Origin of the sequence: Streptomyces sp. NPDC088194, assembly GCF_040702025.1 — a bacterium.
Lineage (GTDB): Bacteria > Actinomycetota > Actinomycetes > Streptomycetales > Streptomycetaceae > Actinacidiphila.
Genome location: NZ_JBFBIV010000004.1, coordinates 114,414 through 199,854, shown reverse-complemented (window position 1 = coordinate 199,854; position 85,441 = coordinate 114,414). Strand labels below are relative to the sequence as shown.

General features: G+C 74.0%; 70 protein-coding genes, 1 pseudogene and 1 riboswitch (1 of these 72 running past the window's edge). Of the genes and pseudogenes, 22 read left to right on the top strand and 49 right to left on the bottom strand.

What is annotated here, in order from left to right; translation table 11 throughout:
- Positions 1-157: 157 nt before the first annotated feature.
- On the bottom strand, positions 158-1,669 hold the full coding sequence (locus AB0399_RS03465) for a PLP-dependent aminotransferase family protein (RefSeq protein ID WP_329371746.1): 1,512 nt from the start codon (positions 1,667-1,669) through the stop codon (positions 158-160).
- Between the two features lie 64 nt (positions 1,670-1,733).
- Here AB0399_RS03465 and AB0399_RS03460 point away from each other — a divergent pair, with 64 nt between their 5' ends.
- Together AB0399_RS03460 and AB0399_RS03455 are read left to right on the top strand one after the other, a co-directional pair.
- Entirely contained in the window at positions 1,734-2,489 is a 756-nt protein-coding gene (locus tag AB0399_RS03460) for a hypothetical protein (protein ID WP_366410082.1), read from the top strand.
- A 257-nt stretch (positions 2,490-2,746) separates the two neighbouring features.
- Positions 2,747-3,121: an RNA polymerase-binding protein RbpA gene (locus AB0399_RS03455; protein WP_031517570.1), complete on the top strand. Its 375-nt coding sequence runs from the start codon at positions 2,747-2,749 to the stop codon at positions 3,119-3,121.
- 242 nt (positions 3,122-3,363) lie between these two features.
- Here AB0399_RS03455 and fxsA read toward each other — a convergent pair whose 3' ends face one another.
- Entirely contained in the window at positions 3,364-3,963 is a 600-nt protein-coding gene (fxsA, locus tag AB0399_RS03450) for an FxsA family membrane protein (protein WP_366410081.1), read from the bottom strand.
- Positions 3,964-4,053: 90 nt separating this feature from the next.
- On the opposite strand from fxsA, the gene AB0399_RS03445 reads away from it, so the two are divergent.
- Positions 4,054-4,896, top strand: a complete 843-nt coding sequence (locus AB0399_RS03445) for a DUF1345 domain-containing protein (RefSeq protein WP_366410080.1) — start codon at positions 4,054-4,056, stop codon at positions 4,894-4,896.
- A gap of 23 nt (positions 4,897-4,919) precedes the next feature.
- On the opposite strand, the gene AB0399_RS03440 is transcribed toward AB0399_RS03445, so the two are convergent.
- From AB0399_RS03440 to AB0399_RS03420, 5 genes are all read right to left on the bottom strand, one after another.
- On the bottom strand, positions 4,920-5,690 hold the full coding sequence (locus AB0399_RS03440; RefSeq protein WP_329371737.1) for a polyprenol monophosphomannose synthase: 771 nt from the start codon (positions 5,688-5,690) through the stop codon (positions 4,920-4,922).
- A complete protein-coding gene (lnt, locus tag AB0399_RS03435; protein ID WP_366410087.1) occupies positions 5,687-7,312 on the bottom strand; it encodes an apolipoprotein N-acyltransferase in 1,626 nt (541 codons plus the stop codon). The genes AB0399_RS03440 and lnt overlap by 4 nt, the downstream gene beginning before the upstream one ends.
- Positions 7,313-8,014: 702 nt before the next feature.
- Positions 8,015-9,709: an amidohydrolase family protein gene (locus AB0399_RS03430; protein ID WP_366410079.1), complete on the bottom strand. Its 1,695-nt coding sequence runs from the start codon at positions 9,707-9,709 to the stop codon at positions 8,015-8,017.
- A gap of 30 nt (positions 9,710-9,739) precedes the next feature.
- Entirely contained in the window at positions 9,740-10,180 is a 441-nt protein-coding gene (locus AB0399_RS03425) for an Lrp/AsnC family transcriptional regulator (RefSeq protein WP_328473841.1), read from the bottom strand.
- A gap of 65 nt (positions 10,181-10,245) precedes the next feature.
- Positions 10,246-11,487: a D-arabinono-1,4-lactone oxidase gene (locus AB0399_RS03420; RefSeq protein ID WP_329371733.1), complete on the bottom strand. Its 1,242-nt coding sequence runs from the start codon at positions 11,485-11,487 to the stop codon at positions 10,246-10,248.
- Between the two features lie 329 nt (positions 11,488-11,816).
- On the opposite strand from AB0399_RS03420, the gene AB0399_RS03415 reads away from it, so the two are divergent.
- A complete protein-coding gene (locus tag AB0399_RS03415; RefSeq protein WP_329371731.1) occupies positions 11,817-12,293 on the top strand; it encodes a hypothetical protein in 477 nt (158 codons plus the stop codon).
- A gap of 66 nt (positions 12,294-12,359) precedes the next feature.
- On the opposite strand, the gene AB0399_RS03410 is transcribed toward AB0399_RS03415, so the two are convergent.
- Positions 12,360-13,535, bottom strand: a complete 1,176-nt coding sequence (locus tag AB0399_RS03410; protein ID WP_329371729.1) for an acyl-CoA dehydrogenase family protein — start codon at positions 13,533-13,535, stop codon at positions 12,360-12,362.
- A gap of 321 nt (positions 13,536-13,856) precedes the next feature.
- On the opposite strand from AB0399_RS03410, the gene AB0399_RS03405 reads away from it, so the two are divergent.
- Positions 13,857-15,659, top strand: coding sequence for a serine/threonine-protein kinase (locus AB0399_RS03405; RefSeq protein WP_366410078.1), 1,803 nt, complete (start codon positions 13,857-13,859; stop codon positions 15,657-15,659).
- Between the two features lie 63 nt (positions 15,660-15,722).
- On the opposite strand, the gene AB0399_RS03400 is transcribed toward AB0399_RS03405, so the two are convergent.
- The 5 genes from AB0399_RS03400 to AB0399_RS03380 form a co-directional block, all read right to left on the bottom strand.
- Positions 15,723-17,933, bottom strand: a complete 2,211-nt coding sequence (locus AB0399_RS03400) for an EAL domain-containing protein (protein WP_366410077.1) — start codon at positions 17,931-17,933, stop codon at positions 15,723-15,725.
- 407 nt (positions 17,934-18,340) lie between these two features.
- The gene (locus tag AB0399_RS03395; protein WP_329371723.1) at positions 18,341-19,156 is read right to left on the bottom strand and encodes an SAM-dependent methyltransferase; all 816 of its coding nucleotides are present in this window, start codon (positions 19,154-19,156) and stop codon (positions 18,341-18,343) included.
- 302 nt (positions 19,157-19,458) lie between these two features.
- Positions 19,459-20,709: a carbohydrate-binding protein gene (locus tag AB0399_RS03390; RefSeq protein WP_329371721.1), complete on the bottom strand. Its 1,251-nt coding sequence runs from the start codon at positions 20,707-20,709 to the stop codon at positions 19,459-19,461.
- A 298-nt stretch (positions 20,710-21,007) separates the two neighbouring features.
- Complete coding sequence (locus AB0399_RS03385) at positions 21,008-22,432, bottom strand: C39 family peptidase (protein WP_366410076.1); 1,425 nt, start codon at positions 22,430-22,432, stop codon at positions 21,008-21,010.
- Between the two features lie 160 nt (positions 22,433-22,592).
- Complete coding sequence (locus AB0399_RS03380; RefSeq protein ID WP_366410075.1) at positions 22,593-23,732, bottom strand: Xaa-Pro peptidase family protein; 1,140 nt, start codon at positions 23,730-23,732, stop codon at positions 22,593-22,595.
- 316 nt (positions 23,733-24,048) lie between these two features.
- Between AB0399_RS03380 and AB0399_RS03375 the strand changes: the two genes are divergently transcribed.
- Positions 24,049-24,666: a hypothetical protein gene (locus AB0399_RS03375; protein WP_366410086.1), complete on the top strand. Its 618-nt coding sequence runs from the start codon at positions 24,049-24,051 to the stop codon at positions 24,664-24,666.
- A 504-nt stretch (positions 24,667-25,170) separates the two neighbouring features.
- Entirely contained in the window at positions 25,171-27,093 is a 1,923-nt protein-coding gene (locus AB0399_RS03370; protein WP_366410074.1) for an AAA family ATPase, read from the top strand.
- A gap of 98 nt (positions 27,094-27,191) precedes the next feature.
- Here AB0399_RS03370 and AB0399_RS03365 read toward each other — a convergent pair whose 3' ends face one another.
- The 11 genes and pseudogenes from AB0399_RS03365 to AB0399_RS03315 form a co-directional block, all read right to left on the bottom strand.
- Positions 27,192-28,307, bottom strand: a complete 1,116-nt coding sequence (locus AB0399_RS03365; protein WP_329371715.1) for a hemolysin family protein — start codon at positions 28,305-28,307, stop codon at positions 27,192-27,194.
- A complete protein-coding gene (locus tag AB0399_RS03360; RefSeq protein ID WP_329371713.1) occupies positions 28,304-29,716 on the bottom strand; it encodes a hemolysin family protein in 1,413 nt (470 codons plus the stop codon). Before AB0399_RS03360 ends, AB0399_RS03365 begins: the two co-directional genes overlap by 4 nt.
- Before the next feature lie 308 nt (positions 29,717-30,024).
- On the bottom strand, positions 30,025-30,519 hold the full coding sequence (locus tag AB0399_RS03355) for a PH domain-containing protein (RefSeq protein WP_328461399.1): 495 nt from the start codon (positions 30,517-30,519) through the stop codon (positions 30,025-30,027).
- 2 nt (positions 30,520-30,521) lie between these two features.
- Positions 30,522-31,370, bottom strand: a complete 849-nt coding sequence (gene hisG / locus AB0399_RS03350; protein WP_328461400.1) for an ATP phosphoribosyltransferase — start codon at positions 31,368-31,370, stop codon at positions 30,522-30,524.
- A 162-nt stretch (positions 31,371-31,532) separates the two neighbouring features.
- On the bottom strand, positions 31,533-31,805 hold the full coding sequence (locus tag AB0399_RS03345) for a phosphoribosyl-ATP diphosphatase (protein ID WP_103887687.1): 273 nt from the start codon (positions 31,803-31,805) through the stop codon (positions 31,533-31,535).
- Between the two features lie 58 nt (positions 31,806-31,863).
- Positions 31,864-32,349 carry a 6,7-dimethyl-8-ribityllumazine synthase gene (gene ribH / locus AB0399_RS03340; RefSeq protein WP_328461401.1) on the bottom strand — a complete coding sequence of 162 codons (486 nt, stop codon included), beginning with the start codon at positions 32,347-32,349 and terminating at the stop codon, positions 31,864-31,866.
- A gap of 137 nt (positions 32,350-32,486) precedes the next feature.
- A pseudogene (locus AB0399_RS03335) lies at positions 32,487-33,809 on the bottom strand (bifunctional 3,4-dihydroxy-2-butanone-4-phosphate synthase/GTP cyclohydrolase II); the annotation flags it as partial.
- Positions 33,806-34,489: a nicotinamide mononucleotide transporter family protein gene (locus AB0399_RS03330; RefSeq protein ID WP_329371709.1), complete on the bottom strand. Its 684-nt coding sequence runs from the start codon at positions 34,487-34,489 to the stop codon at positions 33,806-33,808. The pseudogene AB0399_RS03335 and the gene AB0399_RS03330, both read right to left, overlap by 4 nt.
- Entirely contained in the window at positions 34,486-35,148 is a 663-nt protein-coding gene (locus AB0399_RS03325) for a riboflavin synthase (protein ID WP_366410073.1), read from the bottom strand. The genes AB0399_RS03330 and AB0399_RS03325 overlap by 4 nt, the downstream gene beginning before the upstream one ends.
- Position 35,149: 1 nt before the next feature.
- Positions 35,150-36,292, bottom strand: a complete 1,143-nt coding sequence (gene ribD / locus AB0399_RS03320; RefSeq protein ID WP_366410072.1) for a bifunctional diaminohydroxyphosphoribosylaminopyrimidine deaminase/5-amino-6-(5-phosphoribosylamino)uracil reductase RibD — start codon at positions 36,290-36,292, stop codon at positions 35,150-35,152.
- Between the two features lie 144 nt (positions 36,293-36,436).
- Positions 36,437-36,567: riboswitch (FMN riboswitch) on the bottom strand.
- 254 nt (positions 36,568-36,821) lie between these two features.
- Positions 36,822-38,024, bottom strand: a complete 1,203-nt coding sequence (locus AB0399_RS03315; RefSeq protein WP_366410071.1) for an ROK family transcriptional regulator — start codon at positions 38,022-38,024, stop codon at positions 36,822-36,824.
- 82 nt (positions 38,025-38,106) lie between these two features.
- Here AB0399_RS03315 and AB0399_RS03310 point away from each other — a divergent pair, with 82 nt between their 5' ends.
- Positions 38,107-39,369 (top strand): MFS transporter, encoded by a 1,263-nt coding sequence (locus AB0399_RS03310; RefSeq protein ID WP_366410070.1) that lies wholly within the window; start codon positions 38,107-38,109, stop codon positions 39,367-39,369.
- A gap of 192 nt (positions 39,370-39,561) precedes the next feature.
- Here the strand turns inward: AB0399_RS03310 and AB0399_RS03305 are convergent, their stop codons facing one another.
- Both AB0399_RS03305 and AB0399_RS03300 read right to left on the bottom strand, forming a co-directional pair.
- Positions 39,562-40,770, bottom strand: coding sequence for an alginate lyase family protein (locus AB0399_RS03305; RefSeq protein WP_366410085.1), 1,209 nt, complete (start codon positions 40,768-40,770; stop codon positions 39,562-39,564).
- 485 nt (positions 40,771-41,255) lie between these two features.
- Positions 41,256-42,098 carry a helix-turn-helix transcriptional regulator gene (locus tag AB0399_RS03300; protein WP_366410069.1) on the bottom strand — a complete coding sequence of 281 codons (843 nt, stop codon included), beginning with the start codon at positions 42,096-42,098 and terminating at the stop codon, positions 41,256-41,258.
- A 187-nt stretch (positions 42,099-42,285) separates the two neighbouring features.
- Between AB0399_RS03300 and AB0399_RS03295 the strand changes: the two genes are divergently transcribed.
- Positions 42,286-43,146: an NAD-dependent epimerase/dehydratase family protein gene (locus AB0399_RS03295; protein WP_329371698.1), complete on the top strand. Its 861-nt coding sequence runs from the start codon at positions 42,286-42,288 to the stop codon at positions 43,144-43,146.
- 3 nt (positions 43,147-43,149) lie between these two features.
- Here the strand turns inward: AB0399_RS03295 and AB0399_RS03290 are convergent, their stop codons facing one another.
- Positions 43,150-43,611, bottom strand: a complete 462-nt coding sequence (locus tag AB0399_RS03290; RefSeq protein WP_329374448.1) for a cupin domain-containing protein — start codon at positions 43,609-43,611, stop codon at positions 43,150-43,152.
- Between the two features lie 235 nt (positions 43,612-43,846).
- Here AB0399_RS03290 and AB0399_RS03285 point away from each other — a divergent pair, with 235 nt between their 5' ends.
- Positions 43,847-44,674: a DUF5995 family protein gene (locus tag AB0399_RS03285; protein ID WP_366410068.1), complete on the top strand. Its 828-nt coding sequence runs from the start codon at positions 43,847-43,849 to the stop codon at positions 44,672-44,674.
- Here AB0399_RS03285 and AB0399_RS03280 read toward each other — a convergent pair.
- The 7 genes from AB0399_RS03280 to AB0399_RS03250 all read right to left on the bottom strand — a co-directional run bounded on the left by AB0399_RS03280 (position 44,660) and on the right by AB0399_RS03250 (position 53,239).
- Complete coding sequence (locus tag AB0399_RS03280; RefSeq protein WP_329371695.1) at positions 44,660-46,378, bottom strand: NAD(P)/FAD-dependent oxidoreductase; 1,719 nt, start codon at positions 46,376-46,378, stop codon at positions 44,660-44,662. The genes AB0399_RS03285 and AB0399_RS03280 overlap by 15 nt on opposite strands.
- Positions 46,375-47,193, bottom strand: coding sequence for a carbon-nitrogen hydrolase family protein (locus AB0399_RS03275; RefSeq protein WP_366410067.1), 819 nt, complete (start codon positions 47,191-47,193; stop codon positions 46,375-46,377). The genes AB0399_RS03280 and AB0399_RS03275 overlap by 4 nt, the downstream gene beginning before the upstream one ends.
- Before the next feature lie 231 nt (positions 47,194-47,424).
- Positions 47,425-48,396, bottom strand: coding sequence for a PRC and DUF2382 domain-containing protein (locus AB0399_RS03270; RefSeq protein WP_366410066.1), 972 nt, complete (start codon positions 48,394-48,396; stop codon positions 47,425-47,427).
- Between the two features lie 283 nt (positions 48,397-48,679).
- A complete protein-coding gene (locus tag AB0399_RS03265; protein ID WP_328461431.1) occupies positions 48,680-49,135 on the bottom strand; it encodes an Lrp/AsnC family transcriptional regulator in 456 nt (151 codons plus the stop codon).
- Between the two features lie 85 nt (positions 49,136-49,220).
- Positions 49,221-50,660 (bottom strand): GuaB1 family IMP dehydrogenase-related protein, encoded by a 1,440-nt coding sequence (locus AB0399_RS03260; protein WP_329371689.1) that lies wholly within the window; start codon positions 50,658-50,660, stop codon positions 49,221-49,223.
- A 213-nt stretch (positions 50,661-50,873) separates the two neighbouring features.
- The gene (locus AB0399_RS03255) at positions 50,874-52,109 is read right to left on the bottom strand and encodes an amidase family protein (RefSeq protein WP_366410065.1); all 1,236 of its coding nucleotides are present in this window, start codon (positions 52,107-52,109) and stop codon (positions 50,874-50,876) included.
- Positions 52,106-53,239, bottom strand: a complete 1,134-nt coding sequence (locus AB0399_RS03250) for an acetamidase/formamidase family protein (protein ID WP_366410064.1) — start codon at positions 53,237-53,239, stop codon at positions 52,106-52,108. Before AB0399_RS03250 ends, AB0399_RS03255 begins: the two co-directional genes overlap by 4 nt.
- 70 nt (positions 53,240-53,309) lie before the next feature.
- On the opposite strand from AB0399_RS03250, the gene AB0399_RS03245 reads away from it, so the two are divergent.
- From AB0399_RS03245 to AB0399_RS03215, 7 genes are all read left to right on the top strand, one after another.
- Positions 53,310-53,972, top strand: a complete 663-nt coding sequence (locus AB0399_RS03245; RefSeq protein WP_329371684.1) for a GntR family transcriptional regulator — start codon at positions 53,310-53,312, stop codon at positions 53,970-53,972.
- A 197-nt stretch (positions 53,973-54,169) separates the two neighbouring features.
- Positions 54,170-55,441 carry an amidohydrolase family protein gene (locus AB0399_RS03240; RefSeq protein WP_366410063.1) on the top strand — a complete coding sequence of 424 codons (1,272 nt, stop codon included), beginning with the start codon at positions 54,170-54,172 and terminating at the stop codon, positions 55,439-55,441.
- A 201-nt stretch (positions 55,442-55,642) separates the two neighbouring features.
- Positions 55,643-56,212, top strand: coding sequence for a DUF1097 domain-containing protein (locus AB0399_RS03235; RefSeq protein WP_366410062.1), 570 nt, complete (start codon positions 55,643-55,645; stop codon positions 56,210-56,212).
- Between the two features lies 1 nt (position 56,213).
- Positions 56,214-56,759, top strand: coding sequence for an oxalurate catabolism protein HpxZ (gene hpxZ, locus AB0399_RS03230; protein WP_366410061.1), 546 nt, complete (start codon positions 56,214-56,216; stop codon positions 56,757-56,759).
- The gene (locus AB0399_RS03225) at positions 56,756-58,225 is read left to right on the top strand and encodes a cytosine permease (RefSeq protein ID WP_366410060.1); all 1,470 of its coding nucleotides are present in this window, start codon (positions 56,756-56,758) and stop codon (positions 58,223-58,225) included. The genes hpxZ and AB0399_RS03225 overlap by 4 nt, the downstream gene beginning before the upstream one ends.
- Positions 58,222-59,739: an amidase family protein gene (locus AB0399_RS03220; RefSeq protein ID WP_366410059.1), complete on the top strand. Its 1,518-nt coding sequence runs from the start codon at positions 58,222-58,224 to the stop codon at positions 59,737-59,739. Before AB0399_RS03225 ends, AB0399_RS03220 begins: the two co-directional genes overlap by 4 nt.
- Positions 59,740-59,830: 91 nt before the next feature.
- Positions 59,831-60,445, top strand: a complete 615-nt coding sequence (locus AB0399_RS03215) for a DoxX family protein (protein ID WP_329371672.1) — start codon at positions 59,831-59,833, stop codon at positions 60,443-60,445.
- Between the two features lie 74 nt (positions 60,446-60,519).
- On the opposite strand, the gene AB0399_RS03210 is transcribed toward AB0399_RS03215, so the two are convergent.
- The gene (locus AB0399_RS03210; RefSeq protein WP_328461453.1) at positions 60,520-60,705 is read right to left on the bottom strand and encodes a hypothetical protein; all 186 of its coding nucleotides are present in this window, start codon (positions 60,703-60,705) and stop codon (positions 60,520-60,522) included.
- 179 nt (positions 60,706-60,884) lie between these two features.
- On the opposite strand from AB0399_RS03210, the gene AB0399_RS03205 reads away from it, so the two are divergent.
- Both AB0399_RS03205 and AB0399_RS03200 read left to right on the top strand, forming a co-directional pair.
- Positions 60,885-61,214, top strand: coding sequence for a barstar family protein (locus AB0399_RS03205; RefSeq protein WP_329371668.1), 330 nt, complete (start codon positions 60,885-60,887; stop codon positions 61,212-61,214).
- A 539-nt stretch (positions 61,215-61,753) separates the two neighbouring features.
- Positions 61,754-63,859: a radical SAM protein gene (locus AB0399_RS03200; RefSeq protein WP_329371666.1), complete on the top strand. Its 2,106-nt coding sequence runs from the start codon at positions 61,754-61,756 to the stop codon at positions 63,857-63,859.
- Between the two features lie 288 nt (positions 63,860-64,147).
- Here AB0399_RS03200 and AB0399_RS03195 read toward each other — a convergent pair whose 3' ends face one another.
- Together AB0399_RS03195 and rpe are read right to left on the bottom strand one after the other, a co-directional pair.
- Positions 64,148-65,149 carry a sugar-binding domain-containing protein gene (locus tag AB0399_RS03195; protein WP_328473847.1) on the bottom strand — a complete coding sequence of 334 codons (1,002 nt, stop codon included), beginning with the start codon at positions 65,147-65,149 and terminating at the stop codon, positions 64,148-64,150.
- 238 nt (positions 65,150-65,387) lie between these two features.
- A complete protein-coding gene (rpe, locus tag AB0399_RS03190) occupies positions 65,388-66,053 on the bottom strand; it encodes a ribulose-phosphate 3-epimerase (protein ID WP_329371664.1) in 666 nt (221 codons plus the stop codon).
- 511 nt (positions 66,054-66,564) lie between these two features.
- Here rpe and AB0399_RS03185 point away from each other — a divergent pair.
- A complete protein-coding gene (locus AB0399_RS03185) occupies positions 66,565-68,112 on the top strand; it encodes a ricin-type beta-trefoil lectin domain protein (RefSeq protein ID WP_366410084.1) in 1,548 nt (515 codons plus the stop codon).
- A 140-nt stretch (positions 68,113-68,252) separates the two neighbouring features.
- Positions 68,253-69,629, top strand: coding sequence for a Fic family protein (locus AB0399_RS03180; RefSeq protein WP_366410058.1), 1,377 nt, complete (start codon positions 68,253-68,255; stop codon positions 69,627-69,629).
- 31 nt (positions 69,630-69,660) lie between these two features.
- Here AB0399_RS03180 and AB0399_RS03175 read toward each other — a convergent pair whose 3' ends face one another.
- The 3 genes from AB0399_RS03175 to def all read right to left on the bottom strand — a co-directional run bounded on the left by AB0399_RS03175 (position 69,661) and on the right by def (position 72,749).
- Positions 69,661-71,103 carry a transcription antitermination factor NusB gene (locus AB0399_RS03175; protein WP_366410057.1) on the bottom strand — a complete coding sequence of 481 codons (1,443 nt, stop codon included), beginning with the start codon at positions 71,101-71,103 and terminating at the stop codon, positions 69,661-69,663.
- A gap of 70 nt (positions 71,104-71,173) precedes the next feature.
- Positions 71,174-72,106: a methionyl-tRNA formyltransferase gene (gene fmt / locus AB0399_RS03170; protein WP_328461463.1), complete on the bottom strand. Its 933-nt coding sequence runs from the start codon at positions 72,104-72,106 to the stop codon at positions 71,174-71,176.
- A 97-nt stretch (positions 72,107-72,203) separates the two neighbouring features.
- On the bottom strand, positions 72,204-72,749 hold the full coding sequence (gene def, locus AB0399_RS03165; protein WP_329371658.1) for a peptide deformylase: 546 nt from the start codon (positions 72,747-72,749) through the stop codon (positions 72,204-72,206).
- Between the two features lie 254 nt (positions 72,750-73,003).
- Between def and AB0399_RS03160 the strand changes: the two genes are divergently transcribed.
- A complete protein-coding gene (locus AB0399_RS03160) occupies positions 73,004-73,480 on the top strand; it encodes a hypothetical protein (protein ID WP_366410056.1) in 477 nt (158 codons plus the stop codon).
- Positions 73,481-73,873: 393 nt separating this feature from the next.
- On the opposite strand, the gene AB0399_RS03155 is transcribed toward AB0399_RS03160, so the two are convergent.
- The 9 genes from AB0399_RS03155 to carB form a co-directional block, all read right to left on the bottom strand.
- Complete coding sequence (locus tag AB0399_RS03155) at positions 73,874-76,027, bottom strand: primosomal protein N' (RefSeq protein WP_366410055.1); 2,154 nt, start codon at positions 76,025-76,027, stop codon at positions 73,874-73,876.
- A 160-nt stretch (positions 76,028-76,187) separates the two neighbouring features.
- Entirely contained in the window at positions 76,188-77,405 is a 1,218-nt protein-coding gene (gene metK, locus AB0399_RS03150) for a methionine adenosyltransferase (protein ID WP_329371654.1), read from the bottom strand.
- Positions 77,406-77,776: 371 nt separating this feature from the next.
- Positions 77,777-79,000: a bifunctional phosphopantothenoylcysteine decarboxylase/phosphopantothenate--cysteine ligase CoaBC gene (coaBC, locus tag AB0399_RS03145; protein ID WP_366410054.1), complete on the bottom strand. Its 1,224-nt coding sequence runs from the start codon at positions 78,998-79,000 to the stop codon at positions 77,777-77,779.
- Positions 79,001-79,122: 122 nt separating this feature from the next.
- Positions 79,123-79,398 carry a DNA-directed RNA polymerase subunit omega gene (gene rpoZ, locus AB0399_RS03140; protein ID WP_103887663.1) on the bottom strand — a complete coding sequence of 92 codons (276 nt, stop codon included), beginning with the start codon at positions 79,396-79,398 and terminating at the stop codon, positions 79,123-79,125.
- Positions 79,399-79,488: 90 nt separating this feature from the next.
- Positions 79,489-80,112 (bottom strand): guanylate kinase, encoded by a 624-nt coding sequence (gene gmk / locus AB0399_RS03135; RefSeq protein ID WP_329371650.1) that lies wholly within the window; start codon positions 80,110-80,112, stop codon positions 79,489-79,491.
- A 108-nt stretch (positions 80,113-80,220) separates the two neighbouring features.
- Positions 80,221-80,544 carry an integration host factor, actinobacterial type gene (locus tag AB0399_RS03130; RefSeq protein WP_202232479.1) on the bottom strand — a complete coding sequence of 108 codons (324 nt, stop codon included), beginning with the start codon at positions 80,542-80,544 and terminating at the stop codon, positions 80,221-80,223.
- Between the two features lie 257 nt (positions 80,545-80,801).
- Positions 80,802-81,716, bottom strand: coding sequence for an orotidine-5'-phosphate decarboxylase (pyrF, locus tag AB0399_RS03125; protein ID WP_366410053.1), 915 nt, complete (start codon positions 81,714-81,716; stop codon positions 80,802-80,804).
- Complete coding sequence (locus tag AB0399_RS03120; protein ID WP_329374443.1) at positions 81,713-82,816, bottom strand: quinone-dependent dihydroorotate dehydrogenase; 1,104 nt, start codon at positions 82,814-82,816, stop codon at positions 81,713-81,715. The genes pyrF and AB0399_RS03120 overlap by 4 nt, the downstream gene beginning before the upstream one ends.
- Before the next feature lie 195 nt (positions 82,817-83,011).
- Positions 83,012-85,441, bottom strand: partial view of a carbamoyl-phosphate synthase large subunit gene (gene carB, locus AB0399_RS03115; RefSeq protein ID WP_329371645.1) — the 3' portion only. Its footprint extends 888 nt past the window's final position; only the last 2,430 of its 3,318 coding nucleotides appear in the window; the start codon falls outside the window, past its right edge; the stop codon is at positions 83,012-83,014.

The window sequence follows — 85,441 nt, the reverse complement described above, 5'->3', positions numbered from 1 at the left end:
CGGGGAACTGCGCGACCAGCCGGCCACCGGGCCGGAGACGGACACGAACCGCCACCACGACGGCGGGCAACCGCAGGGGCGCGGGGAACTGCGCGCGCAACCGGCCACCGGCCGTCAGACGAAGGCGAGGCAGCCACCCCGCAGGGGCCCGCAGGGGCTACGCCACGAAGAGGCCGGTCGGGTCGCCGTCCGGGGCCGCGCCGGAGCGGACGAGTTCGGCGGCTTGGGCGAGGCGGGCCGCCGCCTCGTCGGCGGCGGGACCGCTGACGGTGAAAGGTATGCGGACGTAGGACTCGTAGGCGCCGTCGACCCCGAATCGGGGCCCCGCGGGCACGCGGACGCCGAGCCGTTCACCGGTGACGGCGAGGCGGGACCCGGAGACGTCACCGGTGCGCACCCACATCGTCATGCCGCCGTGCGGCACGCTGAAGTCCCACCCGGGCGTGTGCGCGCGCAACGCGGCCACCAGGTCGTCCCGGCACTCGCGGGCGCGGGCCCGGCGGGAGGCGAGCGCCTGCTCCCAGCCGCCGCCCCGCATCAGCCAGGCCACCGCGAGCTGGTCGACGACGGGAGACGCGAGGTCGAGGTAGGCGCGGGCGGAGACCAGCCGGCGCACCACGTCGGGCGTGGAGCGCACCCAGCCGATCCGCAGCCCGGCCCACACGCTCTTGCTCGCCGAGCCGACCGTCATCACGGTGCCGCCCCGGTCGAACGCGGCCAGCGGCCGCACCCCGGACTCCTCGCCGTCGAGGACCAGTTCGGCCATGGTCTCGTCGGCGACCACCGTGGCCCCCGCCACCCGGGCCGCCTCGACCAGCTCGCGCCGCTCGTCGTCGCCGACCAGCGTGCCGGTCGGATTGTGGAAGTCGGGCATCACGTAGACCATCCGGGGCGCGGCGTCCCGCATCACGCGGCGCCAGACGTCCATGTCCCAGCCGCCCAGCCGCTCCCGCAGCGCGACGGGCACCAGCCGGGAGCCGGTCTCGCGGAACAGCTCCAGCACGTTGGCGTAGCTGGGCGACTCCACGGCGACCCGCTCGCCGTATCCCACCGAGTGCCGGGCGGTCGCGCCGACCGCCCCCATCGCCCCGGTGGTCACCATGATCTGCTCGGGCATGGTCGGCACCCCGCGTGCGGTGTAGCGGTCCGCGATGGCCTCGCGCAGCACCGGCAGCCCGGCGGGGAAGTCGCCGTGGGTCGCGGCGTACGCGGGCAGCTCGGCGAGGGCGCCCTGCATGGCCCGGCTCAGCCACGGCTCGGGCGCGGGCAGCGCGGCGGTGCCGAGGTCGATCACGGACCCGGCGGCGTCCGGCGGCAGGGGTTCCAGGCTGCGGGAGGGCAGGATGTGGCCCTCGGGGATCGCGGTCCAGCTCCCGGCGCCGCGCCGGGAACGCGCGAAGCCCTCGGCCCGCAGCGCCTCGTACGCGGCCGCGACGGTGGTCCGGCTCACCCCGAGCGCGAGCGCGAGTTCCCGCTCGGCGGGCAGCCGCGCGGCGACCTGGAGCCGCCCTTCCAGCACCAGCAGCCGCACCCCGTCGGCCAGCCCGCGGTAGGCGGGCAGCTTCCGTCCGCCGTTCCCGGTACCGGCCCCGCTCCCGCCGGCCGCCGGCCGGGGGGTCAGAAGCCGGGCAAGGTGCGCGGCGCTCACCGTAGCGGTCCACTGAGGCATCGAACTCAGTCCACCTTTCCCGGATTGGCTGTGGAAGAAAGCCGTGTACAGGCCACAGAGTGGCATGCGCGTCCGTTCACACGCCAGGGGGGTACCCGTGCGCCGTCCACCCGTCCACCGCCTCGTCCGTCTCTACGCCGGGCTCGCGCTGTACGGCGCGAGCGACGCGCTGCTGGTCCGCGCCTCGCTCGGCCTGGACCCGTGGGACGTCTTCCACCAGGGGCTGTCGCGGCTGACCGGGATCAGCATCGGTCTGGTCTCCATTGTCGTCGGTGCCGCCGTTCTGCTCCTGTGGTGGCCGATGCGGCAGCGCCCGGGGCTCGGCACCGTGTCCAACGTGGTGCTCGTCGGCCTCACGCTCGACGCCACCTTGGCCCTGGTGCCGTATCACCCGGCGCTCGCGGTGCGGGTGCCACTGGTGGTGGGCGGGGTGCTGCTGAACGGCGCGGCCACCGGCCTGTACATCTCGGCCCGGTTCGGCCCCGGCCCCCGCGACGGCCTGATGACCGGCCTGCACCGCAGGACCGGCCGCTCGCTGCGGCTGATCCGTACCGGCATCGAGCTGACCGTGCTGGCGGCGGGCTTCGTACTCGGCGGCGGCGTGGGCGTCGGCACCGTGCTGTACGCCGTGTCGATCGGCCCGCTCGCCCAGTTCTTCCTGCGCCTGTTCGACACTCCCCCGGCCCGGTCCCAGGCCGGGCCCCCGGCCTCGTCCGCGGCCTCGTCCGCGGCCGGTTCCGAGCCGATCATGGCCGGTACGGACGGCTCTGCGGGCATTCGCCGGGAAGCGCCGGAACACCGGGTGGTGGACACGATTTAGCCCTGAGGGGTGCGGGCGGGTAGTGTACGCGGTTGGCCCAGCGAGCTGACCGCTACTGCACGCAAAAGATACGACGACAGCGGGTGACATATCCCGCCGAGTGTGACAAATGGGATGTCGCTGGGTAGAAACAGGGGCGACACGACGGGCGACGCATATCCCGAAACGGGAATCTTCACCGCCGACCGGACGTTGACCGGATGACGACGACAGCGACACCTGTCCTGTGGGCGACCAAAGCCCGGGAGGCACGATTCATGAGTGAGCGAGCTCTCCGCGGCACGCGACTCGGGGCCACCAGCTACGAGACCGACCGCGGCATCGATCTGGCCCCGCGCCAGACCGTTGAGTACGCATGCCGGAACGGCCATCGATTTGAGATGCCGTTTTCGGTTGAGGCCGAGATTCCTCCGGAGTGGGAGTGCCGCGCCTGCGGCCAGACCGCGCTTCTGGTGGACGGAGAAGGTCCCGAGGAGAAGACCACGAAGCCGGCGCGCACGCACTGGGACATGCTCATGGAGCGGCGCACGCTCGAAGAGTTGGAGGAAGTGCTGGCCGAACGGCTCGCCGTCCTCCGGTCCGGAGCGATGAACATCGCGGTGCATCCGCGCGACAACCGCAAGACCGCCTGACGGACCGGGTCCGCGGCGCCGCGGGCCCCACTCCGGGCCCGCATCCGCGGCCCCCGAACCCTTCCGCCCGGCCGGAGCATCCGCTCCGCGCCGGGCGTACCTATGCCGTCCTACGGTGTCCTGTGCGTGCCCGATCCTGTGCCGCCGGTCGCCGCGACCGACGGCAGGCCCCGCCGCCCGCCGTGGCAGGCCGAGAGGTCCGTGGCGGGCCGTGGCGGGCAGTCCGTGCCGGTTGCGGGCGGTCAGTCCCGGTTGATGACCTCGCCCTGGACCACCTTGTCCCCGGAGGAACCAGACCCGCCGCCCGAGCCGCTGCCGGAGCCGGGCCCACCACCGGGGCCGGCCCCGCCGCCGAAGCCAGGTCCGCCGGGCCCTCCGAAGCCGCCCGCGGGCCCTCCCGGCGGCATCGGCACGGCGCGGCCGAGTACCGCCCGGTCCACCCGGCGCCCGATGAACGCCCGGGCCTGCGGGATCAGCAGGACCAGCGCGACCGCGTCGGAGACGAACCCGGGGATGATCAGCAGCAGCCCGCCCAGCATGGCCAGGCCGGTCCGGCCACCGCCCTGGGGCGGGCCGGGCTGCACCCCCTGCTGCTGGGCGTTCACGGATGCCGCGAGGTTCTGCCAGGCGCTGCGCCCGGCGCGCTTCACGGCGGCGGCGCCCAGCACGAACCCGGCGAGAATGCACAGAAAGACCACGAGCCAGTTGGTCGCCCCGGCCACCACCGTCAGCAGCCAGATCTCCAGCGCCACCCACACCGCGATCGCGATCGGCACGATGGTGCGAGCCCGCGAGCGACGCTGTCGCTGCGGCCTGACCGGGGGCGGTGTGTTCGTCGTCATATCTCAAGTGTGCCAAAGGCCGGGTAAAGCCCGTCGCCGGGCGCCCGTGGCGCTGGACTGGCGCCGTACCGGCCAGCGACGATGTGCGGCGTGACACACCCGGAGCCCTCCGACGACCCCGCGCCGCAGGCACACCAGCCCCGAGCCGCCGACCCGCACGCCGGATCACCCGGCGGTCCCGCCCCCGACGGCGACACCCTCGCCGACCGCCTGGCCCGGATCGAGGCCCTGCTCGTCCCCGCCCGGGCCGAACCCGGCACGGCCCGGAACGAGGCCGTACCGGCTTGGCGCCGGGCCACCCGGGGGGAGCCGCGTTGGGCCGCGACCGCCTCCGTGCTCGCGGTGGTGGCGATCCAGCTCGTGCTGCCCGACCGGCTGGTGGGCCACCCCCGGATTCTGGTCCCCGTGGTGGAGGCGGCCCTGCTCGCCTGCCTGATCGCGCTCAACCCGCACCGCATCGAGCGCGGCTCCCGTACGTACCGGGTGCTCAGCCTGGTGCTGACCCTGGCGATCGGAGCCGCGAACCTGTACTCCGTGGTCCTGCTGGTGCGCGGGCTGGCCGAGGGCACCGACCACACGCCGGCCGGGAGGCTGCTGCTGACCGGTGGCGCGATCTGGCTGATCAACGTCGTGATCTTCGCGCTCGCCTACTGGGAGCTGGACCGCGGCGGCCCGGCCGCCCGCGCGCACGGCGAGCAGGACGTGCCGGACCTCCTCTTCCCGCAGTTGCAGTCCCCGCAGCTGTCGCCTCCGCACTGGGAGCCCGCCTACCTGGACTACTTCTACCTCTCCTTCACCAACTCCACGGCGTTCAGCCCGACCGACGTGCTGCCGGTGACACGGAAGGCGAAGCTGCTGATGATGGCGCAGTCCGCGGTGTCGCTGGTCACCGTGGTGCTGGTGGTGGCCCGGGCGGTCAACATCCTCAACTGACCGGCAGCGGCGGCCCGATGACGCTACGGCAGCTGGCGGCGCCCGGTGATCTTGCTCGCCCGCGCCCCGACGCCCCACGCGGTGACCCGCCACAGCGCCTCGGCCACGATGTTGCGGCTCATCTTGCTGTCACCGCGCTCGCGCTCCACGAAGGTGATCGGCACCTCGACCACGTGGAAACCCGCCTTCACCGCGCGCCAGGCCAGGTCCACCTGGAAGCAGTAGCCGGCGGAGGCGATGTCGCCCATGCCCAGGCTCTCCAGGGTCTGCCGCCGGAAGGCCCGGTAGCCGCCGGTGACGTCGCGGAGCGGCACGTCGAGCATCATCCGGGAGTAGGTGCTGCCGCCCCGGGAGAGGTACTCGCGGTGCTTGGGCCAGTTCACCACCCGGCCGCCGGGAATCCACCGGGAGCCGAGCACCAGGTCGGCGCTCTTCAACGCGGTGAGCAGCCGCGGCAGTTCCTCCGGCTGGTGCGACCCGTCGGCGTCCATCTCGACCAGCACGCCGTAGTCGTGGTCGATCCCCCACTGGAACCCGGCCAGGTAGGCGGCGCCGAGGCCCTCCTTGCCCTTGCGGTGCATCACGTGCACCTGCGGGTCGTCGGCGGCGAGTTCGTCCGCCAACTTGCCGGTGCCGTCAGGGCTGTTGTCATCGGCGATCAGGATGTCCGCTTCGGGCACCGACGCCCGGACCCGCTTGACGATCGGCCGGACGTTCTCCGCCTCGTTGTAGGTGGGGATGATGACCAGGACCCTGCCGAGGGAGTCGAAGCTCCGCTGCTCGTCCTCGTTCACTGCTGCGTCTGCCCTTTCGCCATGCGCGTGCGCTCCAGCCTGCCGATCGCGGTGGCGGCCGCGCAGGACAGAAGACCAACCATAGCGAGTGCCCACTCAGGTGCCGCACCGACTCGGTCCGCGATCGTCTTCTCGTCGCGCAGCGGAATGTCGGCGCTGATGACCTGCTGGGTGAACTCCTTGCTGCGCTTCTCGATCGTCCCGTCCGGCTCGACCACCGCGCTGATCCCACTGGTCGCCGCGGTGACCACGGCCCGGCCGTGCTCGACCGCGCGCAGCTTGGACATCGCGAGCTGCTGGTCGGGCTGGCCGGTGCGGCCGTAAGTTGCGTTGTTGGTCTGTACGACGATGGCGCGGGCTCCGGCGTTCACTGTGTCGCGCACAATTCCGTCGTAGGCCACCTCGAAGCAGATCACGTCGCCCAGCTTCGCCGGTCCGATCTGCATCACACCGCTGCCCTTACCTGGGTAGAAGTCCTTCGGGATCTCGTTCAGCATCGGGATGACCTTGGTCAACTCTTTACGGAACGGGACGTACTCGCCGAACGGCACCGGGTGCTGCTTCGTATAGTGCGCGCCCGGGCCGGTGACCGGGTCCCAGACGATCCCCTCGTTCTGCACGTGCGCCTTGTCCGGGCCGTCGACCAGCGCGCCGACCAGCACCGGCACGCCCACCGCCTGGACCGCCTCGGTGATCTTGTCGTACGCCTGCGGGTAGGTGAACGGGTCCAGGTCCGAGGAGTTCTCCGGCCACAGCACGATGTCGGGCTTGGGCACCTTGCCGGCCTTGATGTCCGCGGCGAGCTTGAGGGTGGCCTGCACGTGGTTGTCGAGGATCTTCATCGGGCGGCCGAGGAAGTGCATGCCGGGCTGCTGCACGTTGCCCTGCACGATGGCGACCTTCACGTGCCCGACGGCGTTGGTGTGGATCGGCACGAGCAGGCCGGACAGCAGCACGGCCGCGGCCAGGACGAGCGCCCCGGCCGCGGGCAGGGCGCCCCGCACGGTCAGTGCCCGGGTCCGTGGCGCCTCGGGGCGGGCGCGGTACGCCCGGTGGGCGGCGAGCGCCGCCGCGGCCAGCAGGGCGCCGCTGAGCGCCACCGCGAAGCTCACCAGCGGGGCGCCGCCGAGCGCGGCGAGCGGGGTGAACGGCGACCCGGTGTTCGCGAACGCCAGCCGGCCCCAAGGGAATCCGCCGAACGGCAGCCGGTCGCGGACCAGTTCCTGGGTCACCCACAGGCACGCCGCCCACAGCGGCCACCACGGCAGCCGGCGGGCCACCACCATCAAGGCGGCCATCACCACCAGGTAGAGCGCCTCGATCGCGGACAGGCCCACCACGGCGAGCCAGATCACCGACCGCAGCCACAGCAGCAGCCACAGGAAGAACGGGAACGCGAAGGCGAAGCCCAGCCAGGCGCCCTGGCGGACCGTGCGGCCCTCCAGCACCAGCGCGAGGCCGGCCACCGCGACCAGCGACAACGGCCACACGCCGTACGGCGGGAAGGCGGCGGCCATCATCAGGCCGAAGGCCGCGGCCACCCCGCTCCTGGGGGCCGCGGCCCTGGCGGTGGCCTTCCACCGGGCGCGCCGCGTCGCCGGTACGACCGGTACGACGATCACGTCGGCGGCAGGCACGGCCACGGGGGGCGCCGCGGGGGCGTTCGGCGGACGCAGGCGCACGGGGGTGGCCTTCCTGCAGGTCGAGAGAGTTGTCGAAGGTGACCGTACCTCGTCTTCCTGGCGGTTCGGCCGGGGCGGGGTCCGCCCGTCCCGCCCATCCCCGTGGGTTCCCGGACCTCGCGGCACGCGGGTGGCTCGCCGCGCCGTTCTCCCGGCGCGATCAGCCACTGACCAGGAGTGGTCCCTCAACCGGCGGAACGGGGCAGCCGGGCGGGTCAGAGCCCCCAACGGGAGCGGGCCCGGACACCCTTCGGGCCGACCTGGGAACCGCTGGCTGCGGCTCGGCACCGAGGCCGTTGTCTACTGGGCGTCCGGGCCCTTCCCGGGTCACACCTGTCGATCGGGCGGCACTCCCCCCGCGTTCCGCGCCGCGGACGCTGGACCTGGCTGCCAGTGGCGGCGCGCGTGCGGCGCGGCGCCCCATGGCCCAGCGGTGTTCGACGCAACCGCGGAGAGCCCCCGGTCCGACGTCCTGTGGTGGACCTGGCCGAACCTACTCGCCCCCGACCAGCCACTGTCAACACCCCTGTGACCTGCGGACTCCCGGTAAATCAGCAGGTCAGTGGCGAGGCATCGGCGCGACCGCGACACGCCGCCACCGGTCCACCGCACACCGTTCGGCCGCATGCCGGAAAGCGCAGGTCACCCGTTCGGCGGGCGGTGGATCGTGCGGCCGGCGACGACCGTGCGCAGCGCGGTGGGCAGCGGCGCGCCGGGGGTGAGGTCGGGCAGGCCGGGGGTGCCGGAGCGGGGGTCGGTGGACCAGTTGGCGACGCGTTCGTCGGGGGTCTGCACGATCAGGTCGCCGACCTGCCAGACCGCGTAGTCGGCCGGGGCGCCGGGCACGAGCACGCCGGCGTCGTCGCGGCCGAGGGCGCGCCAGCCGCCGCGGGTGTGGGCGTTGAAGGCGGCGCGGGCGGAGATGCGGTGCTCGGGCGTGCGGTGGAAGGCGGCCGCGCGGACGGTGCCCCAGGGGTCGAGGGGGGTGACGGGGCTGTCGGAGCCGAGGACGAGCGGCACCCCGGCGCGGGTCATCGCGGCGTACGGGTTGAGGGTGCGGGCCCGCTCGCGGCCGAGGCGGGCCGCGTACATGCCGTCGTCGCCGCCCCAGGCCGCGTCGAAGGCGGGCTGCACGGACGCGATCAGGCCGTACTCCGCGAACGCGGCGATCGTCGCGTCGGTCATCGACTCGGCGTGCTCGACGCGGTGCCGCAGGGCCCGTACGCGGTCCAGGCCGGCCGTGGAGGCCGCCGCGCGCACTCCGTCGACCACGGCGGCCACCGCGGCGTCCCCGATGGCGTGGAAGCCCGCCTGGACCCCTGCCTGGGTGCACAGGGTGAGGTGGCGGGCGATGGTGTCGGCGTCGAGGTAGGTGACGCCGCGGTGGCCGGCCTCCGCGTCGGGGCCGTGGTCGGCGTACGGATCGTGCAGCGCGGCGGTGCGGGAGCCGAGCGAGCCGTCCACGAAGAGGTCACCGCCGGCGCCGACCGCGCCGAGGTCGCGCAGCCTCTCCAGGTCGGCCGGGCCGCTCACGGGCTCGGCCCAGTAGCCGTGCACGCGGGGGCCGGGTTCTGCGGCGGCGAGGGCGAGCAGGCCGGTGAGGTCGTCCTGCGAGGAGATGTCGGGGCCGGCGCACTCGTGCAGGCTGCCGATGCCGCGGGCGGCGGCGTGCCGGAGCGCGGCGCGCTGGGCGGCGGCGCGCTGGGCGGGGGTCACGGCGGCGTACGCGGCCGCGCGGGCGGCGTGGTGCGCGTCGCGGGTGAGCGGGCCGGCCGGGTGGTGGCCGGGCAGCTCGGCGGCGCCGGGCACCAGGTCGAGCAGGGCGGTGGTGACGACGGCGGAGTGCACGTCGGTGCGGGCGAGGTAGAGCGGGCGGCCGTGCACCGCCCGGTCCAACTCCTCGCGGGTCGGCGGGCGGCCCTCGGGCCAGCGGGTGTCGTCCCAGCCGTGGCCGAGCAGCACCCGGTCGCCGGGGTGCTGCTCGGCGTACGCGGCGGTGCGGGCCAGCGCGTCCGCGAGGGTGGGAGCCGCGCCGAGGTCGAGGCCGGTCAGGGCGAGGCCGGTGGCCGTGGTGTGCACGTGGGCGTCGACGAAGGCGGGGGTGACCAGCGCGCCGTCGAGCTGGACGACCTGGTCCACGCCGTCGGCGAAGGAGTCGGCGGCGCCTTCCGAGCCGACCCAGGCCACCGTGTCGCCGTCGACCACCATCGCGGTGGCGAAGGGGTCGGCGGGGCTGTAGACGAAGCCGCCGCGCAGCAGCACGGTGCCGCCGGCGGGGCCGTCCAGGTCGTTCGGGTCGGGGGTCGTGGTCGCCGCTGCGGCGGGGCGCTGGTGCATACCGCCAGTCTCCCCCGGCCCGGGCCGGGATCAGATCCGGGGGGGCCTGGACTCGTAGGCGGTGGACAGGACCACGGTGGTGCGGGTGGAGACGCCGGCCAGCGACCGTATCCGGGAGAGCAGGTGCTCCAGCTCGATGGGCGCGGAGACCCGCACCTTGAGGATGTAGTTCTCGTCGCCGGCCACGCTGTGGCACGCCTCGATCTCGGGCACCTCGGCGAGCCGGTCGGCGATGTCGTCGGGCGCGCTGGGGTCGAACGGCTTGACGGAGATGAACGCGGTCAGCGACAGGCCGACCGCTTCCGGGTCGATGACGGCCGCGTACCCGCGGATGACGCCGCGCTGCTCCAGCCGGCGCACCCGCTGGTGCACGGCCGAGGTGGACAGGCCGGTGGCCTTGCCCAGGTCGGTGTAGCTCATCCGCCCGTCGGCGACGAGCAGTTCCACGATGTGCCGGTCCAGCTCCTCCACAGCCGACGACCTTACCGGCACGGAGGGGTTCGCGGTCACGGGACGGCCGGGCTCGGGCTGGTCGGTCATGGCACCAGCATCCGGCGCAGGAAGGCGTTGCCGAAGGTGCCGTCGGGGTCGGTGGCCGCGACCAGCGCCTGGAAGTCGGCCATCCGGGGGTAGAGGCCGCGGACGGTGGCGGGGTCGGTGGTGGCGAGTTTGCCCCAGTGCGGGCGGGCCGCGTAGGGGGCGAGGGCGGCCTCGATCCGGCCGAGCACGGGGGTGACGGCGGCCGGGTCCTGGCGCCAGGTGAAGTGCAGGGCGACGGTGTCCTGCCCGTAGGCGGGGCTGAGCCAGAGCCGGTCGGCGGCGACGGTGCGGACCTCGCAGATCTGCAGGACCGGCGCGACCGTCTCGCGCAGGGCGGCGACGGCGGCGATCGCGGCGGTGGCGTGGGTGCGCGGCACGAGGTACTCGGACTGGAGTTCCTCGCCGCTGCTGGGGGTGAACTCGGGGCGGAAGTGCGGCAGCCGCTCGTGCCAGGGGCCGGGGGTGCCGTCCTGCGGGGTGCAGTGCACCGGGTCGACGCCGGGCACGGGGTGCAGCGGGCCGGGGGCGGGCGCGGTCCAGGGCAGTTCGGGTTCGGGGGTGCCGTCGAGCCGCTTGAGCCATATCTGGGTGAAGCGGTCGGCGCGCCAGTCGGTGAAGAGGCTGACGCTGTAGGCGGCGCCGGTGAGCGCGTCGAAGTGGGTGAGGGCGTCGTCGAGCGCGAGGCCGGTGCGGGTGGTCTGCCGGACCTGGAAGGTGGGCACCACGTCGAGCGTGAGGTGGGTGGCGATGCCGAGCGCGCCGAGTGCGACGACGGCGCCGTCGAAGCGGTCGCCGTCCTTGTCGCGGCTGAGGCTGAGGGTGTCGCCGCCGGAGGTGACCAGGTCCAGGGCGGTCACGGAAGTGCCGAGCGAGCCGTTGGCGTCGCCGGAGCCGTGGGTGCCGGTGGCGACCGAGCCGGCCACCGAGATGTGCGGCAGGGAGGCGAGGTTGGGCAGCGCGAGGCCGTGGGCGTGCAGGTGCGCGGCGAGTTCGGCGTAGCGCACTCCGGCGGCGACGCGGACGGTGCCGGCGGCGCTGTCGATGTCGATCTCGGCCGGGAGCGCGGTGAGTTCGACGAGATCGCCGTCGGTGTCGGCGATCTCGTTGAAGGAGTGGCCGCTGCCGAGCGCCTTGACCCGGCGGCCGCCGGCCACGATCGCGCGCAGCTCGTCGAGGGTGGCGGGGCGGTGCACGCGTTCCGCGGTGAAGGTGAGGTTGCCCGCCCAGTTGGTCCGCATGCCGTGCCACTCCCGCCCGCCGGCTCTCCGCCGGCACAACCGCGCTGGTCCCCGCCCTTTCGCCACCCTATAAGGCGGGTCGGCGGGGCACGGCCCGGGGCATTCCGGGGGCGTACGGGCGCATGGCGGGGGCGCATCCACCGCCCACCCGGCGAGTGTGACGAAGGCCACACGGCGACCGTGCGGAGCACTCCGTATGGCGCGATTACCCGCGTAGCGCGGCGGGAAGTGCTCGCTATGGCCGCGTGCCTGATGCCGGGCCGGCCCAACGGAGGGCAACACCCAAGGGGGAACGCAGTATGCGTAACCATGTGCGCCACAGCCGCAGCGTGCGGACGACATCGGCCGTCGCGGAGGGGCACGAACGCGACCTCGTGCTCGCCCCGGCGCCCGCCCCCGCGGCCGAGGACGCGGACCTGGCCGACGGGTACGACGACGCGGAGGAGCCGTACACCGACGAGGAGGGTGCCGAGGAGGAGGGCGCCGACCTCGCCGATGTCGTACGGCTGGCCTGCCCGGTCTGCGCGCGGCCGATCGCGGTGGCCGGCGACGACAGCGTGCTGCCGTCGCACGCGGTGTGCCCGAACCCCTGGCAGCCGTTCGGGCTGACCGTCTGCACCGGTTCCGGCCGCGCGGTCGCCGACGCGGGGTCCCTGGAGCCGCTGGTGCTCGCCCCCGCGACCGAGCAGTTCACGGCCGCGCTCCCGCTCGACTGGCGTACGCAGCCCTTCTCCCACGTCGGTGGGCCGGGCTCCCGCCCGATCCTCGTCCCCCTCCAGCGCGACGCCCACCCGCTCGCGGCCTAGGCGTCATCACCGCGAGCGCTGTCGACACGGCCCACGGCGGGAAGCCGTACCCCCCGCCGCGGGACGCTAGTCGCGGGACTCGGGTCCCACCAGGTGCCGGGCAATCACCATCCGCTGGATCTGGTTGGTGCCCTCGACGATCTGCAGCACCTTCGCCTCGCGCATGTACCGCTCGACCGGGAAGTCCGCGGTGTAGCCGTATCCCCCGAGCAGTTGCACCGCGTCCGTGGCGACCTGCATCGCGGTGTCCGTGCAGAACAGCTTCGCCATCGCCGCCCGGGCGCTGAAGTCCTGCCCGGCGTCGCGCAGTCGAGCCGCCGTCAGGTAGAGCGCGCGGCCCGCCTCGACCCGGGTGGCCATGTCGGCGAGCATGAACCGCAGCCCCTGGAAGTCCGCGATCGGGCGGCCGAACTGGCGGCGCTGCCCCATGTAGCCCACCGCGGCGTCGAGCGCGGCCTGCGCCACGCCGATCGCGCACGCGGCGATGCCCAGCCGCCCGGCGTCGAGCGCGGCCAGTGCGATCGCGAAGCCCTGGCCCTCCTCGCCGATCCGCCGCTCGTCGGCCACCTCGACCCCGTCGAAGTGCATCTGGGCGGTCGGCGAGCCCTTCATGCCCATCTTCCGCTCGGGCGCGCCCGCGCTCAGCCCGGACGCGTCGCCGGGCACGAGGAAGGCGGAGATGCCGTGCGCGCCCTCGCCGCCGGTGCGGGCCAGCACCGTGTAGAAGTCGGCGACGCCGCCGTGCGTGATCCACGCCTTGGTGCCGTCGATGGTCCAGGAGTCGCCATGGCGCACGGCCCGGGTGCGCAGGCTCGCCGCGTCGGAACCGGAGGTCGGCTCGGACAGGCAGTAGGCGCCGAGCAGTTCGCCGCCGAGCATCGCGGGCAGGTGGTCGGCGCGCTGCTGCTTGCCGCCGAACGCGGCCACCGCGTGGCAGGCCAGCGTGTGCACGCTGACACCGAGCCCCACGGTCAGGCGCGCGGCCGCCAACTCCTCCAGCACCTGCAGGTAGACTTCGTACGGCTGGCCGCCGCCGCCGTGCTCCTCGGCGTAGGGCAGGCCGAGCAGTCCGGAGCTCCCGATCAGGGCCATGGTCTCCCGCGGGAAGCGCCCGGCCTCCTCCTCGGAGTCCGCGGCGGGCGCGATCTCGCGCCGGGCCAGGTCACGGGTCAGGTCGAGCAGGAAGCGGGCCTCATCGGTGGGCAGCTGCCTTTCGACCGGCTGCGGGCCTTGCTGGGGCATGACGGCACTTCCTCCCTGTGGGGTGGCGGCGGCCCCTCGCCTGGGTGTGGTGGAGCCGTCCGGTGAGAACTACCCCGATCCCGTCGCGGTCTCCCACGCCGGGTCGCGGCAATGGTGATCAACGGGTCCGGCGGATGGAGTATGCCGTACGGCGGCGTCCCCGTCACAGGCGATTCCCCGCCACAAGCCCCCCGGCGGGTCCGCAACCGCGCGGGCGGCCGACCGCGTCCCCTGGTTCGGTGCCCGGGTGGTCCGGGCGGTCGCGGGTGATCCTGGCGGATGCCGGCGAACGAAGCGGAAGGGCCACGTACGCTGCTGCGCATGGAGAGCTTGGGGGCGGCCGATCCCCGTTCGGTGGGTGGGTATCCGCTCTTCGCACGGCTGGGAGCGGGCGGGATGGGACAGGTCTACCTGGCCCGCACGGTCGCGGGGCGGCCGCTGGCGCTGAAGACGGTCCGCGCGGAGTTCGGCCTGGACCCGGCGTTCGGCGAGCGGTTCGCCCGCGAGATCAGGAACGCGGACCGGGTGCGCTCGCCGTGGACCGCCGCCGTGGTCGACTACTCCCCCGTCGGCGCGAGCCCGCAGTGGCTGGCGACCGAGTACGTGGCCGCGCCGTCGCTGGCGGACTGGGTGCGCGAGCACGGGCCGCTGCCCGGCGACAGCGTGGCGGCGCTCGGCGTGGAGCTGTGCGAGGCCCTGCACGCGGTGCACCACGCCGGGCTCGCGCACCGTGACGTGAAACCGTCGAACGTCCTGCTGCCGCGGGCCCGTCCGCTGCTGATCGACTTCGGCATCGCCCGTGCCGCCGAGGACACCCGGCACACCAGCACCGGTGCGATGATCGGCTCGCCCGGCTACATGGCACCCGAGCAGGCGGCCTCCGGGACCTCCGCCGAGCCCGGCGACCTGTTCTCGCTCGGCGCGGTGCTGGTCTACGCGGCGACCGGCCGCGGCCCGTTCAACCACCCCGGGGAGACCGCCTCGACGCCGGCGCTGCTGTACCGCGTGGTGCACGAGGAGCCGGACCTGAGCGGAGTGCCCGCCGCGCTGCTGCCGGCGCTGACCGCGCTGCTGGCCAAGAGCCCCGCGGACCGTCCGACCGCGCTGGGGGCGGCCGAGTTGCTGCGCGGACCGGGCGGGGCGGCTGCCGCGCCGTCGCCCTGGTCCGGGCACCTGCCGCCGGGGCTGCCCGACGAACTGGCCGCCCGCGAGGAGGAGATGCGGGCGACGCTGGGCGATCCGCCGGCGCCCGACGCCGGCCCGGGTCCCGCCGGTCCCGCCGAGCCGCCGGCCAAGCCCGCGACGGCGCCCCCGGCCGCTCCGCCCGCGCCCGGCGCCCCGCTGGTGGCGGCCACCACGCCCTACGGTCCGGCGTCCACGACGTTCCGGCACCCCGCCTACCAGGGGCCGCCGGCGGCCAGCGGGCAGCCGGCTCAGGGCCCGCCCGGGCAACCGCTCGCACCGCCCGCCCACGGCTCGCCCGGCGGCCCGAACCGCGGTGGGGGCCGGCGGACCACGGTCGTCGCGGCGGCGGCGGTCGCCGTCGTCCTGGTGGTCGTGGGCACCCTCGCGGTGCACCGCTGGCGGCAGCACACGGGCTCCGGCGACGGCTCGAACGCGGACGCGCCCACCACCTCGGCCACCGCGACCACGAACGGAACGGGCGCGGCCGGCGGCTCCACCGGCAGCGGCGACTCCGGCTCCGGTTCGGGCTCCGATTCGGGTTCCGGTTCGGGCGACAAGCTGCCCTCCTCCTGGATCGGCACCTGGTCCGGTGTCGGTCCCGGCCTGGCCTCGGTCACCGGGAAGACGAAGGTCACCCTCACCCTCACCGGCGGCACGCGCGGGAGCGTGGTCGGCAAGGAGGTCACCCACGTCACCGCGCTGCTCTCCGGCCAGGACATCGGCTGCACCGACACGCTCAGCTTCAGCGAGCAGGAGGGCTCCACCGTGATCTTCCAGGCGGTGGCCAGCGCCCCGTCCGACCCGTCCAGCGGCACCGTGTGCGTCCAGGGCCGGATCTACACCCTCAGCATCGACAGCGGCGGCGACACGCTGCGGCTCGCCGACTTCAGCGGCGGCCAGTCGGTGGGTGCCCCCGACACGTTCACCAAGCAGAACTGACCGGTCGTCACGGGCCGGCCACCGGCCCGCCGACCAACCGACCGGGCGCCGGCGCGGGCGGCCTCAGCTGGCGTCGGCGAGCAGGAGGGTGCCCAACTGCTCGGGCGGGGCGGGACGTCCGTAGAACCAGCCCTGGCCGGTGTCGCAGCCCAGGTCCCGCAGGTAGTCGGCCTGGGCGCTGGTCTCGACGCCCTCGACGGTGACGGACAGGCCGAGGCCGTGCGCGAGGGAGACGATGCCCTCGACGATCTTCAGGTCGACCGGGTCGGCGGGGTGGTGGCTCATCCCCCGGGAGAAGGCGCGGTCGAGCTTGAGCACGCTGACGGGCAGCCAGCGCAGCGAGGAGAGGTTGGAGTAGCCGGTGCCGAAGTCGTCCAGGGCGATCTCGACACCGAGGTCGGCGATCCGGCGCAGCGGCTTCAACGCGTCCTGGTCGGCGCCGATCAGCGCGCTCTCGGTGACCTCCAGGCAGAGCGACTCCGGGGCGAGCCCGCTGTCGTCCAGCACCCGGGTCACCTCGGCGACCAGGTCGGGGTGGTGCAGCTGGATCGGCGAGAGGTTGACGTTCACCCGGGGGGCGCGTGCGCCGTGGTGGCTGCGCTGCCACACCTCGGCCTGCCGGACGGCCTGCTCCAGCACCCAGCGGCCGAGCGGCACGATCTGCCCGGTGTGCTCGGCGAGCGGGATGAACCGGTCCGGCCCGAGCACGCCGTGCACCGGGTGGCCCCAGCGGACCAGGGCCTCCGCGCCGTGCACGACGCCGTCGCTGAGCCCGATCAGCGGCTGGTACTCCACGAAGAACTCGCCGCGCTCCAGGGCGCCCGGCAGCCGGTTGGTGAGGCTGTGCCGGGTGATCGCGCGGGCGTCGGCGTCGGGGTCGGCGACCTCGTAGCGGTTGCCGCCCAGTTCCTTGGCGCGGTACATGGTGATGTCGGCGCTGCGCAGCACGTCGGCGGCGGCGTGCGAGGCGGTCGGGGTGAGCACGATGCCGATGCTGCCGTGCACCGGCAGTTCGCGGCCGTCGAGGAGCACGGGCGCGGACAGTGCGGACAGGATGCGGCCGGCCAGATCGGTGACGGCCTCCAGGCTCGGCGGGTCGGTGTAGAGGGCGACGAACTCGTCGCCGCCGATCCTGGCCACGAGCTGGTCGGGCGTGGTCAGGCAGTCCCGCAGCCGCTCGGCGACGGCGACCAGGAGCTGGTCGCCCACCGCGTGGCCGAGGCTGTCGTTGACCGCCTTGAAGCCGTCGAGGTCGAGGTAGCACAGGCCGATCCGGCGGCCCGGGCCCGTACCGCCGCCGTCGGTGGAGGCGGTGGGGGCGGTGGGGGCGCCGGTCGCCGGGGCGGCTGCGCGGTGTGAGCGGTCGCCCGGTGTGCCGCCGTCGGCGCCTTGCTCTGGCGAGGCGGGGGCCGCCGTCGCGGCGGATACCCCGGGCGCGTCGGTCTCGGCTGTCGCGGCGAGTGCCTGGTCGAGCCGTTCGAAGAACAGGGCGCGGTTGGGCAGGCCGGTGAGGGCGTCGTGGGTGGCCTCGTGGCGCAGCCGGTGCAGCAGCTGGCGGCGCTCGGTGATGTCCTCCAGCAGGGCGAGTTGGTACTGGGGGCTGCCGGTGGCGTCGCGGAGCAGGGAGACCTGGAGGTTGGCCCACAGCACGGAGCCGTCGGCCCGGGGGTACGCCTTCTCGATGTGGTAGCCGTCGCGTTCGCCGCGGACCAGTTCGCCGTTGAGGGCGACGGTGGTCACCGCGTTGTCGGGGTGGGCCCACTCCGAGACGGTGCGCTGCATGACGTGCTTCTCGCCGCCGAACATCCGGCTGAGCGCGTCGTTGACCTCCACGACACGGCCGTCCAGGTCGGCGATGCCGATGCCGACGGCGGCCCCCTCGAAGACCGCGCGGAAGCGGGCCTCGCTGGCGGCCAGCGCGCGTTCGGCGTCGGCCTGGGCGGCCAGCGCGGCCCGGGAGATGGACTCCTGCTCGTTCAGGGTGCGTTCGCGCAGCGCCTGGGAGAACCCGACGGCGACGGCGTGCTGGAGGCGGGAGCAGCGGGCGCGCGCCTCGTCGGCGGGCAGGCCGCCGCCGGGCGGGCAGTACAGCACGAGATAGGCGTCGATGATGCCGAGGATGCTGGGCAGCGCCTCGGGGTCGGTGCAGTGCGCGCCGACCAGGGCGGCACCGACCGGCACGGCGGCGCGCGGGTCGAACCGGTCGGCGCTCAGCGCGTCGCTGAGCACGCGGGCCAACGGCCTCAGGTACGACTCCAGTTCGGCCCGCGTCATGGAGGTGGCGGTCAGCGGGTAGACCGCGCGGCCCCATATGGCGGCGAACCTGCGCAGGTTGTCCTCCGCCTCCGCTTGAGCTTGCGCTTGCGCTTGCGCTTGCGCTTGCGCGGAACCCTCCGTCCCGGCGTGGGCTTCCACTTCGGCGGCGGATTCCGCCTCGGCGGGGCCCGCCGTCCGGGCGGTGTCTGCCGTCCGGGCGGGCACCGCGGTTGCGGCTCGGGCTCTGTTTGCGGCGGTGACCCCGCTCCCGTCGACGGCTCCGGTGGCGCCGGACGCTCCGATTTCGGCCGCGGCCGCGCTCCCTGACGCGCTCGTGGTCACGCTCCCGGATACGCTTCCGGACGCGGCGGCCGGCTCCCCGCCGGCCCGCCGCGCCGCGCCCCCGGCCGCGGCCGGCTCGGCGGTCACGCCTTCAGCCCCACACCGGCGAGACCGTGCAGCACCGACGGGTCGTCGTCGTCGGCCGGCGGGGTGTCGGGCCGCCAGAAGGGCAACGGCACGATGCCCGGCTCCACGATGTCGAAGCCGTCGAAGAAGGGCTCCAACTCGGCGGCGGTGCGCATGATCAGCGGGGTGCTGGTGCGCTGGTAGACCTTCTGGACACCGCGCTGGCCGGCCGGGGTCGGGCCGTACTCGACAGTCGCGTGGGTGATGACCATGACGCTGCCGGGGGCCAGCGCGTCGCGCAGGGTGGCGATGAGTTCGGCGGGGCGGTCGTCGTCGGCGAGGAAGTGGACGACGGCCACCAGCATCAGCGCGACCGGCCGGGACAGGTCGAGCAGCCTGCCGGTCTCGGGGGCGTCGAGGATCGACCGGGGGTCGCGCAGGTCGGCGGCGACGATCGTCGCGTCGTCGTTGCCGTCCAGGACGGCGCGGCTGTGGGCGACCGCGACCGGGTCGTTGTCGACGTAGACGACGCGGGCGCCGGGGTGGCCGGCCTGGGCGACCTCGTGGACGTTGCCGAAGGTGGGGATGCCCGAGCCGATGTCCAGGAACTGGGTGATCCCGCGGTCCAGGGCGAAGTCCACCGCCCTGCGCATGACGGCCCGGTTGGCCTGGCCGATCTTGGGTATCCCCGGCAGCGCGCTGAGCGCGACCCGAGCCGCTTCCCGGTCGACCTCGAAGTTGTGCGAGCCGCCCAGGAAGTAGTCGTAGATCCGGGACACGCTCGGCACGGTGATGTCGATGCCTTGCGGGGCCCAGGACGGTCGCTCGGTCACGGTCGGTGTCTCCAGGTCGGGGGGAGTGCGGACACGGCAGGCGGGCACGGCCGGATCGGGCAGACTCCCGGATGCTCAACCGAGGTTACTGATCACATGTTCGGAGTGAAGCACATAACCGGAAAAGCGAGGTCCGTTTTGGTCGGCTACCACCGGCATGTGCATATGCGAAAACGCGCACGTGCGGAGATGCGCACCCAGCCGAAAGGGCCCGTGGCGCAAGCGCGCCACGGGCCCGACCTCGGCTTTCGAGATCCGTGCGGATCAGTGCTGCGACCGGCGCGTGCGCCGGCCCTGACGGCTCAGCAGGCGCCCTCGTCCTTCCACACGCCCCACTCACCGGTGGTGCCGGGCTGCTCGTTCGTGGTCCACCACTGCGCGAGCCACTTGTGGCCGCCGTACGAGACCTCGTCGCCGCCGTTGTAGACCGCGGACGCGCTCCAGGCGGACACGCTCGCGCAGTCGCCGCCGCCCGGCGGGCTGGTGGGCGGGGTGGTGGGCGGCGTGGTCGGCGGGTCGGTGGGCGGGGTCGCGCCGGCGAACTTCACGGAGTACTTGGCGAAGTCCCAGGCGCCCTGCGGAACCGAGCTGCACGTACCGGACGTGGTGCCGTTGTTGTCCGGCGGGGTGCACTGGCGGTCGCGGTTGAGCGACCAGAAGGTGAAGCGGCCCATGCCGTGGCTGGTGGCGTAGTCCAGCACGGTCTGGAAGTCCGCCTGGTAGAAGTACTCCCCCGAGTCGCTGCGGCCGTTCATGCCGGAGAAGCCCTCGTGGGCGTAGGCGGTGGCGGCGTCCCAGCCGAAGGTGCTCTGGAGCAGCCCGTTGAACGCGGTCAGGGCCGCGGTCTGGGAGGCGGCGCCGCTGAAGCCGCCGTCGAACGGCATGATGGAGAAGTTGTTCGGGGTGAAGCCGAGCGACTTGGCCTCGTTGAGCATCTGCTGGCCGAACCAGCCGGTGCCGGCCGCGGTGCCCGCGGTGGTGACCGAGATGTAGATGCCGGGGTTGTTCCGCTGCAGGATCTGGGCGGCGCCCAGCTCGTTGGCGACCGCCGCGGTGTTCTCGTACTCCGGCTCCTCCAGGTCGAAGTCGATCGCCTTGAGCTGGTACTTGGTGACGACCTGCTGGTACGCGGCCGCGGTCGAGGCCGCGTCGGAACACGCCTGGCCGAGCTTGGTGCCGCCGTAGCCGCCGATCGAGACGGAGACGTCGCCGCCCTTGGCACGGATCGCGGCGATGGTGCTCGCGACCGAGGTGTCCGAGGAGACCGCGTTGGTGCCGCCCCAGGTGGGGCTGCAGCCGCCGCCGTTGGGGGCGAGGATGAAGGCGAGCTGGAACGCCTTGAGCCCGGTGGCGTCCATGATCGCGGTGGCGTCCGGCGGGTCGTTGTCCAGCGGCATCAGATAGGGCGCGGCGGCGTACCAGTTGTTGCCGAGCGCGCTCGCGGTGGGTGCCGCGCTGGCCTGGCCGGTGCCGAGGGCGGCGGCGGTGCCCAGCCCGGCGACGGCGAGCACCGCGGCGGCCACTCCCGTGCCGAGGGCTTTGAGACGGTTCACGTCGGACCTCCTGTGGGGGAACGTGGCAGCAGGTTCCTGCGATGATCCGAACACGTCAATAGGTTGGTCCAGACCTTTGGGTCAATCCACAAATTGGTCTCTACCAGTTGGACCACGTGAAAAGGGCCCCGACCCCGCGGAAGACGCGGGACCGGGGCCCTGGAGCTGTCGTGCCGTCGAACCGTCAGCTGTCATGCCGTCAGCCGTCAGCCGTCATCCGTCAGCCGTCATCCGTCATGCCGTCATGCCGTCGAACCGTCAGCTGTGGAGCCGTCAGCCGTCCAGCCGTCGACCGGACTCAGACGACGCCGACGGAGGCGAGCGCGCGCTTCTGCCCGGGGCTCGGCTTCGCCGGGAAGTACAGGTACACCACGCCGCCGGAGCCGGAGCCGACCGAGCCGGTCGCGGTGATCCGCTTCGTCCGCAGCCACACCGTCTCGAACTGGGCGCGCTTGTAGACGTTGCGCACCGCGTCGTCGCTCTCGCTGGCCGGGTCGTTCATGATCACGTCGCCCTCGGCGGTGAAGCCGACCATGCACATCAGGTGGCCCGAGGTGCTGTAGTTGGACCCGTCCAGCTCGCTGGCCAGGAACGACTGTGACGTTATCACCGGGATGCCGGCCTTGATCAGCCGCTCCGCGTCGTTGAGCGAGTGCAACTGGGTGACGACGCCCTGCATGTCCTTGTACGTGGCCGCGTAGGCCGCGTTGAACGGCCAGTTGCCACAGCCCTCGTACTGGTAGTCGTACGTGTAGCGGGCGCCCTGGTCGACCTGCGGGTCGGTGTAGGAGGGGTCCACCCAGGCCAGGTCGGCCGCGGTCGGGCCGCGGCCCCAGTACTCGATGCACATGGTGGACGAGGTGGGGCTGCACCACGCCTCGCCGCCGTTGTCGTACTGCGGGTACTGGCCCTTGTGGATGTCCTGCGAGTAGCGCGGCACCGGCAGTTCGACGGCGCCCTTCAGGCTCGGCACGGACGCGGGCACCGTGTAGCGGTCGGGGATGTTCGAGGCGAACGCGCCGACGCGCCACACGGTCGGGGTGTCGTGGCTGCCGGGCTTGCGGTAGAGGGTGACCCGCAGCCGGTAGGAGGCGAGCAGCTTGCCCGCAGTGGCGTCGTCGATGGAGAACGTGTCGGTGTAGATGCTGCTGGTGTCGTCGCCCTGGTCGTCGACGGAGGTGCGGCGGATGTCCTCGTCGCTGTCGCCGGAGGTCCAGCGGCCCATCACGTAGGCCGGAGTGGCGGTGCCGTCGGTGTACGTGCCCAGCAGCTCCACCTGAATCCAGGTGCCCGCGGGCGTCTGCGCGTTCCACGAGGAGACCAGCTCGGTGGCGGGGTGCGGGAGCTTGCGCGCCGGCGACGTCCAGGAGGCGTACTCGTACGTGGCGGTCTTGCCGGTGTGCGGGTCGGTGTAGTCCGACGTGCCGGCCGGGCGGACGATCCGCACCCCGGGGCGGGAGCCGGGCACCGGGAGGGTGCCCTGGTGCTCGCCGAACAGCCAGTCGGGGTAGGTGCTCCAGCCGTGGTAGTCGACCGGCGCGGGGTCGGCCGCGGCGGCGCCGCCCTTGCCGCCGCTGTGCGCGGCCCGCCCCGCGGCGGTCCCGGTGCCGGCCGGCGCGGCGGCCGGGGCGGCGGAAGCGGTCTGCGCGTTCGAGGCGGCGACGCCGGCCGCGGCGGCGAGCGCGGCGGTCAGCACGGCACGCCGGGGCGCGTTACTGGTCATGATGGGTGGTACCTCGGTTCCCCTCGACGTGAACGGGAGATGGCCCGTCCGGGCCCTGCTGGGGCACGGTGGGTGCCGACCACTATCGTCGCTGACCGGGTCGTTCCACCAGGGGTGCCGTGTTCCCAGACCGATCAATATTGGACTGGACCACTGGCGGTCACCCGGGAAGAACCACCAGGTCACGCCCGGTCAGATTGAGCCGCTCGCCGCCTTCTTCGGTGCACACCGCGATGTCCTCGATGCGCGCGCCGAACCGGCCGGGCAGGTAGATCCCCGGCTCGACCGAGAACGCCATCCCCGGCTCCAGCGGCCGGGCGCTGCCCGTCACGATGTACGGCTCCTCGTGGGTCTCCAGGCCGATGCCGTGGCCGGTGCGGTGGATGAAGTGCTCGCCGTACCCGGCCGCGGCGATCCGGTCCCGGCCCACCGCGTCGAGCTGCTCCGCGGTGATCCCGGGGCGCACCGCGTCCGTCTGCGCGGTCTGGGCGGCGAGCAGCACCTCGTACAACTCCCGGAACGCGGCGGGCGGTTCGCCGACCGCGTAGGTGCGGGTGGAGTCCGAGCAGTATCCGTCGGGGGTGGTGCCGCCGATGTCCACCACCACCGGGTCGCCGGACTTCACCACCCGGTCGGAGACCTCGTGGTGCGGGCTGGCGCCGTTCGGTCCCGAGCCGACGATCACGAAGTCGACGGTGGCGTGGCCGGCCGCGATGATCGCGTCGGCGATGTCCTTGCCGATCTCGCGTTCGGTGCGGCCGGGCCGCAGCCACTCGCCGATCCGGCGGTGCACCCGGTCGATCGCCGCGCCCGCCCGGCGCAGCGCCTCGACCTCGGCGGGGCTCTTGCGCATCCGCAGCACCGACAGCACGTCACCGGCCAGGCCCGCCTGGGCGGCGGGCAGCGCGGCCTGGAAGGCGAGCAGCTTCTCGGCCCACATGTGGTTGTCGACCGCGAAACGGGTGACGTGCGGCGGCAGTCGCCGGGCGATCATCGCGTACGCGTCGTCGGTCTCGGCGAAGCCGGTGATCTCCACGCCGAGGGCGCCGGCCGGGGACGCCTCGGCGGCCGCCTTCTCCAGTTCGGGCACCACCAGGAACGGGTCGCCGGCCGCCGGCAGCACCAGGCACGTCAGCCGTTCCAGCGGCAGGGCCTGATACCCGGTCAGATAGCGGAGGTCGGCGCCCGGGGAGACGAGGAGGGCGTCCAGCCCGGCGTCCTCGGCGGCCTGGCGGGCCCGGGCCAGTCGCTCCGGCGGAAACAGTTCGGCTGCGCCGGCCTTGCCGGTGGATTCGCTCACCCCCCTACGGTAGACGGCCGCGCCGCGCCGCGCCGGAAGGACGTCCGACCGTTTCGGCCGGCTCGACGCGGGACGGTGCCCGACGCGAGCCGGTGCCCGGCCCGGGACGGTGCCCGACGCGAGCCGGTGCCCGGCCCGGGAAGGTGCCCGACGCGAGACCGGGGGCCCGGCCCGGGAAGGCGCCCGGCCCGGGAAGGTGCCCGACGCGAGACCGGGGGCCCAGGGCGCGGGCCCACCGTTGCGGCAGCCGCTCCCCCGCGGGGGCGCCGGGCGGGCGGCTCGGCGAGGCGGGCCGTATGGTCGCGGGGTGGCGGATATGACGTTGACGGAGATGGCCGCGGGCATGGGCGGCCTGGCGCCGTCGTGCGGCCGGACCCGGCTGATCGCGGTGGACGGTCACGCGGGTGCCGGAAAGACCACCCTCGCCAGGCACCTCGCGGCGGCGCTCGGCGGCAGCCCGGTCGTCCACACGGACGACCTGGCCACGCACGAGCAGCCGTTCGACTGGACGGGCCGGCTGGCGACGCAGGTGCTCGGCCCGCTCGGCGCCGGCCGAGGCGCGGTGCACGAGGTCTACGACTGGCACGCGCGCCGGTTCGCGGGCGAGCAGACGGTGGACGCGGCGCCGTGCGTCGTGCTGGAAGGCGTCGGCACCGGCCGGGCCGCGCTGCGGCCCCACCTCGCGCTGGTGCTGTGGCTGGAGGTCGGCCCGGCCGAGGCGCGGCGGCGCGGACTGCGCCGGGACGGGCCGGAGTTGACCCCGTTCTGGACCGGCTGGACCGCCGCCGAGGACGCGCACTTCGCCGCCGACCCGACCCGCCCGTACGCCGACCTCCTGGTCCACCAGGACCAGGAAGGCGGCTACCGGTTCACCCCGGGCCCCGCGGCCCGCGCGGCGCAGCACCCGAACCCCGCCGACCGCTACGGTCGGTGAGCATCCGATGCCTGCCCGCTGCGGACCCCGACGGCCGGACCCGCGCCGGTCGGACCCGGTCGGCGAGTGATCGCAAGCGATCGGCGACCGCGCGCGATCTCGTCACGAACGGGCTTCCGCGATCGCTTGACCGGCCGGGTATCGAGAGATTACGTTTTCAACCAGCGGCGTTGCGCAGCCGCTCAGCAGACACGGAGCCCCCGATTGTTCCCCCGTGATCGGGGGCTTCGTCCTGCTCTCCGCGCCGTTCGCCACGCTGCCGGCGCGCCTTTCTCCTCACCCACCGTGACGACACGGCACCTCAAGGTCCCCTCCCCCGGCACGCCGTGCTCCCCCGTCCCGCTTGCCTCGGCACCCTACGGTGATCGGACCATCGCGGGTACGATGCGCGAAGGGGTCGGTGCGGTGCCTGGGGGGTATCGCAGTCTGCTCAACTCCCGCCCGTTGGCCACGGGTTGGGGCGTGCGTGTCCGCGAGGCGGGGGGACGGAGTGGTGGGGACTTGATGGACTTCGGCACCGACCGCCCGGGCGCGCCGGCCGATCTGGCCTGGTTGCGCGGGGTGGACGCGTACACGATGGGCGCTTACGTGCAGGCCGAGGAGGAGTTCAGGACCGCGGTCCGGCTGGACCCGGGCATGGCCGACGCGTGGCTGGGCCTGCACGCGCTGCGCGCCGACACCTCCACCGCGCTGCTCCAGATGTACCGGCACCGCGACCGCTTCGGCGAGCAGCGCGCCGCCCACCGCCGCACCCTCAACTCGTGGTACTGGCTGGGCTGGTGGGTGCAGCCGGTGCTGGAGAGCAGCCGCGACCTGCTGCTCGCGCACGCCTCGCACTGGCTGGACGGCCGCCATGTCGCCGAACTGGACCGGGCGTTGGCCGACTGCCCGCCGGTGGACACCGACCCGCAGGTGCGTTTCCTGCACGCCTGCCGCGCCTACCTGGTCAAGGACTGGGAGCGGCTGGTCCGGCACACCGAACCGCTGCTCGGCGACACCGTACTCGGCATCGAGGCGGGGCTGTTCGGCGGAATGGCCCGGGTCCGGCTGGAGATGTGCGGCCAGGCCGAACCGCTGCTGTCCGCCGCGCTGATGCGCTGCCGCAGCGAGCAGCCGCAGCGCAAGGAGCTGCGCTACTGGCTCGCCCGGGCCTACGAGGGCACCGGCCGCAGCGCCGCCGCCGTACCGCTCTACCGCGCCGTTCACCGGGTCGACGCGTCCTTCATGGACACCTCCGCCCGGCTCGCCGCGATCCACGAGTCCGACGACGGCCTCGACGAGGGCGCGGGACTGGCCGCGGTCTCGCTGGCCGGGGGTGGCGGCCAGGCCGTGCCCGAAGGCGGCGACCCGGACGGCGGCTACCCCGTCGACTTCCCGCCCGACCCGTCGGCGGCCACCGGCCCGGGCCCCGACGCCGAGTTGGACGAGTCACTGCTGATGTCCGGGCCGCTGGACGACGCGGTACGCGACCGGTCCGCGCCGCCGGCCGGCGGCGCGGCGGCCACCGGCGCGGCCGGACTGCCGCTCGGCGGCTCCGACTCCGTGCTGCTCGCCGAGGCGCTCGCCGAACTGGACCGGATGGTCGGTCTTGAGCCGGTCAAGCGCCAGGTGCGGGCGCTGTCGGCCCAGTTGCGGATGGCCCGGCTGCGGGCCGGGCAGGGCCTGCCGGTCCAGCCGCCGAAACGGCACTTCGTCTTCTCCGGCCCCTCCGGCACCGGCAAGACCACCGTCGCCCGTATCCTCGGCCGGGTCTTCTACGCCCTCGGCCTGCTCGGCGGCGATCACCTGGTCGAGGCCCAACGCTCCGACCTGGTCGGCGAGTTCCTCGGGCAGACCGCGGTGAAGGCGAACGAGCTGATCGACTCCGCGCTCGGCGGGGTGCTCTTCGTGGACGAGGCGTACGCCCTGTCCAACTCCGGCTACAGCAAGGGCGACGCCTACGGCGACGAGGCGCTCCAGGTGCTCCTCAAGCGCGCCGAGGACAACCGGGACCGGCTCGTGGTGATCCTGGCGGGCTACCCCGAGGGCATGGACCGGCTGCTCGCGGCGAACCCCGGACTCAGCTCGCGCTTCACCACCCGGGTGGACTTCCCCAGTTACCGTCCGCAGGAGCTGACCCGGATCGGTGAGGTGCTCGCCGGCGAGAACGGCGACCGGTGGGACGACGAGGCGCTCGACGAACTCGGCGCGATCAGCGGGCATGTCGTCGACCAGGGATGGGTCGACGAACTCGGCAACGGGCGCTTACTGCGGACCCTTTACGAGAAGAGCTGCGCCTATCGGGATCTGCGGCTGTCGGAGTACCCGGCCGCACCGAGCCGCGACGAGCTGGCCACGCTGCGCCTGCCGGACCTCATGCAGGCGTACGGCGAGGTGCTCTCGGGGCGGGGCCCCGGGGCCCCGCCCCCGGCCGACCCGACGGAGTGACGCCCGCGGGCGGCACCGCTCGCCGGACCGGGCCCGGGGACAGGGCCTGGGGACGCGGTTCGGGACATGACCCGGGGACATGACCCGGCGGCCAGGGCTCAGCGCACCAGTTCACCCGGCGAGGTGCCTTCGGCGGCCGGGCCCGGGAGCGGCACCCCGTTCTTCCGCGGGGACGCCCGGTGCGCGGGGTCACGGACCTCGCCGACCAGCTTTTCGAGCACGTCCTCCAGGGCGACCAGGCCGAGCACCCGCCCGTTCGCGTCGGTGACGGACGCGAGATGGGTGGCGGCGCGGCGCATGGACGTGAGGGCGTCGTCGAGCGGAAGGTCGGCGCGGAGGGTGGCCATCGGGCGCCAGAGCCGCTGCGGCACCGGCTGGTCGGGGTCCTCGACGTCGAGGATGTCCTTGACGTGGAGGTAGCCGAGATAGCCGGAACCGCCGGAGGCGTCCGCGCCGGCGGCCACCGGGAAGCGGGAGTAGCCGGTCCGCACGGTCAGCGCCTCGATCTCGCGGGCGGTGGCCCCCGGGCCGAGCGTGACCAGCTCGTCCGGGGTGAGCAGGACCTCCGTGACCGGGCGGGTGCCCAGCTCCAGGGCGTCCTCCAGCCGCTCCTGCTCGTCGGAGTCGAGCAGCCCCGCGGCGCGCGCGTCCTCGACCAGGACGGTCAGCTCGGCGCTGGTGAACACCGCGTCGACCTCGTCCTTCGGCTCGACCCGGAACGCCCGCAGGATGAGCCGGGCGCACGACCCGAGCACCGCGATCACCGGGCGGAAGACCCGGGCGAACCCGACCAGCCCGGGGGCGAGCCGCAGCGCGGCCTTCTCCGGGTCGGACATCGCCAGGTTCTTCGGCACCATCTCGCCGATCACCAGGTGCAGGAAGACCACGATGGCCAGCGCCAGCACGTAGCCGATCGGGTGCACCAGGTCGTGCGGGACATGGACGGCGGAGAAGGCGGGCTCCACCAGGTGGGCGACGGTCGGTTCGGCGACCGCGCCGAGGGTCAGCGAGCAGACGGTGACGCCGAACTGCGCGGCGGCCATCATCTGCGGCAGGTGCTCCAGCCCGTACAGGACGGTACGGGCGGCGCGCTGCTCCGCGGCGTGCGGCTCGATCTGGCTGCGGCGCACGGAGACGAGCGCGAACTCGGCGCCGACGAAGAAGCCGTTGCCGAGCACGAGCAGCACGGCGAACAGGAGTTGGAGTGCGCTCATCGCTGGTCGTCCCCCTCGACGCCCTCGACGCCGGCGGCACGGACAGCACCCGCGGCACCCGCGGCGCAGCCGGCGCCGTCGTCCGGTCCGTCGTCGGGTCCTGACGGAGCGGTCCGCACGATCCTGACGCGTTCGGCCCGGTGGTGGCCGACCTCCTCGACGCGCAGCAGCCAGCCGGGCAGGTCGGCGGTGTCGCCGACCTCGGGGATGCGGCCGAGCAGGTCGGCGACGAGACCGGCGACGGTCTCGTAGGGGCCCTCGGGCGCGGCCATGCCTATCCGGGCGAGGGTGTCGATCCGGCAGCCGCCGTCCGCCGCCCACGCCGGGTGGCCGTCCTCGGCCGGCGCCTGGGCGAGTTCGGGCAGGTCGGCGGTGTCGTGCTCGTCGCGCACCTCGCCGACCAGCTCCTCGACGATGTCCTCGAGGGTGACCACGCCGGCGGTGCCGCCGTACTCGTCGACGACCACCGCGATCGGCTGCTGGCTGCGCAGCAGTTCCAGCAGGTGCTGGACCGGCAGCGTCTCGGGCACCAGCAGCGGGGCGACGGCGATCCGCGACACAGGGGTGCGGTCGCGCGCGTCGGCGGCCACCGCGAGCGCGTCCTTGAGGTGCACCATGCCGGTGGTGTCGTCCAGCCGCTCGCGGTAGACGGGGAACCGGGACAGGCCGGTGGCGCGGGTGAGGTTGAGGACGTCGGCGGCGGTCGCGGTGTCCTCCAGGGCGCTGACCCGCACCCGGGGAGTCATCACGTTCTCCGCGGTGAGGTCGCCGAGCGACAGGGTGCGCACGAACAGGTCGGCGGTGTCCGGCTCCAGGGCGCCGGCGAGCGCGGAGTGCCGGGCCAGCGAGACCAGTTCGCCGGGGGTGCGGGCGGAGGCCAGCTCGTCGGTGGGCTCCACGCCGAGCATCCGCACCAGGCGGTTCGCGGCGCGGTTGAGCAGCTCGATCACCGGGCGGAAGGCGCTGGAGAAGGCCCGCTGCGGGCCGGCCACCATCCGTGCGACGGCCAGCGGGCGGGAGACCGCCCAGTTCTTCGGTACGAGTTCGCCGATCACCATCTGCACGCCGGAGGCGACCATCATGCCGATCACCACGGCGAAGCCGGGGGCGGCGCCTTCCGGCAGGCCGGCGGCGTGCAGCGGGTCCTCCAGCAGGTCGCCGAGCGCGGGCTCCGCGAGCATGCCGACGACCAGCGAGGTGATGGTGATGCCGAGCTGGGTGCCGGAGAGCTGGAAGGAGAGTTTCCGCAGGGCGGCGACCACGCTGCGGGCTCTGCGGTCGCCCTCGGCCGCGGCCCGCTCGGCGGCGGGGCGCTCCACCGTCACCAGGCCGAACTCGGCGGCGACGAAGAAGCCGTTGGCGAGGATCAGAACGAATGCTGCCGCGAGCAGCAGCAACGGGGTGCTCATGAGGCCGCCGCCCCGCGTTTCCGGTGGGAGTTCCGGGCGGGAGGGGCGGCGCAAGTACTACCGGACGGTTCGTCCATCGGGGTGTGAGTGTCACTCCTCGGGTGGGCGCCGCGCGGGGCAGCGCCGGGGTGGGTGGGCGCGGTCGAGTGCGCTTGGTGAACCAGGGTAGTCACTGCGGGCGCGCCCGCGAAGTGACGGTGCCCACCCGGCGGAAGACGGCTGCCCCCGCGGGGACGGGGTGCTCTCGGGACAGACGGTCGCCCCGGCGCCGGGGGCGGGGGCACCGCGGCCCCCTGGGAATGGCCCCCTTACGAGGACGGGGCCTCGCCCAGCGCTTCCACCAGCTCACGCAGCCTCCGGGCGTCGCGCACCGCGCGCCCCCGGGCGATCCCGGGCTGAATCCCCATCACCGCCAGGGTCGTGCCGTCGGCGAGGTCGAGGCGGACCCAGGCGTCGCCGTGCCCGAGGTTGACCCCGAGCACCTCGGCCCAGGCCAGCCGCCGCCGCACCGTGAGGTTCACCACGGTGAGCCCGCTGGTGTCGGCGACGGCCTTCGGCCGGCTCAGCAGCGTCAGTCCCGCACCGATCAGCACGGCCGTGCCGACCACGGTGCCGCGCTCGGCGGTGCTCCAGGGCGAGGCGCCGTCATGCGGCATGAGCACCGCGACGCTGGTCAGCACCACGACGATCGCCACGGCGAGTGTGAGCAGCACCACACGGGTGACGACCGGCCGGAAGGTGATCGGCAGGTCGTCCGGCGCGGCAGCGGCGGCCGTGGGGTGTTCGGCCGGGGCGCCGGGCATCGTCACAGCCGGGCGGCGTGGATGCCGGTGGTCAGGATGGCGCGGGCGCCCAGGTCGTAGAGCTGGTCCATGATGAGCTGGGCCTCGGCGGTGGGCACCATCGCGCGGACCGCGACCCAGCCCTCGTGGTGCAGCGGGGAGACGGTGGGCGATTCGAGCCCGGGGGTCAGCGCGACGGCCTTCTCGACCTGCTCGACGCGGATGTCGTAGTCCATCATCACGTACCGCCGCGCGACCAGGACGCCTTGCAGGCGGCGCAGGAACTTCCGCACGTCGACGTCGTCGGGCTCGGCGCCGGTGCGGCGGATGACGACGGCCTCGGACTCCATGATCGGCTCGCCGAACGCCTCCAGGCCGGCGATGCGCAGCGAGGTGCCGGTCTCCACCACGTCGGCGATGACCTGGGCGACGCCGAGCTGGATCGCGGTCTCCACGGCGCCGTCGAGGTGGACGACGGAGGCGGCCACGCCGCTGTCGGCGAGGTGCTTGGCGACCACGCCCTCGTAGGAGGTGGCGACGGTCAGCCCGGCCAGGTCGGTCACGTCGCTCGCGGTGCCGGGCTTGGCGGCGTACCGGAACGTCGAGCGGGCGAAGCCGAGTTGCAGGATCTCCTCGGCGCTCGCCCCGGAGTCCAGCAGCAGGTCGCGGCCGGTGATGCCGATGTCGAGCCGGCCGGAGCTGACGTAGATCGCGATGTCGCGCGGGCGCAGGTAGAAGAACTCGACGTCGTTCACGTTGTCGAACAGGACGAGTTCCTTGGACTCCTTGCGCTGGCGGTAGCCGGCCTCATGGAGCATGGCCGCCGCGGGTCCGGAGAGTGCACCCTTGTTCGGTACGGCGATGCGCAGCATGGGGTCGGGTTCCTTTTCTTCGTCGGGTTCTTCGAGTACGGCGGATGTGCCGGACGTGCCGGCTTCATCGGTGGTGCGGGGGGACTCGCGGCGGTACGGGTCCGCGGGAGACGCGGACCCGCCGCGCGTGCGCGGTGCGCCGGGCGTACGGTGCCGCCCGGCTCACAGATGGGCGTAGACGTCCTCCAGGGAGATCCCGCGCGCCACCATCATCACCTGAACGTGGTACAGCAGCTGCGAGATCTCCTCGGCGGTCGCGTCCGGACCTTCGTACTCGGCCGCCATCCACACCTCGGCGGCCTCTTCGACCACCTTCTTGCCGATCGCGTGCACGCCCTTCCCGACCAGTTCGGCGGTGCGGGAAGTGCTGGGGTCGCCGGTGGCGGCCTTCTGCCGGAGCTCGCTGAACAGCTCCTCGAATGTCTTGTCAGCCATGGTGGTCCCTAGCGTACGGGGAAGTGCCCGGGGACCATCGCCATGGTTCGGATGCTGGTCACCGCCACGGTTCGGAGACCGAGCGCAGGATGGCCGCGGTGGCCACCGCGGCGGTCACCGCTTCGTGGCCCTTGTCCTCGGTGGAGCCGGGCAACCCGGCCCGGTCCAGCGCCTGCTCCTCGTTGTCGCAGGTGAGGATGCCGAAGCCGACCGGGACTCCGGTCTCCACGGAGACCTGGGTGAGCCCGGCGGTGACGCCCTGCGAGACGTACTCGAAGTGCGGGGTGCCGCCGCGGATGATCACGCCGAGGGCGACGATCGCGTCGTAGCCGCGGCCGGCCAGCACCTTGGCGACGACGGGCAGTTCGAAGCTGCCCGGCACCCGCAGCAGGGTCGGCTCCTCGATGCCGAGGTCGCGCAGGGCGCGGACCGCCCCGTCCACGAGGCCGTCCATCACCTGGGTGTGCCACTGCGCCGCGATGACGGCGACCCGCAGGTCACCGCAGTTCTTCACGGTCAGTTCCGGGGCGCCCTTGCCGCTCACTTCTCTCCTCGGGTAGTGCTTCGGGTGGTGGTGCCGGGGGTGCTGCTTCGGGTGGTGCTGCTTCGGGTGGTGCTGTTTCGGGTGGTGCTGTTGCCCGCGACGGTCTCGGGCAGGGCGCCGGGGACGGCCGCTTCGCCGTCGAGCCACGGCAGTTCGTGGCCCATCCGGTCCCGCTTGGTGCGCAGGTACCGCACGTTGTGCTCACCCGCGACGACCGGCATCGGCACGCGGGAGAGCACCTCCAGGCCGTGGCCGACCAGTGCCGCGGACTTCGCCGGGTTGTTCGTCATCAGCCGCAGCGAGCGCACTCCGAGGTCGGTGAGGATGTGCGCGGCGGCGGCGTAGTCGCGGGCGTCGGCGGGCAGGCCGAGTTCGAGGTTGGCGTCGAGCGTGTCGCGGCCGCGCTCCTGGAGTTCGTACGCGCGCAGCTTCGACATCAGGCCGATGCCGCGGCCTTCGTGGCCGCGCAGGTAGAGCACCACGCCGCGGCCGGCGGCGGCGACCTCGCGCAGCGCGGTCTGGAGTTGCGGGCCGCAGTCGCAGCGCAGCGAGCCGAAGACGTCGCCGGTCAGGCACTCGGAGTGCACCCGGACCAGGACGTCGGTGCCGTCGCCGAGGTCGCCGGCGACCAGCGCGACATGCTCGGCGCCGTCGGCGGGGACGCGGTAGCCGTACGCGCGGAACTCGCCATAGGCGGTGGGCAGTCGGGTGCTGGCCTCGCGGCGCACCTCGGCCTGCTCGGCGCGGCGGTAGGCGATCAGGGCCTCGATGGAGATGATCGCCAGGCCGTGCTTGCGGGCGAAGGGCACCAGCTCGGGGAGCCGGGCCATGGTGCCGTCCTCGAGGGCGATCTCCACGATGGCCGCGGCCGGCCGCAGTCCGGCCAGCCGGGCGAGGTCGACGCCCGCCTCGGTGTGGCCGGCCCGCTCCAGCACCCCGCCGGGGCGGGCGGCGAGCGGGAAGACATGGCCGGGCCGGACGAAGTCGTCGGCGCGCGCGGCCGGGTCGGCGAGCAGCCGGATGGTGGCGGCGCGGTCGGCGGCGGAGATGCCGGTGGTCACGCCGTGCGCACCGCTCGCGTCCACGGACACGGTGAACGCGGTGCGCATGGACTCGGTGTTGGACTCCACCATCTGCGGCAGTTCCAGCCGGTCCAGCTCCGGGCTCTCCATCGGCACGCAGACCAGGCCGCGGCACTCGTTCATCATGAAGGCGACGATCTGCGGGGTGATCCGCTCGGCGGCCACGACGAGGTCGCCCTCGTTCTCCCGGTCCTCGTCGTCGACGACCACCACGGGGCGGCCCGCGGCGATGTCGGCGATGGCCCGCTCGACCGGGTCGAGCACGAGGTCATCAAGGTCGTCGAGACCGTCGGAGGCGTCGACCGCGGTGGGCCCGTCGGGGACGCCGCTGTCGATGCGGTGCTGCCAGGGGTCGTGCGGTGCGGTCACGGTGGTCATGCCGTCGCTCCTTCCGCGGTGGTGACGGGCTGCCGCGGCTGCGGGCCGCCCTGCTCGCCGGCGGTGCGCCGCGTCTGCTGCCACCAGGCGTACATCCCGGCGATCACCAGGACGAAGTAGATGATGTAGACCAGGCCGGAGAACGGCAGCCCGCTGTGGAAGTTCAGCGGCACGCCGACCAGGTCGACGGCCAGCCAGGCGAACCAGAACTCGACCCAGCCGCGAGCCTGCGCGTACATCGCGGCGAGGGTGCCGACGAAGATGTAGGCGTCCGGCCACGGGTTCCACGAGAGCTTCGGGTAGGCGAGGAAGAGCGAGGCGACCGCCACGGTGCCCAGGCCGGTGGCGAGCACCAGGACGGCCCGCTCGCGCCAGGTGGCGAAGCGGATGGCGAGCCGGCCGGCGCTCCCGCCGCTGCCGCGCCGCCACTGGAACCAGCCCCACACCGCGACGGTGATCACCACGAGCTGCTTGCCGACGCCGCCGCCGAGGTGCGCGCCCCAGAACGCGGCCACCAGCACCACGCCGGAGAGCAGTTGGACCGGCCAGGTCAGCATGGCCCGCCGCCAGCCGAGCGCGAGGGCGGCCAGGCCGAGCAGGTTGCCGATCATGTCGGACCACACCACGTGCTGGTCGAACGCGGTGAACGCCTGGCTGTTCAGCCAGTGCACGATGCTCACCGGCCGGCCCCCGTCCGCCGGTCGTCGTCACGGTCGGTGGCGCGGTCGGCGTCACGGTCGGCGTCACGGTCGGCGCTGCCGAGCATCCGCTCGACGTACTTGGCGATGACGTCCACTTCGAGGTTGACCGGGTCGCCCGGCTGCTTGATGCCGAGCGTGGTCAGCGCGAGGGTGGTCGGGATGAGGCTGACGGTGAAGAAGTCCGCTGCCGCGTCGACCACGGTCAGGCTGATCCCGTCGACGGTGATGGAGCCCTTCTCGACCACGTAGCGGGCGAGTTCGGCGGGCAGCGCGATCTTGACGATCTCCCAGTGCTCGCCGGGGACGCGCTCCAGCATGGTGCCGGTGCCGTCCACGTGGCCCTGCACGAGGTGGCCGCCGAGCCGGCCGCCGAGCGCCATCGGCCGCTCCAGGTTGACCCGGGAGCCGGGGGCGAGCGCGCCGAGGCTGGAGCGTTTGAGCGTCTCGGCCATCACGTCGGCGGTGAAGGCGCCGTCGGGCAGGTCCACGACGGTCAGGCAGACCCCGTTGACGGCGATGGAGTCACCGTGTTTCGCGCCTTCGGTGACGACGGGTCCGCTTACGGTGAAGCGGGACGCGTCGCCCAGGTCCTCGACGGCGGTGATCTCGCCCAGCTCTTCCACGATTCCGGTGAACACGTCAGCTCTCCTGGGGTGCGGTGGGGACGTCGGCGGGAGTGGCGGCGCTGGCGACGGTGGCAGCGGGTACGGCGGTGACGCGCAGGTCGGGTCCGAGGCGGTCGACGCCGGTCACGTCGAGCCGCAACGCCCGCGCGATGGTGGTGATTCCCCCGCCCGTGAGCACGGCGGGGCCGGCGCCGAGCAGCGCCGGGGCGAGGTAGGCGGTGACGGTGTCGATGTATCCGGCGGCCACGAACGCCCCCGCGAGCGTCGGCCCTCCTTCGAGCAGCACCGAGCGGACCCCGCGGGCGAGCAGTTCGGCGAGCAGCGCGGCCACGTCGACGCCGCGGCCCTGCGGCGCGTACGGCAGCCGGACGACGTCCACGCCGGTCGCGGTCAGGTGGGAGGTGTCGGCATCCTTGCCGACGGCGATCAGGGTGGGCGCGGCGTCGTCGAGCACCCGGACACCCGCGGTCGTACGGGCCCGCGTGTCGACGACCACCCGCAGCGGCTGGGTGGCGCCGTCGATGCCGCGTACCGCCAGGTGCGGGTCGTCCGCGGTGAGGGTGCCGGAGCCGACCACGACGGCGTCGGCCTCGGCGCGCAGCCGGTGCACGTCGGCGCGGGCCTCGGCGGAGGTGATCCAGCGGCTGGTGCCGTCGGCGGCCGCGATCCGGCCGTCGAGGGTGGCGGCGTACTTCCACCGGACGTAGGGGCGACCTTTGCGCACCGAGGTGAGCCAGGCCGCGTTGACCGCGGCGGCCTCCTCGCCGAGCAGGCCGCCGGCCACGTCGACGCCCGCCGCGCGCAGGGTGTGCGCGCCGCCGGACGCCACCCGGTTGGGGTCGGCCACCGCGTACACCACGCGGGCGACGCCGGCTTCGATCAGCGCCTTCGCGCACGGGCCGGTGCGGCCGGTGTGGTTGCACGGTTCCAGGGTGACCAGGGCGGTGCCGCCGCGGGCCCGCTCGCCGGCGGCGAGCAGCGCGTGCACTTCGGCGTGCGGTCCGCCGGCCCGCTGGTGCCAGCCCTCTCCCGCGACGCGGCCGGTCGCGTCGAGGATCACGCAGCCCACCACGGGGTTCGGCGCGGTCGCGCCGAGGGCGCGCGCGGACAGCGCGACGGCTCGACGCATCGCGTCGGCTTCTGCACTGGTGGCCACCGGGTCCTCCTGCCTCATCAGGCACGGACTCCGGGGCGAGGGAACTGACGGGCTCCCACTCGCCGGAACGACCGACCACGCACGCACCGATCCGCGCCTGCGCACGGACCCGCTCCTACGGCGGCCTTCCCGAGTGAACGCCCGCCGCGCACTGCCTCCCATCCGGACTTTCACCGTCGGTCCAGGAATTTCACCTGGTCAACCGGCCGCTGGCTGCGGCCGGGTCGCGGACTGTAACCGCCGGTTCGGAATTACACCGACCCCGGAGTGCGCGAACGTCACTACTGCGGTCAAGTCTGCCACGCGACGGTGCTCTCGCTCCACCCCCACCTCTTTGTGCGCTCCCTCACACAACCGGACGCGCCCGTGCGCCCCTGTCCGCCGGTGGTGGGACCTCGCGGTCCGCGGTGGCCTGTCGCGCAGTTCCTCCCCCAGAGCCCCGCCCCCGGCGGAGCCGGGGGGAGCACCCCCAGCGCCCCTGTGCAAGTGCGGCTCCCACCGTGCTTGCCCCCGTGGGAACCCGGGGGGATCAGGGCGCCGTGGCGAACACGTCCTGCTGGGCCGCGTCCATGGCCGTGATGACCGCACCGCGCAGGATCGGGCCGCCCTTGACCGCGGTGACGTGGAAGGACGTGCGCAGCGGGGAGAGCCGGGCGAAGGCCGCGCCGACCCGCTCGGCAAGCACGTCTCCCCCGGCCTCGCCCACTTCGCCGGCGAGCACCACCCGGCCCGGGTCGAGCACCGCGCAGATGGCGGCGGCGCCCACCGCGATCCGCTCGGCAAGTTCCGTGAGGAAGGCGTCGGCCCCGCCCGCGACCGCGGCCCGTACCGCCGACGCCGCCGACTCCGCGTCCGCCCCGGACCCGGGGGAAAGCCCGTGCGCCCGCGCCAGCGCGCACACCCCCCTGCTCCCCACCAGCCCGTGGTACCCCTTGTCGCAGTCCTCCGCGCTGGGCAGCGCCCCGTCCGGCGAGATCGGCAGGAACCCGACCTCCCCGGCGCCGCCGGACACCCCGCGCCGCAGCCGCCCGTCGAGCATGACGCCCGCCCCGACCCCGCTGCCGATCCACAGCAGTACGAACGTGTCGCCGTCGGGCCCCGCGGCCGCGACGCGCTGCTCCGCGACGGCCGCGAGGTTCGCCTCGTTCTCCAGCAGGACGGGCACGCCGAGCCGCCGCCGCACCTCGTCCACGAAGTCCGCGTGCCAGGCGGGCAGCGCGCCGGAGGGGCTCAGCCGCCCGGTGCCGGGGTCGATCAGGCCGGGCGCGCCGAAGACGACGGTGTGCAGTGCGGCGGCGCCGGCCGTCCGCGCGGTCCCGGTCAGCAGCGCGATGCCGTCCTCGACGATCCGCTCGGGGTCGGTCCCGGCGGCGACCGGCCGCTCGGCGCGGGCGACGGTCCGCCCGAGCAGGTCGGCGATCTCCACGCCGATGCTCTCGATCCGGACATCGAGCCCGGCGACGTACGCCCGGTCGGCGACGATCCCGTAGACCCGCGCGTTCGGGCCGCGCCGGGCCGCGCCCGCCTCGCCGACCACCTCGATCAGCCCGGAGTCCTGAAGGCGTTCGACCAGGTCGGCGACGCTGGGCCGGGACATCCCGGTCAGCTCCTTCAACTGCCCCGCGGTGAGCGGCCCTTCCTCCTGGAGCAGTCGCAGGGCGAGCCGGTCGTTGATCGCCCGGGCGGTGCGGGGGGAGGCACCGCGCCCGGGGTGCGCGCTGGTGGCGGTCATGGCGGCGATCCTTCCAGAACCCGCCGATGCGGCCGGAAAAGCGGCTTAACTTTCAGGCAGGCTTCCTGATAGTTTACCGCGCATGACGAGCAGTTCCCCGCCCGCGCAGTGGTCGCCGGCGCAGTGGTCACCCGCCCGGGTCCGCCGGGCCCACCTGACCATGCGCGCGGCCTTCGCCGTGCACGGCGCGGTCCAGGGCTCGTTCGCCACCCGCATCCCGTGGATCAAGGACCATCTCGGCCTGAGCGCGGGCACGTTGGGGCTCGCGCTGGTCTGCCCGGCGATCGGCTCGTCGCTGATGATGCCGCTGGCCGGACGGCTGATGCACCGCTACGGTTCGCGCGCGGCGCTGCGGGTGCTGCTGGGCCTGTGGTGCGCGACGCTCGCGCTGCCCGCGCTCGCGCCGGGGCTGCCCTGGCTGTGCGCGGCGCTGCTCGCGTTCGGGGCGACCTCCGGCATGGCCGACGTGGTGATGAACGCGCTCGGCATCGCCGTCGAGGAGCACAAGGGCAAGTCGATCATGTCCGGGCTGCACGGCATGTGGAGCGCGGGCACGCTGGTCGGGGCCGCGGTGGGCGTCTCGGCGGTGCGCGTCGGCCTGGACGGCCGGGTGCACCTGGCCCTGATGGCGGCCGCGCTGGTGGTGGCCGCGCTGCTGATCACCTCGGGCGCGCCGGATGTGCGCCCGCACGAGGACGAGGCCGCGCCGCCGCGCTTCTCGCTGCCCCCGAAGGCGGCGCTGGTGATCGGGGCGATCGGGTTCTGCGGGGTGTTCGCGGAGGGCGGCAGTTCCGACTGGTGCGCGGTCTACCTGAAGGAGATCGCGCACGCCTCGCCGGCCGTCGCCGCGCTGGCGTACACCGCGTTCTCGTGCACGATGGCCGTCTCCCGGCTGGTCGGCGACCTGGTGGTCCGGCGGCTCGGAGCGGTGCGCACGCTGCGGATCGGCGGGGCCGTCTCCACGCTCGGCGGCCTCCTCGTGGTCCTCGCGCACACCCCGGCGCCGGCGATCATCGGGTTCGCCCTGATCGGGGTGGGCATCTCCACGACGGTGCCGCTGTGCTTCGCCGCGGCCGGGCGGCGCGGGCCGGTGCCGAGCCAGGCGATCGCCGGGGTCGCCACGGTGACGTACACCTCCGGGCTGGTCGCGCCCGCCGCGATCGGGGGTATCGCGGGGGCGAGTTCGCTGACCACGTCCTTCGTGCTGGTCACCGTGCTGACCCTCGGGCTGGTGCTCGGCGCGGGCGTGGTCCGGCCCACCCCGCGCAAGGAGGTGGCCGCCTCGGGCGTGGCCGCCCCAGCCGCCCCAGCCGCTCCCGCCTCGTCGCCGACCACCGGCCGGTGACCGGGGCGGCTGCCCGCCGCCGGCCGCCGGCCGGTGGATCGCGCGGGTACGGCCACCGGGTGGTCCGCCCCGCTCGCCGGGCCGCGCGCCCGGCCCCGTAGACCCTCCGGGTCGCGGACCGTCGGCTCAGGGACGGCGCGTCCGCGGCCCGGAGGTCCCGTCCGATCGCGCGGGCCGCCGCCCGCGGTGGCGCTACCGCGAGATCGGGTCGAGCTGTTCCGGGGAGGGGCGCAGCGGCCACAGGTCGCCGCCGGGCGGTGCCTGGAGTTCGGGTACGGCCTCGGCCGCCGCCGGGTCGCCCGCCTCGGCGGCGGCCCGCACCACGTCGCTCGCCGCGAAGCGCTGGAAGTGCAGCTCCGGGTGCGGCCAGGGCGCGCGGCCGGTGGCGGCGGGAAGCAGGTAGCGGACCGCGTCGAGGATGCCCGCGCCCGCGGGGTTGCGGTACGACCACAGGTCGACGCCGACCTGCCGGCCGATGTGGGCGAGCCGGGTGAGGGCCACCAGGCAGAAGGTCGAGTAGTGCCAACTACGGCTCCTGGCCAGCTCTTCGGGCAGGCTGCCGTCCGCCGCGATCTGCGGGTCGATCCGGGCGGCGCGGGCGTCGAGCACCGTCCGGCGGGCGGAATCCGGCTGTCCGACGGCGAGTTGGAGCGCGGCGAGCTGCATGTCGAAGAAGGTGCCGTGGTTGTTGGCGGCGGCCGCCTCCTCGGCCGCGAAGTCGCCGCCGAGCCATCGGGTGAAGTCGGCACACCAGGCGTGCATTCCGGCCCGGTCGGCCTCGGTCCAGCCTGGGGCGCCGGCGCTGAGCAGTGCGACCGCGTCCAGGATCGAGGTGAACTGCTGGGAGAAGTCGATGATGCCGATCGGCCGGCCGTCGGCGCTGCCGGGGATCGCCTGGGCGTGCGCGAGATGCGGGTTCATCCGGGTGGCGGGGGCGAGGAACCAGGTGCGCAGCAGGTGGGCGGCGCGCTCGGCGTAGTCGGCGCGGCCGGTGTGGTACCAGGCGAGGGCGAGGGTCTGCACCGCGTCGAACATCGCGCCGCGCCCGCGGTGGTCGGTGATGAGGTCGACCTCGGGGTTGCGCAGCCCGTCCCGCCGCTCGTACGGCAGGCCGTCGGGGTCGGCGGCGGTACGCGGGCGGCTGGGCCACCAGTACGGGGCCTGGCTGAGGTAGTCGTGCCGGTCACCGCTGGGCGGGAGCTGCGGCTTGTCCGTCACCGACCATGGGCCCAGGGCGAGTTGGCGCTCCGCGCGGGCGGTGAGGTGGGCCAGGGCCGCGGTGGCCTCGGGGTCGCCGGAGCGCAGCCGGTCCCTGGCCTGCCGCAGGCGGCTGCCGTCGAGCACCACGGTCGGCGGCACCACGGTCGGCGGCGCCGCTTCGCCTGCGACGGCCGTCCGCATGGCGCCCGCCGCGCTCGGTACGACCGCATCCGCGCCCGCCTCCGTCTCCGGACGTTCCCGCACCACAGCCTCCCGTTCGCGTACATGAACCCAGTTCATCAATGAGATCGCTGGATCGTATGAGGGCAGTCCGCTCCGAGGCAATGGGGAGCCGGCGATACGGGCTTGCGGTACAGGGATGCGGCACAGGTACGCGTCAACGGCGTTGCGGCATCGGGTCGCGGTGCGCTCCCGGGCACCACCCGGTGGGCGCTTGTGCGCAGGGCGCCCCGCGCCACTGCGGCATCCCGCCGCGGCCGCGAAAAGAGCGCGGCGAGAAAGCGGTCCGGCGGGTGCGCACGGGGGAATCGAACCCGCCGGACCGTGTCTCCACGTTAGCGCGCCCTTACGGAACGTCGAAGGCGCGAGTCGGACAAATGCAGTCGCGCGAACACGCCATGGCACAGGCTCGCGCCATCTCCCGCGCCACACAAGGGAGTTGGCGGTCAGCTCACGGAGAGGTCCTGTAGGCCGACCACCCGCAGCAGTTGGAGCCGTTGGTACGACTCGGAGCCGGGCCGGGCGGTGAACACCACCAGCCGCTGGTCCCCTTCGGCACTCAGCAGCACCTCGCAGTCGAGCGTCAACTCCCCCACCACCGGGTGCCGGAAGCGCTTCACGTCCGAACGCCGCACCGCCACCCCGTGGTCGGTCCACAGGCGGGCGAACAGCGGGCTGGCGGCGCGGAGTTCGGCGACCAGCGCGGCCGGGCGCGGGTCCTTCGGGCGGGCCGCGACGACCGCGCGCAACTGCGCCACATGGCTCCTGGCCACCCGCTCGAAGTCCTCCGCCGGCAGCGCCGCGCGGCCCTCGGGGTCGGTGAACATCCGCCGCACGATGTTGCGCATCGCCGGCGGCCGGGCGGACACGTCGCCGTGCAGCGCGGCGGCCATCGCGTTCTGCGCGAGCACGTCGCCGATGTCGCTGAGCACCTGTGCGGGCGTGTCGTGCAGCCGGTCCAGGATCAGCAGCAGCCCCGGGCGCACATGCCGGCCGCCGCCCGGCTCACGCGGCGGCACCTCGCCGGCCAGGTGGAAGAGGTGGTCGTGCTCGTCGGCCGTCAGCCGCAGCGCACGGGCGAGCGCGGCGAGCATCTGCCGGGACGGCCGCGGGCCGCGGGCCTGCTCCAGCCGGGCGTAGTAGTCCGCGGACATGCCCGCGAGCTGTGCGACCTCCTCCCGGCGCAGTCCGGGCGTCCGGCGGCGGGGGCTCCCGGCCAGGCCCACGTCCGCGGGTCCCAGGCGGCCACGGCAGCGGCGCAGGAAGTCGGCGAGTTCTGGTCGGTCCACGCCTCCAGCATGCGGCGGCCGCGCGGGGCTATCCAGGGAGTGCTGCTCCCTGGATCGGCAGGTCTCTCCCGCCCGGCGCCGGTCGGCCGCACGGTGGGAACCGCACCCCGACGGACAGGAGCGGCGGACACGGTCCGCCGGCCGCCGTCCGGCGGACCGTACAACGGACACTTCCGAGGAGCACGTCATGAGAATTCTGGTCACCGGAGCCACCGGCCAGGTCGGCCGCAGGTTCGTCCCCCGGCTGATGCAGCAGGCCGGGCGCGGCGGCGACACCGTACGGCTGCTGGTGCGGGACGAGGCGCGGGCCGAGCCGCTCACCCGGCTCGGCGCTCAGGCCGTGGCCGGCGAGCTGCGCGACGGCGCCGACGTGCGCAAGGCCGTCGACGGTGTCGACGCGGTGGTGAACATCGCGGCCTCCTTCCGCGGTGTGCCCGACGAGGAGGCGTGGGCGGTCAACCGCGACGCCGCACTCGACCTCGGCCGGGCCGCGGTGGAGGCGGGCGTGCACCGCTTCGTGCAGGTCAGCACCAACCTGGTGTACGGCGCCGGGCGCGGCCGCCCCGCCGTCGAGGACGACCAGCCGCTGTCCGGCGGCCGGCATCCGGGCGCCGCCTACCCCGACTCCAAGTGGGCGGCCGAGACCGGGCTGCTCGCCCTGGACGGTCTCGACGTCCGGATCGGCCGGCTCGCGTTCGTCTACGGCGAGGGCGACCCGCACCTCGCGCAGGTCGTGCGGTGGGCCGAGGGGTGGGCCGGGCACAAGCGGCTGCAGATGGTCCACCACGCCGATGTCGGCCAGGGCCTGCTGCGCCTGCTGTACGCCCCCGGCCTGGCCGGCCGGACCTACAACATCGCCGACGACGCGCCGGTCAGCAGCGTCGAACTGCTCTGGCTCAACGGCGTCGAGCCGCCCGCCGAGGCCGCCGACCGCCAGGTCGAGGACCCCTGGGACGGCATCGTCTCCACCGCCCGCATCCGCGACGAGCTGGGCTTCCGCCCGATCCACCCCTCGGTCTGGACCGCGCGCGACGCGGGCGCGCTGTAGCGGTCAGCGCGGCGGCCCGAGGATGATCTGGCCGTACCGGTCGGCCGCCTCGGCCATGACGTCCTGGGAGATCTCGAAACCCTCGGGGCGGGGAGCCGACTTGTCGCGTCCGGCGTGGCGGAACATGCCTTCGATGCCGCCGGGCGTGCAGATCATCAGCAGGTCGGCGGTGTCGGAGGTGATCCGGTAGCCGTGCGGGACGTTGCGCGGCAGGAAGACGATGCCACCCTCGGCCAGCTCCCTCTCCTCGTCGTCGCACCACACCAGCGCGGTGCCCTTGACCAGCATGAAGACCTCGTCCTCACGCGTGTGCAGGTGGTACGGCGGCGCTTCGCCCTTGCGGACGGAGAAGCGTCCCACGGTCAGTTGCCCGGCGGTGGCCGCGCTGTCGAGGAGCACGGCGAACTCCCCGCCGTCGAGCCATTCGAGCTTCTGCTGCTGTTCGGGCTGTGCCAGGTAGGCCATGGTCACGGCGGTGTCCGTTCTGCGCCGTCGAGGGCGCGGTCGGCGGGCGCGGCCGGCGCGGCCGGGCCGTTTCCTTCCCGTCGTCGAGCATGCCCTCGGCACCGCCGCGACCGCCATACGTGGCAGGCGGAACCGGTCGGCACGCCTCCCGCACGCCGCCGGTCCGGTCCGCCGTCACGGCGACATCGCCGCGCGGCGCGGGAGGCGGCGGCGGGGTGGTGCGGAAGCTGGGGGGATGACGACGACGGCACAGTGGACGGCGCCGGGGGACGTGGCGGATGTGGTGGCGCGGATGCGGGCGCTCGCGGCGGGGCTCCCGCCGGCGGACGGGGTGGCGGTGTTCAACCGGGTCTACCTGGCGGTCACCGAGGAGGTCACCCGGGGGCTCGCCGGCGGGCGGTTCTCGGACGGGCCCGAGGCGGCGGAGCTGGCCGTGCTCTTCGCCGGGCGGTACCTGGCGGCGGTCGAGGCCGGGGAAGCGGCGGGTGGCGCGGCCGGCGGCGGCAGGCACCGCGCCGCCGAGGACAGGTGCGCGCCCGCCTGCTGGCGGCCCCTGCTGCGGGCCCGGGCCGACGAGACCGTCCATCCGCTCCAGTTCGCCCTCGCCGGGATCACCGCCCACGTGGGCCACGACCTCCCGCTCGCGGTGGTCGACACCTGCCGGGCCACCGGCCGGGTGCCCGCCGAGGTCGCCGCCGACTACGCCGAGGTCGGCGGCGTGCTGACCGCCATCGAGGTCCGGGTCAGGGAGGAGCTGATGCCCGGCCCCGACCTGCTGGAGCGCCTCGACCCGCTCACGCACGCCGTCGCGTCGTGGTCCCTGGCCCGCGCGCGGGACGGCGCGTGGGCCACGGCCCGCCTGCTGTGGGCGATCCGCGACCGGCAGGAGGCGTACGAGGACTGCGTCCGGAGCCTGGAGTCGTCCGTCGGCCTGATGGCCCACGCGCTGCTCGCCCCGTTCCCGGCCCACCGCGCACGCCGCCCGCAGGCACCGCCCGCGCCGCCCGCGCCAGCGGCTCGTCCGGTCCCGTCGGCTCAGCCGCCCGCGTCAGTCCTCCGGTAGCAGCACCGGCGCGATCTCGTCGTAGCGGTCGCCGGGGCCCGGGTTGAGCGGGTCGGTGGCGCCGCCGAGGTGGTGCATGACGCCCCACACCGCGTTGAGCGCGGTCTGCACCGCGCCCTCGGCCCATCCGGCGGTCCACGACACGTCGTCCCCGGCGAGGAAGATGCCGCGCTGGTCGGCGGGGAGCAGATCCTGCACGAAGTGCGTGAACAGCCGCCGCTGGTAGCGGTAGTGACCGGGCAGGTTGGCCTTGAACGCGCCCATGAAGTAGGGCTCGTCCTCCCACGAGACGGTGACGGGGTTGCCGATGACGTGCTTCCTGATGTCGACCCCGGGATAGATCTCGCCGAGCGACTTGAGCATGACCTCCATCCGCTCGTGCGCGCTCAGCGGCAGCCACTTCGAGCTGTCGTCGCACCAGGTGTACGACAGGCAGATCACCGCCGGCCGGTCCGGCCCGTCGTCCAGCAGGTAGGTGCCGCGGGTCATCCGGTCGGTGAGCGTCATCGACATCGTGTCGCGGCCGGTGCGCGGGTCCCGGTCGAGCCAGAACGGCCGGTCGACGGGCACGAAGAGCTTGCTGGACTCCATGTAGTGGGTGCGCTCGATCGCGGTCCAGTGGTCGATCGGGAAGAGCGAGTCGTCGCAGGCGATCTTCGACAGCAGCATCCAGCTCTGCGCGGTGAACACCGCGGCGCGGTAGCTGCGGATGTCGCCGGTCGCGTCGGTGACGGTGATCCGGTTGCCCGCGGTGCGGTGCAGTCCGGTGACCGCCGGGCGCGGGGTGCCGCCGTGCAGGGAGCGCAGCGAGGTACCGCGCGGCCAGTGCAGCAGCTTGTCCGGCTCGCGTTCCCACAGCCGCAGCGGGAGTTGCCGGCTGCCGCCGACGATGCTGTGGTGATCGTCGTCGGCGCCGGTGTAGACGACTCGCAGGATCTCCAGGATCGAGTTGGGGAAGTCGGTGTCCCAGCCGCCGGTGCCGAAGCCGACCTGGCCGAAGATCTCCCGGTGCCGGAACGACGCGAACGCCGGTGCGGCGCACAGGAATCCGTAGAAGGTCTGGTTGTCCAGCCGCTCGACCAGCGCGGACCAGATCTCCCTGATCCGCGGCACGTCCCTGGTGCGCAGCGCCTGCTGCATCGCGGAGAAGTCCGCGCCCTCCTCCAGGCAGGCGTTCCAGGCGCGCATCACCTGGTGGTAGACCTCGGGCAGGTCGTCGACCGACGTGGCGTAGTGCGACTGCCCCTTGAGGTCGACGACCGTCGAAGGGGTGCAGGGCGCCAGCGGGTTGGGGAACGGCTTGGTGGTCAGCCCCACCAGGTCGATGTAGTGGCGCAGCGCGGTGGACGACGGCGGGAAGCGCATCGCGCCCATCTCCGCGGTCAGCGCGCCGTCCTCGCCGACGGCGCCGAACCCGTCGAAGGCGACGGTGCGCAGCCGGCCGCCGATCTCGTCGGCCTCGTAGAGCACCGGCCGCAGGCCCATCCGCATCAGCTCGTAGGCGGTCACCAGGCCGGACAGGCCGCCGCCGATCACGGCGACCTCGGTGCCGTGGGCGGCCGGCGGCACCGCGCCGAGCCCGGCGGGGTGCGCGAGGAAGTCGTCGTAGGGGAAGGGGAAGTCGGGGCCGAACATCGTGATGGGCGGTTCGGCCTGGGCCCGGACGTGCCCTTCGTCGTGGATGGCGGTGGGCACGGACGTCATGGGGCGGTTCTCCTGGCGGCGAGCGAGCCGTACAGCTCGGGGCGGCGGTCGGTCAGGTACGGGTTCTGCTCGCGGGTGGCGCGCAGCAGCTCCATGTCGGCGTCGGCGACGAGGAGTTCGGGTCCGGCGCCGGCCCGGGCGCGCACCGCGCCGTCCGGCCCGGCCAGGCAGCTTCCGCCGGCGAAGTCGTACTCGCCCTCCAGGCCGCAGCGGTTGGCGTACGCGATGTGCAGGCCGTTCTCGAACGCGCGGGCCGGCAGCAGCGTTTCGGCGACGAACTCGTACGGGCGCATCAACGCGGTGGGTACGGCGAGCAGTTCGGTGCCGGCCAGGGCGTGCGCGCGTACCGCTTCGGGGAACTCGACGTCGTAGCAGATCAGCAGGCCGATCCGGACGCCGTCCAGGGTGGCCTGGACCAGCGGGCGGTCGCCGGGGGTGAACACGGAGCGCTCGTAGTCGCCGAAGAGGTGGGTCTTGCGGTAGTCGGCCAGCGCGGTGCCGTCGGGGCCGGTGAGCCGGGCGGCGTTGTAGACGTGCGCGCCGTCCCGCTCGGGGTAGCCGTGCACGATGGCGATGGCGTGCCGTGCGGCGATGCCGGCGATGTGCTGGGCCGCGGCCCCGCCGGCCGGCTCGGCCGCTTCGGCGACCGCGTCCCCGAGGGCGTAGCCGGTCAGGAACATCTCCCCGGTCACCAGCAGCCGTGCGCCGCGTCCGGCCGCCTCTGCGGCGGCCGTCTCCAGCGCCGCGAGGCTCGCCGCGGTGCTCGCGGGCAGCCCGCCGGGCCCTTGCAGCAGCCCTGTCCGCAACGCTTCCACGGTTCCCCGCTTCCTGGTGACCGATCCGGTCCGCAGCGGCTTTTCCGCAGCTCAACCGGTCCCCTCCAGGACGCTACGTGCCCTCCCGCGGGAGCGACAAGACGCGAACATTGCGCCTGTGGCCCCGATCCGTTGCGTCCTGAGGCGCGAAAACGGCGATCCGTTGCGCGACGCGGGCGCCCACCCCCGGTTCGGGGGTGGGCGCCCGGGCTTTGACGCGAGGGGCGGCTGTCAGGTCAGGCCCTCCTCGTCGGTGGACTTGGTGGCGCGTTCGGTGCCGGGCTCGCCGCTCATCTCGGACTCGATCCGCTCCTTGCGGACCCTGCCGTGCACCTTGCGCTGCTCGGTGTGCTCCTCGACGCGCATCCGCACGCGCTCCTTCGGCACGACCTCGGTCTCGACCACGGCCTTGTCCTCGTGGAGGGTGACGACCCGCTCGGCCTCGCTGATGTCGCCGGCGCGGGCGTCGCGGTCCGCCTCGGTGATCGGCATCCGTTCGAGCCGGACCTCCTCGTGGGCGATCGGTACGGTCTGCTCGACCTCCTCGACGTCGACGTACTTGTGCAGCCGTGCCCGGCCGCTCGTCTGGCGCTCGACCCTGACGTGCATCTCCTCTTCGGAGCGGGTCATCGCCTCGTCGGTGTCCATGGCCCGCGCGTCCCCGGAGCCGAGCCGCTCGGCCGCTCCGGTGGGGCCGGCCGCGTAGGCGGCGGTACCGGTGCCCGCCTCGCTGCCGGACATCTCCGTGTCGGTGGCCTTCGCGGTCGCGGCGCCCGAGTCCGCCGTGTCACCGCGTGCCTGCCGGCCCCGGCCCGCGGCACCGGCCGCCCCGGCCATGCCACCGGCCGCCGCGGCCTTCTCCCCGGTGTCGCCCGAGCCGCCCCGGGTCTCCAGGCCGTAGTAGCGGTACAGGTGCCGCTCCTCCTCCGCGGACAGGTGGCCACCGGAGTCCACGTCCACGTTGGGCGCGCCCTTGACCTTGTCCTTCTCGTACGGCACCTCGACGTGGTCCTGCACGATCTTCGCGGCGCGGGTCGGCACGAACGTCTCGTTGTTGCCGAAGAAGCCGGTTTTGACCGTCACCCATTCCGGAAGGCCGGTGGCGTCGTCCAGGTACATGTGCTTGGCATCGCCGATCTTCTTCCCCTGAGTGTCATGGACGGGATGGCCCACGACTTGGGGAATCTGCTCGCGCGTGATCATGTCGCCTCCTCGGGCTGCCGGGGCCGTTTTCCCGGCCTCACTTCACCGCGTTACCCCATTGGGACGGGCAAAACATATCCACTCATCCCAATAGGGACATTCCGGGGCGGGATTCGGGCGCCGAGCGGGCTCTCGCGAAGGGCTCGGAGCGCTCGGAATCCCGGGGACCCGGGGCCGGGAAGGGGCCCGCGGCCCAGGAGCGGCCCCGGGTTCGGAAGGGACCTGCGGCCCAGGAGCGGCCCCGGGTTCGGAAGGGACCTGCGGCTCAGGAGGGACCCGCGGCTCAGGAAGGGCCCGCGGCACCGTAGCGGCGCAACAGCGGCGAGAGCACCAGCACGGAGCGGGTCCGGCTGACGAACGGCTCCCCCGCGATCCGCTCCAGCACCTGCTCGAAGTGGCGCACATCGGCGGCGAAGACCTGCACCACCGCGTCCGCGTCGCCCGTCACGGTCGACGCGGACGCCACCTCCGGATAGCGCGCCAGGCCGCGCCGGATGTCCGCGGGCGACGTGTTGTGCCGGCAGTACAGCTCCACCAGCGCCTCGGTCTGCCAGCCGAGCGCCGCGGGGTCCACCCGTACGGTGAACCCCGTGATCGCGCCCGCCGCCAGCAGCCGGTCCACCCGCCGTTTCACCGCGGGTGCCGACAGCCCCACCTCGGAGCCGATGTCCGCGTAGGAGCGGCGCGCGTCGGCGGCCAGGGCGTGCACGATCCGTTCGTCGATCTCATTGAGCGCCACAGCGGGAGTGTGCCACGGCGCCCCCTGTCCCCCGGGCCGCCGGGTCCGGTCGGCGGCGGCACCGGCACCCCTGCGACCAGCGGCGCTACGACCAGCTGGCGTAGAGCGGCTTGCCCTCGGCGTACCCCGCGGCGCTCTGCACCCCGACGACGGCGCGCTCGGCGAACTCCTCCAGCGAGGCCGCGCCCGCGTACGTGCAGGAGCTGCGCACGCCCGCCACGATCGAGTCGATCAGGTCCTCCACCCCGGGCCGGGCCGGGTCGAGGAACATCCGCGACGTGGAGATGCCCTCCTCGAACAGCGCCTTGCGCGCCCGGTCGTACGCCGACTCGTCGCTGGTCCTGTTGCGCACCGCGCGGGCGGAGGCCATGCCGAACGACTCCTTGTACAGCCGGCCGTCGGCCGCCTGCTGGAGGTCCCCGGGGGACTCGTGGGTCCCGGCGAACCAGGAGCCGATCATCACGTTGGACGCGCCGGCCGCGAGCGCCATGGCGACGTCGCGCGGGTGCCGCACGCCCCCGTCGGCCCACACGTGCTTGCCCAGCCGCCGCGCCTCGGCCGCGCACTCCAGCACCGCCGAGAACTGCGGCCGCCCCACCCCGGTCATCATGCGGGTGGTGCACATGGCGCCGGGCCCGACGCCGACCTTGACGATGTCCGCGCCGGCCTCGATCAGGTCGCGCACGCCGTCCGCCGCGACCACGTTGCCGGCCACGATCGGCACCCGGGGGTCGAGGGCGCGCACCGCGCGCACCGTGGCGAGCATCGACTCCTGGTGGCCGTGCGCGGTGTCGACCACGAGCGTGTCGACGCCCGCGTCCAGGAGCTGCTTCGCCTTGCCCGCCACGTCGCCGTTGATACCGACCGCGGCGGCTATCCGCAGCCGGCCGTCGGCGTCCACGGCCGGCTGGTAGAGGGTGGCGCGCAGCGCGCCGGTGCGGGAGAGGATGCCGGCCAGCCGCCCGTCGGCGTCGACGGCCGGGGCGATCCGGCGGTGCGCGTTGTCCAGGCGGTGGAAGGCGTCCCGGGGGTCGAGGTCCGCGTCGAGGACCAGCAGGTCCCGGGACATCACCTCGGACAGCTGGGTGAAGCGGTCCACGCCGGTGAGGTCGGCCTCGGTGACGACGCCGACCGGGCGGCCGTCCTCCACCACGACGCCGGCGCCGTGCGCGCGCTTGGGCAGCAGCGAGAGCGCGTCGGCGACGGTCTGCGACGGCGCCAGGGTGATCGGCGTGTCGAGCACGAGATGGCGCTGCTTGACCCAGCCGATGACCTCGGTGACCACGTCGATCGGGATGTCCTGCGGGATGACGGTCAGGCCGCCGCGGCGGGCGACCGTCTCGGCCATCCGGCGGCCGGCGATCGCGGTCATGTTCGACACGACCAACGGGATCGTGGTGCCGGTGCCGTCGGGCGCGCGCAGGTCCACCGCCTGCCGGGAGCCCACGGCGCTGCGGCCGGGCACCATGAACACATCGTCGTACGTCAGGTCGTACGGGGGCTGGACATCGTTGAGGAAACGCATACCGACTCTCTCACCTGCGGGTTCAACTGGGGCGGGCGGGGAGTCAGCACGGGCCGGGGACTGGCCCGGCTGCGGCTCCTCGGCCCATCATCCCCGAAATCCGCTGGTCACGGGACCCGGCGGAGGTGCCTTCGTCGGTTTGCCCGATTCCCCGCGGTCGCGTTTTGTGGCTTTCTCCGAAGACCTCCCGGGGGCGCCAGGAGTTCCCCCGCCTCACCCGGCGCTCCCGGACCGCCGGAGGGCCGGCGCCGTGCGAAGCAGGCACTCGTCGGCGCCGGGCCCGCCCAGCAGGCACAGGCCGACGGGAAGGCCGCCGACCCGGGCGACGGGGAGGGTGAGGGCCGGCAGACCGCCCAGCCCGGCCACGCAGGTCAGGGCGAGCAGGGCGGCACGGTCGCCCGAGGCGGGGACGGAGGTGCCATAGGGCGGGGCGGGGGTGGGGGTCGCGGGAATCGCCAGGATCGCGCCGTCCAGGCGGTGGTGCAGCCAGGAGGCCAGCCGGGCCACGGTGGCGCGGGCCGCGGCCTCGGCCTCCGGGGTCACGCGCTCGGCCCGGGCCAGCCGCTCGGCGACGTGGGGTCCGAAGACGGGCCGGGCGCGGCGCACCCACGGGCCGTGCGCGCGCCACACCTCCGCCGCCTGGACCAGGGTGAAGGCGTCCCGGGCGTCCGCGTGGGCGCACGGGGCACCGTCCGAGAACAGCGGCGCCGCGTCCAGCGGGACGCCGAGCGCCGGTCCGAGACGGTCCGCGCGGGGGCGCAGCGCGGCGCGGACACCGTCGGCGGCACACCCCCACAGGTCGGCGGGGACCAGGACGCGCCGCACCGGCCGGTCGTCGCGCGGGGTGCCGGCGAGGAGCGCCGCGGCGGCCTCGGTGAGCAGCGGCAGGGTCCGGGTGAGCAGCGCCGGGGTGTCGAACGACGGCGCCAGGGGCGCGATGCCCCGCCGGTCGGCGCGCGCGTGGGTGGGGCGCAGCCCGTACAGGCCGCAGTACGAGGCGGGCACCCGGATCGAGCCCGCCGTGTCGGTGCCGAGCCCGACGTCGGCGAGGCCGCCGGCGACGGCCGCCGCGGTGCCGCTGGAACTGCCTCCGGTCAGCCGGCCCGGTGCGGCGGGGTTGGCGGGGGTGCCGTAGTGGGCGTTGGTGCCGCCGAGGCTGTAGGCGAGTTCGTCGGTGTGGGTCTTTCCGGCGTACCGGGCGCCCGCGGACAGCAGGCGCGCGACGGCGGCGGCGTGCGCGGGGGCCGGCGCCGCGGCGGCGAGCAGCAGCGGGTGGCCGCTGCCGGTGGGCGCGCCCTGGACGTCGATGACGTCCTTGACCGCGAGCCGTGCCCCGGCGAGCGCGACCGGTCCGTCCTGGTCGGCGGTGCCGGCGGCGGGGACCTCGGCCGGGGCGGTGTCCGCCGGGAGCCAGGGCACGAACGGGTCGATCAGCGGTGCGGGCGTCATGCGGGTATCGTCCCCGCGCCGGGGCCGGACGGCCCGGTGAGCAGGGGCGCCAGATCGGCCTTCGGCAGGCAGATGTGGACGCCCTTCACGTCGTCCACGACCTGCGAGATCCGCACGTCGACCGCGGCGCTGAGGTAGGCCAGCGCGACCGGGGCGGGCAGCGCGCACCGCTCGGCGAGATACCCGAGCGCGGCGCGGGTCGCCTTGCGGACCGCCTCGTCCAGGTCGGTGTCCAGGCCGGTGACGAGGTGGTGCCCGGCGGTCTCGGCGTACGGCCCGGCAAGGCGCGCGGCCAGCCGGCGGGTGGCCGGGTCGGAGTGCAGGACGAGCCGTACGGTCGCGCGCAGCGGTGCCTCGAAGGCGGTGAGGGCGACCTCGCCGTCGCCCTGGGAGAAGTGCGGGTCGCCCGCGTAGAACAGCGCGTCGGGTACCTGCACGGGCAGGAACAGCCGGGCGCCCTCGGTGAGCAGGCGGATGTCCAGGTTGCCGCCGTGCGGGCCCGGCGGCACGGAGTGCACGGGCCGCTCGGTCGCGGCGGCGACGCCCATGATGCCGAGGAACGGCGCGAGGGGGAACCGCACGGCGCGGCCGTCGCCGACCGGGAGCCGGCCCAGGCCGTCGTCGTCCACGTGCGCGACGAGGCTGACGGTCGGCACCGGCGCGCCGTCGGGGTGGCCGGGCGGCGGCGCCGGGTACTCGCCGGGCAGCGCGCCCCGGCCGTGCCGGTTGCTGATCACGCCGTACGCGGTGCGGCGCCGCAGCCGCAGCACCTCCACCTCCAGGACGTCACCGGGCCGGGCGCCGGCGACGGCCACCGGGCCGGTGACCACGTGCGGGCCGCGCCGCGCCGGGTCGAACGGCCGCGCGGTGGCGGCGAGTTCGGCCGCGTCCCGCAGGACCCGGCCGGCCGGGATGCCCGCGGCGGCGAAGAAGGCGGCCGGGTCCGCGCCCTGGTCCGGGAGGATGCCCTCGTGGCTGACGGTGTCCAGGCACAGCGCGGTGCCCGGCGCGACGGTCAGGACGGGGCGGCTCGCGGCGTTCGGCAACAGGCCCCAGCAGGTCGACTTCCGGTCCGCGGCGAGATACACCGAGCCGTCGGTCCCGCCCTCGTACGGCTGAAGTACGCTCATGGCCGGGGACCTTTGCATACAACTGTTACACGTCGGTTAACGCAGCGACGGAGACGGGAGAGGCGGCCGGATGACCGAGCGGAGTGCGGTGCGGCGGCGCGACACCACGCAGACGGTGTGCGCGGCGATCAGGGCCGACGTCGTCGGCCACGTGTTCGCGCCCGGCGAGCGGTTGACCGAGGAGGGGCTGGCGACGCGCTACCGGGTCTCGCGCATCCCGGTCCGGGAGGCGCTGCGCACCCTGGAGTCGGAGGGCTTCGTCCACTCGCGGCCGTACGCGGGCACCTTCGTGGCCGAGTTGAGCGAGGCCGAGGCGGAGGACCTGCTCGGGATAAGGCTGTTGATGGAGCCCTTCGGCGCGGAGCGGGCGGCGCTGCGCCGCACACCCGTACAACTCGCCACCCTGGAACTGCTGATCGCCGAGGCCCGTGAGGCGCTGGCGGCCGGATCGGCCGTCGGGCCGGCCGGACTGGCCGCCCTCAACACCCGCTTCCACCAGGTGCTCGCGGAGGCGTCGGGGAGCCCGACGCTCGCCGCTCTCGTGGCGCAGCTCGGCTACAAGATCTCGTGGGTGTATTCACTCGGCCTTCCGCGGCGGGCGGCGGAGTCCTGGGACGAGCACGAGGGCATCGTCCGGGCGCTGCGCGACCGCGAACCCGAGCAGGCCCGGGAGCGGGTCGCCGAGCACATCCGGAAGGCGCAGGCGGCGTACCGCCTGCGGCGGCGCTCCTGATCCTCCCCGCGGCCCGGACCGGCGCGGCCCGCCCGGGCCGATCACGTCCACCCGGCGCTGCCGCGACCGCGCGCGCCGGGTGGAGAGGACACGGAAACACGGCCGTCATCGAAATGCGCCGAACCGTGTAATCAGCCATTTGTATACACCTTCCAGGAGCCCGAATCCGCTGCCGCGGAACCCGGAAGGAGCGTCCCGTGTTCGACCTCGTACTGCGTCGCGCGAAGATCGCCGAAAGAGAAGACCTCGTGGACATCGCGGTCACGGGCGGCCTGATCGCGGCGGTGGGCGCGATACCCGCGGACGCCGCCGCGGCGGAGACGGTCGACTGCGACGGTCTCGTGGTGCTGCCCGGCCTGATCGAAGCCCATCTGCACCTGGACAAGGCCCTGCTGGACCGGGACCGCCCCAACCTGTCGGGCACCCTCGCCGGCGCGATCGAGGTCACCGGCGCGCTGAAGCGGGACTTCACCCCGCAGTCGGTACGCGCCCGCGCCGAGCGGGTGCTGCGGTGGGCGGTGGCGAACGGCACCACGCTGATCCGGGCGCACCCCGACGTGGACCCGCTGGCGGGCCTGACCGGCCTGGACGTGATGCTCGAACTGCGCGAGTCGCACCGGCACCTGGTGGACCTCCAGGTCGTGGCGTTCCCCCAGGAGGGCATCGAACGGGCCCCGGGTACGTACGCGTTGCTGCGCGAGTCGCTGCTGCGCGGGGCGGACGTGGTGGGCGGCTGCGCGTACAACGAGGGCGACCTCGACGCGTGCCGACGGCACATCGACACCGTGTTCGCGCTGGCCGCCGAGTTCCGGGTGCCGGCCGACCTGCACGCCGACTTCGCCGACGACGCGGGCGACGCCCGCTTCGCGCTGGCCGAGGCCGTCGCCGACGCGACCGAGCAGCACGGCATGGCCGGCCGGGTGACGCTCGGCCACGTCACCTCGCTCGCCGGCCGGCCGCCGGCCGAGCGCGCCCGGGTGATCGCCCGCCTCGCCGAGGCCGGCGTCGCGGTGGTCGCGCTGCCCGCCACCGACCTGCACCTGGGCGGCCGCGCCGACCCCCAGGCCGTACGCCGAGGCGTCACCCCGGTCCGCGAACTGCTCGACGCGGGCGTGCTGACCGGCTTCTCCTCGAACAACATCCGCAACGCCTTCACCCCGTTCGGCAACGCCGACCTGCTCGACATCGGCCTGCTGCTGGCGCAGACCTGTCACATGGGCAGCCCCGCCGACACCGAGCGCATCCTGCGGATGGCCACCACCGACGCCGCCCGGATCACCGGCACCGACGCGGACTACGGGCTGCGGCCCGGCGCCCGCGCCGACCTCGTGGTGCTCGGTACCCGGCGCCGCGAGGACGCCCTCACCGACCGCCCGGACCGGCGCTACGTCGTCAAGCGGGGTCGGATCGTGGCCCGCACCACCCGTACCAGCGAAGTCCTCGACGCGCGGGTGCCGCAGGCCGTCTGACCTCCCGTCCGACCGTCCCTCCGCCCCTTCCGCCCCTCGGTCCCTCCCCCTCCGCGCGCTCTCCGCCCGCCGCGCGCCCGCGCCGCCGCCCGGTGGCTCGCCTCGCTCGCGCCGGGACCCCACCGCACCACGTCCCACCGCACCGCAGCCCTCCTCACCGCAGCCCTCCTCACCCCGACCGCATCCCGCCAGGAGCCCGCCATGCGCGAACGCGTCCCGCACGAGATCGCCGCCTCCGTCCTCGCCGCCACCACCGCCTTCGTCGGCGGCACCGCCCTGAACCTGCCGCCATGGGCGATCTTCGTCTCCTGGGCCGGGCTGCACCTGATGGGCCCGCTCAGCCTGGCCAACGCCGCACGGCTGTGGGCCGCGATGCCGGTGGGCTCGGCGTTCGCGCTCGCCATCGTGCTGGCCGACCAGCACCTCGGGCCGCACGTGAGCAGCGGCCGCTGGGCCCAGGACGCGCTGCTCGCCGCGATCATCCTGGTGCTCAACACGGCCCTGATGTACGCCGGCCGGCTCCGGGCGACCTCGCTGGTGCCGGGGATGTTCCTCGGCTTCGCCTCCTACTTCGCCACGTTCTTCGGCGGCTTCGGCTACCACGCGGGAAGCGTCTGGGCGGCCTGGGTGAGCGTGGTGGCCATGAACGCGCTCGGCCCGGTCTACGCCTACCTCGCCGGCCGGCTCACCTTCGCCCGCGCCGAGCCGGCCGGCACCGCGACCGCGGCACACCCCGCGCCCGCCGGCCCGTCCCCCGTACGGGCCCGCTGACATGGCCGCCGACGTGCCCGCCCACCCCCCGGGTGCGCGGATCAACCACCCGGACGTCGTCGCCGAGGTGACCGCGCTCGCGGACGCGTACGAAGCCGCGCTGACCGGCAACGACATCCCGGTCCTCGACGCGCTGTTCTGGGACGGCCCGCACACGGTGCGGCTCGGCGCGACGGAGGAGCTGTTCGGCGCCGAGGAGATCGCGGCCTTCCGCCGTGGCCGCCCGGCCGCCGGGCTGGATCGGACCCGCACCCGCATCGAAGTCACCACCTTCGGCACCGACTTCGCGGTCACCACGACCGTGTTCGTACGTGCCGGAGTCCCGGGGGTGGGCCGGCAGTCCCAGACCTGGGTGCGGCTCCCCGAGGGCTGGCGGGTCGTGGCCGCGCACGTCTCCCAGCGCCCCGGCGCCGGGACCGACCGGCCCGCGCCCGTATCCCCGCACCCGCGCCCGCGCCCGCCCGTACCCGTCCCACCGTCCCGCGCGCAGCCGCCGCGGGTGTATGCACCGGACCATCCGACCGACGAACAGGGGACCCGACCGTGACCGGACCCGATCGCCCCGCCGCCGGCACGGGGGCGGAGTACGAGCACACCGCCGTGCCACCGGGCGCCCGCAAGAGCCTGCTGTCGGTCGCCGGTGTCTGGGGCGGCTTCCCGATGTGCCTGGGCAACGCCGTCTTCGGCGGCCTGATCGTGTACAACCTCGGCCTGCGCGAGGGGTTCTGGGCCATCCTCGCCGGCAACCTCGCCCTGCTCGGATACGTCGGTGCGCTCAGCCACCACGCCGGCCGCACCGGCCGCAGCTTCGCCATGCAGGCGGCCGACGCGTTCGGCCCGCGCGGCAGGCTGCTGGTCACCGGCCTGCTCGCGACCGTGGTGATCGGCTGGTTCTCCTACCAGGTGGGGCTGACCGGCACCACGCTCCAGCAGGTGCTCGGCTGGACCCCGGTGTGGGGCGCCCTGCTCGGCGCGGTGGTCTACGTCGCCCTCACCGTCACCGGCATCCGCGCGCTGTCGCTGGTCGGCCTCGTCGCGGTGCCGCTCTTCCTGCTCACCGCCGGACTGGCGTTCTGGTACGCGGCCCGCGGAGGCGCCACCGCGAGCGGCGCCCTGTCGTACCGCGGCCACGACCACGGCATCACCTTCTGGTCGGCGGTGGGGATCGTGGTGGCGGGGTTCGCGGACTCCGGCACCATGACCGCCGACTTCACCCGGTGGAGCCGTGACGGCCGCTCGGCCGTGTACGCGACCGCGGCGGCCTTCCCGTTCGGCAACACCGTGGCCTACCTGGTGGGCGGCGCGGTGGTCGCCACGGGCGGTGCCGCGCACCCGGCCACCGACGGCGGCTCCTTCCTCGGGCTGCTGGACGGGCACGGCGGCTGGATCACCGCGCTCGCGGTGCTGTTCACCCTGGCCAACCTGGGCTCGGTCGCCGCGCACTGCCTCTACAACGCGGCGGTGGGCTGGTCAGGGCTGACCCCGCTGCGGATGCGCCCGCTGGCGGTCCTGCTGGGCGCGGCCGGCGCCGCGCTGGCGCTCACCGGCGTGTGGACGTCGATCGTGAGCTGGCTGCAACTCCTGGGCATCCTGGTGCCGCCCATCGGCGCGGTGCTGATCGTCCACCAGTTCCTGGGGCGCCGGGCGGAGAACGGGGAGGCCGCGGGCTCCGCCACCACGGCGCCCGGAGCCGACACCGCGGCCGGCACCGGAGCTGTCACCGGAGCCGTCACCGCGGCCGGTGGTCCCGGCCTCCCCGCGGCCCAGGCCGGTGGCGTGCCGGCCCGCCGGGACCACGGGCTGCGGTGGCCCGCGACGGCGAGTTGGGCGGCCGGTTCGGGCGCCGCCTGGCTGCTGCACCACCTGGAGCCCGGCTCGCTCGACGCCCTGCTGGGCTTCTGCGTCGCCGCGTGCGCCTTCGGCGGCCACCACCTGGTGACGGCCCGGGTCCGTCCGCACGCACCGGGCGCGCCTGCCGCCGCCGCGGTCGCCGCCGGGGCGGCGCGGCGGTGACGCCCGCCGAGCGCGACGCGCTGTGCTTCCTGCCCGCCACGGAGGTGGCCGCCGCCGTGGCGGCCCGGCGGTTGTCGCCGGTCGAGGTGGTGGACGCCGTGCTGGAGCGGATCGAGGCGGTGGACCCGGAGTTGGGGGCGTTCTGCACGCCGGTGCCCGACCGGGCCAGGGCGGAGGCGGCGGACCTCGCGGACCGCCTCGCCCGCGGGGAGGCGGCCGGCCCGCTGGCGGGCGTGCCGCTGGGGGTGAAGGACCTGATCGCGACGGCCGGCATCCGCACCACCTCGGGCTCGCCCGCCTACCGCGACCACGTGCCCGACCAGGACGACATCGTGGTGGAGCGGGTGAGGGGCGCGGGCGGGGTGGTACTCGGGAAGACGAACACGACCGAGTTCGGCTACAGCCCGGCAGGGCACAACCCGCTCTTCCCGCCCACGCGCAACCCCTGGGCCCCGTCCCTCACCCCGGGCGGCTCCAGCGCGGGCTCGGCCGCAGCGGTGGCCGCCGGGCTCGGTCCGGTGGCGCTGGGCAGCGACGGCGGGTGCTCGCTGCGCGTGCCGGCCTCCTTCTGCGAACTGGTCGGCATGAAGCCCTCGATGGGCCGGGTACCGGTCTGGCCCGGCTGTCGGGACGAGCGCTTCCCCGGCATGTCCGGATGGGAGAGCGTCGAGCACCTGGGTGCGCTGACCCGGACCGTCGCCGACACCGCGCTGCTGCTGTCGGTGCTCGCCGGGCCCGATCCGCGCGACCGGCACTCCGTTCCCTGCGGCGACGTGGACTGGCGCGCGGCCGCGCGGGCCGGCGCCGCCGAGGGGTGCGCGGGCCTGCGGGTCGCCTACAGCCCGGACCTGGGCTACCTGCCGGTGGACCCGGAGGTGCGCCGGGTGGTCGGCGAGGCGGTCGGCGCCTTCACGGACCTGGGCTGCGTGGTGGAGGAGGTCGTGCCCGGCTGGGCGGACCCGGCGGAGGCGTTCCAGGCGGTGATCACCGCCGAGACCGACCTGAGCGGGATGCGCGCCCTCGTGGACCGGTACGGCACCGAGATGTCACCGCACCTCGTCGCCTGGATGACCCGCGCGTGGACGGCGCGGGAGCTGACGGACGCGAACATCGCTCGCAAGGCGCTGGCCAACCGGATGGCCGGGCTGATGTCCCGCTACGACCTGCTGGTCACGCCGACCGCGGCGGTGGCGCCGTTTCCGGTCGGCGTCCAGGGGCCGGAGCGGATCGACGGCCGCGCGGTGGCCGACACGGCGTGGATCGGCTTCAACTACCCCGCGTCGCTGACCGGGCAGCCCGCGGTGAGCCTGCCGGCCGGCCGGACCCGCGACGGCCTTCCGGTCGGCCTCCAGGTGGTCGGCCGCCACCTCGCCGACGGCACCGTGCTGCGGGTCGCCGCGGCGTACGAGGTGGCGCGGCCGTGGGCGCACCGCCGTCCGCGAGCGGGGGACGCCGCCCAAGGGACAGCCGGCCGGAGGGCGGTCGGCCGGGGGGCGGTCGGCCGGGGGGCGTGAACCCGGCGCGCCGGTGGGCGCGCCGTCGGCGGTGGCGACCGCGATCGGCCCCGCCAGGAGTGGGCCGGGCGACTCGGGGCAGGTGGGCGTCATGGCCGTACTGAGGAGATTCGCCCGCCCGCTGCTCGCCACCACGTTCGTCGGCGGCGGCTTCGCCACTCTGCGCGAGTCGGCGGCAGCCGCCCCGGTCGGGCCGTCCATCCCGCACGACCGGTCCGACCCGCACGACCGAAACGACCCGCAGGGCGCTCCGGCGCCCGACGACGGGCTCTCGCCGGCCGACCGGCTCCGGCGGATCGCGCAGGACCCGCGGCAGGTCGCCCTGGTCACCGGCTCGGTACGGCTCGGCGCGGGCGTGCTGCTCGCCCTGGGCCGCTTCCCGCGCGTGTCGGCGGCCGCGCTCGCGGCGACGCTCGTGCCGCGCGTGCTCACCGAGCAGCCGTACTGGCGACTTGAGGACCCGCGGGAGCGCGCCCGCGAGCGGGCCCGCTTCTACCAGGACGTCTCGCTGCTCGGCGGTCTGCTGCTGGCCGCGGCCGACACGCACGGCAAGCCGTCGCTGGCCTACCGCACCCGCCATGCCGCCTCCGACGCGGGCGACTCCCTGCACCACGCGGTCGAGAGCGTCACCGACGGTGTGAAGGACCTCGCCGACGAGGTGAAGGAGTTCGCCGTCGACGTCCGCGACCGCCTGCCCGGGGCCTGACCCGGATCTGGGTGCCCCCGCTCCCCTTGGTCCGGGGGCGGGCCGCTCAGCCGTCGCCGCTCAACTCTCGCCGCTCAACTGTCGCCGCCCCGGCGCTTGCCCGCCCACACCGCGAGCGCGACGACGGCCACGATGACCAGCAGCACCACGAAGACCGTCGACAGGCCCCCCGAGCCCCCGCCGCTACCGCTGCCGCTGCCGTAGCTGTGGTGATGGTGGTAGCTGTGGCCGTGTACGCGTGTCAGTCCCCCGAGATGCATGGCGTCGATCGTAGAGGGCGCGGCGCGGCGGACGGTCGCCTTCCGGTCACAGGCGTGCCACAGGAAGATGCGCGCCGCCGCGCCGCTCCTGCGGTCCGGCCGCCGCCGTATCGGGGGACACGGCGCGGCGCACCCGCGATCACCAGGGACTTCGCGCCGGGCTGTGGCAGCATCGGCGCATGCTCGTGCTCGATCTGGCCGGAGTGGGCGACCGGCAGGAGTTCATGGACCGGGTCTCCGCCGACCTGCGGTTGCCCGACTGGTTCGGGCGCAACTGGGACGCGCTCGCGGACTGCCTCACCGACCTGTCCTGGTGGCCGGTCGAGCCGGGCGGCCGGCGGCTGCACGTGCGCAACTGGCAGGGTTTCGCCGCGGAACTCCCGCGGGAGTGGCGGATCGTCAAGGACATCCTCCGGGACGCCGAACTCTTCTGGCGCCACACCGACAGCGAACTGGCCGTCATCGTGGAAGGCGAGGACCCCGCCGACACCGCGGCTTCGGGTGGCTAGCGGACCCTCTGGGGTGGTGCGGCCTCTTCCCCGGAAGAAGGGTGCGCCCTGAAGGGGCGCGTGCGGGTACCTGGCTCCGCCGGGGGCGCCCCCACCCAGGCGAAGCTCCGGGAGAACCGCGCGAGCAGCCCGCCACCGGCGGGTGATCCCGCAACCGACGGAACCACGCACCCCGGAGGGTCACGCCGCTGGCCACCCCTCCGATCCCGGCCGCCGTGCCGGGTGAGGGCCCCGGCAGGTGTCCATCCCGGTCGGCAGGGCAATGCGGACTTCCCCTCGCGACCGCGCTCTCAGATCTTCGGGACCGGGTCGTCGTGTCTCCGGGATCAGGGGTCGGGCCGCCGTACCGTGTGCACCAACTACTGTTGCTCCACCTCTAGTTGCACACCTGTACCTGATTTCCAGTGCTTCGGGCCCACCGGCCGGCGACGGCCGGCGGACTCCCAGCACGGTCTGGAGTTCCATGGCCCGCCTGCTCCGGCCGGCCGGCGGGTTCTCCCCCACCGGCCAAGCACCCGAATTACGAGAAGGATTGTGAAATGACGTCAGCCGACGTGTCGACCAGGCCCGGTCCGCGCCCTGCCACCGATGAGCCGCGCCAAGTGCACCTGGTCGACCTGACCGTGATGCCAAGCGTCCGCTACAGCGCCGTACTCGGCTACATGCAGGCAGCCGCCCAGGCCGACCCGGAGCTCGCCGCGAGCTGCTCCTTCACCAAGCACGTGTACATGAAGGCCGGGGACGCCTTCGAGGGCGCCTGCGCCAAGGTGCTGGACGCCCTGGACAACCCCTTGGCCGTCGCCTTCACGGTGTACTACTGGAACCGGGCCAGCTCCACGGAGTTGGCCCGCAGGGTCAAGGAGCGCTGGCCGAACTGCCGCATCGTGCTCGGCGGCAACGACGTGACGCACCAGCAGGATGCCGTGTTCGCGGAGGCACCCTGGGTGGACGTCCTCGTCCACGGCGAAGGAGAGATCCGCTTCCGCGACCTGCTGCGGGTCTTCCTGCACCAGGAGGAGCGGGCCGCCGCCGAGAAGGAACTCGCCGAAGTTCCCGGCATCAGCTTCCTTCGCACCGACGGCGAGGTGGAGACCACCGCCGAGGCCCCGCGCATCGCCGACTTCGACGAACTGCCCTCGCCGTTCGAGGGCGACGTCTGGTCCGACGAGGACATCGCGCGGTCCCAGATGCTGGTGTACGAGACCAACCGCGGCTGCCCCTACTCCTGCTCCTTCTGCTACTGGGGAACCGGGGCCACCAACTCCAGGGTCCGCCAGTTCTCGATGGAACGCATCAAGGCCGAACTGGAGCGGATCATCCGGGTCTGCGCCGACAACACCCGGATGTTCATCGCCGACGCCAACTTCGGCATGCTCGCCCGCGACGTCGAGATCGCCGAACACGTGGTGGAGCTGTGCCAGCGCTACAACAAGCGGCTGCTGGTGATGACCAACTGGGCGAAGAACACCAACGGCCGCGTCGTGGAGATCGCCAGCATCCTGTACAAGGCGGGGCTGACCGGCGCCATCACGCTGTCCGCGCAGTCCTTCAACGCCGAGGTGCTGCAGATCGCGAACCGGAAGAACATCCGGGTGTCGCACTACCGCCGGATGCAGACCCAGTTCCGCGCCCTGGACATCCCGACCTACACCGACCTCATCTGGGGCCTGCCCGGTGAGACCCTCGTATCACTCCTGGAGGGCATAGAGGAGGCGATAGCCTCCGGCGGCTCCCCCGTCGTCTACCCGCTGTTCCTGCTGAACAACACCGACTACACACACGAGCGGTTCCGCGACGAGCACGGTCTGAGGACCACGCACATGCCCTGCGACCCGGGCAGCACGGACCTGTATTCCGATGTGGTGACCGAGCACTCGCGGATGCCGTTCGAGGACTGGCTCACCGGGATCGTCCTTCGGCTGCCGCTGACGCTCTTCCACAAGTGCCTGCTGCGCTGCACGCTGCGGGTGCTCGCCGAAACCTCCGGGGCGCGCACGGTCGACCTGCTCCAACTGCTCGAGACCTTCCTGCGCGAGAAGGTCGAGGACCCGGTCGTGGCCTGGCTGATGGCCGACTACGAGCGTGCCTGGCGCGAGCCGGACAACTTCGACGCCAAGACGATCTACGGCCACGCCGGGCGGTCGATGATCCAGGAGGAGATCCACTACCAGGCGATACTGCGCCGGATGGTGAGCGACGAGGGCCGCGCCGCCCGGCATGCCCGCGCCGCCGTGGACTTCCTGTACGAGGCGCTCGCCGAGCAGGGACGTCCGCTCCCGGACCGCGCCGAACTCGACAGGGTGACCGAACTGGACATGGCCGCGGCCGCGGTGTTCCGGGCCGGGATCACCCACGAGGCGGAGCAGCACGACATCGCCGTTCCGGCGCCGATGTACGAGGTGCTGCGGTCGTACGGCGACGTGCCCGCCCAGTCCGGCCTGGCCTCGTCGGCCGACGGCCTCGTGCACGGCCGGGTCGAGGTACCCGAGTTCCGTGCGCGCTACCCCTTCAGCCCGTACACGCTGTCCGTCTGGCATGCGAGCGGTCGCCCCCTGCACGATGTCAACATCAGCCTGACCGTGCAGCAGCTGCCGGAACGCGACATGGACGAGGACGAGGCGGACGCGGTGTCCCACATCGCGTAGTCACCGACACCGATCGGTGCGGCGCCCGCCCGGCGGGGCGGGCGCCGCACCGTTCGCTTTCCGCCAACGCCCCCCGGGCTCGGGCCGGTTCACCCCGATCACCCGGGGCGGTCAGACACACACGACGTACCCGGGGCTCGTCCACCGTACTGGCGGGACCCTCCGGGGTGGTGCGGCCTCTTCCCCGGAAGAAGGGTGCGACCCGAAGGGGCGCGGGGACCGCGCGAGCAACCCACCACCGGCGGGTGGTCCCCCAACCGACGGAACCGCGCACCCCGGAGGGTCACGCTAGCCACCCGTGGCCAGCGAACCGTCCGGGTCGACCCGGTCCAGCGCGGGACGGGGCGCCGGCCCGGTGGAGTGCAGCAGGAAATCCGCCGCGGCCGTGTCCGTCACGAGGCTCGTCACCAACCCGGACCGCAGCACCGCGTTGATCGCCTCGGCCTTCCGCATCCCCCCGGCGATGGCGAGCACCTCCGGAATGCGGCGCAGCCGATCCGCGTCGATCGTGATGCACCGGTCCCGCAGATCCCGTCCGACCCGGCGCCCGCGGGCGTCGAAGAGGTGCGACGACATCTCCGCGGCCACCCCGAGGCTCGCGTAGTGCTCGCGCTCGGCACCGGAGACGGCGTCGTACACCGTGGAGATCCCGGCCTCCCAGGAGCCGATCGAGACGACCGCGACGGTGACCTTCTCGAAGTAGCTCATCGCGGCGGCGATCTGGCCCTGGGCGCGGAGCGCGGCGGCGGTGGCGGGGTCGGCGAGCACCATGGGCGCGTACAGCGGGTGGGCCTCGCCGCCGGAGACGGCCGCGGCGGTGCGGACCGCCTCGACCGAGCCGCGCTCGGCGGTGCCGACGTCGTACACCCCGGTGAGCTGGACGACGGTGCAGGGCGCGAGCCGGTCCAGCGCGTTGGCCATGGTGATGATGGAGCGGCCCCAGGCGAGGCCGAGCACGTCGCCGTCGCTGACCAGCTCGCCGAGCAGGTCGGCGGCGACCGCGCCGAGGTTCTCCGGGTCGGGCGCGTCGGCCTGGTCGGCGGGGGTCTCCACGACGACCGCGTGCCGCAGCCCGTAGTGGGCGCGCAGCGCGTCGGAGCGCTCGGCGTCGAGCTCCGCGGGCACCCGAATCTCGATCCGCACCAGGTCGCGTTCGAGCGCGGTCTCCAGCACCCGGGCCACCTTGAAGCGGCTGACCCCGAACTCCTCCGCGATCTGGATCTTGGACTTGCCCTCCAGGTAGAAGCGACGTGCCATCGCCGCGGCCTGGACCATCTCGCCCGGGCCCATGCGCACCTGTGCGCGGCCTGTGCTCACGTCGGCTCTCCCCAGTCACCCATCTGATCAGCTCCGCTGCCATCTTCCCAGACGCCGGGGGTTACGGGCGCGTAGTCCGGGGCCGATCCGGCCGTACGGAGTGATCCGCTCCGACCGTTCGACCGCCGGTCCGCTGCCGTTCCCCCGGCGTACGGAACGCCGCCGTACCGGACGCCGCCGCGTGAGGCAGCACCATACGGCTCGCCGGCGCTCAGTGCGCGCCGGCCGCGTCGGCCTGTGCCCGCAGCGACCGGATCGCGGCGGCCGGATCGTCCGTGCCGTAGACCGCGGAGCCGGCCACGAAGACGTCGGCGCCGGCCTCGGCACAGCGCTCGATGGTCTCCGCGGAGACCCCGCCGTCGACCTGGAGCCACATCTCCAGGCCGTACTTGTCGATCAGTGCCCGGGTACGGCGGATCTTGGGCAGCATGATGTCGAGGAACGCCTGGCCGCCGAAGCCGGGCTCGACCGTCATCACCAGCAGCATGTCCAGCTCGGGCAGCAGGTCCTCGTACGGCTCGATCGGGGTAGCCGGCTTCAGCGCCATCGAGGCGCGGGCGCCCTTGGCGCGGATCTCGCGGGCCAGCCGGACCGGCGCGGCGGCGGCCTCCACGTGGAAGGTGACGGAGCCAGCGCCGGCCTCGACGTACCCCGGCGCCCAGCGGTCGGGCTGGTCGATCATCAGGTGGCAGTCGAGCGGGATGTCCGTGGCCCGGCCCAGCGCCTCGACCACCGGCAGGCCCAGTGTCAGGTTCGGCACGAAGTGGTTGTCCATCACGTCGACATGGAGCCAGTCGGCGCCCTTGGCCGCGTCGGCCGCCTCGGCGAGCCGGGCGAAGTCGGCGGACAGGATGCTGGGGTTGATCTGCGCGGTCATGGTGCCCAAGCAAACCAGATCCGACGCGCGCGTGTGCGACGGCCCGTGACTGCGGGGTGCGGGCCGGCCGGTCCGCGGGGCCGCTACGGGGCGGGCGCGGGCCGGGCGGGGGCCGGGCGGGCGAAGGGGCGCGCGCCGCGGAAAGCGCGCGAGCCGTCGTGGGCAGCGGCGTGAGCAGGGCACGAGCACGGCGCGGGCAGGGGCGTGGCCGGCAGCTGTGGTACCTCCCGGTAACCCGCCGCGGCGCACTCCCGTCAGAACTCTTGACGGAGTATCAACACAAGCCGACACTTCGTCGTGCCGACTTCCAACACCGTCGGTCATTTTGCAACACGCGGCGGTGGGCGCCGCCCGCTCCGCGCCCCATTCACGGTGCCCGCGCGCCCCTCCCCCCACCGAAGGAGACGGCACGATGCGCCCCACAGCACCCGCACGACCAGCGCTCCCGCACGGGTACGCGCGCCCGCTCCGCCGGCCGCTGGCGGCAGCGGCCGCGGCCGCGGCCCTGCTGATGCTCTCCCTGCTCGTCCTGTTCGGCTCGACCCCCCGGGCGCACGCCCTGGACAACGGCCTGGCCCGTACGCCCCCGATGGGCTTCAACGACTGGAACGCGTTCGGCTGCAACGTCAGCGAGCAGCTCATCGAGCAGACCGCGGACTACCTGGTCTCCTCGGGCCTGAAGGACGACGGGTACACCTACGTCAACATCGACGACTGCTGGATGACGAAGAACCGCGACTCGGCCGGGAACCTCGTGCCCGACCCGGCGAAGTTCCCCGACGGGATCAGCGGCACCGCGGCGTACGTCCACGCCAAGGGCCTCAAGCTCGGCATCTACGAGAGCGCCGGCACCGCCACCTGCGCCGGCTACCCCGGCAGCCTCGACCACGAGCAGCAGGACGCGAACAGCTTCGCGTCCTGGGGCGTGGACTACCTGAAGTACGACAACTGCAACAACCAGGGCGTGCCCTGGGAGCAGCGCTACGACGCCATGCGGGACGCGCTCGCCAGTACCGGCCGGCCCATCGTCTTCAGCATGTGCGAGTGGGGCGAGGACAACGTGTGGACCTGGGGGGCCGCCACCGGCAACCTGTGGCGCACCACGGGTGACATCAACGCGTCGTTCGGTTCGATGCTGTCGATCTACCACAGCAACGTGCAGCTCGCGCAGTACGCCGGCCCGGGCGCCTGGAACGACCCGGACATGCTGGAGGTCGGCAACGGCATGTCCTTCACCGAGGACCGCAGCGAGTTCAGCCTGTGGGCGGAGATGGCCGCGCCGCTGATCGCCGGCACCGACCTGCGCTCGGCCACCCCGGCCACGCTGTCGCTCTACGGCAACAAGGCGGTCATCGCGGTCGACCAGGACTCGCTGGGCAAGCAGGGCACCCAGGTGTCGTCCTCCGGCGGGCTCGACGTGCTCACCAAGCCGCTGTCCAACGGCGACGTGTCGGTGGCGCTGTTCAACGAGAACTCCGGCACGGCCACCATCAGCACCACGGCCGCCGCGGTCTCCGCACCGTCCGCCTCGTCGTACAAGCTGACCAACCTGTGGACCAACGAGGTCAGCACCACCAGTGGCGCGATCTCGGCCTCCGTGCCCGGCCACGGCACCGTGATGTTCCGGGTCTCCCCCGGCAGCGGCAGCAGCGTCGGCACCACCCACCCGCTGCTCGGCGCCTCCTCGCACCGCTGCCTGGACGCGAACGGCGGCGCGATCGCCCCCGGCACCGCGATCGACATCTGGGACTGCAACGGCGGCAGCAACCAGGCCGTCACCCTCACCTCGGCCGGTGAACTGCGGCTGTACGGCGGGACCCAGTGCCTGGACGCCTACGACAACCAGACCGCCTCCGGCACCAAGGTCGAGCTGTGGTCCTGCAACGGCGGCGCCAACCAGCAGTGGCACCTCAACCCGGACGGCACCATCACCGGCACCCAGTCCGGCCTGTGCCTCGACGTCACCGGCGGCGACAAACCGGCCGGCAACGCCAACGGCACCGCGCTGGAGCTGTGGACCTGCAACGGCGGCGCCAACCAGCAGTGGAGCCTGTCCTGACCCCACCCCTCCGAACCGCGGCCCCCGGCGCGCACCACACCCGCGCCGGGGGCCGCCCCCTGCGCCACCGGGCCCCGGGTTCACACCGGGATCGCAAAACCCCGTGGGCGAACGCCCGTTGCCCGTGCCATGCTCGCGTCGTGGTCTCGACCTTCAACCCCGGCCTGCTGACGTGGGACGACGTGGACCCCGCCCGTCACCCTTTCGACAGCCGGTCCGCGGCGCGGGTGGTGCACGCGCTCGGACCGGCCCGGCGCGTCCCGCACCGTCCTGACGTCCCCTTCCGCGACCCGGAGCACGTCGCCTGGTCGTGGCACGAGGCCCGCCTCTGGGCCGACGCGATGTCCCACGCCCTCGCCGAGTACTACGGCGACTGGGCCGTGGGCTGGCGCTGGTCACGGGACGAGGGAGACTTCGACGGAGGGCCGGTCAGCCACTGGTGCTGCCCGCGCGACTCGGTCACCACCCCGCAGGAGACGCTCGACCGGGTCGTGGCGGCGCTGTGCGAGTGGCGCGCGTGGCTGGAGAGCCTCGCAGACCGCTTCGCGGTCTACCCGCTGGAGCTGGCGGACATCGAGAGCCAGCGTGTCCTGTGGGAGTCCGTCTCCCGGAACCTGATCCTGCAGGTCGTCGACCGCACCGGCTGCGGCAGCGGGTGGTACGGACACTGCCGGCAGGTGCTGACCTGGTTCCTCAGCCGTGCCGCGGTGGCGCCCGACATCGCCCAGCGGCTCGTCGACCAGGCGATCGGCGGCAGGTTCAACAGTTGGACCGGTCCCGACACGCTGCTGGTGAACGACATCGTGGAGAAGCTCGCGCTGTCCGTGCGGCCGGAGGACGCCGCGCCGCCCGTCCGCCGGCTGCCGGACCACCTGGAACGCTGGCTCGCGGTGCGCGCGACGGTGCCGTGGGACCAGGACCCGGGCGGCGGCGGGGAAGGACCGGTGGCACCGCCGCGAGACGGCGCGGCGGAGGATGTCCGCGCGTTCGACGGCGCCCTGGACCCCGCCCGCGCGGAGGGCCTGCTCATCGCGCTGGAGCTGGTGCGGGCGGACGCCGCGCGCGGCGCCGTCCTCGACTTCGCGCTGCTGCGTGGCTGGCATCGGCATGTCCTGGGCACCCCGGCCGGCTCGCCGCCACCGGCCTTCCGCACCTTGCCCGCCTTCGCCAAGGAGGGCCGGGAGCGCTACGGCATCGGCCCGGACACCCGCGCGCGGTTCGAGGCGTGCCTGGCCGAAAGCGCGCGGGGCGACGGGCAGGACCTCGCGCCGGCGGCCCGCGCCGCACGCGCGTACCTCGACGTCTGCTCCTTCCACCCCTTCGACGACGGCAACGCCCGCTGCGCGTTCCTCGTCCTCGTCTTCGTCCTCGCCCGCGAGGGCGTCACGCTCGGCAGCGTCAGCCTGATCCGCCGTGTCGTCCGCTGGGCGGACCGCCCGGAGGACGCGTACCTCCTCGCCCGCTACATCGGCCACCACATCAGTGACGCCCGCCGCCTGGCGGCCGCCGGCCACTGACGACCCCGCGGGGGTCCGGGGGCAGCGGTGGTCAGCGGCGGCGGAGGAGGGAGAGGTACATCGCGTCGGTGCCGTGGAGGTGCGGCCACAGCTGGATGTCGGGGCCGTCACCGAGGGCGGGGACGCCGGGGAGCAGGGGGCGGGCGTCGACGGGGTCGGCGTCGGGGGCCTGCGAGGAGCGCAGCACGTCGTCGACGACCGCGCGGGTCTCGGCCAGGTGCGGGGAGCAGGTCGCGTACGCGACCACCCCGCCGGGCCGTACCGCCGTCAACGCCTCGGTGAGCAGGGCGCGTTGGAGCGGTCCAAAGCCGCCGACGTCTTCCGCGCGGCGCCGCCAGCGCGCTTCCGGGCGGCGGCGCAGCGCGCCCAGACCGGTGCAGGGCACGTCGACCAGCACCCGGTCGAAGGAGCCGGGCCGCCACACCGGGCGGGTGCCGTCCGCGACGACCACCTGATAGGGGCCCGGGTTGCCGTGCAGCGCGCGGCCGACCAGGCGGGCCCGGTGCGGCTGCTTCTCCGCGGCGACCAGCAGCGCGCCGCGCTCGGCGGCCAGCGCCGCGAGCAGCGCCGCCTTCCCGCCGGGGCCCGCGCAGCCGTCGAGCCAGCGCGTGTCGGGACCGTCCAGCGGCGCCGCGGCCAGCGCGGCGGCGACCAGCTGGCTGCCCTCGTCCTGGACCCCGGCGTCCCCGTCGCGGACCGCCGGCACCGCGGCCGGGTCGCCGCCCTCGGCGAGCCGGAGCGCGTAGGGCGACCAGCGGCCCGGTTCGGTCGTCTCCGGGGGCAGTGACGCGGCGATCTGCTGCGGGGTGCTGCGGCCCGGGCGGGCCACCAGCGTGACCTCGGGCCGCTCGTTGTCGGCCGCGAGCAGGTCCTCGATGCCGGCCCGGCCGCCGCCGAGCGCGTCCCACAGCGCCGTCACCACCCAGCGCGGGTGCGAGTGCACCACGGCCAGGTGGTCCTCCGGGTCCTCGTCGTACGGCGGGGCGACCTGCGCCAGCCACCCGTCCAGGTCCTGCGCGGAGATCCGGCGCAGCACCGCGTTCACGAACCGCGCCCGCCCGTCGCCCAGCACCACCCGGGCCAGCTCCACGCTCGCGGAGACCGCGGCATGCGTGGGGATTCGGGTGCCGAGCAACTGGTGGGCGCCCAGCGCCAGTACGTCCAGGACCGGCGGGTCCACCTCGCGCAGCGGGCGGTCCACGCAGGCCGCGATCACCGCGTCGTACGTGCCCTGGTGGCGGAGCGTGCCGTACACCAGCTCGGTGGCGAGCGCCGCGTCCCTGCGGTCGAAGGTGCGGCCCTTCTTCACCGCCTCCTGCTCCGCGGCGCGCAGCAGCCCCGGCAGCACCAGGTTCGCGTACGCGTCCCGCTCCCCCACCGCCCGCAGCGCCTCGAACGCCAGCACCCTGACGGGGTCCTTCTGCGGACGGCGGTACGGCTTGCCCTGCGTGCTCTTCAAAGGTGCTCCGGTCATGTCTTACGGGGGTACGGCTCGCCTACAAGCGTAAGGGGCCGCACTTGCGGAACGGGGCGCCCCGGGGGGCTCAGGCCCCGAACCGGCTCCCGGGTTCGATCCGGGTGCCCCGGGCCCAGTCCGCGGCCCCCATCATCTTCTTGCCGACCGCCTGCACGTCGCCGAGCCGGACCGGGTGGCTGCCGGTGCCCACGAAGACGGCCTTCTTGGTGACCGAGATCTCCCCGGGCGCGAGGGCCTCCGCGTCGGGCTCGGGAACGACCGGCCCGAGCTTGACCCGCTCACCGGCAAGCAGCGTCCACGCCCCAGGGGCAGGCGTACACCCCCGGATGAGCCGGTCGACGCGCAGCGCGGGCGCGGTCCAGTCGACGGCCGCGTCCTCGACGGTGAGTTTGGGCGCGACGGTGATCCCGTCGGCGGGCTGCGGCCGGCCGACGAGGTCGCCGCTGTCGATGCCGTCCATCGTGGCGACCAGCAGCCGCGCCCCGCTGTGCGAGAGCCGCGTCAGCAGGTCACCGCTGGTGTCGCGGGGCCGGATCTCCTCGGTGACGACTCCGTAGACCGGCCCGGAGTCCAGTCCCTGCTCGATGAGGAAGGTGGACGCGCCGGTCACCTCGTCCCCGGCCATCACGGAGTGCTGCACGGGCGCGGCGCCGCGCCAGGCGGGCAGCAGCGAGAAGTGCAGGTTCACCCAGCCGCGGGCGGGCACGTCGAGCGCCACCTTCGGCAGGAGTGCGCCGTAGGCGACGACCGGGCAGCAGTCCGGGCCGATCTCCCGCAGCCGGGCCAGGAAGTCCTCGTCACGCGGCCGGGCCGGCTTGAGCACCTCGATCCCGGCCTCCTCGGCACGCTGAGCGACCGGGCTGGCCAGCAGCTTGCGGCCGCGGCCGGCGACGGCGTCGGGCCGGGTGACGACGGCGACGACCTCGTGCCGGTCGGAGGCGAGCAGGGCGTCCAGTGCGGGTACGGCGACCTCGGGGGTGCCGGCGAAGACGAGCTTCATCGTGCGGGGTGTACCTCTCGGTGGGCGGCGGCTCGGCGGGTGACGGTACGGCGGGTGACGGCTCGGCCGGCGGGGGCTCGGTGTGCGGCCGCACGGCTCACAGGGCGCGGCCGAACGTGTCGTGCGGCGAGATCTTCACCCGCGGGGCGCCCTGCGCGCCCCAGTCGGCCTCGCGGATCGCCTTCATCGCCTCCTTGCGCCGCTCGGCGTCGAGCCGGTCGACGAAGATGATGCCGTCGAGGTGGTCCGTCTCGTGCTGGATGCAGCGGGCCAGCCGCTGGGTGCCGTCGAGGGTGACCGGGTCGCCGTACATGTTGAAGCCCCGGGCCACGACGCCGAACGCGCGCTCGCAGTCGTAGGTGAGGCCGGGCAGCGACAGGCAGCCCTCGGGGCCGTCCTGCGACTCGTCGCTGAGCGTGAGTTCGGGGTTGATCAGATGGCCGAGTTCGCCTTCGACGTTGTAGGTGAACACCCGCAGGGACACGCCGAGCTGGGGCGCGGCCAGGCCGGCGCCGGGGGCCTCCAGCATGGTGTCGGTCAAGTCCTTGACGAGGGTGCGCAGTTCGAGGTCGAAGGTGGTGACCGGCTGCGCCGTCATGCGCAGCACCGGGTCGCCGAACAGGCGGATGGGCTTGACGGACACGGGCAGGGTCTCCTGGGGCGGTCGGGGCGCCGGGCGCACCACGGGCGGACGGCGGGCGGGGGTCAATTCTAGGGCGGTCCGCGACAGGGAGTGCACGCGGACGGCGCGCGCCCCCGGGGCGGCCGCCGCGCCGGTCGGGCGTGACTCCTGGGGGCGGTGGCGCGTTGGTCAAGAGAGTTTGACCGAAATCGGGCTCGCACACGGCTGCAACGTGCGGCCCGATCCTTGTCATCGTCGGTTGGAGAGGCTTGTTGATGCCCGACCACGCAACTCCCGATGCTCAGGCACGGGCCAGCCTGCACCTGCTGGTGCGGGACATCGAACGGGTCCGCCGGCAGGTGGACGCGCTGCGGACCCTGACCGCCCAGCTCGGGAACGTCTACCGACCGCGGCGCGGCGGGCCCTCGGCCGGGTTCGTGGTGTACGGGCGGGCGCCGGCTCCGACGGTGCGGCTCGCCCAGGAGTTGCGGGACAGTGTGGAGACCCTGGTGACGGCCGCGGTGGAGTTCGACCGCTCGCTCGGGTTCTCCTGGGACGCGGTGGGGTCCGCGCTGGGGGTCACGAAACAGGCGGTGCACCGCCGGTACGGGTCCCGGCGGGCTCCTGCGGAGGGCTCCACGCCAACCGTGCCCGCGGCCCGCACCGTGGAGGAGGATCAGCCGGTGCAGTCCGTTGGCACGGGGCCTGAACGGACCCACGGCGCCCCCTTCCCCAGCCCCCGCATGCCCTGACCCACAACGGCCCCCCGACCCCGCCCCCCGGACGCCCGACGGACAACGGTTCGCCCCACCCCGGGCCTCGGACGCCCCGACGAGCGACGGCGCCCCCTTCCCCGGGCGCCGGACGCCCCGACGGACGACGGTTCGCCCCAGGGGCGCGGGGAACTGCGCGACAAGCCCACCACCGGCCGGTGGTCCGGACACGACAGCAACTGCCCCTTCCGGCCGGTGGCGACGCGCGCCACCATCGCGGCTGGGCACTGGGGGTCCCCCCTCTGGGGGAGTTCCCCGCGCCCCTGGATGGTGGACGTCTTCCGCGCGGGCACCCCGCCAGGGGAAGGGTGGGCGTCTTCCACCCGGGCACCCCGCCAGGGCGTCCGCGTGGCGCCGCAGGCGCCGCGCGGCCTATCCGATGTCGGGTGGGTCCATGCGGAGTTGGAGGGGAGCCGTGTTCCCGCTGCGGGCCGCACGCGCGACCTGCGCGGCCTTGAGCGCGGCGGCGAGCGCGGCGCCGGTGCCCGGGGGCACCCGGAAGAGCAGGCGCTCCCAGGGCTCGGTGCCGGCAGGGCGCCGTACGGGCACGGGCCCGAGCAGATCGGTGCCCGGGGGGAGGCGGACCAGATCGGCGAACTCGGCCACCGCCGCCGGCGGCCCGGCGACCGCCGCCATCCGGGCCACCGGCGGAAAGCGCAGCTCGGCACGTTCGGAGAGCTCGCGCACGGCGTGCCCGGCCGGGTCCCACCGGACCAGCGCCTGCACCGGCCGCAGCGTCGGCTCGGCCAGCACCACGACGGTGCCGCCCTCCCCCGCCGGCCGGACCAGGGCCGCGGCCAGCGCCCACCGCCGCAGCGCCTCCTCGGCCGCGCGCAGGTCCGGGCGGCCCAGCAGCGCCCAGCCGTCCAGCAGGAGCGCCGCCGCGTAACCCTCGTCCGCGACCGGCTCGGCCCCGGGCGTGGCGATCACCAGCGCGGGAGCGCCGCCGACCGTGGCCAGCACGGTGTCCCGCCCCGACGTCCGCACCGGCACCCGGGGGAAGGCCCGCCCCAGCTCCTCCGCCGTCCGCCGCGCCCCCACCACCCGCGCCCGCAGCCGGAACCCCCCGCACTCCTGGCAGTGCCAGTCCGCCGCCGGCCGCCCGCACCACCCGCACGCGGGAGTGCCGCCCTCCTCGCGCACCTCCAGCGGCCCGGCGCAGGCCGCGCAGCGGGCCGGGGCCCGGCAGGTGTCGCAGCCCAGCCGGGGTACGTAGCCGCGCCGGGGCACCTGGACCAGCACCGGGCCGCGGGCCAGCGCGTCGCGGGTGACCTGCCACGCCAGCGACGGCAGCCGGGCCGCGCGGGCCGCCTCGTCGCGTGCCTGGTCCAGGTCGCCGACCGTACGGACCAGTGGCGCGGCCGCCCGCACCTGCTCGCGGGCGGCGGCCAGCGGCAGTGCCCAGCCGCTGTCGACGAGCTGCGCGCCCTCGACGGTGGTGGTGACCCCGCCGAGCAGGAACGCGGTGCGCTCCTCGCGGGCCCGCAGCAGCAGCACGTCACGGGCGTGCGGCTGCGGGGCGTGCGGCTCGGCGTGGCTGGAGTCGCCGTCGTCCCACAGGGCGACCAGGCCGAGGTCGGCCACGGGTGCGAACATCGCCGCGCGGGTGCCGACCACCGCTTTGACGGTGCCGCGGCTGATTGCGAGCCAGCGCCGGTAGCGCTCCTCGGGACCGGCGTCTGCGGTGAGCAGGACATGGCGGCCGGCGCCGAGCAGTTCGGTGAGGGCCGCGTCGACGCGCGCGGCGCTGCGCCCGTCGGGCAGCACGGCGAGCGCGCCGCGCCCGGAGGCGAGCGTGGTGGCCAGCGCGGTGGCCAGTTCCTGCGGCCAGTGCGGGCCGGGCAGCGCCAGCCACACCGCGCGGGGGGTGTCGCCGCGGGCGAGTGCCTGCAGGTAGGCAGGGCCGGTGGCGTACCGGGACCAGGTGGCGGGCGGCGGCACCGCCGGATCGGGGCGGGGGTCGGGCGAGGGGTCGCGCTCGGCCCGGGCCATCCGGGGCGGCACGGCGAGCTGCACCACGTCGGCGAGCGCGCCCGCGTACCGGTCGGCGACCTGGCGGCACAGCCGCAGCAGCGGCGCGGTGAGCACGGGCTCGGTGGACAGCACCTGGGCCAGCGGTGCGAGCGGGCCCGCGTAGTCGCTGTCGGTACGGCGCTCGACCACGAAGCCGTCGTGCAGGGTGCCGCCCTCGCGGCGGCCCTTGACCACGCGCGCGCCGAACCGGACCCGCACCCGCACCCCGGGCTGGGCGTCGGCGTCCATGGCGGCGGGCACCGCGTAGTCGAAGAACTGGTCGAGGTGGACCAGGCCCTTGTCGACCAGCACCCGGGCCACCGGAAGGCCCTCGGCGAGTGCGGCCCCGCGCCAGGTGCGCGGCTTGGCCCGCGGCTGCTGGGACTTGCGGACCGTCTCCCGGATCAGCGCGAGCTGCTCCCCGCTCCCGCTGCTGTGCCCCGCCTCGGAGGGCTCGCCGCCCCCGGCCGCCTCCTCGGAGGCCCCCCGCTCGGGTCCGTTGTCGCCGCTCACCCTGTGATTCTTACCAGACGTCCACGACAGCACCGCGCCCCTGGACGGGTGCGGCTCCTCCGCGAGGGAAGAGTCGCACCCCCAGGGGCGCGAGGACGTGACGAGCCACCGTCTGCCGCAAGGTCCGGGAACCGTGCTCCAGGGGTGGCGGACGGACCTGTTACAGGCCCACCGCGGCGCGGAGCGCGTCGACCCGGTCGGTCTTCTCCCAGGTGAAGTCGTCCAGCTCGCGGCCGAAGTGGCCGTACGCGGCGGTCTGGGCGTAGATCGGCCGCAGCAGGTCCAGGTCGCGGATGATCGCGGCCGGGCGGAGGTCGAAGACCTCGCCGATGGCCTGCTCGATCTTCTCGACGTCGACGTTGGCGGTGCCGAAGGTCTCGACGAACAGGCCGACCGGCTCGGCCTTGCCGATCGCGTACGCGACCTGGACCTCGCAGCGCGACGCCAGCCGCGCGGCCACCACGTTCTTGGCGACCCAGCGCATCGCGTACGCGGCCGAGCGGTCCACCTTGGACGGGTCCTTGCCCGAGAAGGCGCCGCCGCCGTGCCGGGCCATGCCGCCGTACGTGTCGATGATGATCTTCCGGCCGGTCAGACCCGCGTCGCCCATCGGGCCGCCGATCTCGAACCGCCCAGTCGGGTTGACCAGCAGCCGGTAGCCGTCGGTGTCGAGCTTGATGCCCTCGTCGAGCAGGGCCTTCAGCTCCACCTCCACGACGAACTCGCGGATGTCGGGGGTGAGCAGCGACTCCAGGTCGATGTCGGAGGCGTGCTGCGAGGAGACCACGACGGTGTCCAGCCGGACCGCCTTGTCGCCGTCGTACTCGATGGTGACCTGGGTCTTGCCGTCGGGCCGCAGGTAGGGGATGGTGCCGTTCTTGCGGACCTCGGTGAGCCGCTTGGACAGCCGGTGCGCCAGTGTGATCGGCAGCGGCATCAGCTCGGGCGTCTCGTCGGAGGCGTACCCGAACATCAGGCCCTGGTCGCCCGCGCCCTGCTTGTTCAGCTCGTCCTCGTCGGTCTCGCCACCCTCGACCCGCTTCTCGTAGGCGGTGTCGACGCCCTGCGCGATGTCCGGCGACTGCGCGCCGATCGACACCGAGACGCCGCACGACGCGCCGTCGAAGCCCTTCTTCGAGGAGTCGTAACCGATCTCGAGGATCTTCCCCCGCACCAGCGAGGCGATGTCCGCGTACGCGGTCGTGGTGACCTCACCGGCGACGTGCACCTGGCCGGTGGTGATCAGCGTCTCGACCGCCACCCGCGAGGACGGGTCGGCGGTCAGCAGGGCATCGAGGATGGTGTCGCTGATCTGGTCAGCGATCTTGTCGGGGTGACCTTCGGTCACGGACTCCGAAGTGAACAGACGGCGGGACACATCGCTCCCTGGGGTTGCAGCGGCTGCTGGCTCAAGCTGGTGGAGTGCACAGGGCTGCGCCCGGCGCTCCGCAGTCAGCTTAGCGTGAGCGTCCCGGGGACGGACCAGGCATCTCGTTCTTTGGATATGCCACAACCTGCGACTCGATGTCCACTCACCGGCCACTCGGCGCCCGTTCGTCAGCCGATCGTGTCGCTTCCGGTGACCGCCGACGACCGCTCCCGGCAGGGCGCCGCGGCCCGTGAGCTGCGCGGTCCGCCCGGCCCGCGCGCAGCCGTGCACGTGCAGGCGGTCCCGGCCGGTGGAACGGACGGGCGCCGGCTCATTTCACCGACTGTTCACGAATCGACCGTTCGCGGTCGGCGGACGGCTCAGTGCCGAGCGCTCTGGGCCAGTCGGGCGGCGACCAGGTCCCACACCTGATCGGCCAGCGCCTCCTTCGGACCGTGCGGCACCGGCGTGGCGCTGCCGTCGGAGCCGAGGATCACCGCTTCGTTGTCGTCGGTGCCGAACGCCTTGCCGCCGCCGACTTCGTTGACGACCAGCAGGTCGCATCCCTTTCGGGTGAGCTTCGCCCGGCCGTTGACCAGCACGTCGTCGGTCTCGGCGGCGAAACCGGCCACGATCTGCCCGGGGCGGGCGCGGTGCGCCGACAGCTCGGCGAGGACGTCGGGGTTGCGGACCAGCTCCACCGGCGCGGGCCCGGCGCCGTCGTCGCTCTTCTTGATCTTGCTGGTGGCGTACGCGGCCGGGCGGAAGTCGGCGACGGCCGCGGCCATCACCACCGCGTCGGCGTCGGCGGCGGCCTTCAGCACGGCCTCGCGCAGCTGCTCGGCGGTGCCTACGGCCACCACGTCGGCGCCCGCGGGGTCGGCCAGCGCCTCGGTGTTGGCGGCCACCAGGGTGACCCGGGCGCCGCGCGCGACCGCGGTACGCGCCAGGGCGTACCCCTGCTTGCCGGAGGAGCGGTTGCCGAGGTAGCGGACGGGGTCGAGCGGTTCGCGGGTGCCGCCGGCGCTGACCACGACGTGGCGGCCGGCGAGGTCCGGCGCGGTCACCCCGCGGGCGAGGACGCGGCGGCAGACCTGGTGGATCTCGTCGGGGTCGGGCAGCCGGCCCTTGCCGGTGTCGACCCCGGTGAGCCGGCCGACGGCTGGCTCGATGACCACCGCGCCGCGGCGGCGCAGCGTGGCGACGTTCTCCCGGGTGGCGGGGTGCTCCCACATCTCGGTGTGCATGGCGGGCGCGAAGACCACCGGGCAGCGGGCGGTGAGCAGGGTGTTGGTGAGCAGGTCGTCGGCGAGGCCGTGCGCGGCCTTGGCGAGCAGGTCGGCGGTGGCGGGGGCGACCACGACGAGGTCGGCGTGCTGCCCGATCCGCACGTGCGGGACGCCGTGGACGCCGTCCCAGACCCGGGTGGAGACGGGCTTGCCGGACAGCGCGGCCCAGGTCGCCTCGCCGACGAAGTGCAGTGCCGCGTCGGTGGGCACCACCTGGACGTCGTGCCCGGACTCGGTGAAGCGGCGCAGCAGTTCGCACGCCTTGTACGCGGCGATGCCGCCGCTGACACCCAGTACGACCTGTGGCCTGCTCATGCCCGCTCCGCTCCGTTCCGCCGCGCCGTCACGTTGCCGTGCCCACTCGCTCGCACACCCCATGACACACCACGGGCCCGGCGGTCGCGCCGCCGGGCCCGGGATGTGTGCTGGTGCTCACCTCACTGGGTGGGCGGCGCCTCGACGGCCTCGGAGGTCAGCAGGCCGGCGTTGATCTCGCGCAGCGCGATGGACAGCGGCTTCTCGTGGACGTGGGTGTCCACGAGCGGGCCGACGTACTCCAGCAGGCCCTCGCCGAGCTGGGAGTAGTACGCGTTGATCTGGCGGGCGCGCTTGGCCGCGTAGATCACCAGGCTGTACTTGGAGTCGGTGGCCTCGAGCAGCTCGTCGATCGGCGGGTTGATGATGCCCTCGGGCGTGGTGATGGAAGAGGACACGCTCTACCTACCCCTACTTGTGGAAGGACTTCTGGGCGACGCCCCCGGACCGGGGGCTCGCTGCCGGGTGACCGCGCGGTGCTCGCGAGGTCACCCGATTTCCATCAAGGCTAGCAGCTCACGCGCTACATCCTCGACGGAGGTGTTGACAAGCGTCTCGTCGAACTCGGACTCGGCGGCCAGTTCGACCCTCGCGGCCGCCAGCCGCCGCTCGATCACCTCGGGCGACTCGGTGCCCCGGCCGGTGAGCCGGCGGACCAGCTCGTCCCAGCTCGGCGGGGCGAGGAAGACCAGGTGCGCCTCGGGCATCGAGGTACGCACCAGCCGCGCGCCCTGAAGGTCGATCTCCAGCAGCACCGGCGCACCGGCGGCGAGCCGGTCGAGTACGGCGCGACGCGGAGTCCCGTACCGGTTGCCGGCGAACTCCGCCCACTCCAGCAGTTCGCCGTTGGCGACGAGCTTGTCGAACTCGTCGTCGTCGACGAAGTGGTACTGCACCCCGTCGCGTTCACCGGGGCGAGGTCTGCGGGTGGTGGCGGACACCGAGAGCCATACCTCGGGGTGGGACGCGCGCAGATGGGCGACGACCGTGCTCTTCCCGACCCCTGAGGGGCCGGAGAGCACGGTCAGTCGCGGATGTCTGACCGGGGCGGCCGGGGAAGCCCCCTGCGAGGCGAGGGGCTTGGCCGCCCCCGGTGAGGCTGGAGAACTCATGCAGCGATTATCCCCGGTTCCCGAGAGCGGCGGGACCCGGAGTCATGGCCACGTCCGACGGACAGCGCCGTCCCGCCTGCACGGCGGGCGACATCCGTCGGGCAGGGCCTAGGCGGGGGCGCCGCCGAACTCGCGTTCAAGGGAAGCGATCTGGTTGGAACCCAGGCCACGCACCCGGCGACTCTCGGAGATGCCGAGCCGCTCCATGATCTGCTTGGCGCGGACCTTGCCGACGCCAGGAAGGGACTCAAGGAGGGCGGAGACCTTCATCTTGCCGATGACATCGTTCTCCTGGCCCTGCTTGATGACCTCGTGCAGGCTGGCGCCGGAGTGCTTGAGCCGGTTCTTGACCTCGGCGCGCTCCCGGCGAGCCGCGGCGGCCTTTTCGAGCGCGGCAGCGCGCTGTTCAGGGGTAAGGGGCGGAAGAGCCACGCCTACGTCACCTCGGATGTAGAGCAATCGGATAGGGAGTACGAGCCGACCGGGGGTACCGGTCGACCTGCGGCGCACCTGGGCGGCGCGCTCCTGTCGGAGACTAGCGGTCCCGGCGGCCCAAGTCAGCGAGAACAGATGAAAAGTCCTGGTCAGACTCGATCCAGCGGGATATACGGGACAAACCGGAACAGGTTTCGGCGTCAATGGGCCAGGTTGTTGAAAGCGGCCCTTTTTTTGGCCGTTTCCCGACCCTATTACCCGCCGGTAATACCGCTCGATTCACCCGTGCCGGTCACGGCCTCCCGCACCTGATCCACATAAGCTCGTACCGATTTCAACAAAGCAACCGGGTCGGGGCCGTGCCGCAGCACGTCCCGGCTCACGCTCGGCAGCACATTCGGCAGCGCGGCGCCGAAGAGCGCGGGCAGATCGGCCGGGGTCGCGCCCTGGGCGCCGACACCGGGGGCCAGCAGCGGGCCGTTCACCGCGAGGTCCGCGCCCGCCTCGGTGAGCGTCGCCCCGACCACCGCGCCGACCGAACCCAGCGGCCGCACACCGGAGTTCTCCGCCGCGATGGCGTCCAGCATCACCTGCGCCACCGACCGGCCGTCGGCCGCGGTCGCCCGCTGCACCTGCCCGCCCTCCGGGTTGGAGGTCAGCGCGAGGACGAACACGCCCGCGCCCGACGCCGCTGCGGCGTCCAGTGCCGGACGCAGCGACTCGAAGCCCAGGTACGGGCTGACCGTGAGCGCGTCGCTGAACAGCGGGGAGCCCGGGTCGAGATAGGTGGCCGCGTACGCCGCCATGGTGGAGCCGATGTCGCCGCGCTTGGCGTCCATCAGCACCAGCGCGCCCGCCTCCCGGGCCCGGGCCACCGCCTTCTCCAGCACCGCGACTCCGCGCGAGCCGAACCGCTCGAAGAACGCGGACTGCGGCTTGAACACCGCGGTGTGCTCGCCCAGCGCGTCCACCACGGTCAGCGCGAAGCGCTCCAGGCCGCCCGGGTCGTCGCTCAGGCCCCAGTCGGTCAGCAGCCGCGCGTGCGGGTCGATGCCGACGCACAGCGGGCCCCGGGTGTCCATCGCCCCGCGCAGCCGGGCGCCGAAGGGCTCGGGCTGCCCTGACCCCGGTCCGAGGGCGCCCGCCTGCGGGTTCGTGCTGCCGGTCATGCGGTCACCTTCCGGGACTCCGCGCCGACCGCGTCGGCGAGGGTGGCGTACGGGCTCGCGGCCAGCCGGGCGGCCAGCCCCTTGTGCATGCCGCGCATCCAGAACGGACCGCGGTAGATGAAGGCGGTGTACCCCTGGACCAGGGTGGCGCCGGCGAGGATGCGCTGCCAGGCGTCCTCGGCGTCCTCCACGCCGCCGACGCCGACCAGGGTGACCCGGTCGCCCACGCGGCCGTACAGCCGGCCCAGCACCTCCAGCGAGCGGGCCTTGAGCGGCGCGCCCGACAGGCCGCCGGTCTCCGCGGTCAGCGCCGGGTCCGAGCGCAGCCCGTCCCGGCCGATCGTGGTGTTGGTGGCGATGATGCCGTCCAGGCCCAGCTCCACCGCCAGGTCGGCGACGGCGTCCACGTCCTCGTCGGCGAGGTCGGGGGCGATCTTCACCAGCAGCGGCACCCGGCGGGTGGTGACCGTGCGGTCGGCGGCCTCGCGCACCGCCGTCAGCAGCGGGCGCAGCACCGCGGTGGCCTGGAGGTCGCGCAGGCCCGGGGTGTTCGGCGAGGACACGTTCACCACGAGGTAGTCGGCGTGCGCGGCCAGCCGCTCGGTCGACGTCACGTAGTCCGCGATCGCGTCCTGCTCGGCGACGGCCTTGGTCTTGCCGATGTTGACGCCGACGGTGGTCCGGAAGACCTGCCTGCGCGCGGCGAGCCGGGCGGCCACCGCCGCCGACCCGTCGTTGTTGAAGCCCATCCGGTTGATCAGCGCGCGGTCGGCGACCAGCCGGAACAACCGCTTCTTCGGGTTGCCCGGCTGGGCCTGGCCGGTGACGGTGCCGATCTCCACGTGGCCGAAGCCGAGCATCGCCATCCCGTCGATGGCGACCGCGTTCTTGTCGAAGCCGGCGGCCAGCCCGAACGGGCCGTGCATCCGCAGGCCGAGCGCCTCCGTGCGCAGGCTCTCGTACCGCGGCGCCAGCGCCGCCGCGAGGAACGTCCGCAGCACCGGCACCCGCACGGCCAGCCTGATCCACCGGAAGGCCAGGTGGTGCGCCTTCTCGGCGTCCATCCTGCGGAACACCAGCTCGAAGAACAGCTTGTACATCGTCTCGCCTGTCATCTCGGGGTAGGGCATCGTGCCCCGAAGGGGGGCGCCCCAACGGGGCGCGGGGAACTGCGCGACCAGCCGTCCACCGGCCGTTGGTCCGGGGACACCGCCGCGGGGGCTGGGCCTGCGGGCACGGCGCGCCACGACGACGGGTCGCTCGCGCACCGTTCCCCGCACCCCCCGGAGGCGCCCTTACTCCGCCCGGGCCAGCGCCAGCGACGCCGCGTGGTCCTGGAGGGAGCGCACCCCGATGTCGCCACGCGTCAGCGCGTCGATGCCCTGGACCGCCGCGGCCAGCGCCTGCACCGTGGTCAGGCACGGGACGCCCCGCGCGACGGCGGCCGTACGGATGTCGTAGCCGTCGAGCCGGCCGCCGGTGCCGAACGGGGTGTTGACGATGAGGTCGACCTCGCCCTCGTGGATGAGGGTGACGACGGTGGGCTCGCCGTCGGGCCCGGTCCCCTCGCTCTGCTTGCGGACCACCCGCGCCTCGATGCCGTTGCGGCGCAGCACTTCCGCGGTGCCGGAGGTGGCCAGCAGCTCGAAGCCGTGCTCGATCAGCGCCCGCGCCGGGAAGATCAGCGCCCGCTTGTCGCGGTTGGCGACCGAGATGAACGCCCGGCCCTTGGTGGGCAGCGCGCCGTACGCGCCGGCCTGCGACTTGGCGTAGGCGGTGCCGAAGACCGCGTCGATGCCCATCACCTCGCCGGTGGAGCGCATCTCCGGGCCGAGGATGGTGTCCACCCCGCGGCCCTGGACGTCGCGGAAGCGGCTCCAGGGCAGCACGGCCTCCTTGACGGAGATCGGCGCGTCCAGCGGCAGGGTGCCGCCGTCGCCGGTGGCGGGCAGCAGCCCCTCGGCGCGCAGTTCGGCCACGGTCGCGCCGAGCGAGATCCGCGCGGCGGCCTTGGCGAGCGGCACGGCGGTCGCCTTGGAGGTGAAGGGCACGGTGCGCGAGGCGCGGGGGTTGGCCTCCAGCACGTAGAGGATGTCCCCGGCCAGCGCGAACTGGATGTTGATCAGGCCGCGCACCCCGACGCCCGCGGCGATCGCCTCGGTGGAGGCGCGCAGCCGCTTGATGTCGTGGCCGCCGAGGGTGATCGGCGGCAGCGCGCACGCGGAGTCGCCGGAGTGGATGCCGGCCTCCTCGATGTGCTCCATGACGCCGCCGAGGTACAGCTCGTGGCCGTCGTAGAGCGCGTCGACGTCGATCTCGATGGCGTCGTCGAGGAACCGGTCGACCAGCACCGGGCGGGTCGGGCTGATCTCGGTGGACTCGGCGATGTACGCCGCCAGCCGCGTCTCGTCGTAGACGATCTCCATGCCGCGCCCGCCGAGCACGTAGGAGGGGCGGACCAGGACCGGGTAGCCGATCTCGTCGGCGATGGCCTTGGCGCCGGGGAAGGAGGTGGCGGTGCCGTGCTTGGGCGCGGGCAGGCCCGCCTCGGCGAGCACCCGGCCGAACGCGCCGCGGTCCTCGGCGAGGTGGATCGCCTCGGGCGAGGTGCCGACGACCGGCACGCCGTTGTCCTTCAGGGCCTGTGCCAGGCCGAGCGGGGTCTGCCCGCCGAGCTGGACGATCACGCCCGCGACGGGTCCCGCGAGGGTCTCGGCGTGCACGATCTCCAGCACGTCCTCCAAGGTGAGCGGCTCGAAGTAGAGCCGGTCGGAGGTGTCGTAGTCGGTGGAGACGGTCTCCGGGTTGCAGTTGACCATCACGGTCTCGTACCCGGCGTCGTGCAGCGCGAAGGAGGCGTGCACGCAGGAGTAGTCGAACTCGATGCCCTGGCCGATCCGGTTGGGCCCGGAGCCGAGGATGATCACCGCGGGCTTCTCGCGCGGCGCGACCTCGGACTCCTCGTCGTAGGAGGAGTAGAAGTACGGCGTGCGGGCGGCGAACTCGGCGGCGCAGGTGTCGACGGTCTTGTAGACCGGGCGGATGCCGAGGGTGTGCCGGACCTCGCGTACGACGTCCTCGCGCAGGCCGCGGATGGCGGCGATCTGGGCGTCGGAGAAGCCGTGCCGCTTGGCGTCGGCGAGCAGGTCCGGGTCGAGCCGGTCGGCGGCGGCCAGCTCGTCGGCGTGCTCCTTGATCAGGAAGAGCTGGTCGACGAACCACGGGTCGATCTTCGTGGCGTCGAAGACCTCCTGGGCGGTGGCGCCGGCCCGGATCGCGGCCATCACGGTGTTGATCCGGCCGTCGGTGGGCACGCCGGCCGTCTCCAGCAGGGCATCCTTCGCGGCCGGGTCGACCGGGCTCGCGAAGTCGAACTGCGAGCCCTTCTTCTCCAGCGAGCGCAGCGCCTTGTTCAGCGCCTCGGTGAAGTTGCGGCCGATCGCCATCGCCTCGCCCACCGACTTCATGGTGGTGGTGAGCGCGGCGTCGGCGGCCGGGAACTTCTCGAAGGCGAACCGCGGCACCTTCACCACCACGTAGTCCAGGGTGGGTTCGAAGGACGCCGGGGTCTGCTCGGTGATGTCGTTGGGGATCTCGTCGAGCGTGTAGCCGACGGCGAGCCGGGCGGCGATCTTCGCGATCGGGAAGCCGGTGGCCTTGGAGGCGAGCGCGGAGGAGCGGGAGACCCGGGGGTTCATCTCGATCACGATGACCCGGCCGTCCGC

What these genes read in the sequence shown, in the direction of transcription:
- AB0399_RS03465 (WP_329371746.1), bottom strand. Translation starts at nt 1,669, where the DNA reads ATGCCTCAGTGGACCGCTACGGTGAGCGCCGCGCACCTTGCCCGGCTT.
- AB0399_RS03460 (WP_366410082.1), top strand. Translation starts at nt 1,734, where the DNA reads ATGCGCGTCCGTTCACACGCCAGGGGGGTACCCGTGCGCCGTCCACCC.
- AB0399_RS03455 (WP_031517570.1), top strand. Translation starts at nt 2,747, where the DNA reads ATGAGTGAGCGAGCTCTCCGCGGCACGCGACTCGGGGCCACCAGCTAC.
- fxsA (WP_366410081.1), bottom strand. Translation starts at nt 3,963, where the DNA reads ATGACGACGAACACACCGCCCCCGGTCAGGCCGCAGCGACAGCGTCGC.
- AB0399_RS03430 (WP_366410079.1), bottom strand. Translation starts at nt 9,709, where the DNA reads ATGCACCAGCGCCCCGCCGCAGCGGCGACCACGACCCCCGACCCGAAC.
- AB0399_RS03420 (WP_329371733.1), bottom strand. Translation starts at nt 11,487, where the DNA reads ATGCGGACCAACTGGGCGGGCAACCTCACCTTCACCGCGGAACGCGTG.
- AB0399_RS03410 (WP_329371729.1), bottom strand. Translation starts at nt 13,535, where the DNA reads ATGCCCCAGCAAGGCCCGCAGCCGGTCGAAAGGCAGCTGCCCACCGAT.
- AB0399_RS03405 (WP_366410078.1), top strand. Translation starts at nt 13,857, where the DNA reads ATGGAGAGCTTGGGGGCGGCCGATCCCCGTTCGGTGGGTGGGTATCCG.
- AB0399_RS03400 (WP_366410077.1), bottom strand. Translation starts at nt 17,933, where the DNA reads ATGACGCGGGCCGAACTGGAGTCGTACCTGAGGCCGTTGGCCCGCGTG.
- AB0399_RS03385 (WP_366410076.1), bottom strand. Translation starts at nt 22,432, where the DNA reads ATGACCAGTAACGCGCCCCGGCGTGCCGTGCTGACCGCCGCGCTCGCC.
- AB0399_RS03375 (WP_366410086.1), top strand. Translation starts at nt 24,049, where the DNA reads ATGACGTTGACGGAGATGGCCGCGGGCATGGGCGGCCTGGCGCCGTCG.
- AB0399_RS03370 (WP_366410074.1), top strand. Translation starts at nt 25,171, where the DNA reads ATGGACTTCGGCACCGACCGCCCGGGCGCGCCGGCCGATCTGGCCTGG.
- AB0399_RS03365 (WP_329371715.1), bottom strand. Translation starts at nt 28,307, where the DNA reads ATGAGCGCACTCCAACTCCTGTTCGCCGTGCTGCTCGTGCTCGGCAAC.
- AB0399_RS03360 (WP_329371713.1), bottom strand. Translation starts at nt 29,716, where the DNA reads ATGAGCACCCCGTTGCTGCTGCTCGCGGCAGCATTCGTTCTGATCCTC.
- AB0399_RS03355 (WP_328461399.1), bottom strand. Translation starts at nt 30,519, where the DNA reads ATGCCCGGCGCCCCGGCCGAACACCCCACGGCCGCCGCTGCCGCGCCG.
- hisG (WP_328461400.1), bottom strand. Translation starts at nt 31,370, where the DNA reads ATGCTGCGCATCGCCGTACCGAACAAGGGTGCACTCTCCGGACCCGCG.
- AB0399_RS03345 (WP_103887687.1), bottom strand. Translation starts at nt 31,805, where the DNA reads ATGGCTGACAAGACATTCGAGGAGCTGTTCAGCGAGCTCCGGCAGAAG.
- AB0399_RS03315 (WP_366410071.1), bottom strand. Translation starts at nt 38,024, where the DNA reads ATGACCGCCACCAGCGCGCACCCCGGGCGCGGTGCCTCCCCCCGCACC.
- AB0399_RS03310 (WP_366410070.1), top strand. Translation starts at nt 38,107, where the DNA reads ATGACGAGCAGTTCCCCGCCCGCGCAGTGGTCGCCGGCGCAGTGGTCA.
- AB0399_RS03305 (WP_366410085.1), bottom strand. Translation starts at nt 40,770, where the DNA reads ATGCGGACGGCCGTCGCAGGCGAAGCGGCGCCGCCGACCGTGGTGCCG.
- AB0399_RS03295 (WP_329371698.1), top strand. Translation starts at nt 42,286, where the DNA reads ATGAGAATTCTGGTCACCGGAGCCACCGGCCAGGTCGGCCGCAGGTTC.
- AB0399_RS03290 (WP_329374448.1), bottom strand. Translation starts at nt 43,611, where the DNA reads ATGGCCTACCTGGCACAGCCCGAACAGCAGCAGAAGCTCGAATGGCTC.
- AB0399_RS03285 (WP_366410068.1), top strand. Translation starts at nt 43,847, where the DNA reads ATGACGACGACGGCACAGTGGACGGCGCCGGGGGACGTGGCGGATGTG.
- AB0399_RS03280 (WP_329371695.1), bottom strand. Translation starts at nt 46,378, where the DNA reads ATGACGTCCGTGCCCACCGCCATCCACGACGAAGGGCACGTCCGGGCC.
- AB0399_RS03270 (WP_366410066.1), bottom strand. Translation starts at nt 48,396, where the DNA reads ATGATCACGCGCGAGCAGATTCCCCAAGTCGTGGGCCATCCCGTCCAT.
- AB0399_RS03260 (WP_329371689.1), bottom strand. Translation starts at nt 50,660, where the DNA reads ATGCGTTTCCTCAACGATGTCCAGCCCCCGTACGACCTGACGTACGAC.
- AB0399_RS03255 (WP_366410065.1), bottom strand. Translation starts at nt 52,109, where the DNA reads ATGACGCCCGCACCGCTGATCGACCCGTTCGTGCCCTGGCTCCCGGCG.
- AB0399_RS03250 (WP_366410064.1), bottom strand. Translation starts at nt 53,239, where the DNA reads ATGAGCGTACTTCAGCCGTACGAGGGCGGGACCGACGGCTCGGTGTAT.
- AB0399_RS03245 (WP_329371684.1), top strand. Translation starts at nt 53,310, where the DNA reads ATGACCGAGCGGAGTGCGGTGCGGCGGCGCGACACCACGCAGACGGTG.
- AB0399_RS03235 (WP_366410062.1), top strand. Translation starts at nt 55,643, where the DNA reads ATGCGCGAACGCGTCCCGCACGAGATCGCCGCCTCCGTCCTCGCCGCC.
- hpxZ (WP_366410061.1), top strand. Translation starts at nt 56,214, where the DNA reads ATGGCCGCCGACGTGCCCGCCCACCCCCCGGGTGCGCGGATCAACCAC.
- AB0399_RS03215 (WP_329371672.1), top strand. Translation starts at nt 59,831, where the DNA reads ATGGCCGTACTGAGGAGATTCGCCCGCCCGCTGCTCGCCACCACGTTC.
- AB0399_RS03210 (WP_328461453.1), bottom strand. Translation starts at nt 60,705, where the DNA reads ATGCATCTCGGGGGACTGACACGCGTACACGGCCACAGCTACCACCAT.
- AB0399_RS03205 (WP_329371668.1), top strand. Translation starts at nt 60,885, where the DNA reads ATGCTCGTGCTCGATCTGGCCGGAGTGGGCGACCGGCAGGAGTTCATG.
- AB0399_RS03200 (WP_329371666.1), top strand. Translation starts at nt 61,754, where the DNA reads ATGACGTCAGCCGACGTGTCGACCAGGCCCGGTCCGCGCCCTGCCACC.
- AB0399_RS03195 (WP_328473847.1), bottom strand. Translation starts at nt 65,149, where the DNA reads ATGGGCCCGGGCGAGATGGTCCAGGCCGCGGCGATGGCACGTCGCTTC.
- rpe (WP_329371664.1), bottom strand. Translation starts at nt 66,053, where the DNA reads ATGACCGCGCAGATCAACCCCAGCATCCTGTCCGCCGACTTCGCCCGG.
- AB0399_RS03185 (WP_366410084.1), top strand. Translation starts at nt 66,565, where the DNA reads ATGCTCTCCCTGCTCGTCCTGTTCGGCTCGACCCCCCGGGCGCACGCC.
- AB0399_RS03175 (WP_366410057.1), bottom strand. Translation starts at nt 71,103, where the DNA reads ATGACCGGAGCACCTTTGAAGAGCACGCAGGGCAAGCCGTACCGCCGT.
- fmt (WP_328461463.1), bottom strand. Translation starts at nt 72,106, where the DNA reads ATGAAGCTCGTCTTCGCCGGCACCCCCGAGGTCGCCGTACCCGCACTG.
- AB0399_RS03160 (WP_366410056.1), top strand. Translation starts at nt 73,004, where the DNA reads ATGCCCGACCACGCAACTCCCGATGCTCAGGCACGGGCCAGCCTGCAC.
- coaBC (WP_366410054.1), bottom strand. Translation starts at nt 79,000, where the DNA reads ATGAGCAGGCCACAGGTCGTACTGGGTGTCAGCGGCGGCATCGCCGCG.
- gmk (WP_329371650.1), bottom strand. Translation starts at nt 80,112, where the DNA reads ATGAGTTCTCCAGCCTCACCGGGGGCGGCCAAGCCCCTCGCCTCGCAG.
- pyrF (WP_366410053.1), bottom strand. Translation starts at nt 81,716, where the DNA reads ATGACCGGCAGCACGAACCCGCAGGCGGGCGCCCTCGGACCGGGGTCA.
- AB0399_RS03120 (WP_329374443.1), bottom strand. Translation starts at nt 82,816, where the DNA reads ATGTACAAGCTGTTCTTCGAGCTGGTGTTCCGCAGGATGGACGCCGAG.